This is a genomic window from Fulvimonas yonginensis (assembly GCF_037137055.1).
In the GTDB taxonomy this organism is placed as follows: domain Bacteria; phylum Pseudomonadota; class Gammaproteobacteria; order Xanthomonadales; family Rhodanobacteraceae; genus Frateuria_A; species Frateuria_A yonginensis.
The window spans coordinates 220480-333193 of record NZ_JBBBNY010000003.1 but is presented as its reverse complement, the minus strand read 5'-3'; the positions used below and the strand labels follow the sequence as shown (position 1 = coordinate 333193).

Here is a 112714-nt window from a genome sequence, read left to right as displayed (position 1 = left end):
CCGGCGCGTTCATCCTCGACGAGGCGCACCAGGTACCGGAACTGGCCGGCCAGTTCTTCTCGCAGAGCGTCAGCGCGCGCCAGCTCTCGGATCTGGCCGGCGACGCGCTGCGCGAGTGCAACGGCGTCACCGGCGCCATCGGCCTGCTGCTGGAGCCGGCCGAAGCGCTGCAGAACGCGCTGCGTCGCCTGCGCCTGGCGATGGAACCCTTGCCTGCGCGCGGCCCGTTCCAGCAGCTCGACGCGCTGGCCGCGGTGCACGGGGGCCTGCAGGAGCTGGGCGACCTGCTCGCGACCTTCGCCGATCTGCTGGCGTCGCAGGCCGAGCGTTCGCGCGGACTGGCCAACGTGCACGAGCGCGCGGCCGCGCTCGCCGAACGGCTCGACCGGATCGTCGACGGGCACGCGGCCGCGCAGGCACAGGACGTGCGCTGGTACGAACTGTTTCCGCGCGGCTTCGCCCTGCACGCCACGCCGCTGGACCTGGCCGCGCCGCTGCGCGCCATGCGCGAGCGCACCCAGGCCGCCTGGATCCACACCTCCGCCACGCTGTCGGTCGCCGGCAGCTTCGACCATTTCGCGCGCCAGCTCGGCCTGGACGATCCGCAGGCGCTCCATCTGGAAAGCCCGTTCGACTACGCGCGGCAGGCGCTCTGCTACCTGCCGGCCGGCCTGCCCGACCCGAACATGCACGACAAGAGCGGCCGCGACCACACCGAGTGCGTGATCGAGGCGGCGCTGCCCGTGCTCGAGGCGTCCCATGGCCGCGCCTTCCTGCTGTTCACCTCGCACCGTGCCTTGCGCCGGGCCGCAGAGCTGCTCGCCGACCGCGTGCCCTGGCCGCTGTTCGTGCAGGGCAGCGCGCCGCGGCACCAGTTGCTGGAGGAGTTCCGCGCCAGCGGCCACGGCGTGCTGCTGGGCGCCGCCAGCTTCTGGGAGGGTGTGGACGTGGTCGGTGAGGCGCTCAGCGTGGTGGTGATCGACAAGCTGCCGTTCGCCGCGCCCGACGACCCGGTGCTGCAGGCGCGACTGGACGCGCTGGAGCAGTCGGGGATCAACCCGTTCATGGGCTGGCAGGTGCCGGCCGCCGCCATCGCGCTGAAGCAGGGTGCCGGCCGCCTGATCCGCGACGTGCACGATCGCGGCGTGCTGGTGCTGTGCGACCCGCGCCTCACCAGCAAGGGCTACGGTCGCCTGTTCCTCGCCAGCCTGCCGCCGATGCCGCGCACGCGCGAGCTGGCCCAGGTGCAGGCGTTCTTCGAGGATGCGCTGCCGGACATGGCGCGCGCCTCCTGAGCGTCGCGCGGCCCACCGCGGATTCTTTCCATGGCGCTCACCCTCGCGCCACGGCCACCGTCCGACCATTACCGCGCATGTGGCACCAAGCGAGGTTTTCGTGATGAAGCAGCAGCCGTCACCCCATGCACGGCGCGCCGACAGCGCACTGGCGCCGGTCGCCTTCCAACGCGAAGAGGCTGGGGGCGAGATCGAGGTCTCGTCGCCGCAGATCTGCGCCGGCACGGCCATTCCCGCGCGGCACACCGCCTACGGCGGGGGCATCTCGCCGCGGCTGCGCTGGAATCCGGTCGACGGCGCCCGCTCGTACGCGCTGCTGGTCGAGGACCCGGATGCGCCGCAGCCGAGGCCGTTCGTGCACTGGCTGGCCTGGAACATTCCGCCCGGCGTGCACGAGCTGCCCGAAGGTGTGGCACAGACCGCCCGGCCGGAGGCCGTCCAGGGCATGTGCCAGGGCCTCAACGGCCGGGGTCAGGCCGGCTACTTCGGCCCGCGTCCACCGCGCGGGGACGATCCGCACCGCTACCACTTCCAGGTGTTTGCCCTCGATCGCACGCTCGCGCTGCCCGATGACGCCGAGCGCACCGACCTGCTGACCGCCATGCACGGCCACGTGCTGGCCAAGGGCCGGCTGGTGGCGACCAGCCAGGCGCCGGCGACGCCATAGGCCGCCGCCAGGGGGCTCCCGGGCCGTCACCGTCGCTCGGAAACGCGCGATACTCGCCGCCCAACGGCGGCGGAGGGGAGAACGGCATGGCCAAGGTCATCGGGCTCGGCGGCATCTTCTTCAAGTCGAAGGATCCGGCCGCGCTGGCCGCCTGGTACGCGCGCCATCTCGGGCTCGAGCTGGAGGCGTGGGGCGGCGCGCGCTTCGACGAGGACGCGTCCCGTCCCGGCTACCTCGCGTGGGCGCCGTTCCCCGACGACACCCGGTACTTCGCGCCGAGCGAGCAGCCGTACATGCTCAATTTCCGCGTCGACGACCTCGCCGGCCTGCTCGAGCAGTTGCGTACCGACGGCGTCGAGGTCGACGAGCGCACCGAGCAGAACGAATACGGCGCGTTCGGCTGGGTCATGGATCCCGAAGGCACCCGCGTCGAACTGTGGCAACCGCCGGCGTGAGAACGGCCCTGCGGACGAGCCACCCCGGCCACTGCGGCGGTATCTGCGCGATCGACGACCTGCTGTTCGTGCCGGTCGGCATCCGCGGAGTGCCGCCGGGCCGGTGAGGACCGCGCACTCCCGCGGTCGGCGCTGCGTGACCGCACGCGGCCATCCAACCTTTCTGCCGGCATCGCGCACCCACCAGGGTGGTTCCGTGCGACGGCGGGCACTCGCAGGCCGGCACCGTGCGGAACGGACCGATCCGCCTGCATCGCGCCTTCACGTGGGAGTGTCCATGGGCCCGCGGCGGGTGCAGGGGCCCGTGTCGGGGTTCAGGCCGGGGCAGGGGCCCGCGTCGCAGGTTCACGCCAGCCATGGGGATGCCAGCCATGCGTGCCAGACCGCTTTCGTTCGTGGCCGTGCTGTTCATCGCAGTGGGGCTCGGCGGCGTGCTGTGGTCCGCGGCCAGGGCGCAGTCGACATCGGCGGCGACGCCGGCACCGGCGGCGAGCGCCCCGTCCACCGGCCTGACCCAGGCCGACATCGCGCGCATGCTCCCGGCCACCGACATGGGGGCCGGCGCCTTCCGCACGAACAACCCGCATCTGCAGCCCGTCGGCAGCCGCCCGGCCACGCCCTTCGATGCCGCGCCGATACCGCACAACCCGCTGGCGCCCGACGCGGACCCGGTCGGCGCCAGAACCTGCGTGGCCTGCCATTCACTGGAGGACATGCGCGCGTCGCACTCGCTGCACGTGCAATCGTTCGACGCCGGTGCCGCCGGCAGCGGCCCGCAGGCGGCCTGTGAAAGCTGCCATGGGCCCGGCTCGGAGCACGCGAAGGACCCGGCGCAGCCCGGCGCGATCATTGCCTTCACGCATGGCGCCAGGACCGACGTGCCTACCCAGGCCGCGGTCTGCCTCGGTTGCCATGCGGGCGGTGCGCGCCAGCATTGGCTCGGCTCGGTGCACGAAGCGCGCGGGCTCTCCTGCAGCGACTGCCACAACCCGATGGCGCGGCTGTCGCCCGAGGGCGTGCTGGCCAAGCCGTCGATCAACGAGGTCTGCGCCACCTGCCACAAGGACATCATGGCCAAGTTCGAACGGCGCTCGCACATGCCGCTGCCGGAAGGGCAGATGGCCTGCACCGACTGCCACAACCCGCACGGGACGCTGACCCGCCCGCTGCTGAAGACCGACACGGTCAACGAGACCTGCTACGCCTGTCACGCCGAGAAGCGCGGGCCGTTCCTGTTCGAGCACGCGCCGGTGCGGGAGAACTGCCTCAACTGCCACGACCCGCACGGGTCCAACCAGCAGACGCTGCTGGTCGCGCCGGTGCCGATGCTGTGCCAGCAGTGCCACACCATGACGCGCCACCCGAACGACCTGCAGGTGCCGACCAACCTCGGTCTGGGACCGAACCCGGACGAGCGCCTGATGGGCCGCGCCTGCCTGACCTGCCATACCAACATCCACGGCTCGAACAACCCCTCGGGCTCGCGCTTCCACAAGTAGGACGACCACGGGGGGAGGAGCCACGCCATGCGCACCCATCCGATGTCACGCGCCATCCTCCTCGCGCTGCTGGCCGGCGGCGCGCCCCTGGCCCATGCCGGCGACGGCAGCGATACGATGCGCGTGGGCGACATGCAGTACGGGAACGGCCTGGACCCGCGCGGCGGGTCGCCGTTGATGACGCCGGATGCCGAGGGCATGTCGTGGCTGCACCCGGGCATGCTGCGCACGCCCAGCGGGGCGCTCTATCCGTACCCGTACACGCTTGCCGGCAAACCGGTCGGCCAGGGCGGCGACTGGACCTACTGGGGCCTGCTCCAGCTGGGCTACATCCACCCGGGCGGAGACCGCAATGCCGAGTTCTTCCGCCAGTACACCGACTGGAAGAACGGTGCCGCGCTTGGCCTGTTCGCCATGGGCTTCGACAACCGCAGGACCGGCCAGTACGTGGAATTCCGCGGCAGTCGGATCAGCGGCGACGACCAGTACTATCGCCTGCGCGCCGGCCGCTACGGGCATTACCGGCTCGAAGCCTTCTACCGCGACATGCCGCATACGGTGTCGACCAACGCGTTCCCGATCTGGGACGGCATCGGCGGCAGCAACCTCACTCTGCCGGCGGGACTCACGCCGGGCGGCAGCACCATCGCCGCCGTGCAACAGGCCTCCGCAGCCGCGCCCCGGCGGACCCTCGGGCTGACCCGCACGCGCACCGGCGTGAGCCTGGAGGGCGAGCTCTACCGCGACTGGGTCGGCTTCGCCTCGATCACCAACGAGCGACGCGACGGCACCCGGCTGTGGGGCGGGCCGATGTTCTTCGACTACCCGTTCTTCACCGACACCGGCTCCCCCTACGGCGGCGACGGCGGCATCATGGAAACCGTGCGGCCGATCGACTTCAGCACCACCGACGTCGATCTCGGGCTGCGCCGGGTCGGCAAGCTCTGGCATTTCAACGCGCTCTATACCGGCTCGTTCTTCCGCGACCGCAAGAGCTACCTGGACTACCAGAACCCGTTCCTGATCACCAACGTGATCGGCGTGCCGAACGCGGGGCCGGTCGTCGACGGCGAGTACTCGCTGGAACCGGACAACGACTACCACAACCTGCGCCTGGAGCTGTCACGCGAGCTGAAGTGGCGCGGCGAGCTCTCGCTGGCGGCGGCCTACGGCACCATGCGCCAGAACGACGCCCTGCTGCCGCCGGTCAACTGCACCGGCACGCTGGGCTTCGCCGCCGGGCCGCTGCAGCAGCTGATTCCCTGCGACCTCTGGAACACCCCGGCCGCGCTTTCGCGCACCCATTCCGGCGCGCGCATCGACACCCGGCTGTTCGACGCCAAGGTCACCTACCATCCGCGGCGCAATTTCTGCTGGCACGCGGACCTGCGCTACTACGACGAGGACAACAAGACCCGCTACCTTGCCTACAACCCGCTCACCGGGCAGTACGGCTACATCTCGGAGAACGGCGCGCAGGGCAGCGTGGTGCCCGGCGAAACGGGCATCTTCGACAACGGCTACTACGCCGGCTCGATCGTGCAGATCGCCAGCATCCCGTTCGGCTACCAGGACACCGTGCTGGAACTGGGCGCGGAGTGGAACGTGGGCCGGTCCGACTCGCTCAGCCTGGTCTACACCTTCGACCACGACCGCCCTCGCCACCGCGAACGCACGCGGCTGGACGAACAACGCATCAAGCTGAGCTGGGTCAGCCGCTCGCTGGGCGACGCCACCCTGCGCGCCAGCTTCGAATACGGCGACCGCGGCGGCGGCCGCTACGACTACGACCCGTACGCGGCCTACTACTCGACCTCGATGCCCGGCTTCGTCGGCGCTGGCGGGCTGCCGCCGCCGGCGTTCACGGTCGATGCCATGCGCAAGTACGACATGAGTGACCGCAAGGAAACCAAGGCGCGGGTGATCCTCATCTATCCGCTGGGCGACAGCAGCACCGTCTCGGCCACCTTCTACGGCAATCGCGACCACTACGACGCCCTGGTCGGCCGGCAGGACACGCGCAGCACCGGCTTCACCGGCGAATGGGACTGGCAGCCCGGGCCGCGCACCAACGCCAGCGTCTACCTCGGCGCCGAGACCACCAGGCTCAAGCTCGCCAACGTCGCCGACGACGAGTCGGTCGTGGGCGCGGCCGGGCGCGACGATCCGCGCTTCGGCGGGCCGCTGTATCCGCTGGAGAACTACTGGCACGACCTGGACCGCGAGCGCGACTACAACGCTGGCGTCACGTTCGCGCACGACTTCGGACGCGTGCGGCTCGACCTGGCGTGGAACTACGCCCAGTCGCTCTCGCGGTTGAACTACGATCTCGCCTCGCCCGGTGCGCTGACCTTTCCGCAGGCCGCACCGCTGCTCGATGGCCGCTTCCCGGACAACCACTACCGCTCGAGCACCTTCGACGCGGGCCTGAGCTTTCCGGTGACCGCCAGCATCGGCGTGCGGCTGTTCGGGCGCTACCAGAGCGGCAGCTTCCTCGACTGGCACTACCTGGGCTTCGACGACACGCTGGTCTACGACCACCGCGTCTACACCGACCGTGGCCCGCAGGTGCATTACCGCGCCACCCTGGTCGGCGCGATGCTCAGCATCAAGCTGTGAGGGTCCGCGCATGAACCGCCTACTGCTACCGCTGCTGTTCGCGCTGGCGTCCGCATGGCCGGCCGCGTCGGCGCACGCCCAGGCCAAGGCGCAGGCCGAAGTCGCGCCTGCTGCCGTGCCCGCGGCCGCCGCCTCGGCGGCGTTCCTGGACCTGCGCGCCCAGGCGCCGATCCGTGGCGATGCCCAGGCCGGCGCCGGCAAGGCGACGGTCTGCGCCGCCTGCCACGGCCCCCAGGGCGTCGCCGTCGCGCCGAACTTTCCCAACCTGGCCGGGCAATCGGCTACCTACCTGTACGTGCAGCTCAGGCAGTTCCACGACGGCCAGCGGCGCGACCCGGTCATGAGCGGCCAGGCCGCGCCGCTCAGCGACACCGACATGCGCGACCTCGCCGCCCATTTCGCCTCGCTCGCGCCCAAGCCGTCGGGTCGGGCGGACGCCGGCTCGCGTGGCGCGCGGTTGTTCCTCGCCGGCGATCCGGCGCGCGGTATCCCGCCCTGCCAGGCCTGCCACGGCGTCGACGCACTGGGTCCGCGGGTGCAGCCGACGGGCGGCGCGCCGCATCCGCCCTGGGCCACCATCCCGCGTCTGCGCGGGCAGTCGGCGATCTACCTGGTGAAGCGGCTGGGCGACTTCCGCCAGGGCATCCGGCCCGGCAGCAGCAACACGCGGATCATGGAGGGCGTCGCCAGCACGCTCGACGATGCCGACGTGCAGGCGCTGGCGGCCTACCTCTCGGCCCTCTGACACGGCACAGCGTCCGGTGCAACCCGCATGCGCGCGGCGGCACGCCGCGGCCTGCGGTGGCCCAGGCACGCCGGCTCGGGGAGCTGCCGCCAGAGCCGGAGCGCGGGCGGAATGCGGGCCTGCGGCCAACCGGCGCGCAAGGCCAGCAGGGCCTTCTCCGCGGTGTCGTGGCGACCCACCTCGTGCTCGTCCAGCAGGGCGCGCCAGCGGTGTCCGTGCCGGACGATGCGTACTAGGCCGGGCTTGCAGGGATGGACATACTGGGTCACGAGCGCGAGGTCTGGCAGGGCGGGCGTCCAGTGTGGGCCTCCCGCGTGACGGCGGCTTTGTCACCGCGAGACGTCCGGATGACGTCCTTCGCGGCCGACCGTGCTTGCCCCTGCGCCGGCTGCGCGCAAGTGCACGCCCGCGCCGGTCATGCCCTCGCTCAGCCCGCCGGCCTCAGTGCGCCCACGACGAACCGAGGATGACGCGGCAGAGATCCCCGCGCTGGAAGCCCGGATCCTTGTAAGCGAGGAAGTCGTCGTTGAAGGTGCCGAACGTGCTCTGCGGTCGGTGCTTCAGCCCCTCGTAGAAGGTATCGATGATCGCGTGCCTGAAGTCGCGCTCGCGGGGGTAGGCCGCGGTCACCGCGTCGCGTTCCTCGTCCGTGAACTGCTCGTAGGTGCGCCCGGCCACGTCCATGCCCGCCCCGACGTGGAGCAGCGCGGCCTCCGGATGCATGAACTCCGGAATGCCTGGCGTGGTGTGGAACGCGATGGCGGCCCAGACCTTTTCGACCTCGGCCTCCGGGATGCCGTGGCAGCGCAGGAAGTCGCGCGCCGCGTTGGCGCCGTCGACCTCGAAGCGCAGCCGGCTCTCGCGGAAACGCGCGGTCAGGCCGAGGTCATGGAACATCGAGGCGGCATAGAGCAGCTCGGGATCGTAGACCAGGCCCTTGCGCTGGCCGGTAAGGGCACCCCAGAAGTAGACGCGGACCGAGTGGTGGAACAGCAGGTCGCTCGTCGTATCGCGGACCAGCTCCGTCGCCTCGCGGGCGATGCGGCTGTCGGGGATGGCGATACCGTGGACGGATATCGGGGACATGGCGCAGCTCCAGCGTCAGCCGGCGGCCGCGCGGGCGGCCCCGGGCGGGTTGCGGAAACTGATGGCGAGCCGGTTGTAGGCATTCATCAGGCCGATGGCGATGGTCAGGTCGACCAGTTCCTTTTCGCCGAACACCGCCGATGCGGCCTGGAAGGCGTCGTCGGGCACGCCCGTCTGCGCCACCTGGGTGACCGTCTCGGCCCAGGCCAGGGCCGCGCGTTCGCGCTCGCTGAACAGTCGGCCGCCTTCGCGCCAGGCCTGGAGCAGCGCCAGCTTCTCGATCGCCACGCCCTGCTTGAGCAGGTCGCGGGTGTGCATGTCCAGGCAGTAGGCGCAGCCGTTGATCTGGCTCACCCGCAGGTAGACCAGGTTGACCAGTTCGGGCTCCAGTCCGGACTGCAGCACGTGGCCGTAGACGCCGCCGAGCGCCTTGGCGCCGGCAGGGGAAACCTTGGTGTAGTCGATGCGTGGGCTCATGGCAGGCACCTATTTGTCGGGGGTGGTGAGGGGGGCGTCGCCGGTGTCGAGGACGAACACGGCGAGCAGCCTGGCGGGCTCGGTCTTGCTGGCGTTGCGGCTCACCCGGTGATGGGCGCCGGGCGCCTCGTAGAAGGACTCGCCCGCCTTGTAGACGCGCACCGGGCCATCATCCACCTGGCTCTCGATCGCGCCGGAGACGACGTAGGCGTAGATGAAGGCCGACCTGGCATGGGTGTGCGGTGCCGAGGCGCCGCCGGGCGGATAGGTCACCTCCACCGCGACCAGCGACTTGCCGGGGATGTTGGGGATCGCGTGCGAGAAGGCGGGCCTGGCCGTGCCGCCGGGGGCGTGCGCAGCGGCGACGCCGGCGAACGAAACCGAGGCAGCGGCCAGCAGGGTGGCGAGAACGTGTCGGGCTTTCATGGATGGCCTCCTTGGGGAGGCCGCGATCTTGCGCCCGACACGGTTCAAGGAAAAGAACCATAAAGTGGAAAAACGGATGTACCATGAAGCATGACCTCCGTGCTCGACATCCGGCTGGACCGTTCCGCCGCGACCACCCTGACCGAGCAGATCCGCCTCGGGATCCTGGCGGCAATCGGCAGCGGAGCGCTCGCGCCGGGCACCCGATTGCCCTCATGGCTGGCCCTGGCGGCGCAACTGGGCGTGGCCCGGGGAACCGTGAAGGCCGCCTACGAGCGGCTGGCCGACGCGCAGGTCATCGTCTCCTCGCGACCCGGCGGCACGCGGGTCGCCGATCACCCGGTGCTGGCCGGCCTGCCGATGCCCCCGGCGGATGGTGATTCGCCGCCTGCGGCCTATCGGCACCTGCTGGCCGCACCCGGAGTTTTCCAGATGGGCGTGCCTGCCTCGGACGGCTTCCCGACCCGCCTGCTGGCCCGCCTGCGCGCGCAGACGGCGCGCGCCGAGGCGGCCGCGCCGGCGGTGTATCCCGATCCGCGCGGCGAGGTGGAACTGCGGCGCGAGATCGCCGCGCACCTGGCCCTGGCCCGCGGGCTCGAATGCCGACCTTCGCAGGTCTTCGTCACGGCGGGCTTCGCCGGCGGGCTCGCTCTCGCGTTGCAGGTGCTGGGCGCGGAGGGCGGTCGGGCCTGGATGGAGAACCCGGGCTTCTTCCAGAGCCGCCGCGCGCTCGAACTGGCGCGGGTCGCCCCCGTCCCGGTGCCGGTGGACGAGGAGGGCATCGACGTCGCCGCCGGCATCGAATGCGCGCCCGATGCGGCCCTGGCCCTGGTGACGCCGGGCCAGCAGGCTCCGCTTGGCGCGACGCTTTCGCTGCGCCGGCGCACCGAACTGATCGCCTGGGCGGCGCGCACCGGCGCCTGGATCGTCGAGGACGACTACCTGGGCGAGCTGCAACTCAAGCGCCGTGCCGCGCCGGCCCTGGCCTCGCTGGACCGCGGCGGCCGCGTGATCCACATCGGCTCGTTCAGCAAGACCATCAGCCCCGCGCTGCGGCTCGGCTTCGTGGTGGCTCCGGCCGGGCTGGGGGAGCGCTTCGCCGAGGTCGCGATGTGCCTGGGGTCGGCGCCGGGCCCGGCCGTGCAGCAAGCCGTCGCGACGTTCATGCGGGAGGGGCACTACATGCGGCACCTGCGCCGCATGAAGCGGGTGTACGCCGCGCGGGGCGATGCGTTGCAGTCGGCGCTGGAGCGGAAGGGCTACCGCGTGCAGATCGGCGGCCTGGCCGCCCTGCTGCGGCTGCCCGACGACGTGCCGGATGCCGCCGTGGCCCACGAAGCCCGCACCCGGGGTCTCGCGCCCGAACCCCTGTCGACCTGGTTCCACCCCGGCGGAACGCACCAGTCGGGACTGCTGCTCGGCATCGCCACCGTGAACGAAGCGACACTCCCGTCCGCATGCACGCGACTGCACGAGCTGATCGGAAAGTTCGCCTGAAGTACGGGTGGTGAGGTCGCGCCCAGGCGATAGCAGTGGTGGGGCGGTCAGCGTGTCCGCTTCACCGCCGGTTGGTCGCGCCGGCCATGGACCACGCTCCCTTGAAACCGACTCTCCCGCTGGCCAGCGCCGGGCCGTGCGTGCAAGTGAGAGGGCCATGAAGCGGCGAGCAACCCTGGACGCGGGTCCGGCCATCAGGGCGGTGTAGGATGGCGCCATGCGTCGCAAGCATCGCCTCCGTCCGCGCACTCGCCGCCAGCTCTCGTGGCTGGTGGCGTTGCTGCTGTTCTGGCAGCAAGTGGCGCTGGCCGCCTACGCCTGCTCCGTGGCGCCCGGGACTGGCATGCCCTCGATGCCCGCGCCGGCCAGCCACGCGGCCCTGAACAGCGACTGCGGCTCGATGCACGCGCAGCCCACCCAGGCTCCCATGTGTCAGGCCCATTGCCAGGCCGACCATGCAGCCCAGCCGGAAGCACGCACCCATACGGTACCTCCGAGCCTGCTGGCCGCCCTGCCGGCGCCACTGCCGGTCCTGCCCATGGCCCGCGCCCCGCGGGGGCGTGCATCGGAACGGTCGTACCGGCTGCGTGCGCCACCACCACCCGCTTCGCTCCTGTTCTGCTCACTCCTGATCTAGATCGCGGCTGATCCCGCCACGTGACCCGTGCCTGCGGGCGCGGGATGTCTCGGATCTTCGGGAGTACCATGATGTCGTCCCGTTTCGCCGCCTGGCGCGCTGCCGCGCCGGGCCTGGCCATGGCCCTCGCCTGGGCAATGGCCGCCGCGGCGCACGCCGCGCAAACACCCTTGACGCTCGATGAGGCGGTACGCCAGGGCACCGCCCGGGCGCCGTTGCTGGCCGCCAGCAGCGCCGACATCGACGCCGCCCGCGAGGAAGCGATGCGTGCCGGCCGTCTGCCGGATCCGTCGCTGACCGCCGGCGTCTCGAACTACCCCGTCACCGGACCGGGCGCCTTCGGCATCGCCTCCGACCCGATGACCATGCGCACGCTCGGCGTGATGCAGGCGATCCCCTCGCGCGCCTCGCGCGAGGCCGAGCGAGGCCTTGCCGACGCCCGCATCGGCGCGGCCGAAGCGCAGCGCACGCTCACCGCGCAGGCCGTCCACCAGCGCGTGGCGGAGGCCTGGATCGCGTTGTGGGCGGCCCAGCGCAAACGCGACCTGCTGGAAGAACTGCGCGGGGAAAGCGTCCTGGCCGTCACGCTCACGCAGGCGCGCCTGCGCGGTGGCGTCGGCAGCGCCGCCGACGCCCTGGCCGCCCGCGCCGAGGCGGCGGCGCTGGACAACCGCATCGCCGGCGTCGACGCGGAGCGGGCGGCGGCACGCGCCGGCCTGCAACGCTGGCTCGGCGACCCCGCGCCCACGCTGGCCGAAGCGCCGGACTTCGACCGCCTCCCGGTTTCGCCGGACGAGCTCGAGCAGGACGTCGACCGCCAGGCACCGCTGCAGGCCTGGCAGGCGCGCGAGCAACTGGCGCAGGCGGAACTGGACCGCGCGCGTGCGGCGAAGCACCCGGACTGGAGCGTGAGCGCCAGCTATGGCCAGCGCGCCCTCGGCCGTCCCGACATGGTGATGCTGCAGGTCGGCGTGAGCCTGCCGCTGTTCACGCGCAACCGGCAGGACCGGGGCATCAGCGCGCGGCAGGCGCAGCGCGATGCGGTGGCGTTCGCCCACGAGGATGCGCGCCGTGCCCAGCGCGAAGCGGTGGCGCGCGCCATCGCGGACTGGCAGGGCTGGGGCGCACAGCTGGCGCGTTACCGCGACACGCTGCTGCCGCTGGACCACGACCGGGTCAGCGCCGCGCTGGCCGCCTACCGCGGCGGCGGCGGCCTGCAACCCTGGCTGGACGCGCGCCGCGACCAGATCGAGCACCGCCTGGCCTATGCCGATGCGCTGGCCGCCCACGCCCGAGCCTGGGCCGCACTGGCCTACCTGATGCCTTCCGAGGAGAGCGCGCCATGAAGCGCCCGTCGATCCTGCTTGCCTTTGTCGTTCTGGCGCTGGCGCTGGCGCTGCTCGCGGCCGGCTACCTCGTCGGCCGCCACCAGGCGCCTGCCATGGCCTCCGCCGGCGCGCCGGCCCAACCGCAGCGCAAGGTGCTGTACTGGTACGACACGATGGTGCCCGACCAGCACTTCGATCACCCGGGTCTCTCGCCCATGGGCATGCAGATGGTGCCCAGGTACGCCGACGAGGAAAGCGCCGGCGGCGTGCGCATCGACCCCGCGACCGTGCAGAACCTCGGGTTGCGCACCGCGACCGTCGAACGGCGGTCGCTGGCCGGGACCATCGACGTGCCCGGCACGGTGGGGTGGGACCTGCGCCGCGCCTCCATTGTCAGTGCCCGCGTCGATGCCATCGTGCAGAAGCTGTACGTCAAGGCACCCTATACCCGTGTCGCTGCGGGCGAGCCGCTGGTCGCACTGCTGGCGCCGCAATGGAGCAGCGCGGTCGCCGAATACCAGGCACTCGAGCATGCGCAATCCGCCGACGGCCGGGCGCTGCGTGCCGCGGCGCGCGCGCGGTTGCAGGCGATGGGCCTTTCCGCGGCCGACCTGCGTTCGGCCGGGCGCGGTTCCGGCGCCACCATCACGCTGCATGCGCCGCAAGCCGGCGTCGTTGCCACGCTGGAGGTGGGCGAGGGGCAACGCGTCGGCGCTGGCCAGACTCTGATGGCGGTCAACGGGCTCGCCAGCGTGTGGATCGAGGCCGCGTTGCCGCAAGGCCTGGCCGGCATCGTGCGCAATGGCACGCCGGTCAGCGTCACCGCCGATGCGGTACCGGGGCGGACGTTCCGGGGTTCCGTGGAGAGCCTGCTGCCGGACGTGGACAACGCCACGCGTACCCAGCGCGCACGTATCGTGGTGGACAACGCGGACGGCGCGCTGAGCCCCGGCATGTTCGCCAACGTCCGCCTGCAACCGGCCGCAGCCTCGGCGCGCCCGGTGGTGCCGGACGATGCGCTGATCGTCGCCGGTGCGGACAGCAACCGGGTGATCCTCGCCGAGGGCGACGGGCGATTCCGCGCGGTTGCCGTGCGCACCGGGCGCTCGGCGGGCGGCTACACGGAGATCGTGGAAGGCCTGCACGGTGGAGAGCAGGTAGTGGTCTCGGGGCAGTTCCTCATCGATTCGGAAGCCAGCCTGTCCGGCGCGCTGGATCGGCTCGACAGCTCCCGTGCAGCGGCCGGCCCGCCCGGTGGCGCCATGCACGACGCGCATGGCATGCCCGCCGGCTCCTCCAGCACCGCCATGCCGGGCATGCCCATGGAGAAGCATCCATGATCGGCGCCCTCATCCGTGCCTCGATCCGCCACCGCCTGTGCGTGCTGCTGGCGGCCCTGGCGCTCGCCCTGGCCGGCGTGTTTGCCGTGCTGCGCACGCCGATCGACGCGCTTCCCGATCTTTCCGACACCCAGGTGATCATCCGCACGTCCTGGCCGGGGCAGTCGCCACAGGTAGTCGAAGACCAGGTCACCTATCCGCTGGCCACCACGATGCTGTCGGTGCCCGGCGCGAAGACGGTGCGCGGCTATTCGTTCTTCGGCGACTCCTACGTCTACGTGCTGTTCGACGACCGTACCGACCTCTACTGGGCGCGCTCGCGCGTGCTCGAGTACCTGAGCCAGGTGCGCGCCAGCCTGCCGGCCGAGGTCAACCCCGCGCTGGGGCCCGACGCGACCGGCCTGGGCTGGATCTACGAGTACGCGCTGGTCGACCGCAGCGGCCGGCACGACCTCGGCCAGCTGCGTGCCCTGCAGGACTGGTTCCTGCGCTACCAGCTGAAAACGGTGCCGGACGTGGCGGAGGTCGCCAGCATCGGCGGCATGGAGCGCGCCTGGCAGATCGTGCCGGACCCGCAGGCACTGGCAGCGCGCGGCGTCACCGTGCAGCAACTGGTCGACGCGATCGGTGCCGCCAACGGCGCCAATGGCGGTTCGGTGATCGAACAGGGCGAGGCCGAATTGATGGTGCGCAGCGAAGGCTACCTGCGCACGCGCGAGGCCTTCGAACAGGTGCCGATCACCGCCAACGCCCAGGGCGTGCCGGTGCTGCTGCGCGACGTGGCCAGCGTGCGCCGCGGCCCCAGCTTCCGCCGCGGCATCGCCGAACTGGACGGCCAGGGCGAGGTGGCCGGCGGCGTGGTGGTGTTGCGCTCGGGCAAGAACGCCCGGGCGGCGATCGCAGCGGTCAAGGCCAGGCTCACGGAACTCAAGCGCAGCCTGCCGCCGGGCGTGGAGATCGTGCCCACCTACGATCGCGCGCAACTGATCGACGCGGCGGTGGAGAACGTCTGGGGCAAGCTGATCGAGGAGTTTCTGGTCGTCGCGCTGGTCTGCGCCCTGTTCCTGGGCCACCTGCGTTCGGCGCTGGTCGCCGTGGTCAGCCTGCCGCTGGGCGTGCTGGCCGCGTTCATCGTCATGCACCTGCAGGGCGTGTCCGCCAACCTGATGTCGCTGGGCGGCATCGCCATCGCGATCGGCGCGATGGTGGACGCCGCGGTGGTGATGATCGAGAACGCACACAAGCACCTGGAGCACTGGCGCGAAAGCCATGACGGCCGCGAGCCGCAGGGCGGAGAGCGCTGGTCGCTGATCGCCGTGTCCTCGGCCGAGGTCGGCCCGGCGCTGTTCGTGAGCCTGATGATCATCGCGTTGTCGTTCGTGCCCGTGTTCGCGCTGCAGGGCCAGGAAGGCAAGCTGTTCTCGCCGCTGGCCTTCACCAAGACCTACGCGATGGCGGCCGCGGCCGGCCTGGCGGTGACGCTGGTGCCGGTGCTGATGGGCTACCTGGTGCGCGGGCGCATCCGCGCCGAGTACGAGAATCCGATCAACCGCGGCCTGGTCCGTGCCTATCGGCCCGTGCTGGACACGGTGCTGCGTTTCCCCAAGGCCACCCTGCTCGTCGCCGGCGTGTTGCTGCTCAGCGCCCTCCTGCCGTCGAGCCGGCTCGGCAGCGAGTTCATGCCGGCGATGGACGAGGGCACGCTGCTGTACATGCCCACCGCGTTGCCCGGATTGTCCGCGGGCAAGGCGGCCCAGCTGCTGCAGCTGACCGACCGCATGATCAAGACGGTGCCGGAAGTGGCGCACGTGTTCGGCAAGGCCGGCCGCGCAGAGACCGCCACCGATCCGGCCCCGCTGGAGATGTTCGAGACCACGATTACCTTCAAGCCCGAAAGCCAGTGGCGTCCGGGCATGACGATGGAAAGGCTCCGGCAGGAGCTCGACAAGGCCGTCAAGGTCCCCGGACTGACCAATCTGTTCGTGCCGCCCATCCGCAACCGTATCGACATGCTGGCGACCGGTATCAAGAGTCCGATCGGTATCAAGGTGCTTGGCACGGATCCCGCCATCCTGCAGACGGTGGCCGACCGCATCGAGCGCGTCGCGCGCCAGGTACCGGGCGTACGTTCCGCGGTCGCCGAGCGTGCCGCCAGCGGACGCTACGTCGACGTGCGCATCCGTCCGCTGGACGCCGCCCGCTATGGCCTGACCCAGGCGGGGGTGCAGCGAACGATCGCCACCGTCGTCGGCGGCGCACCGATCGGGCAGACCGTGGAGGGACGCGAACGCTATCCGATCGTGCTCCGCTACCCTCGCAACGACCGTGATTCGGTCGCGGCACTCCGGCAGCTGCCGATCGTGGCGCCCGGCGGCGCCCAGCTGACGCTGGGCCAGGTCGCCGACGTCTCGGTGGTGGCGGGGCCGCCCATGCTCAAGAGCGAAAACGGGCAACTTGCCACTTATGTCTACGTCGACAACGCAGGTCGCGATCTCGCGGCGGTGGTCGCCGATCTGCAGCGCACGGTCGCGCGACAGGTACCGTTGCCGCCCGGCGTGACGCTCGCCTGGTCGGGCCAGTTCGAATATCTGGCCAGCGCCATGCAGCGCCTGAAGCTGGTCGTGCCGATCGCGCTGGCGATCATCTTTGGATTGATCTACCTCGTGTTCTGGCGCTGGAGCGAAGCGTTGCTGATCATGCTGAGCGTGCCGCTCTCGCTGGTCGGCGGTCTCTGGCTGGTCTGGCTGCTCGGCCACGCGCTTTCGGTGGCGACCCTGATCGGCTTCATCGCCCTCGCCGGCGTTGCGGCGGAGTTCGGCGTAGTCATGCTGCTCTACCTGCGCCAGGCCTGGGATCGTCAGCTCGCACTCGATCCCCAGGCGGGTCCTGCGGCACTGGACGCCGCCATCCGGGGGGGGGCGGTGCAGCGCGTGCGTCCCAAGGCGATGACCGTCGCGGTGATCCTGGCGGGTCTGTTCCCGATCCTGCTCGGTCAGGGCGCGGGCTCGGAGGTGATGCAGCGGATCGCCGCGCCGATGATCGGCGGAATGCTGACCGCGCCGCTGCTTTCGATGGTCGTCATGCCTGCCGCATTTCGCTTGCTGGTGTTGCACCGCCTGCGGCAGGGAGGGCGCCCGGCGGAAAGGGACGCATAAGGGTCGAGGGTTGGGCTTTCCCACACCTGCTGTCTGTAAGGTCCTTCGGCGCCGCCCGCCGTCCGCTTCGGGTCCAAGCAGATACGGATGCGGCGCTGGAAAACAGGCCAGAGGTAACAGGTTGCCAGCGTGACGCCCGGCAACAGGCCAGAACGGATCGCGTCCCGGGCCCGGGGTAGGCAAAGCCTGCCGGCTGAGCTCACCTGCGCCCGTGATTTCTGGCCTGCCGCATCCGGGGCCATCGCGGATGCGGCGGCGGCCATGCCAGACCGGCACAAACCCGCCATTGAGGTATTTCAGCGGCAGAGAACGGCACGCGGCTTCGGCCGCAACGGGCCACAGCGGGCGCCCGACCACACCGGAATCAGCTGGGGAACGCACCGAGCGCCTGCCGCAATGCGCCGCGGAGGTGGGTCAGCGGCGCCGCCAGGCGGCCGTCGGGTGAGCGGTGGACCAGCCAGGCGCGCACTTCGGCCTTGAACTCGGGTACCTCGATCACGCGCAGGGCCTTGCGGTAGGGGCTCTCCTTGAGGAACTCGCCCGCCGTGAGGCCGATGCCGAGGCCACGTGCGATCAGCGCATGCCGCAGGATCGGGTCGAACGCTTCCACCGCGACGCGGAACGGCAACCGTGCCTGCTCGAGCGCCCGCCGCAGCACGCGGCGAAAGCCGCAGCCGTCCTGGTTGAGTACCCAGGGCTGGTCCGACAGGTCGCGCAGCGTGACACGTCGGGGAAGCTTCATGGCCTTGGGCACGATGACCTTCACGGCTATGCGGCACAGCGGCTCCCGCTCCAGGCCGGCGGGTGGCTCGTTGTTGCCCGGCAGATAGACCAGGGCCGCGTCGATGCGCCCTGCATCCAGGTCGCCCAGCAACTCGGCCGACCAGCGGGTCGAGACCCGCGTGTGCAGCGCGGGGAAGGTCTGGCGCAAGGAACACAGGGGCTCCTCCAGCGCGATGTCGGCGAGGAACGGCGTGATGCCGAAGCGGAACTCGCCGCGCACCTCGCCGTCGCTTGCGACGCCCGCGCGCAGGTCATCCAGCGAGGCGAGCACGCGCCGGCCGAGCTGGTAGGCATCGCGGCCCGCAGCCGTCGGCCGCAGCGGCTTGGATTGCCGGTCGAGCAACGCCACGCCCAGGGTGTTCTCCAGGCTCTGTACGCGCCGCGTGACGCCCGGCTGCGTCAGGTGCAACTGGGCCGCGGCGGCGAGGATCGAGCCATGGTCCACGACCGCCACGAAGGCCTCCAGATCGCGCGTGTTCATGCGTAAACCTCATAAAGGTGATGCGTGATTTTGATTGGACTGGTATGCGTGGTGGTCATAGATTGTGCGCTCTTCTTTTACTGTTCGCATACTGCCATGAGCGCCGCCGATCCCTCCACCGTCGCCTGCCCCAGCTGCCTCGCCAGCGGCCCGACCGCCCGCCAGCTCACGCCGTTGCTGACCCTCGCCTGCGGCGTCGTCGCGCTCAACCTCACGGCGGCGCAGCCGCTGGTCGAAGTCATCGCCCATGCCCTGGGCCTGCGGCTGGCTGCTGCCGGCCTGGTCACCACGGCTACGCTGCTCGGTTACGGCGCGGGCATGGTGTTTCTGGTCCCGCTGACGGACCTGCTCGAGAACCGTCGGCTGGTGCTGTGGACGCTTGCGCTCGACATCGCCGCCCTGATGGTCTCGGCCTGGTCGCCCAGCGCACCGGTCTATCTCGTCGCGGCGTTCGCGGTGGGGGCGGCGACCAGCTCGATCCAGATGCTGGTGCCCATGGTGGCCTCGCTCGCGCCCGAGGTGGAGCGTGGGCGCGTGGTCGGCAACGTCATGAGCGGGGTGATGGTCGGCATCCTGCTGTCGCGTCCGTTGTCCACCCTGATCGCGCACGCGTTCGGCTGGCGTGCCGTGTTCGTCGCCTTCGCCGTTGCGGTCGGCGCGGTGGCGCTGCCGCTGTGGCGCTCGCTGCCCGCGTTGCAGCCCGCTCATCGCCTGCGATACGCCGCACTGGTGCGCTCGCTATGGCCCCTGGTACGCGACGAGCGCGTGCTGCAGCGGCATGCGCTGAGCGCGGTGCTCGCCTTCGGCGCCTTCAACGTGTTCTGGACCGTGGTGGCGCTGCGCCTGGCACAGCCGCCATTCGGCATGGGGGCGCAAGGCATCGCGGCGTTCGCGATGGCCGGCGTCGGTGGTTCGGTGATCGCGCCCATTGCCGGACGCCTGGGCGACCGTGGGCTGACCCGGCCGGCGAACGTGGCCATGCACCTGCTGATCATGGCGGCGTTGGCGCTCGCCTGGATGGCCGGGCGCCAGTCGCCCGGCACCGGCCTCGTCCTGATGGTGGCGGCCTCGTTGCTGCTGGACGTAGGCACCGTCGGCGATCAGACGCTCGGGCGGCGGGCGATCAACGTCGTGCGGCCGGAGGCGCGCGGCCGGCTGAACGGCCTGTTCACCGGCACCTTCTTCGTCGGCGGCGCCGCGGCCTCCTCGCTTACCGGCGTCGCCTGGGCCGTCGGCGGTTGGGGCCTGACGTGTGCCCTTGGCGCCGCGCTCGGTACCGGAGCGCTGGTGGTTTCGCTGTCCGCCTACCGGCGCCGTGCGCGTCCCTGACGTGTCCCGTGCCTGGGGCGACGGCCCGCTTTCCGCGCGACCGTGGCCGACGTGCCCACGAGTGGCGTTCCCGTACGACCCGGACGAGCGTGGCGGCAAGCCTTCAACTCGCCGGCTCAGCCGGCCATCGCACGCAACCGCTCGGCGGTCCCGGCGTCGGCGGGCACGAACGCCTCCAGCGCCAGCTTCGCCAGCGTGATGTCCACCGGCGTGCCGAAGACGGTGGTGGTGCTCAAAAGGGAAGGCACCTGGCCGTCGATCTCCAGTTGCAGCGGCACCGCAATGGCCGATGGGCGTGCGCGTCGGGCGTGCCCTCGGCCACGGGCAGGGCCTGTAGTTCGCGCAGCAGCGCGATGAGCGCCGGGTCGTGGCTCGCGTCGATCTGCTGGCGCAGGCGGTGCAGCAGGTGTGCGCGCCATTGGCCGAGGTTGCGGATGCGTGGGGCGGGGCCGGCCGGATGGAGGCTCAGGCGCAGCACGTTGGCGGGTCGCGCTCATCGCCGTGCTCCGTGGTGGGTGTGCGCACGGCGTGCGGTGGGCACGGCCGCCTGGCGATTACCTGGCAAGTAATGGATGCGCACGCTGACCGAGGCGCCGGCGCCGGGCCCTGTGGCGCTTCTCGCCGCGGATACGCCTCTTGCGGGATGCTCGCGTGGTGGTGGACGGAGGCAGGGCCATGAGCGGGCAACGTAAGCAAGACCAGTTCGAGCGGCGCGATCCGCACTCGCGCCTCGGCGACGCGGGCGCCGAGGGCCCCGGGGGCCAGCCGGTGCGGCCGGGCGAGGACGGTGGGAACCTCCGGCGCGAGCGCCTGGACACCATCGAGTGGGCGGACGACCGCACCGCCGCGCTGGACCCGAACCGCGGTGACGTGGACGAGGATCCGATGGACGACCTGATGGATGGCCGGCACAGCGACGCCGAGTACCGAAGCGAAGCCAACCGCGTGATCCCCACGCTGGGGCCGGAGGACGAGCGCGAGCGGTAGCGCGCGCCCGGCTGCCGGTGCCCGGGCGGTTCAGAACTGCACCTGCGCCCGCAGCTCCAGCACGTTCGCCCGTACCTGCTCGCCCGGCCGGCTGCTGCGTGCGCGCACGTAGTTGGCCTGCAGCTTCAGGTAGCGGTTGACGTACCAGTTGATGCCGGCGGTCCAGTCGTGTTCGCGGCCGCCGAGCACCGGCGCGTCGTCCAGGTCGAGCTGGCTGTAGCGCAGCGCCAGCTCCACCGCGCCGAACGGATGGCTCGGCTTGGGATCCTTGACGTTGCCCGCGGCGTAGGGTCGCGATTCGCCGGTGAGCATCCAGCTGGCGAACGCGTAGTAGCCGTGGATGCGGTAGTCCGGCTCGCCACTGCGCTCGACCGTGGCCGCGAGCCATTCGCCCTGCACCGACCATGGGCCGTCGATCCACAGGGCTTCCACGCCGCGTCGGTCGATGCTGTCGGCGAAGGCGAGCGTGCCGGAGTCGACCAGCCGCGGCGCGAATGCCGCCTCGGGTCGCGCGCGCAAGCGGACGCCGGGCGGCGTATGGACGCCACGGCCGTCAGTGCTGCCCTCGGGCCATTCGCGCGAGGCGGCCAGGCCCAGGTGCAGCACGCGGTCCTCCGTGTCGATCGGCACCCAGGCAGCACGCAGGGCGACCATGCGGCCGTCGTTGTCGCCGTTGAGGTCGCCGCCGCGGTAGTAGCCCACCTGGGTGAGGTAGTGCGGGCGCGCCAGCGTCCAGTCCACGCCGATGCGGCGATTGGCGTAGACCGCCTGGGTCGGCAGCGCGGCCTCCAGGAAGGTGGTCGCGCCGGTGCTGGTGTTGCCTTCCAGGCCCACCGGGGTCTTGCTGAAACCCAGCCGCAGCGTGCCCACGTCGCGGCCGAGCAGGCCCCTGCCGTGCAGCTGCAGGTAGGTGTCCACCCAGGCCCTGGCCTGGAAGTCGTAGCCGGCGACCAGGTCGTAGACGTCCTTCTTCTTGAGGTAGAAGCCGAACTCCTTGCGGCGGTTGGTCTGCGCATCCTCGAAACGGTCGCCGTCGCCGGGGAAGCGGTCGACGTCGTACTGGTACTTGAGCGAGAGGCCCAGGTCGGTGCCGTCGGCGAACACGTAGTGCGTCGGCCAGTCGTCGGCGAAGCGGTAAGGCCCGTTCGCCGCATCGGCGGCGTGCAGCGGAAGCGCCAGCGGGAGCATCAGGCCGGCGGCGATCGGCAGCTTGTTCATGGCGTGACCTCGCACAGGGTGCAGGCGGCCCGCCGGGGCGGGCCGGCCGATGCAGGTGGCAGGGGGAAACGGGCTAGTGCGTGAGCGAGCGCTAGTGCGTGAGCGAGCGCAGGCCCGTGTGCGAAGCCGCCGCCGGCAGCAGCGACAGCGGCGCCGGCCGGGTGGATTCGTCGGCCGGCAGGTGCCAGACCCAGCGCTCGGTGCCGCCGCCCGTACCCCCGCCGGCGAACAGCACCGCGCTGCGCGGTGCCACCCGCAGCGTGTCGTCCGGTTGCAGGCCGAGGCCGGCCAGTTCCTCGCTGGGGACGTCGGCTTCCAGCACCTGGTCCAGCGCGGCCACGTACAGCTCGAGGTGCGCCACGCTGCCGGCGAGGTAGACGTGCCGGAGTCGTGCCGTCCAGGCCGACTGCGACGGCGGCGGCGCCAGCGACAGGTGCTCGGGGCGCACGTAGGCCACCGCCTGCGCGTGCGTGCCGCGCCAGGGATCGGCGCCCAGCTGCCAGGCCCCGGCCGCCAGCTGCGGGCCGTCGCGGCACAGCGCGATACGGTTGACCTTGCCGATGAACTCGCACACGAACGGCGTGGCCGGCTGACGGTAGATCTCCTGCGGGCGGCCGACCTGCTCGATGCGGCCGTTGTTCATCACCGCGATGCGGTCGGCCAGCTCCAGCGCCTCCTCCTGGTCGTGGGTGACGAAGATGGTGGTGAGCCCGAGTTCGTCGTGCAGCTGGCGCAGCCAGCGCCGCAGCCGCACGCGCACCTGCGCGTCGAGGGCGCCGAAGGGCTCGTCCAGCAGCAGGATATCCGGCTCCACCGCGAGCGCCCGCGCCAGCGCCACGCGCTGGCACTGGCCGCCGGAAAGCTGGGCCGGGTAGCGCCCGCCCAGGCCTTCGAGCTGCACGCGCTTGAGCAGCCGCTCGACGCGATCGTTCAGCTCGGCACGCCCCGGCCGCGTGCGGCGCGGGCGCACGCGCAGGCCGAAGGCGATGTTCTCGCTCACGCTCATGTGCCGGAACAGCGCGTAGTGCTGGAACACCAGTCCGATCTTGCGCTCGCGCGCGTCGGCGGCGAGGAAGTCGGCGCCGTTCTTGAGCACTTCGCCGCGGTCCGGATGGTCCAGACCGGCCAGGATGCGCAGCAGCGTGGTCTTGCCCGAGCCGGAGGGTCCCAGCAGCGCCAGGAACTCGCCCGGCGCGATCGACAGGCTGACGTCGTCCAGGGCGGCGAAGCCGGTGAAGCGACGGCTGAGGTGCGACAGTTCGAGGGTCATGGCAGGTTCTCCTAGTGGCCGCCGGGCGCGTGCGCGGCGAGTTCGCCGCCGTAGCGCCACTCCAGCAGGGTCTTCACGGCGAGGGTGAGCAGCGCGAGCAGGGCCAGCAGCGAGGCCACCGCGAAGGCGCCGACGTAGTCGTACTCGTTGTAGAGCATCTCCACTTCCAGCGGCATGGTGGTGGTGAGCCCGCGGATGTGCCCGGAGACCACCGACACCGCGCCAAAGTCGCCCATTGCGCGGGCGTTGCATAGCAGCACGCCGTACAGCAGGCCCCAGCGGATATTGGGCAGGGTCACGTGGAAGAAGGTGCGCCAGCCGCTCGCGCCGAGCACCCGCGCGGCCTGCTCCTCCTCGCTGCCCTGCGCCTGCATCAGCGGGATCAGCTCGCGCGCCACGAACGGCACGGTGACGAACAGGGTCGCCAGTACCAGCCCGGGCACGGCGAACACGATCTGCACGCCGTGCGCGGCCAGCCAGGGGCCGAACCAGCCCTGCGCGCCGAACAGCAGCACGTAGACCAGGCCGGCGACCACCGGCGAGACCGAGAAGGGCAGGTCGATCAGCGCGCCGAGCAGCGCCTTGCCGCGGAACTGGAAGCGCGCCATCAGCCAGGCGGCGGTGACGCCGAAGACCAGGTTGAGCGGCACCACGAAGGCGGCCACCAGCAGGGTCAGGCGCACCGCGGCGAGGGTTTCGTAGCGGTCCAGGCTGGCGAAGTAGGCCTGCACGCCGGCGTGGAACGCTTCCACGAACACCGCCGCCAGCGGCAGCAGCAGGAACAGCAGCATCCAGGCCAGCGCCAGCGCGATCAGCAGGCCGTGCGACCACGACCGTCGCCTGGCGTCGACCCGGGGAAGCGGGCGGGGCAGGGTGATCGCGTTCATGCCGGCCGCTCCGCCCAGCGACCGCTCCAGCGTTGCAGCAGGGCGATCAGCACCAGCAGCACCAGCGAGAACGCCAGCATCACCATGCCCACCGCGGAGGCGCCGGCATGGTCGAACTGCTCCAGCTTCTGCACGATCAGCAGCGGTGCGATCTCCGAGCGCAGCGGGATGTTGCCGGCGATGAAGATCACCGAGCCGTACTCGCCCACCGCGCGCGCCAGTGCCAGCGCGAAGCCGGTCAGCAGGGCCGGCATCAGCACCGGCAGGATCACGCGGCGGAAGGTCTGGCCGTGCCGCGCGCCGAGGCTGTGCGCGGCCTCCTCCACGCCGCGGTCCAGGCTGGCCAGCACCGGCTGCAGCGTGCGCACCACGAACGGGAAGCCGACGAAGGCCATCGCCACCAGCACGCCCAGCGGCGTGTAGGCGACGCGGATGCCGAGCGGCTCCAGCCACTGGCCGAGCCAGCCGTTGGGAGCGTACAGCGCGGTCAGCGCGATGCCGGCCACGGCGGTGGGCAGCGCGAACGGCAGGTCGATCAGCGCGTCGAACAGGCGCCGCCCGGGGAAGCGGTAGCGCACCAGCACCCAGGCGACCAGCAGGCCGGCGGCGGCGTTCACCAGCGCGGCCAGCAGCGCGCCGCCGAAGCTCAGCTTGAGCGCGGCCAGCGTGCGCGGCGAGGCGAGCAACGCCAGCAGGCCATGCAGGCCGATGCCGGTGGCCTTCCACAGCAGCGCGGCGAGCGGCAGCAGCACGATCAGGCCGAGGTAGGCCAGGGTGTAGCCCAGGCTCAGCCCGAAACCGGGCAGGATGCGGCGGGTCATGTCATTGCCCTCCCTGCAGCTGGTCGAAGATCGCGCCGTCGTCGAAGAACTTCGCCTGCGCCCGGCGCCAGTCGCCGAACAGGTCGCGCACGGTGAAGGTGGTCACCTTGGGGAACTGCGCGGCGTACTGCTGCATCACCTGCGCGGAGCGCGGACGATAGAAGTGCTTGGCCTCGAGCGCCTGCGCCTGCGGCGTGTAGAGGAACTGCAGATAGGCCTCGGCCACCGCGCGCGTGCCGTGCGCATCGGCGTTGCGCGCCACCACCGCCACCGGCGGCTCGGCCAGGATGCTCACCGACGGCACCACGATCTGGAAGCGGTCGCGCCCGACTTCGCGCAGGGCCAGCATCGCCTCGTTCTCCCAGGCCAGCAGCACGTCGCCGACGCCGCGCTGCACGAAGGTGTTGGTCGCGCCGCGCGCGCCGGTATCGAGCACCGGCACGTGCCGGTACAGCTCGCCCACGAACGCGCGCGCCTTGGCCTCGTTGCCGCCGCTCTGGCGCAGCGCGTAGCCCCAGGCGGCCAGGAAGTTCCAGCGGGCGCCGCCGGAAGTCTTCGGGTTGGGGGTGATCACCTGCACGCCCGGCTTGATCAGGTCGGGCCAGTCGCGGATGCCCTTGGGGTTGCCCTTGCGCACCAGGAACACGATGGTGGAGGTGTACGGCGCGGACTGGTCGGGCAGGCGCCGCTCCCAGTCCTTCGGCAGCAGGCCGCGGTCGGCGAGCTCGTCGACGTCGTAGGCGAGCGCCAGCGTGACCACGTCGGCCGGCAGGCCGTCGACCACCGAGCGCGCCTGCTTGCCCGAGCCGCCGTGCGACATGCGGATGGTCACCTCGTCGCCGTGCTGCGCCTCCCACTGCGCGGCGAAGGCGCGGTTGATGTCCTGGTAGAGCTCGCGCGTGGGGTCGTACGAGGCGTTGAGCAGGGTCACGTTCTTGGCGGCGGCACCCGCGGCCGCCAGCGCGGCGGCGAGGGCGAACAGGAGCCGTGGAACCTTCATGTCGCTCTCCTTTGGAATGGGCTGAAACGGGGTCGGGGGGTCAGAGCTCCATCCGCGCGAGCGCGCGTGGCAAGGACGGGTCCTGGGCTTCCGCGGGCTCGCCGGCGGCGAGGCGCCGGGCCAGCTGCTGCGCGGCGGCACGGATCTCGGCCATAGCGCTGCACTCCCACAGGTTGCCGCGCAGCAATGCGCCGATCGCGTACAGGCCGACCTGCGGCTCGCCGCCGGCATTGAGCAGCTGGCCGTCGGGATGGGCGGCCACGCCCAGCTGCAGCGGATCGGGCACCGCCAGGCCGTCGCGCAGCAGTCGGGAGAGCAGCGTGTGTTCGGTGTAGGCGACGGCGGTGTCCAGCCCGGTGACCTGGATCACCCGGTCGGCCGTCAGCACGTCCAGCCGCTGCGTGGCGCGGTGGCGCACCCGCACCTGCAGCGGGCCATGCCCGTCGACCTGCAGCACGCGCGCCGCGTGCACGCGCAACCGGCCTTCCGCGCGCAGGCCGGCGATGGCCTGCGCCGAAGCGGGCGCGACACGGTGGCGCGCGGCCTCCCACAGCCAGCGCAGGTGCCGCAGGAACTGCCGGCGCTGGGCGCCGTCGAGCCGGCGCCACAGGCGCGCGTTGATCGGGCGGATGCCATCGACCAGGCTGCGCCAGTCGGTCGCCGGCGAAGCCGCGATCGCCTCGCGCACCCGACGCAGCATCGAGCGCACCCCGTCGCTCGCGAGCAACGCCGCGTTGAGCGCGGATTGCCCGGCATACAGTGGCAACGGCTGCAGCGTGTGCTCGAACGGAAACTGCCCGTGCCGCGACAGCGCGACCAGTTCGGCCTCGGGCCAGCGTTCCGCGGCGGTGAGCAGCGCATCCACCGCCGACAGGCCGGTGCCGATCACCAGCACGCGTCGCGGCGGCGTCGGGCCTTCCACGCGCTGCGGGTCGAGCGCGTAGGCGCCGCTCTGCAGGGCTTCGCGGGTCACCGCCCGGAGCGGACGCGGCGGCATCGCGCCCATCGCCAGCACTATCGAGTCGGCCTTGAGCAGCACGCCGCTCGCCAGGCGCACCGCGTAGCCGCCGTCCCACAGCGGCTCGAGCTGGACGGCGTCGTCGCCGTGGATGTGGAAGCGGCGGCCCTGCTGCAGGGCGCGGTCGGCACAGGCGCGCACCTGTGCCTCGATGAAATCGCCGAACAGGCTGCGCGGCAGGAAGTCGTCGCCGGCGACGCCGTCGAGCCGCTGCCTGGCGAACGCCAGGAAGTCGCCGTCGGCGCCGGCGAACAGGCCCATCGCGGCGGCGCGCACGTTGAGCAGGTGCTGGTCGCTGCCGCTGGCGTAGGCGACGCCGCGGCCGGCCACCGCGCGGTCGCCGGTCACCCAGTGCACCCGGGCGTCGCCCCGGCGCAACAGCTCGCCGAAGAGCGACGCGCCGGCCGCGCCTCCACCGATGATTGCGATATCTGCCATGGATTCTCCTGACGGGGGCGACTCGACGCCGGCCCACCTGGCGGCGGGTCGGCGACGGGAAAGGGATGAGGGGGGCGCCTGCGACCGGACGGTCAGGCGCGGCGGAAAAGGCGCTCCGGCGACCGCGGGTCGCGTGGGGTGGCTTGCGCAGAGGCTGGCGTGCGAGTCGGTCGCATGAGCGTCTCCTGAACCCGTTCGTTGGGAGCCACTCGAACACAGCGCTGGTTAAGGAACGGGTAGGCCTTCGCAAGGATTCGATTCGGTGCGGCGACGACGTTTTGCGCACGCATGCTGTGCTAGCGGCCGGACGCCTCGGCAGCAGCTGGACGGGCGTGACGTGGCCGTGACGGCGCCCGTGGCTCGATCGGCGCGGACGCGTGGGGCGGGCGGCGTTGCGCCGCCCACCGAGGCCGCAGGCTACGGCAGTGCCGGCTCCGTCGCCGTCGCGGTGGCCATGCGCGGACGCAACAGCAGCCCGCCGAGCGCAGCGGCCAGCAGCGCGAAGCCGGTGCCGACCAGGAACGCCACCCGGTAGCCGCCGTTGAGCGCCACCGTGCCGGCGACACCGGCCTCCAGCAGCGCGCCGGTACGCGCGGCGGCGAGGCTGGCGAGGATCGCCAGGCCCAGCGCGCCGCCCATCATGAAGGCGGTGTTGACGACGCCCGAGGCCAGCCCAGAATCGCGCGGCTCGACGTCGTTCATCGCGGCCAGCAGCACCGGGTTGAAGGCGATCCCCGCACCCAGCCCGAGCAGCACCATGCCCGGCAGCACGTCGAGCAGGAACTGGCCGTCGGCCGGCGCGCGCGCGAACAGCGCCAGGCCGAGCGCCGCCACCAGCAGCCCGCCGGCGAGCGGACGGCGGATGCCGAAGCGCATCACGATGCGCGCCGAGAGCCCCAGCGAGCAGGCGGCCATCACCAGGTTGCCGGGCAGGAAGGCCAGGCCCACCTGCATCGGCCCGTAGCCGAGCACCAGCTGCAGGTACAGCGCGGAGAGGAAGAACCAGGCGAACATCGCGCCGGCCCACAGCACGCCGACCATGTTGGCGATCGCCAGGTTGCGCAGGCGGAACAGCTGCAGCGGCACCAGCGGCGCGCGCACGCGCGCCTCGATGGCGAGGAACAGCACGAACAGCACCGCCGCGCCGGCCAGCATGCCGAGCGTGCGCGCGGACAGCCAGCCGGCCTCGTTGCCGCCGACGATGGCGTACACGGCCAGGATCAGTGCCGCGGTGACGCTGACCGCGCCGCCGACGTCCAGGTGACGCATGTCGCTGCTGCCGTGCACCGCCGGCAGCAGGCGCAGCGAGGCGACGGCCACCGCCAGGCCGATCGGCAGGTTGACCAGGAACACCCAGTGCCAGCTCAGCGTGCTCACCAGCAGGCCGCCGAGCAGCACGCCCACACTGCCGCCGCCGGCGCAGACGAAGCCGTACACGCCCATCGCCTTGGCGCGTTCGGCCGGCTCGGTGAACAGGTCCATGATCAGCGACAGCGCCACCGCGGTGACCACCGCGCCCCCCAGGCCCTGGATGCCGCGCGCCACCACCAGCCACTCGCGCGAGCTGGCCAGCCCGCAGGCCAGCGAGGCCAGGGTGAACAGCACCAGCCCGAGCAGGAACAGCCGGCGGTGGCCGAACAGGTCGCCCAGCCGCCCGCCCAGCAGCAGGAAGCCGCCGTAGGTGAGCACGTAGGCGTTCACCACCCAGGCCAGCGTGGCCTCGGAAAAGCCCAGGTCCGCGCGGATCGAGGGCAGCGCCACGTTCACGATGGTGGTGTCCAGCACGATCATCAGGACGCCAAGGCAGAGCACGGTGAGGGCCAGCCAGCGGCCGTCGCGTGGCGTGGAGGGAGAAGGGGTGGGCATGTTCAAAGCGGGAGCTCCTTTCGGGGAACGTCGACAGGGGAAGGCCGCCGGTACGCCGGCGCCGCCATGACGACGCGCGGAGTATCCGCGAATCGACACCGCCACGCAGGGAGGGAGGAGCGTGCGCGGACCGTGCGAGAATCCCGCGCATGAACCTGCTCGCGATCGAAACCAGCACCGAAGCCTGCTCCGTCGCCCTCGTGCACGGCGAACAAGTCATCGCGCGCAGCGAACTGGCGCCGCGCCGCCACGCCGAGCTCGCCCTGCCGATGGCCGCCGCGCTGCTCGCCGAGGCGGGCCTGGGCAAGCACGCGCTCGATGCGATCGCGGTCGGCCGCGGCCCCGGCGCGTTCACCGGCGTGCGCCTGGGCGTGGCGCTGGCGCAGGGCATGGCGCTGGCGCTCGACCGCCCGGTGGTGCCGGTGTCCTCGCTTGCGGCGCTGGCGCTGGAGGCGCCGGAGGACGAGACGTCCATCCTCGCCGTGATCGACGCGCGCATGGGCGAGATCTATGCCGCCTGCTACCGTCGCGACGGGACCGGCGGGCTGGTGGCGCTGGACGCGGAGCGCGTCTGCGCACCGGAGGCCCTGACGTTGCCCGAAGCCCCGGCCTGGGCCGTGGTCGGCAGCGGCTGGACCACCTACGCCGACGTCCTGCGCGGGTATCTCACCGGCAAGTTGCAGCACGCCGACGGCGAGCGCTATCCGCAGGCCCGCCACGTCGCCGAACTGGCCGTGCGAGAGTACCAGGCGGGCCGTGCCGTGCCGCCCGAGCAGGCCCTGCCCGTGTACCTGCGCGACAAGGTCGCGCTGACGCTCGCCGAGCAAGGTCGTCCCCACCCGAACTCATAGGAGCGAGCTTGCTCGCGATCCTTGGGATCCGTACCCGGCCAAGGGCATCGCAGCAAGCTCGCGCCTGCACGGGCATGCCGTTGCGGCAGCCTCTCAGAGCCGGCCGATCGCCAGTTGCACCAGCAGGCTGCTCACCGCCACCGCCACCCACACGCCGAGCCCCAGCAGGATCGGCCGCGGCCCGCTGGCGACCATCCGGCGCAGGTTGGCCGACAGGCCGATCGCGGTGAGCGCGACGATGATCAGGAACTCCGCCGCGGCGTGGATTGCCGGCTGGATCGCCGTCGGCACCAGGCCGGCCGTGCGCACCGCCGAAGCGACCAGGAACCACAGGATGAACCACGGGAAGATGCGCCGGAGGCTGAAATCCGCCGCGCCCTTCTTCTTCTCGCGCAAGGCCACCATCACCGCCAGCGTGATGCACACGGGAATGATCAGCGTGGCACGGGTCAGCTTGACGATGGTGGCGTAGTCGCCGGCCGCGTGGCTGTAGCTGTAGCCGGCCGCGACCACCGAGGAGGTGTCGTTGATCGCGGTGCCTGCCCACAGTCCGAAGCCCAGGTCGGACAGGTTCATCAGGTGCCCCAGCAGCGGGAACAGCAGCACCGCCACCAGGTTGAACAGGAAGATGGTGGAGATCGCGAAGGCGGTATCGTGCTCGTCGGGCCTGATGATCGGCGTCACCGCCGCGATCGCCGAGCCGCCGCAGATCGCGGTGCCCACGCCGATCAGCACCTTGAGCTGGTCGTGCACGCCGAGCAGCCGGCCCAGGCCCCAGGCGGCCACGAACGCCGCGCTCATGGTGACCAGCGTGACCGATAGCGACTCCAGCCCGGTCTTCGCCACCTGGTCGAGGCTGAGACCGAAGCCGAGCGCGATGATCGACCACTGCAGCACCTGCTTGCCGGCGAACTGGATGCCGGGCGCGAAGCGCGCGCCGGGCGCGGCCAGGTTGCGCACCAGGATGCCGAGCACGATGCCGATCACCGGTCCGCCGACCAGCGGCGCCAGCCGCCCCAGCCACAGCGCCGCCAGCGCGAGGGCCAGCGCGAGGCCCAGGCCCGGCAGGCGGGCGGACAGGGTGGGGGCGGGCGTGGCGGCGACGGCGTTCATCGATCGTCCGGAGGGTCGGGAGGCACCCATTGTCCCTACGCAGGGCCATCAGCAGAACTTTGTATATCTGATGGCTGCTATAAGATGAACTGAATGCTCAACATCACCCCCCGCCAGCTCGACGTGTTCGTGCAGACCGCGCTGCACGGCAGCCTGCGCGCGGCCGCCGAGCGCGTGCACCTGACCCAGCCGGCCGCCAGCATGGCGCTGGCCGAGCTGGAGCGGCAGCTCGGCGCGCCGCTGTTCGACCGCGAGCGTGGCCGGCTGCATCTCAACGCACGCGGGCGCGAGCTGCTGCCGCGCGCCCAGGAGCTGCTGGAGCGCCACGCGGAACTCGCCCGGTTCGGGCAGGGGGACGCGCAGGCCCTGGCGGGCGAGCTGCGCATCGGCGCCAGCAACACCGTGGGCAACTACCTGGTGGGCGAGCTGCTGGGCGCGTTCGTGCGCGCACAGCCGCGGGTGGCGATCCGCCTGCGCGTGGCCAACACCCACGCCATCGCGGCGATGCTGCTGGACCATGCGCTCGACCTGGGCTGCGTCGAGGGCCCGGTGGCGCACCCGCAACTGGAGCTCAGGCCCTGGCGCGAGGATCGCCTGTGCGTGTGCGCGGCGCCGGACCATCCGCTCGCCCGCAAGCGCGGCCTCAAGCCGGTCGACTTTGCCGGCGCCCGCTGGGTCCTGCGTGAGCCGGGCTCGGCCACGCGGGCCACCACCGAGCGCGTGCTGGCCCAGTTGCCGCCCGGCGAGACGGTGCTGGAGCTGGACCAGGTCGAGGCGATCAAGCAGGCCGTCGCCGCGGGCCTGGGCATCGCCTGCCTGCCCGAGGTGGCGCTGGTCGATGCGCTGGCCACCGGCCGGCTCAAGGCATTGAAGACGCCGTTCCTGGACCTCAGGCGCATGCTGTCGCTGCTGCTGCACAGGCAGAAGTACCGTGGTGCGCTGCTGGAAGCCTTCCTGCGTTCGCTCTGATCGTGCCCTGGGCTCGAGCCTTGCCGGCGGGTTCACCCCCTCGACGCTAGCGTCCGCCCGCCATGCCCACGCGCGCTTCCAGCCATCCCTTCGGCGTCCCGTTGGCCAAGCCGGTCGACGAAGTTCCCGCCGGTACGCTCACCACCTTGCGGCGCAAGGCGCGCGACTGCCATGCCTGCCCGCTGTGGCGCTACGGCACGCAGACCGTGTTCGGCGAGGGGCCGGCGACGGCGAGGGTGATGCTGATCGGAGAGCAGCCCGGGCTGCACGAGGACCGCGAGGGCGTGCCCTTCGTGGGTCCGGCCGGGCAACTGCTCGACCGCGCGCTGGGCGAGGCCGGGCTGGACCGCGCGATGCTCTATCTCACCAACACGGTCAAGCATTTCAAGTACGAGGCCCGCGGCACCGCCAAGCTGCACAAGCGGGCCAATGCCGCCGAGCAGGCCGCCTGCCGCATGTGGCTGGCGGCCGAACTGCTGCGGGTGCAGCCGAGGCTGGTGGTGGGCCTGGGCGCGATGGCGGCACAGACCATGTTCGGCAACGCCTTTCGCATCACGCGCGAGCGTGGCGCGTGGCGGCCGCTGGGCGAAAGGGTGCGGGGGCTGGCGACCTGGCATCCCTCGGCGGTGCTGCGCATGCCGGAGGAGGCGCGGCGGCACCAGGCGTTCGCGGAGCTGGTGGCGGACCTGCGGGCGGTGGCGGAGGCGCTGGAAGGGCTGGGGTAGCACCGGTCTTGCCCGGCCCTAGTGGAAATCCCGCGACCGTACGTCCAGTTCCCCCAGCATCGGCGTCAGATCCTCCAGCGTGTGCGCGATCAGGTGCTGCACGCCGTGCTGGCTTTCCAGGTGCCCTTCCACCGCGAGCAGCCGCGAGGCGAGCAGCACGCGGCGCTGCCGCAGCACGACCCGGCGCCAGATCACCACGTTGGTGAGGCCGTGCTCGTCCTCGAGGGTCAGGAACACCACGCCACTGGAGGTCTGCGGCTGCTGGCGCAGGGTGACGATGCCCGCCACGCGCACCGGGCGGCCGGTGGGCAGTGCGGCCAGCTCGTTGGAGGCGCGGAAGTGCCGTGCGCGCAACCGCGCGCGCAGCAGGCGCAGGGGGTGCGGGCCCAGCGTGGTGCCGGTGAGCGCGTAGTCGGCGTGCAGGTCCTCGCCGCGGGTGGGCAGCGGCAGCGCGACCGTTTCGGTCTCGGGCGTGGCGCCGGGGAACAGCGGCAGCTGCGGCTCCACCCCGGCGATCGCCCAGCGCGCGCGGTGGCGATGGCCGGCCAGCGCGCGCAGCGCGCCGGCGTCGGCGAGCAGAGCCTGGGCGCGGCGGTCGAGGCGTGCGCGGGCGCAGAGATCGGCCACGTCGGCGAACGGGCGTTCCCTGCGGGCGGCCACGATGGCTTTCGCGGTCGTTTCCGAGAAGCCGCGGATCAGCCGCAGCCCCATGCGGATCGCCGGCTGCAGGCGCGCATCGCGCTCGGGTTCCAGCGTGCAGTCCCAGTCGCTGTGCCGCACGTCGATGGGCAGCGTGCGCACGCCATGGCGGCGCGCGTCCTGCAGCAACTGGTCGGGCGAGTAGAAGCCCATCGGCGCGGAGTTGATCAGCGCGCAGGCGAACGCCGCCGGCTCGTGGCATTTCAGCCAGCTGCTCACGTAGGCGAGCAAGGCGAAGCTCGCCGCGTGCGATTCCGGGAAGCCGTAGCTTCCGAAGCCCTTGATCTGCTCGAACAGGTGCTCGGCGAACTCGCGCGAGTAGCCGTTCTTCAGCATGCCGGCGAGCAGCTTATCGCGATGCGGTTCCAGGCCGCCGTGGCGTTTCCAGGCGGCCATCGAGCGGCGCAGGGCGTCGGCCTGGCTGCCGTTGAAGTCGGCGGCGACCATGGCGATCTGCATCACCTGCTCCTGGAACAGCGGGACGCCCAGGGTGCGTTCGAGAACGCCCTTCAGTTTCTCGGAGGGGTAGTCGACCGGCTCCTCGCCGTTTCGCCGGCGCAGGTACGGATGCACCATGTCGCCCTGGATCGGGCCGGGGCGCACGATCGCCACCTCGATCACCAGGTCGTAGAACTTGCGCGGCTTGAGGCGCGGCAGCATCGCCATCTGCGCGCGCGACTCGATCTGGAACACGCCGATGGTGTCGGCGCGGCTGATCATGTCGTAGGTGGCCTCGTCGTCCTTGTGATCCTTGTTGATGCCGGCAATGGTGTACGCGCCGCGGCCGTGCCCGCGCAGCAGGTCGAAGGTCTTGCGCACCGCCGTGAGCATGCCCAGCGCGAGGCAGTCGACCTTGAGCATGCCAAGGGTGTCCAGGTCGTCCTTGTTCCACTGGATCACCGTGCGGCCGTCCATCGCGGTGTTCTCCACCGGCACCAGCGTCGAGAGCGGATGCTCGGAAATGACGAAGCCGCCGGGGTGCTGGGAGAGGTGGCGGGGAAAGCCGATCAGTTGCGCGGTGAGCGCGAGGACCTGGCGTATCAGCGGGGTGTCCGGATCGAAGCCGCGCTCGCGCAGGCGGTCCGACGGCGGCACCTCGCCGCTCCAGCGGTCGAGCGTGGCGGACAGCTCGCCGGCCAGCTCCGGCGACATGCCCAGCGCGCGTGCCACGTCACGGACCGCGCCGCGGCCACGGTACTCGGTCGCCACCGCGGTGAGCGCGGCGCGGTCGCGGCCGTAGCGGTCGAACACGTACTGCAGCACCTCTTCGCGGCGCTCGTGCTCGAAGTCGACGTCGATGTCCGGCGGTTCGTCGCGGTCGGCCGAGATGAAGCGTTCGAAGAGCAGGTTGCTCGTTGCCGGATCGGCTTCGGTGATACCGAGCGCGTAGCAGACCAGCGAGTTGGCCGCCGAGCCGCGACCCTGGCAGAGGATCTGCTTCGAGCGCGCGAAGCGCACGATGTCGTGCACGGTGAGGAAGTAGGACTCGTACTTCTTGGTCCGGACAAGAGCCAGTTCCTGTTCGATCTGCTGGCGCTCTTTCGCAGGCACCCCGTCCGGCCAGCGCCAGCGCATGCCTTCCTCGACCAGCTGGCGCAGCCAGGTGGTCGGCGTGTGGCCTTCGGGTACCAGCTCGTGCGGGTAGGTGTACTCGAGCTCCTCCAGCCGGAACGTACAGCGCTGCGCGATCGCCACGCTCTCGGCCAGCAACTCGGGCGGATAGATGGCCGCGAGCGCGCGGCGCGTGCGCAGATGGCGTTCGCCGTTGGGGAACAGGCGATGGCCGGCCCGCGCCACGGTGGTGTGGTGGCGGATCGCGGTCATCACGTCCTGCAGCGGGCGGCGGGCGCGCACATGCATGTGCACGTCGCCGGCGGCGACCTGCGGCAGCGCCAGGCGTTCGCCGAGGCTGCGCAGTTCGGCCAGGCGCGCGTCGTCGTCGGGGCCGCGGTGCAGTTCGACGGCCAGCCAGCAGCGGCCGGGGAAGCGCTCCTTCAACCATGCGCCCTCGGTCTCGTCGGGTGCCGTGGCGGGTAGCCACAGCGCGAGCAGGCCGTCGGTGGTGGCGAGATCCTCGCGTAACGCTTCGTAGCCGCCTTTCGGTGCGCGCCGGCGAGCGGCGGTGATGAGCTGGCACAGCCGTGCGTAGCCTTGCTGGTTTTCGACCAGCAGCACGCATTTGGGGCCGCCTTCGAATCGGAACTCACTACCGACGATGAGCTTGACGCCCGTCTCGCGCGAGGCTTCCAGCGCGCGCACGATCCCGGCCAGGGTGCATTCGTCGGTGATCGCGAGGGCGCCGTAACCCTGCTGTTTCGCGCGTTCGAACAGCTCGATCGCCAGCGAGGCGCCGCGCTGGAAGCTGAAGGCGGAGAGGCAGTGGAGTTCGGCGTAGGCGGGGAGGTTCACGCGTTCACTCTCCACCATCGCGGTAGGAGCGAGCTTGCTCGCGATGCCTTTTCGTTCCGACGCCACAAGTGCATCGCGGGCAAGCGCGCTCCCACATGGCATCGCCGGGAGGGCGGGGCCGGGCGTGACGTGCTCATGCGAACCACCCGTGCAGCATGAAACCCTCGCGTTCGCCGAGCGGGCAGAACGCCCAGGCGCGCTGCCCGGCGGCGGTTTCGACCACGTAGTAGTCGCGGCGCACGTCGCCGTCCCACCAGCCGCTCTCGATGCGCTCGGGACCGGCCAGGACGTGCAGCTCGCGCTCGCGCAACGGGACCGGTTGCGGCAGCAGCCAGCCGGGACGGGGCGATGGCGGGACGTCGGCGCTGTCGCCGTGGTCACGCCAGGCGCGTTCGGGGCGGTGGTCGGCATGCATCGCCAGGCCGTGCACGGCATCATCGCCCAGGCGCGCGCGCAGGCGTTCGCGCAATTGCTCCCATGGCACCGCCTGTTGCGGGCGCGCGTCGAACAGGTCGCGGCCGGCCGGCATGAAGGGTGGCAGTTCGCGTGCGATCAGCCGCAGCACGCGCACCGGCGCGGCCAGCTGCACCGGGTCGAGCCGGCCGCGGGCGAGCTCGAACAGCATGGCCGCGTCGCGCTCGGGAGCGAGCAGGCCGACCGGCACCTCGGTGGCGGCGCCGCGCTCGTGCTCCAGCCGCAGCACGAAGCGCTGCACGCCGCCGTCGCGGCCGGCAAGATAGGCAGCCAGGTCGCCGGTCATGCGGCGCAGCGGGAACAGCAGCTGGCCGGTGGCGCCGACCTCGTAGTCGAATTCGACGCGCGATTCGAAGTGATCCGGTGGCTGGTAGCAGGCGAGCGGCGTGGCCAGCGCGCCGGTGAGGCGATCGAGCTGGTCGAGGGTGTCGCTGCCCACGCGCCGGCCCAGCGCCGCGCGCGGCAGCGCATAGACCTGGGCGAGCCGGCGCAGGCCCATGCGGCGCAGGCTGGCGGCGGCCTCGGGCGGCAGGCCCGCGCGCTCCACCGGCAGTTGGCCGAGGGCCTGCCTGAGCGGTGCCTCGTGGGTGATCGCCAGCCCGTCGTGCACGCCGGCCAGCGCGCGCGCAGCCCACGGGTTGGGCGCCAGCGCGATGCGGTGGCGGAAGCCGAGCGCGGTGAGTTCCTCGCGCATCAGCCGCTCCATCCGCGGCCACGGGCCGAACAGGCGGAAGCTCGCCTCCACCTCGACCAGCAGCGAGGCGGGCAGCTGCCGGCTGACCTGCGCGCCGTAGCGGTAGGCCCAGGCGGCGAGGAAGTCGTGCCAGCGCGCGGTCTCGGCCGGATCATGCTCGACCGCGGCGAAGCGCGCGCAGATCGCCTGCGCGGTGGCCAGCGGCAGCCCGGCACGCAGGCCCGCCGCCTTCGCCGCGGGGTTGACCGCGCGCAGCACGCGCCGCTGTACCGGGCCGTCGATCAGCGCCAGCGGCTGATCCGGCGCCGCGAGCCGACGCAGCACGCCGTCGAGCGCGAGTTGCGGCAACAGGATGCAGGCCCACAGCATCGCGCGTGCCTCAGGCCAGGTCCGCGGCCCCGTGCGGGCCCCGAACCGCGGGGGACACGCCGGCCGGCAGCGGCCAGGGCAGCGGCTGTGCCGGCGGGTTGCCGCCGCGGCACTTGAGCACGCGCAGCCGCGGTGGCCGCGCCTCGAGCACGAGCCGCAGGGCGGCCGGCGAGGCCTGTGCCGCCGCGGCCGCGGGACGCATGGCGAAGCCCAGGCACTGGCCCGCTTCCGCCGCCAGCTGCAGGCGGCGCAGGGTGCGGTCGTCGGCCTGCTGCGGCCAGCACAGCACGGCGGCGCAGGCGGCCGAGCGCAGGCATTGCTCGGTTGCCCAGGCCGCGTCGCGCGGCTCGGCGCGTACCACCTGCAGACGATCCAGCCGCACGCCGGCGCCGGCCCAGGCGGCAGGGAAGGGCAGGTAGGGCGGGGCGACCAGCGCGACCAGGCCGCCGGCCTGCGTCAGGCGCGCCAGTGCGGGCCACAGCAGGGCGAGTTCGCCGACGCCGTCCAGCGGCAGCAGCACCTCGCTCAAGGCGGCTTCGGGCCAGCCGCCGCTGGGCAGCGCGGCGTCCAGCATGGGAAAGCCGGTGGGCTGGCGCGAGGGCGGGCGCGCCTGCGGCTGGCCGCGCCAGAGGCGGCGGGCGTCGAGCAGGCTGTCGAGGGCGATGACGGTACTCATGCAAATGGAACAGCGAAGGCGCTTCGAATGAAGGGCGAGGCCAGCCTCGGCCGCTCACCCCAGCCCTCTCCCCGGAGGGAGCGGATCCGGCGGGATCGGGCGCTCATCCGGGCCGTACCAGACCGGCGAACAGGCCCTCGATGGCGAAGTCGGTGGCGCGCGGGTCCACCTCGATCGGGGCGTAGGCCGGGTTGCGCGGCAGCAGGCGGATGCGCCCGTCCTTGCGTTCGAGCCGCTTGACGGTGAACTCGCCTTCCAGGCGCGCCACCACCGTCTGGCCGTGGTGTGCCTCCGGGGTGCGATGCACGCCGATCAGGTCGCCGGGGAGGATGCCGTCCAGCAGCATCGACTCGCCCACCACCTCCAGCAGGTAGTCCGGCCTGAGGCGGAACAGCGAAGGATCGAGCGCGACCTCGCGGCGGACTTCGGCCTCCGAGCCGATCGGCCGGCCGGCGGCGACCCGGCCGAGCAACGGCACCTGCAGGGCCTGCGGCGGCGGAGGCTGGCGCAGGCGGATGCCGCGCGCCTGGCCGGGCACCCGTTCGAGGTAGCCCTCGCGTTCCAGCGCCTCCAGGTGCAGCCGTGCGGAGCGGTTCTGCTTCAGGCCCAGCGCCGCGGCGATCTCCAGTTGCGAGGGCGGGTAGCCGTGCTCGGCGAGGTGCCGGCGCAGGTAGTCGAGCAGGGCCTGGCGGGTGGGGGTGAGAGCCATGTACTAAGATTAGTACATCTTCGACGGTCGCGGCTGGGTGGTGCTTTTGGCATCATCCCGTGAAGGGGAAAAGGTGGTTTGCCGACCGCATGAAGGCGTACGGGGCTGCACCGGCCTTCAGGCATGTAGGGGAAGCTCATGGTGTCCGCTTTGCTGCTGGGCGTTGGCTTGCTGCTGGGAGCGCCCGGAGCTGCCGGCGTTCCGGCTTCCGCTTCCGCCGGCGCCGGCGCCGCCCCGACCGGTGCACTGCCGACCCCGCAGTTCCGCCGCTACGGCAGCGCCAACGGCCTGCCCAGCAGCCTGGTCTACACCGTGGTGCAGGCGCCGGATGGCACCATGTGGTTCGGCACCAAGAACGGCATCGCGCGCTTCGACGGCATCGAGTTCAAGGTCTACCGGCACGTGGCCGGGGATCCGGGATCGCTCTACGGCAACGGCATTTCCTCGCTGCTGGTCGATCACCACGGCCGCCTGTGGGCCGCGGGCCTGGACGCGGGCCTGAACCTGTTCGACGCGACCAGCGGCACCTTCCGGCACTGGGGACACGACCCGGCCGATCCGCACAGCCTGGTCAGCGAAAAGGTGTGGGCCCTGGCGCAGACCGCCGACGGCAGTCTGTGGGTAGGTACCCGCTACGGGCTGGACCGGATGCGCGCGGACGGCCGCTTCGAACACGTCGTCAACCCGCTGTTGGGGCCGCAGCCGGCCGATTTCGGCGAGGTCGCCGCGCTGTACGTCGATCCGCGCGACCGGCTGTGGATCGGCAGTTCCCACGGCCTGTTCCGGCGCGAACCGGACGGCTCCATGAAACGCATCCGGTCGGAGGATCCGACCCAGCCGCTGGATGCCTGGCGCATCAACGGCATCGGCGACGAGGTGCGCATCGCCACCGTGCGTGGGCTGGTGGTGGTGGGGCCCGACGACGTGGCCCGCCGTTTCGCCCGGGATGCGTTGCCCGACACCAACGTGATGGTGAGCACCCGCGACCGCGACGGGCGGCTGTGGATCGGCACGCAGCGCGGCCTGTTCCTGCAGCAGCGGCGCGACGGCCCGGTAGTGCCGGTGATGGACCGGCCGGTGCTCTACGGCAACCTGCCGGGCACCTGGGTCTGGCAGCTCTACGTCGACCGCGAAGGGGGCCTATGGGTGACCATGCTCGACGGCGGCGTGGCCTACCTCTCCCCGGCCTGGTACAGCTTCAGCCGCTACACGCACGTGCCGGACGAGCCCACCAGCCTGCGCGATTCGGTGGCCACCACCATGGCGCGCGGTCGCGACGGCCGTCACGTCTGGGTGGGCGAGCGCGGCGGCCGGGTCGACCGGCTCGATCCGTCCACCGGCGCGGTCGATCACGTACTGTCGGGGCTGCGCGGCGACGTGGTCGGCATGACCGAGGGCGACGGCGGGCGGCTGTGGGTCGCGGTGCAGGGCGCGCTCTACCGTACCGAGGGTGCACGGGCCGAACGCGTCGACCCCGAGGGCCGGTACCTGCGCCATCCGCTGGAAGTGGAGCCCGGCCCCGACCACCGCCTGTACGTGCGCACCTTCGGCGAAGGCCTGTTCCGGGTCGACCCCGACACGCTGGCGGTGACCCCGGTACCGATGCGCCACGCCGACGACAAGATGCTGTGGGGCTCGCAGATGACCCTGAGCGACCGCGGCGTGTTCTTCTACGCCAGCGAGGGCGGCCTGATGCGGCTGGACCCCACGCACCGTTTCTTCGAGCCGGTGCCGGGCGGTCCCAACGGCGTTTCGGTCGAGGCCTTCAGCTTTTCCCCCGACGGCCTGTGGCTGGCCACGCCGGACGGGCTGGAGCAATACCGCTACCACGGCGACGGCCTGGCGCTGGTACGGCGGGTCGACATGGCGCAGGGCTGGCCCTCGGTGGGCGTGGTCGACATGCGGGTGGATGCGCAGGGGCGCGTGTGGATCTTCGGCAACGACGGCCTGTGGCGCTTCGATCCGCAGAGCGGGCGGTTCCGGGCGTTCGGCCTGCAGGACGGCCTGAGCAATGCGGAGTTCTCGCGCGGCTACGCGCTGATGCCCGACGGCACCATCTATGCCGCCAGCCTGGGCGGCGTGGTCGCGTTCAACCCCGATCGCATCTGCGAGCAGGCCGCCGTGCCGCAACTGGCGCTGACCCGGGTGCGCGTGCGCCGCCACGGCGAACTCACCGACCTGCCGCTGGGCCCTGGCCCGGTGGAGGTGGACTGGCGGGACCGCGAGCTCGGCGTGGAGGCGCGGGTGTTCTCCTACGTCAACCCCGCGGCCAACCGCTACCGCTTCCGCCTGGATGGCTTCGACAGCGGCTGGGTGGATGTCGACGGCCGCGGCGAGCGCGAGTTCGCCGGACTGGGCGCGGGCGACTACACCCTGCACGTGATGGCCGCCGGCGCCGGCGGCGCCTGGGCGCATCTGGCCACGCCACTGCGCATCCACGTCGAGGCGCCGCCGTGGGCGCGCTGGTGGGCGTGGCTGACCTATGCCGCCACGCTGGCGCTGGCCGTGTGGCTGGTGATGTGGGTGTGGCGCCGCCGCCTGGCGCAACGCCACCGCATCGCCCTGGCCGAGCAGCAACGCTCCCTCGCCGAAGAGGCGAGCGCGGCCAAGACGCAGTTCCTGGCCACCCTGAGCCACGAGATCCGCACGCCGATGACCGGCGTGATGGGCATGGCCGAGCTGCTGCTGGCCACGCCGCTGCGCTCCGACCAGCGCGACTACGCGCTGGCCATGCAGCGCTCCGGCGGCATGCTGCTCAAGCTGCTCAACGATGCGCTGGACCTGGCACGCATCGAGGCCGGTCGGCTCGAGTTGGAGCCGGCGCCGTTCGATCCGCGCCAGCTGGTCGACGACGTGGCGCAACTGCAATTGGGCCATGCGCAGGCCAAGCACCTGGGCTTCACGGTGGAACTGGCCGACGACCTTCCGCCGCGGGTGGTGGGCGACGCGGTACGGATCAAGCAGGTGCTGCTCAACCTCACCCACAACGCACTGAAGTTCACCGAACGCGGCGGCGTCACGCTGTGCGCGGCACGCTGCCCCGGCGGTCTGGTGTTCAGCGTGGCCGACACCGGTCCCGGCATCCCGGAGGCAGCCCAGGCGCGCCTGTTCCAGCGCTTCGAACAGGTCGACGGGCCGCAGCGGCGCGCCGGCAGCGGCCTGGGCCTGGCGATCTGCCGCGAGCTGGTCGGCATCATGGGCGGCAGCATCGAGCTGGAATCGCGGCTGACCCGCGGCAGCACCTTCCGCGTGCGCCTGCCGCTGCCGCAGCCCGAAGGCGCCGCAGCCACCGGCCCCGGCGCGCATGCGCCGACCGGGCGCGCCCTGCACGTGCTGCTGGTGGAGGACGACGCGATCGTCGCTGCGGTGATCCGCGGCCTGCTCGAGCGCCGGCAGCATCGCGTGTGCTACGTGGCCAACGGCCTGGGCGCGCTGGCGGAACTGGCGCAGTCGCCGTTCGACGTGCTGCTGCTGGACCTGGATCTGCCGGGCGTGGACGGCTTCCAGATCGCCCGGCTGATCCGCCAGCGCGAGGAGCCGGGCCAGCGCCTGCCGATCGTGGCGGTGACCGCGCGCTCCGGCGGCGACGAGGAGGCCCGTGCGCGCGACGCCGGCATGGACGCCTTCCTGCGCAAGCCGTTCACCGGCGAGCAACTGGCCGAGCTGTTCGCCGAACTGGTGCCGGAGGCCGAGGGGGACGCCCGCGAAGTCGTCGACCTGACCTAGCGAACCACCCGTAGAAGCGTGCCTGCTCGCGATGCTCCCGGCTCATGCACCCAGGCAAAGGCATCGCGAGCAAGCGCGCTCCTACATGTCGAACTTGGCGAGCTGGAAGCCGCGCTGCTGGTACTCGCGCCAGCGTTCGCGCGAGCCGGTGCGCTCGTCGGGATCGGCGGCGACCACCTCGAGCACGCGCTCGAAGCGGCCGTCGGGACAGCTTTCGCGCAGATTGATCAGCAGCGGGCGGTCGGGCGTGTCGATGCCGGGCGGCACGATCAGCACGGCGGTGTGCGCGTCGTCGTCGTCGCCGGCGAGCTGGTGCGGGATGTAGGCGTCCGGGTCGAAATCCCACAGCAATTCGTCGAGGGCCTCGGCCTGCTCGAAATCGCGCGTGAGGATCAGCGTCGGCTGCTGCGCGGCGTAGGCGCGACGCGCCAGCTCGCATACCAGCAGCAGTGGCTGCTCGCGAAAGCGCGGCTTGTCGATCAGGTAGAAGTCGGCGCGGGGCATGGTCGACTCGGACTCGGCAGCAAGGCGGGAGATCCGGCGCCGCGCGAACGGCGCCGGCGGTCGGGGCTCAGCCGGCCCGGTCGATCAGCCACTGCGCCAGCAGCGGCACCGGACGACCGGTGGCCAGGCCCTTGCGGCCCTCGTCCCAGGCGGTGCCGGCGACGTCCAGGTGGGCCCAGCGCTGGCCTTCAGTGAAGCGCGCGAGGAAACAGCCGGCGGTGATCGCGCCGGCGTTCTTGCCGCCGATGTTGGCGACGTCGGCGAAGCCCGATTCGAGCTGCGCCTGGTAGTCGTCCCACAGTGGCAGGCGCCAGGCGCGGTCGAGGGTGGCCTCGCCGGCGGCGAGCAGCTCGGCGGCGAGGTCGTCGTGCTTGCTCATCAGGCCGCTGGCGTGCTTGCCCAGCGCGATCACGCAGGCGCCGGTCAGCGTGGCGGCGTCGACGATGGTGTGCGGCTGGTAGGTCTGCGCGGTCCAGGTCAGCGCGTCGCACAGGATCAGCCGGCCCTCGGCATCGGTGTTGAGCACCTCGATGGTCAGGCCCGACAGGCTGGTGAGCACGTCGCTGGGGCGGTAGCTGTCGCCGTCAGGCATGTTCTCCACCGCCGGCACCACGCACACCAGGTTGATCGGCAGGCCCATCTTCACCGCCGCCACGAAGGCGCCGAGCACACCGGCGGCGCCGCCCATGTCGAACTTCATTTCCTCCATGCCCGGGCCCGGCTTGATGCTGATGCCGCCGGTGTCGAAGGTGATGCCCTTGCCGACCAGGGCGTAGGGCTTGGCGCCGTCCGCGCCGCCCTTGTATTCGAGCGCCACCAGCTTGGGCTTGTTGGCCGAGCCGCGGGCGACCGCCAGCAGCGAGCCGAAGCCGAGCCTTTCCATCTCCTCGTGGTCGAGCACGCGGCAGGCGACCTGGTCGTTGGCCTCGGCGAAGGCCTGCGCCTGCGCGGCGATGTAGGCCGGGTTGCAGATGTTGGGCGGCAGATTGGCCAGCTCGCGGGCGAAGCGCACACCCTCGGCGATGGCGGCCGCCTGGGCCAGGCCCGCCTGCGCCTCCTCGCCGGCGGCGAAGGCGACCGCTTTCAGTTCCGACAGCCCGTTCTTCTCGCGCGGCTTGAAGGTGGCGGTGTAGCGGTAGGCCGCGTGATCGGCGGCCAGCGCCGCGGTACGCACGCGCCAGCCGGCGTCGCGGCCGGGCACGTCCGCCTCGGTGAGGAACGACACCGCTGCGTCCACCGGCAGCTTGCCCAGCGCGCGGGTGGCCTCCAGGCAGATCTTCTGGAAGCGCGCCGCGTCGAAGCCCTTCTGCGCGCCCAGGCCCACCACCAGCACGCGGCGGGCGGCGATGCCGGGTGGCGCGTAGAGCACCGTGGCGGTGCCGGCCTTGCCATTGATGTCGCCGCTTTCGACCTGGCGCTTGATCGCTCCCTCGCTGGCGCCATCCACCCGCGCCGCGGCGCTGGTGAGCAGGCCGTTCTCGTAGACGCCCACCACCAGGCAGGGCGTGTCGACGGTTTCGGGGGAGGTACTGGCGGGAACCAGGCTGAACTGGAGCGTCATCGGATGGGGTCCTGCGAGTCGAAACGGGGACGGACCGGCTAGACTTGCGCTTTTGGCGCCGGAGCCGGTGCGAGACTTCCCATCCTATCGCATGCTGAGCATCCTCGACCGATACTTCCTGCGCGAGCTGGCCCAGACCGTGGCGGCCACCACCATCGTGCTCTTGGCGATCATCACCGGCACCACCTTCGCCAAGGTGCTGCAGCAGGTGGCCGGCGGCAGCTTCCCGGCCAGCGTGATGTTCCCGGTGCTGGGCCTGCGCACGCTGGACGGGCTGACCAACCTGCTGCCGCTGGCCGGCTTCCTCGGCGTGATGATGGCGCTGGGGCGCATGTACCGCGAGAGCGAGATGCACGTGCTGGCCTCCTCCGGCATGGGGCCGCGCGGACTGCTCAAGCCGGTGGCGCTGCTGGCCGGCGTGATCGTGCTGGTCACCGGCCTGGTGTCGCTGTGGCTGGGGCCGTGGGCGGTACGCACCGCCGACGCGCTGGTGGCCGAGGCCAACCGCTCGGTCATCGCGGCCGGCCTGGACGCCGGCCGCTTCACCGAGCTGCCCGGCAAGGGCGGGATCATCTTCGTCGATTCGCTGAGCCGCGACGGCAGCGTGCTGGGCAAGACCTTCGTCGCCACCGAAAGCGTGGACAAGGACGGCACCCGCCAGCTCAAGCTGGTCACCGCGGCGGGCGGGCAGCTGTACCAGGAAAGCAACGGCGAAGGCCGCTTCATGGCCCTGCACGATGGCTGGCAATACAAGATCCCGCTGGGCCGGGATGACTGGTGGCGCATGCAGTACCAGCGCAACGACGTGGCCCTGTCCGACGTGCAGTCCGACGAGGACGAAGATCCCGCCCACTCGCAGGGCAGCTGGGTGCTGGCGACCTCGGCCTCGCCCGACGCGCGTGCGGAGTTCGCCTGGCGCGTGCATGCCCCGCCGATGGCCTTCGTGCTGCTGATGCTGGCCCTGCCGCTGTCGCGGCAGAGCCCGCGCGAGCCGCGCTACGGGCGCATCCTGCTGGCGCTGCTGGGCTTCTACTTCTACTACCTGCTGCTGGCGCTGGGTCGCGCGCAGATCGGCAAGGGCCACTGGGCCAACTCGCTGCCGCTGCTCGGCGTGCACCTGCTGGCGCTGGGGCTGGCCGCCTGGCTGTTCTGGAAGCAGTACGCGCCGCGCAGGCCGCGCGGTCCGCGCAAGGCGGTGGCGTGATGCGGCTGGCGATCAAGCGGGTCGACCGGCTGGTCGGCGTCACGGTGCTCGGCTCGCTGCTGACCACCTGGCTGGTGCTGACCGGTTTCGACGTGGTGACCCAGTTGCTGCGCCAGCTCGGCTTCGTCGGGCGCAACGGCTTCACCACCTTCGACGCGGTCAGCTACGTGCTGGTGACGGTGCCACGCCGGCTCTACGAGTACTTCATCTTCGCGGCGGTGATCGGCGGCCTGATGGGCCTGGGCAGCCTGGCCGGCAACGGCGAGCTGACCGCGCTGCGCGCCGCCGGCATGTCGCGGCTGCGCATCGCCGCCTCCGCCGCGGGGGTGGTCGCCGTGCTGGTCGTGGGCGTCACCCTGATGGGCGAGACCGCCGCGCCCTGGGGCGACCAGAAGGCCCAGGCCATCCAGTTGCGGATGAAGGCGAACAACCTCGGCCTGTCGGGCAACACCGGGTTGTGGGCGCGCGACGGCAACCGCATCGTCAACGCCAAGGGCACGCTGATCCGCCAGGTCCAGGGCCACAACGTGGTGCAGCTGGCCGACGTGCGCGTGTTCACGCTGACGCCGGACGGCCAGCTCACCCGCTTCGACTGGGCGCGCACGGCCGAGCACGATGGCCGCGAGTGGATCCTCAAGGACGTGCGCAGTACCACGCTGGACGCCACCGGCACGCACTCGACCAGCACCGCGCAGCAGCGCTGGGATTCGCAGCTCAACCCGCGCGTGCTGGAACAGTCGATCATCCAGCCGCAGTACCTGCCGATGCGCGACCTGCATCGCAACATGACCTACCTGCAGCGCAACGGGCAGAACCCGGGCGTCTACGCGGTGACCTTCTGGGGCCGCGTGCTGTATCCGTTCAACACCCTGGTGCTGGTGCTGTGCGCGATGCCGTTCGCGTTCGGCGCGCTGCGCTCGGGCGGCCTGGGCAAGCGCATCTTCGTCGGCATCCTGCTGGCGATCGGCTGGTATTTCCTGCAGAAGGCGCTGGTCAACTTCGCCACCATCTACGGCGTGCCGCCGCTGCCGGCCAACCTGCTGCCGGCGGCCGTGCTGGCACTGGGGGCCTGGCTGTACTTCCGCAAGCGGGTATGAGGCCCGGCCCGGCGGGGCCGGCCGTAAGGAGACGCACATGGGCAAGCACACCGCCGAACTGCTCTGGACCCGCGGGGACCAGCCGTTCACCGACAACCGCTACAGCCGGCGCCACCACGTGCGCTTCGACGGCGGCGTCGGCCTTGCCATGTCCTCCTCGCCGGACGTGGTGCCCGAGCCGATGTCCGACGCGTCCGCGGCGGATCCGGAGGAAGCCTTCGTCGCCGCGCTGGCGAGCTGCCACATGCTGTGGTTCCTGAGCCTGGCCGCGCGCAGCGGATTCCGCGTGGACAGCTACCGCGACGCGGCGGTCGGCAGCATGGGCCGGGACGAGCGCAACCGTACCGTGATGCGCGAGGTCGTGTTGCGGCCGTGCGTGGACTTTTCCGGCGAGGCGGTACCCACGCGCGAACAGGTTCTTCAACTGCACCATGAGGCGCACGAGGCGTGCTTCCTCGCCAACTCGGTACGCTGCGAGGTCCGTTGCGAGCCGGTGTTCGCGTGAGCGCGCAACCGCCTGGCCTGGTGATCTTCGACTGCGACGGCGTGCTGGTTGACAGCGAGCCGATCGCCAACCGCGTGTTCGCGCGGATGCTGGCCGAGCAGGGGCTGGTCCTCACCCAGGCGCAGATGTTCGAGCTGTTCGTTGGGCGCACCATGGCCCATTGCCTGGCGCTGGCCGCGGAGCGGCTCGGGCGCCCCTTGCCCGCGGATTTCGAGGACGAGCACGACCGGCGCCTGTTCGCCGCGCTGGCGGCCGAACTCCTGCCCGTACCCGGCGTGGCGCAGGTGCTCGATGCACTGGCGGTGCCGTACTGCGTGGCCTCCAACGGCGCGCCCGATAAGCTGCGTTTCAGCCTGCGCCAGACCGGCCTGCTGCCGCGCTTCGAAGGCCGCGTGTTCAGCGCGGTCGAGGTGGCGCGGGGCAAGCCCGCCCCGGACCTGTTCCTGCACGCCGCACGGCGCCTGGGCGTGGCACCGGCGACCTGCGTGGTGGTCGAGGACAGCCCGGCCGGCGTCGCCGCCGGGGTGGCCGCCGGCATGACCGTGCTCGGCTTCGCCGCCGGCACGCCGCCGGCGCGCCTGCACGAAGCGGGGGCGCATCGGCTGTTCACGCGGATGGGGGAACTGCCGGCGCTGCTGGGCGTGCCGGTGTCCGCCTGAGGGGCGGCGACGCGGATGGCGGGGCGCTCAGAAGGTCACGCGCCAGACGTCCGGCGCGCCGTCCCTGCCGGGTTGCCGCACGACGCTCACCGGATCGGTGGTGCCGCTGTACTGCAGGTCCTGGCCGGCCCGAGCCGAGACGACCGGGGCCGTCGCGCCCGCCTGGCACAGCGGGCTCGGCGGCGCCGGACGGGCCGGGTCCAGGCTCACCCTGCAGCTGCGCAGGACGCTCGTCGAGACGGCCAGGTTGGCGCTGGCGGCGGCCGACGCCGGCAACGGACCGAGGCCCAGCGCCGATACCCATAGGGGGAACGCCGCCGCCCATGCCACCGCGCACCCCGTGTTCCTGCTGCCCATCCGGCCACCGTCGCTGCCCCACGCCGGGCGCGCTTCGGCGCCCGGCGTGACGAAAATGTGATCTGGTTCACATTCATCATAGCCGCAGGGCGTCGAGCCGGCGCGAGGACGCAGTGACGCAGCCCGGCGGGGCCTCGGAGTGGATGCCGATCGGCTAGCCGCTGGCGCGGTGCGCCGTGCGCCGGCGACGCACGAAGTGGCCGATCAGCAGCGGCAGCAGCGCCAGCAGCGCGATCGCACCCAGCGGCAGCAGCACCTCGCGGTGCAGGAACAGGCCCAGGCCGATGCGGTCGCTTTCCTGCAGAGCATGACCCAGGCCGGCGCCGATCGAGGTCTCGAAGATCAGCGCCACGGTGCCGCCCAGCCAGGTCGCGCCCAGGAACAGCCACAGCGGACAGCGCAACCAGGCCAGGCAGACCGTGATCAGTCCGAACGGCGCCACCGGCACGAAACGCAGGAACAGGGTGTAGCTGGCCGGGTGGCGCTCGAAGCCGTGGTGCAGGCGCTCGACCAGCGCCGGCGGGTGCCGGCTGCCGGCGCCGAAGGCATAGCGGCTGGCCAGGAACAGGATCAGCGAGCCCAGGGTCAGCCCGACCGAGGAATAGGCGGTTCCCTCGACCACGCCGAAGGCGAAGCCGCCGGCGAAGATGATGATCACCGTGCCCGGGATGCCGGTGGCCATCGCCAGCGTCAGCAGCCCGATGTAGGCCAGCCGGCTGAGCCAGGGGTGGCTCGCGATGGTGGCGTGCAATTCATCCTGGTGGGCGACCAGCTGCTCGGGATGCAGGCGGTCCAGCGCGCCGGAGGCGAACAGCATGATGCCCGCCGCGATCAGCAGCAGCAGGGGCAGGGCGGCGCGCAGCCGGCTCAATAGTGCGCCCCGTTCTGGCCGTACTCGGCGAGCACCGCGCGGGCCTCGTCGCGGCGGATGTCGCGACGCACGGCGATGCCGCGGCGCTCCAACTGCGCCACCCAGTCGGCCGGCAGCGGACCCTCGTCGAACGCGGTGAGCGATTCGACGTCCTCGCCGCGCGCCCCGATCAATAGCTCGTCGATGCCGGCCCAGACGGTGGCGCCGTAGCACTGGCAGCAGGGCTGCGCGCTGGTGGCCAGGATGAAGCGGCCGTTGCCGGGCGCGTTGAGGCGGAAGCTCGCCAGCCGCTGCTGGGCCAGCATGTAGGCCATCATCTCGGCGTGCGCGACCGAGCAGGCCTGTGGCACGACGCGGTTGATGCCGACCGACACCAGCCGTCCGTCCTCGTGGAACACGGCCGCGCCGAACGGCCCGCCGTGGCTGCGCGCCACGTTCTGGCGCGCCAGTTCGATGGCCAGGCCCACGCGCTCCTCGTCGCCGAGGTAGCGCTTGCTGGTGTCCGCCACCTCGCCGACCCAGGGCGGCAGGGTGAGATGCAGTTGCAGGGGAAGCAGCATCAGGCGCTCACGCCTGCCTGGCCCAGGTGTCGCGCAGGGTCACCGTGCGGTTGAACACCGGCGCGTCCGGGCGGTGGTCGATACGGTCGGCAACGAAATAACCCAGCCGCTCGAACTGGAAGCGCTGCTCCGGCTCGGCGTGCGCCGCCGCCGGCTCCAGCCAGCCTCGGCCCACGCGCTTGGCGTCGGGGTTGACGTGTTCGATCCAGCTCTTGCCGTCGCTCTCGTCGTCCGGCGCCGGCACGTTGAACAGGCGGTCGTAGAGGCGCACCTCGGCGGCCACCGCGTGGCGGGCGCTGACCCAGTGGATGGTGCCCTTGACCTTGCGGTCGGCGCCCGGGAGTCCCGCGCGCGAGTCCGGATCGAGCGTGCAGCGCAGCTCGACGATGTCGCCCGCCGCGTCCTTCACCACCTCGTCGCACCTGACGATGCCCACGCCGCGCAGGCGCACCTCGCCTCCCGGCACCAGGCGCTTGAATCCCTTGGGCGGCACCTCGGCGAAGTCGTCGCGCTCGATCCACACGGTGCTGGAGAATGGCACCTCGCGCGTGCCGAAGCTCTCGTCCTTCGGATGGTTGGCGAAGAGGAGCGTCTCCTCGTGGCTGCCCGGCAGGTTGGTGACGGTCAGCTTGAGCGGATCCAGCACGGCCATGCGCCGCGGCGCGGTGGCGTCCAGGTCCTCGCGCACGCAGTTCTCCAGGATCGCGTAGTCGATCACGCTGTTCTGCTTGCTGACGCCCAGGCGCTCGATCAGCAGGCGCAGGCCGGCCGGCGTGAAGCCGCGCCGGCGCAGGCCGCGCAGGGTGTTCATGCGCGGGTCGTCCCAGCCGTCGACCAGGCCTTCGTTGACCAGCTGCGCGAGCTTGCGCTTGCTGGTGATGCAGTAGGACAGGTTCAGGCGCGAGAACTCGATCTGGCGCGGCTTGGCGGGCCTGGCCTCGAGCCCGGCCTCGACCACCGACTGCCACAGATCCGGGTGCGCAGGCAGGTCGACGTTGTCCACGCACCAGTCGTAGAGCGGGCGGTGGTCCTCGAACTCCAGCGTGCACAGCGAATGCGTGATGCCTTCCATCGCATCGGACAGCGCGTGCGCGAAGTCGTACATCGGATAGATCGGCCAGGCGTCCCCGGTGTTCTGGTGAGCGATCCTGCGGATGCGGTAGAGCGCCGGATCACGCAAGTTGATGTTGCCCGAGGCCATGTCGATCTTCGCGCGCAGCGTCTTGCTGCCGTCGGCGAACTCGCCCGCGCGCATGCGCTGGAACAGGTCGAGGTTCTCCTCGATCGAGCGGTCGCGGTAGGGCGAATTGCGGCCCGGCTCGGTGAGCGTGCCGCGGTATTCGCGCACCTCGTCGGCGGAGAGATCGTCCACGTACGCCTTGCCGTCGCGGATCAGCTTGAGCGCGGCCTGATAGAACACCTCGAAGTAGTCCGAGGCGTGGCGCAGGTCGTGCCACTCGTAGCCCAGCCAGCGTACGTCGTCCTTGATGCCCTCGACGAACTCGGGGTCTTCCTTGCCCGGGTTGGTGTCGTCCAGGCGCAGGTTGCACCAGCCGCCGAACTCCCGCGCAATGCCGAAGTTCAGGCAGATCGCCTTGGCATGGCCGATGTGCAGGTAGCCGTTGGGCTCGGGCGGGAAGCGGGTGCGGATCGCCGCGTGCTTGCCGGAGGCCAGGTCCTCGCGAACGATCTGGCGCACGAAGTCCCGTTGCACCTGCTCGCCGGCGGCGGCGCTGGGGATGGTTTCGGCGGCGGGACTTTCGCTGGACATCGGTGCGGCTCGGGGCGGGCAGGGGTGGAAACCCGGGAGTTTACCCCGAGTTGCCCGCTGCCCAGCGCTCCGGGCTCGTCTTCCGCCCCGGAGCCGGTCTCCTTTCGAAGAGGCCGGAGCGCCAACCGGCCCTTCGAACCCGCGCGGCACCGCGGTACGGGCGCGGGCCGATGGCTTGCCGCTGTGCCCGGCCCGCAGTAGCGTGGCCGCATGCGCATCGCCTACCGAGCCGAAAGCCTGATCGACGCCCATCTGGTCAAGGATGCGCTGGAGCGCGAGGAGATCCCCGCGTTCATCTCCGGCGAATACCTGACCGGTGCGGTCGGCCAGCTGCCGGCCATCGACTACGTCGCGGTGATGGTGCCCGAATCCTCGGCCGAGCCGGCCGACGCGGTGGTGCGGCGGGTGCAGGCGCGACTGGCCGAGGCCCGGGCCGCCGCCGGCGGCTGGGACGGCGACGCGCAGCTGGCGACCGACACGCCGTGAGCGCCCGCGTTTTCGCGTCCGCGACGCCGCTGGCGCCGCCGGCGGCGATCGGCCGCATGGCGCTGGGCGCGGCGCTGCTGTCCAGCACCGGCATCTTCGTGGTGCTGGCGCAGGTGGCGCCGACCGTGTCGGCGTTCTACCGCATGCTGTTCGGTGGCACGATGCTGCTGGCCTGGGTCGCGCTGGGCCGGGGCTGGGTGCACGTCGGCTGGCGCGACGTCGCCCTCGCCCTGTTGCCCGCCGCGGGCTTCTCGCTGGACCTGATCTTCTGGCACCGCAGCATCCTGTGGGTGGGGCCGGGCGTGGCCACCTTGCTGACCAACTTCCAGGTGTTCCTGATGGCGCTGGTCGGCTGGCTGGCCTACCGCGAGCGGCTGGGCCGCGGGTTCCTGCCCGGCATCGCGGTGGCGTTGGCCGGGCTGTGGCTGCTGGTGGGCGCGCACTGGTCCCTGTTCGATGCGCAGCACCGGCTGGGCGTGTGGCTGGGGCTGGCCAGCGGCCTGGCCTATACCGTCTACCTGCTGAGTTTCCGCCGCGCCCTGTCCGGGCACACGGCGCTGTCGGCGGCGCAGTTCCTCGGGCTGATGAGCCTGCTGAGCGCGGTGCTGCTCCTGCTGTGGGGGCTGGGCGAGGGGGACACGTTCGCCCTGGCCAGCGCGCGCAACTGGAGCGCGTTGCTGGCGCTGGGCTTCTTCGGCCAGGTGCTGGCGTGGCTGCTGATGGTCCGCGCCATGCCGCAGCTGCCCGCCTCGCTGGTGGGCCTGCTGCTGTTGCTGCAGCCGGCGCTGGCGTTCGTGCTGGACGTGCTGCTGTTCCGTCGGCCCACGGCCGGCAGCGACTGGCTTGGCCTGGCCCTGGCCCTGGCCGGCATCCTGCTCGGCACGCTGCGGCGCGCCAGGCCGAAAACCTAGGAGCGGGCTTGCTCGCGATGCTCGGGGTGCCTTGCTCGTGTGCTCGCATCTGGGCCAAAGGCAGCGCGAGCAAGCTCGCTCCGACAAACAAGCTCGGAGGACCGTATGCATGAGCTCGAAACGCTGATCCGCGCCGTACCGGACTTCCCGCAGCCGGGCGTCGTGTTCCGCGACGTCACGCCCTTGCTGGCCGATGCGGGGGCCTTTGCGCGCTGCATCGACGCCCTCGCCGAGCCCTGGCTGGGCCAGGGCGTGCATGCGGTGTGCGGGATCGAGTCGCGCGGATTCATCTTCGGCGCGGCGCTGGCGCAGAAGCTCAACGCCGGCTTCGTGCCGCTGCGCAAGCCCGGCAAGCTGCCGCCACCGGTGGTCGGCATGGACTACGCGCTGGAGTACGGCCACGACCGGCTGGAGGTGCGCGCCGGCGCGCTGCAGCCGGGCGAACGGGCGTTGCTGGTCGACGACGTGCTGGCCACCGGCGGCACGCTGGCCGCAGCGCAGGCGCTGCTCGGCCGGCTGGACGTCGCCCTGGTGGGGGCCGCCGTGGTGATCGAACTGCCGGCCCTGCGGGGACGCTCGCGCTGGCAGGGCGAGGCACCGCTGCACGCGCTGCTGCGCTACTGAGCGCGGCCTTCCCCGAGCAGCGCCGCCACGGCGGCGCGGGCCTGCTGGGCGAGCGCATTGCGCTCGTGCGGCGTCATTCCCCGGGTCGGCAGCGGCTCGCCGATGCGCACCACGATGCGGCCCGGGCGCACGCGGAAGCCCGCGGCGGGCAACACCCTGCCGCTGCCTTCGATCGCCACCGGCACCACGCTCACGCCGGCCTCGATCGCCAGCTGGAAAGCGCCGCCCTTGAACGCGCCCACGCGACCGTCGCGGCTGCGCGTGCCTTCCGGAAAGGCGCACACGCTGGCGCCTGCGCGCAGCAGGTCGGCGGCGGCGCGCAGCCGCCGCGCGGAGCTGCGCGCACTGGACCGCTCGATGAACACCATGCCCATCGCGCGGGCGTACCAGCCCACGAACGGCACCTTCGCCAGCTCCTGCTTGAGCACGAAGCGCAGCGGTACCGGCAGCGCGCGGAACAACGCGCAGATGTCGATCATCGACTGGTGGTTGGCGACGAACACGTGCGGGCGCGCCCAGTCGACCTGCTCCAGGCCGTGGACCTCCAGCCGCGCGCCGGCCCCGTGCAGCAATCCCGGCGCCCAGCAGCGCGAAGCCATGCGCAGCGGCCAGTGGCATCCGCCGCTGAGCAGGCGCACCAGCAGCGCCAGGCAGATCCAGCCGGCGGTCCAGAGCAGCGTGAAAAGCAACTGCAGCGCGTTGTACAGCGTCCAGGCCAGACGGCTCATACGCGCGAACCGGAAGGTTTCATCACACGGCATCCCTGCGGGCGGATCGGAAAATGATACGGGTCAAGCCCCTGCGGCGAACAGGTGGCCCCGTCCGTCTTGAAGGCAGCTGAGACGCCCCTATCTCGTTCGCATCGCGGCGGGGGCCGCCCACGATTGCCCGAGGAATCCACGATCATGCGGATGGACAAACTCACCTCGCGTTTCCAGCAGGCGCTGGCCGACGCCCAGTCGCTGGCCGTCGGCCGCGACAACAACATCCTGGAGCCGGCGCACGTGATGGCGGCGCTGCTCGACCAGCAGGGTGGCTCGACCGCACCGCTGCTGACCCAGGCGCACGTCAACGTGCCGGCTTTGCGCGAGCGTGTCGGCGAGATCCTCGGTCGCCTGCCGCAGGTGCGCGGGCAGGAAGGCAACATCAGCGTCGGCAACGACCTGACCCGCGTGCTGAATCTCACCGACAAGCTCGCGCAGCAGCGCGGCGACCAGTTCATCGCCAGCGAGCTGTTCGTGCTGGCGGCGCTGGAGGACAGGGGCGAGGTCGGCGCCGCACTGAAAGCCGCCGGTGCCACCAAGGCGAACCTCGAGGCCGCGATCGAGAAAGTCCGCGGCGGCGAGAAGGTGCAGAGCGAGAACGCCGAGGACCAGCGCCAGGCGCTGGAGAAGTACTGCATCGACCTGACTTCTCGCGCCGAGAGCGGCAAGCTCGATCCGGTGATCGGCCGCGACGAGGAGATCCGCCGCACCGTCCAGGTGCTGCAGCGGCGCACCAAGAACAACCCGGTGCTGATCGGCGAGCCGGGCGTGGGCAAGACCGCCATCGTCGAGGGCCTGGCCCAGCGCATCGTCAAGGGCGAGGTGCCCGAGGGCCTGCGCGACCGCCGCGTGCTCGCGCTGGACATGGGCGCGCTGATCGCCGGCGCCAAGTTCCGCGGCGAGTTCGAGGAGCGCCTGAAGGCGGTGCTCAACGACCTGGCCAAGCAGGAGGGCCGGGTGATCCTGTTCATCGACGAGCTGCACACCATGGTCGGCGCCGGCAAGGCCGAGGGCGCGATGGACGCCGGCAACATGTTGAAGCCCGCGCTGGCCCGTGGCGAGCTGCACTGCATCGGCGCCACCACGCTGGACGAGTACCGCAGGTACATCGAGAAGGACGCCGCGCTGGAGCGCCGCTTCCAGAAGGTGTTCGTGGGCGAGCCGAGCGTGGAGGACACCATCGCCATCCTGCGCGGCCTGAAGGAGCGCTACGCGGTGCATCACGGCGTGGAGATCACCGACCCGGCGATCGTCGCCGCGGCGACGCTGTCCAACCGCTACATCACCGATCGCCAGCTGCCGGACAAGGCGATCGACCTGATGGACGAGGCGGCCAGCCGCATCCGCATGGAAATCGACTCCAAGCCGGAGGAGCTCGACCGGCTGGAGCGTCGCCTCACGCAGCTGAAGATCCAGCGCGAAATGCTCAAGAAGGAGACCGACGAGGCCTCCAAGAAGCGCCTGGCCGACCTGGAAAGCGACATCGACAAGCTCGAGCGCGAGTTCTCCGACCTCAACGAGGTGTGGAAGTCGGAGAAGGCCGCGCTGCAGGGCGCGACCAAGATCAAGGAGCAGATCGAGGCCGCGCGGCTGGAACTGGAAGCGGCCCAGCGCCGGCAGGACTACGCCAGGATGAGCGAGATCCAGTACGGCCGCCTGCCCGAACTGGAGAAGCAGCTCGCCGCCGCGCAGGCCGCCGAGAAGCAGGAGTTCAAGCTGGTGCAGGACCGCGTCACCGACGAGGAGATCGCCGAGGTGGTCTCGCGCTGGACCGGCATTCCCGTGTCCAAGATGCTCGAGGGCGAGCGCGAGAAGCTGCTGCACATGGAGGAGGCGCTGCACAAGCGCGTGGTCGGCCAGGACGAGGCGGTGCGCGCGGTGTCCGACGCGATCCGCCGCGCCCGTGCGGGCCTGTCCGACCCCAACCGGCCGTACGGCTCGTTCCTGTTCCTGGGGCCCACCGGCGTGGGCAAGACCGAGCTGTGCAAGGCGCTGGCCGAGTTCCTGTTCGACACGCAGGAAGCGATGGTGCGCATCGACATGAGCGAGTTCATGGAGAAGCACTCGGTCGCCCGCCTGATCGGTGCGCCCCCGGGCTACGTCGGCTACGAGGAAGGCGGTTACCTGACCGAGGCCGTGCGCCGTCGTCCGTACGCGGTGATCCTGCTCGACGAGGTGGAGAAGGCGCACCCGGACGTGTTCAACATCCTGCTGCAGGTGCTGGACGACGGTCGCCTGACCGACGGCCAGGGCCGCACGGTGGACTTCCGCAACACCGTGATCGTGATGACCTCCAACCTCGGTTCGCAGATGATCCAGGACGCAGCCGACGCGGGCGGCGACGCCGAGGAGCAGTACACCAAGATGAAGGCGGCGGTGATGGGCGTGGTGCAGGCGCACTTCCGTCCGGAATTCATCAACCGCCTGGACGAGCTGGTGGTGTTCCGGCCGCTGGAGAAGGCGCAGATCCGCGCCATCGCGAGGATCCAGCTGGGCTACCTGGAGAAGCGCCTGGCCGAGCGCGACCTCCAGCTCGACATCGGCGACGACGCGCTGGCGCTGCTGGGCAACGTGGGCTTCGACCCGGTGTACGGCGCGCGGCCGCTCAAGCGGGCGATCCAGCAGCAGCTGGAAAATCCGCTGGCCAGGGAGATCCTGGAAGGTCGCTTCACGCCCGGCAGCACCATCAAGGTGGACGCCCAAGGCGGCCACCTCGCCTTCCGGGCCGCCTAGCCCTTCGCGGGTGATTGGCCTGCGCCGTTGATGCCCTTTCCCCTCGTTGGGAAGGGGGCTGCCAGGGCGGGTGCTTGCGGTGGCAGCCGTTTGTCCGGTTACCCGCGGTGGCGTCTCGCTGCGCCTGCGCGACCCTGGGTCAGTGGGCTGGTTGCTGCCGGCTCGCTCCGACCGGGCAAGCGGCAGCAGTGAGCCCACGGGCAACCCGGGTCGCGGGAAGACCGCAAGGCCGCAAGACCAGCGCCACCCCAGAGCGCCCGTCCCTCACCCCGCGGGAGGGGGCGCCGAACGCATGAGCAGCGCCGTGGACATGCCGGCCAGCCGGTGGCGGCGGAAGCGGCTACAGGCGAACGTGCCGGCAGGCACGTTGCGCAGGGCGGCGAGCCAATCGCGCGACGGCGCGAGCACGCGCCGCAGCCGCGAGTACCCCCTCACCCCGCCTCCTCTCCCCGGCGGGGAGAGGAGGCCAAGGCGTGGCTCTGCGGCGTTACCAGCTGTAGCGCACCTTGCCGTACACGTAGGTGCCGTTGAAGCCGAACGGCGAGAACACCGTGTAGGGCAAGGTGCCGTTGTTGTCGTTCGCCGCAATCACGCGGTCGGGGTAGGTGTCGAACAGGTTGTCCGCGCCGACGGTGAAGGCCCAGCGGTCGAGCGTGTAGTTGAGGGCGAGGTCGAACACCCACTTGTGGTCGAAGGTCTGGTCCAGTGCCGGGTTGGTGGAGTTGTACGAGGTGAAGCTGCCGTAGCGGGTCAGCGTGCTGTCCAGGCTCCAGGCGCCGTTGGTGTAGAGCCAGTTGAAGATCAGCTTGCTGCGCGGGGTGGTGTCGGCCAGCAGGCCATACTGGTCGCGCCGGTCGATGCGCTTGAAGCTCACGCCCAGCGCATCCAGCACCGCCGGGTTCGGGCGCACGTCGGTGACCTCGTTCTTGTTGTAGTTGTAGCTCACCGTGCTGCGCAGGTTGGCGCCGTCGCCCACGTCGAACAGGTAGCTGCCGACCAGGTCGATGCCGCGCGTGCGCGTGTCCACCGCGTTGGTGAAGTAGGAGATGCCGCTGAAGTTGGTGTTGGTGATGCCGTTGGCGGCCAGGTAGTCGCGCACCGCGGGCGAGGTGGTCGAGATCGTGCTGGACAGCGTGATGCGGTCGCGGATCCTGATCTGGTACACGTCGGCGCTGAGGTCCAGCCCGTCCACCGGGCTCCACACCGCGCCGAAGGTGAGGTTGCGCGACTTTTCGGGCTTCAGCGGCTCGCCGCCCAGCAACGCGGCGATCGGGCTGGTCGAGGACACCAGGCCGGTGTTGTAGATGCCCGCCGGCAAGCCCAGCGAGTTGCCCGCGCCGAAGTACAGCGACGAGGTGTACGAGTAGAACTGCTGGGCCAGCGACGGGGCGCGGAAGCCGGTGGAGGCGCTGCCGCGCAGGGCGAAGCGGTCGGTGAAGTCGAAGCGCCCGGCCAGGGCGCCCGAGGTGGTGGTGCCGAAGTCGGAGTAGTCCTCGTGGCGCACCGCCAGCGAGCCGCCCAGGCGGTCAGTGAGGTTGGTTTCCAGGCTCACGTACTCGGCCACGTCGTGGCGGCTGTGCCCGCCCGCGTTGGCCGGCTGGTAGCCGCCGAAGCCCTGGGCGCCGCCGGAGAAGCCTGAGGTGCCGGTGTAGTAGGAGGGCAGGTCGCCGGCCCGGATGCGGTAGCTCTGGCGCAGGTATTCGGCGCCGAAGGCCAGCGTCACGTCGTTCGGCAGCCAGCCCACCGAGAGGTCCTTGGCGATGTCCACGTCAAGCGCCTGCTGCGCGGCGTCCAGGATGCCGTCGTGGAAACGCGTCGGGGTCGTCCCGAAGTCGTTGAGATAGGCCCGGTTGAGCGTGTTGGAGGTGGCGTAGGAGACGCGGTTGCCGCCGTAGTTGCCGCTGACGTCCCAGCGCCAGCCACCGGAGGTCTTGCCGCGGACGCCCGCCACCAGCGAACGGTCGGTGGAGTCGGCGTTCTCCAGCGGCAGGTAGCCATTGGGGTAGATCGAGGGCACCGCGTTCTTGTTGTCCAGGTTGCGGAAGAACGCCGGCGAGATGGTGTCGCGCTTGCCGTAGTGGCCGAACGCGTAGAGCTGCGCGCCGCCGAGGTCGTACTGCCCGTTCATCATCAAATTGCGGTCGGTCACCGCCGGATCGCCGTAGCGCTGGGTGATGCCGTCCTGCGGACGCAGGCGGTTGGGGCCGGCGCGGTTGGTGTAGTCCTGGTGGCCGGCCTGCGCGGTGAAGCGGATCCAGCCGGCGTCCGACAGCGGGATGCCGGCGTTGGCGGTGCCCTGCCACTGGCGGCCGTCGCCGGCCGAGTACTGTCCGCCGGACAGGCTCACGTCGCCGCCCTGCGCGCCCTTTTTCAGCACCACGTTGATCACGCCGGCAATGGCGTCGGAGCCGTACTGTGCCGAGGCGCCGTCGCGCAGCACTTCGATGTGATCGATCGCGTCGATCGGAATGGTGTTGAGGTCCACCGCCTGCGAGCCGCGGCCCAGCACGCCGTTGGTCAGGATGATCGCGCCCGGATGCCAGCGCTTGCCGTCCACCAGCACCAGCACCTGGTCCGGCGACAGACCTCGCAGCTGCGCCGGGCGCTGCGAGTCGGCGGTGTCGGCGGCGGAGGGGCGCGGGAAGGTGAGCGAGGGGATCACCCGCCCCAGCGCGGTGGCCAGTTCCGAGGTGCCGGTCTGCTTGAGCAACTGCGCGGACACCACGTCGACCGGCGTCAACGAGCTGTTTTCCGTGCGGTTGTCGGCGCGCGTGCCGGTGACGATCACGGTGCCCAGGTTCTTGGCGTTCTTCGTGGCCGGGGCGGTGTCCTGCGCCTGCGCGGCGGTGCAGGCGAGCAGCAAGGCCGCAGGAAGCAGGGCCAGGCGGGGAAGGCGGTGCGAGTGCTTCACGGGAACTCCTGTGGCGAGGGAGAGGGTCCGAAGGTGTCCGGCGGACGTATGGATGTCCAATCCGCGCGTGCCCCGCGGGCGAGGCGAATGCCGCGCGAGCCTCGGGGCAGGCTACTCCGCACGCCCGGCTCCTGCCAAGGCGGGCGCGGCATTGAAATCGCGACGGACGACTCGATAATGCGCAGCAGATGAATTTGGGGCCCTGCGCCCGGAGTCTTCACGCCATGCCCATCTACGAGTTCGAATGCGCCCAGTGCGGCCACCGCTTCGACCGCCTGCAGAAAGTGTCCGACCCGGACCCGTCCGACTGTCCCTCCTGCGCTGCGCCGCGCGTGCAGCGCCGGGTGAGCGCGCCCTCGTTCCGTCTCGCCGGCAGCGGCTGGTACGAGACCGACTTCAAGAAGGATGGCGACAAGAAGCGCAACCTGGCCGGTGACGGCGAGGCCAAGGCCGCCGCCCCCGCGCCGGCACCTGCGCCGGCCAGCGAAAGCAAGGCCGCCGCCGGCGCGAGCTGATTCCCGGGCCCGAATGCAGGAGCGGGCAAGCTCGCTCCTGCGCGGGCGTCCGGGATTCGGCGGTGCCGCGAGGCGCCGCGGCGGATGCTAAAATCGCCCGTTCGCACGCCTTTCGGCACCACGCTCCCGGAGTTTCCCCTACCTATGCGCACGCACTACTGCGGCCTCATCGACGAGTCGCTGGTCGGCCGGACCGTCACCCTGTGCGGCTGGGTCAACACGATCCGCCTGCAGAGCCACGTCGCCTTCATCGACCTGCGCGACCACGAGGGCATCGCCCAGGTGGTGGTCGAGCGCGAGAACGCGGATGCCTTCGCGGTAGCTGGCGGAGTCGGCAACGAGTACTGCCTGAAGGTTACCGGCACGATCCGCGAGCGCCTGGCGGTCAACGACAAGCTCAGGACCGGCACGGTCGAGCTGCTGGCCGACACCGTCGAGGTGCTCAACGCGGCGAAGGACCTGCCCTTCGCGCTGCACGAGAGCCCGAACGAGGACCTGCGGATGACCTACCGCTACCTCGACCTGCGAAGGCCGCAGATGCAGCAGATGATCCGCACCCGCATCCGGCTGGTGCAGGCGCTGCGCCGCTACCTGGATGCGCGCGGCTTCCAGGACGTGGAGACGCCGATCCTGACCAAGGCGACGCCCGAGGGCGCGCGCGACTACCTGGTGCCCAGCCGCGTGCATCCGGGCCAGTTCTATGCGCTGCCGCAGTCGCCGCAGCTGTTCAAGCAGATCCTCATGATGGCGGGCTTCGACCGCTACTACCAGATCGCCCGCTGCTTCCGCGACGAGGACCTGCGCGCCGACCGCCAGCCGGAATTCACCCAACTCGACCTCGAGTTCGCCTTCGTCGAAGAGAAGGACGTGCAGGACTTCGTCGAGGCGATGATCCGTCACGTGTTCAGGGAAGTGATCGGCGTGGAACTGGCCGATCCGTTCCCGCGCATGACCTATGCCGAGGCCATGCGCCGCTTCGGCTCCGACAAGCCGGACCTGCGCATCGCGCTGGAACTGGCCGACGTGGCCGACGCGCTCAAGGGCGTCGAGTTCAAGGTGTTCGCCGAGCCGGCCAACGATCCGGCCGGCCGCGTGGCAGCGCTGCGCGTGCCGGGCGGTGCCGTGCTCTCGCGCAAGGATATCGACGGCCTGACCGAGTACGTCGCCAAGTACGGCGCCAGGGGGCTGGCCTGGATCAAGGTCGAGGACCGTGCCAAGGGGCGCGCGGGCGTCAGCTCGCCGGTCGCCAAGTTTCTCGACGAGGCGGCGCTGGAAGCGGTGCTGGCCGCCACCGGCGCGCAGACCGGCGACATCGTGTTCGTCGGCGCAGGCAAGTGGAAGACGGTTTCGGACTTCATGGGCGCGCTGCGCCTGAAGGTCGGCAAGGACCGCGGCCTGGTCGAGGCGGGCTGGAAGCCGCTGTGGGTCACCGACTTCCCGATGTTCGAGTACGACGAGGACGAGCAGCGCTATGTCGCCCTGCACCATCCGTTCACCGCGCCCAAGGTCGACGACATCGCCGATCTCAGGGCCAACGCGGCGACCGCGGTCAGCCGCGGCTACGACATGGTGCTCAACGGCAACGAGATCGGCGGCGGCTCGATCCGTATCCACCGCCCGGACATGCAGAGCGCGGTGTTCGAGCTGCTCGGCATCGGCGCGCAAGAGGCCGAGGCCAAGTTCGGCTTCCTGCTCAAGGCGCTCAAGTTCGGCGCGCCGCCGCACGGCGGTCTGGCCTTCGGCATCGACCGCATCGCCGCGCTGATGGCCGGCACCGAGTCGATCCGCGACGTGATCGCCTTCCCCAAGACCACCAGCGCGCAGGACCTGATGACCGACGCGCCCTCGCCGGTGGCCGAGGCCCAGCTGAAGGAACTGCACGTGGCGGTGCGGGGCGGCGAACGGGGCGCAGGGAGCGGGGAACGGTAGGCTGCCCGTTTTTCCTCCGTCCCGCGCGATCTGGAAGCCCGGTGGCAAACGGGCGCAGCTGGCAGCGAACATCATGTTCCCGGTCCCCCCTTCCCCGTTCCCGGCCTAGCCCCAGCCCATGCCCGAACACGTCATCCTGCTGCACGGCCTGTGGATGCGCGGTTTCGCGCTGGCGGTGCTGCACCGGCGGCTGGCCGTTGCCGGCTTCGACGTCCACCGCTTCGACTACATGAGCGTGGTGGCGCCGCAGGAACGCATCCTGGAGCGGCTGCGCAAGCGCATGCAGCGCTACGCGCCGGGACCGGTGCACCTGGTCGGTCACAGCCTGGGCGGGCTGCTGGCCCTGCTGGCCTGCCGACAGGCCGACGGTTTGCCGCCGGGGCGGATCGTCTGTCTCGGCTCGCCGCTGAAGGGCAGTGCCGCCGCGCGCGGCTTCGCGGGCTTCGGCCACGGCGGCGAGGCGCTGCTGGGCCACAACCGCGACCTGCTCGAGCACGGCATGCGACGCTGGGAAGGGCCGCGCGAGGCCGGCATGGTCGCCGGCCGCGTGCCGATCGGCCTGGGTGCCATGCTGACGCACATCGAGGGGGAGCACGACGGCACGGTGGCGGTGGCCGAGACGCAGCTGCCCGGCCTGACCGACCACTGCGTGGTCGAGACCAGCCACACCGGCCTGCTGCTGTCCGTCGACGCCGCCCGCCAGGCGGCCCACTTCCTGCGGCACGGGCGGTTCGCCGACGGCTCGGCCTCCGAGTAGGAGCGAGCTTGCTCGCGGTGCTTTTCGCTTGGCCGCCGCTGGCGTCGGTCAAAACCAAGCGCATCGCGAGCAAGCTCGCTCCTCCAGCTCGCGTTGGCGGGGTTTGTCGGGCGCAGGCCGGGTTGGAGTAAAATCGCCCGCTTGTTCACAGTTCAGGTTTGCCTGCCATGGGTAGAGGCCCTTCCATCGAAGGTCGCAAGAACGCCGAAGACGCCAAGCGCGCCAAGGTGTTCACCAAGCTGATCCGCGAAATCACCGTCGCCACCCGCGCCGGCGTCGCCGATCCGGCCGGCAATCCGCGCCTGCGCGCGGCGGTGGACAAGGCGCTGGCCGCCAACATGTCCAAGGACACCATCGAGCGCGCGATCAAGCGCGGTTCGGGCGCCGAGGGCGCCGGCGAGGAACTGCGCTACGAGGGCTACGGTCCCGGCGGCGTGGCGATGATCATCGAGTGCTTCACCGACAACCCCATCCGCACCGTGGCCGACGTGCGCCACGCGCTGACCAAGCACGGCGGCAACCTGGGTACCTCCGGCTCGGTGGCGTTCCAGTTCACCCGCTGCGGCGAACTCACCTTCGCCACCGGCGGCGACGAGGCGGCCGAGGAGCGCGTGCTGGAGGCGGCGCTGGAAGCAGGCGCCGACGACGTGGTCAATGAACACGGCGAGAGCACGGTGATCTGCGCGCCGGAGAACTTCGAGGCCGTGCAGCAGGCGCTGGCCGACGCCGGCCTGGTGGCCGCGCACGCCGGCGTGGGCATGCGTCCGAACAACCGCGTGGCGGTGCCGGACGAGGCGATCGAACCGCTCACCGACCTGCTCGAGCGCCTGGACGCGCTGGACGACGTGAGCGAGGTCTATCACAACGCCCTGCTGCCCAGCGATGGCTAGCTTCCGGGCCGGCGCCTTCGTCCGTCGCCGGCCGCGTGCCTGAGTCCGCCGCCGTGTCCGCCTCCCATGCCCGGCCCCTGTCGCCCGGCTGCCGCATCCTCGGCATCGATCCGGGCAGCCAGCGCACTGGCGTGGGCATCATCGACGTGGACGCACTGGGCAAGCTCACGCACGTCTTCCACGGCGCGCTGGCGGTGGCCGGCGAGGACACCTTCCCGCTGCGCCTGAAACGCATCTTTGACGAGCTGGCGGCCATCATCTCGGAGCACCGCCCGGCCGAATGCGGCATCGAGCGGGTCTTCATGGCGCGCAACGCCGACTCCGCGCTCAAGCTCGGCCAGGCGCGCGGCGCGGCGATCTGCGCCGTGGTCAGCCAGGGCCTGGCCGTGCACGAATACGCGCCGACGGAAGTGAAGCAGGCCGTGGTCGGCAGCGGCCGCGGCGACAAGACCCAGGTGCAGCACATGATCGGTGTCCTGCTCGGCATCAAGGGGCCGCTGCAGCCCGACGCGGCCGATGCGCTGGCGATCGCGGTGACCCATGCGCACACGCGCGCCAGCCTGGCGCGCGTGTGCATTCCCCGGACGGCGTGGAGAAGGCGATGATCGGACGACTGCGCGGCATCCTGGTTTCCAAGCAGCCGCCCTGGCTGCTCGTGGACGTCGGCGGCGTCGGCTACGAGCTGGAAGCGCCGATGTCCACCATCTACGACCTGCCGCCCACCGGCAAGGAAGTGACCCTGCTCACCCACTACGCGGTGAAGGAGGACAGCGTCGCGCTGTACGGTTTCCTGCACGAGGCCGAGCGTGCGCTGTTCCGCAATCTGCAGAAGGTCTCCGGCATCGGCGCGAAGATCGCGCTGGCGGTGCTCTCGGGCGTGTCCACCGGCGACTTCGCGCGCCTGGTGCAGGCCGGCGACGTGGTCGCGCTGACCAAGATTCCCGGTATCGGCAAGAAGACCGCCGAGCGCATCGTGGTCGAGCTGCGCGACCGCGTCGAGGGCCTGGGCGTCAGCCTGCCCGGGCTGGCCGGCAGGAGCGCGGGCGCGCCGCTGGACCCGGCCGGCGAGGCCACCGTGGCCCTGCAGCAGCTCGGCTACAAGCCGGCCGAGGTGACCCGGCTGGTCCAGAAAGTCACGGCCGAAGGCGACGACGCCGAGGCCATCATCCGCAAGGCGCTGCGCGCCGCGCTGGGCGCATGAGCGAGACAGATGAACGATACGACGCATAACCGACAGCCGCCGGTCGAGGCCGCCGAACAGCTGCACGGCAGCAAGGCGGCGCTGATCGTCGGCGCGATCGGGGTGGTGTTCGGCGACATTGGCACCAGCCCGCTGTACACCATCGGCGAGGTGTTCCGTCCGGAGTACGGGCTGCACCCGTCCGAGGCCACCGTGCTGGGCGTCCTGTCGCTGGTGACCTGGGGCCTGATCAGCGTGGTGGCGCTGAAGTACGTGACGCTGGTGATGCGCGCGGACAACCGCGGCGAGGGCGGCATCATGGCGCTGATGACGCTGGCCCAGCGCGCGGTCGGCGGTTCGCCGCAGGCGCGCCGCGTGGTCATGCTGATGGCCCTGCTCGGCGCGTCGCTGTTCTTCGGCGACGGCGTGATCACGCCGTCGATCTCGGTGCTCTCGGCGGTCGAGGGCCTGGAAGTGGTCGCCCCCGCGCTCGAGCACTGGGTGGTGCCGATCGCGGTGCTGGTGCTGCTGGGCCTGTTCTGGCTGCAGAAGCACGGCACGGCCAGGGTCGGCGCGCTGTTCGGGCCGGTGATGCTGGTGTGGTTCGTGACCCTCGCCGCGATCGGCGTGTGGAACATCGTGCAGGCGCCGGACGTGCTGCGGGCGCTGTCGCCGTGGTACGGCATCCGCTTCTTCATGTCGCACGGGATCATCGCCTTCATCGCGCTGGGCGCGGTGGTGCTGTGCGTGACCGGCGCCGAGGCGCTGTACACCGACATGGGCCACTTCGGCCGCTTTCCGATCCGTGCGGCCTGGTTCTTCTTCGTGATGCCGGCGCTGCTGCTCAACTACTACGGCCAGGGCGGCCTGCTGATGCACAACCCGCAGGCGCTGGAGAACCCGTTCTACCACTCGGTGCCCGAGTGGGGACGCTACCCGATGATCGGACTGGCCACCGCGGCGACCGTGATCGCCTCCCAGGCGGTGATTTCGGGGGCCTTCTCGGTCACCCGCCAGGCGATCCAGCTGGGCTTCGTGCCGCGCATGCAGGTGATCCACACCTCGACCGAGGCGATCACCCACATCTTCCTGCCCTGGGTGAACCGCGCGCTGATGGTGGCGGTGATCCTGACCGTGGTGGGCTTCGGTTCCTCCCGGGCGCTGGGCGGCGCCTACGGCATCGCGGTGACCGGCACGATGGCGATCGACACGCTGCTGGTGATGCTGGTGGCCTGGCGCATGTGGCGCTGGAGCCTGGGGGTGGTGATCCCCCTGACGCTGGCGATGCTCTGCATCGACCTGGGCTTCTTCGGCGCCAACACGCTGAAGATCCCCGACGGCGGCTGGTTCCCGCTGGTGCTGGGCCTGCTGCTCTTCGCCATCATGACCACCTGGCGGCGCGGGCGCGAACTGGTGGTGCGCGAGATCAAGCAGGGCGGCCTGGCGCTGGCTCCGTTCATCCAGAACCTGGCCGAGCATCCCCCGCTGCGGGTGCCGGGTACCGCGGTGTTCCTCACCGCCAACTTCACGGCGGTGCCGCACGCGCTGCTGCACAACCTCAAGCACAACAAGGTGCTGCACGAGCGCAACGTGATGCTCACGGTGAAGATCCTGGAGACGCCGGTGGCCGAGGCCGACGAGCGCGTGGAGATCACCCCGATGGACGGTGGCTTCTACGGCCTGGAGCTGCGCTTCGGTTTCGCCGAGGACCCCAACATCCCGCAGGCGCTGTCGCTGTGCAGCCGGGAGGGGCTGCCGTTCGACCTGATGGACACGACCTTCTTCCTCTCGCGCGAGACCATCGTCGCCGACGCGCATCGTCCCGGCATGGCGCTGTGGCGCGACAAGCTGTTCGCGTTCCTGGCCCGCAACGCGCTGCCCGCCACCGCGTTTTTCCAGATTCCCGGCAACCGGCTGATCGAGCTGGGGGCCCAGGTGGAGATCTGACGAGGCGGGAAACGGGGAGGGGACGGATGCGGTAGCGCGCGCTTGCCCGGGCCGCCCCGGTCGCGAGGAACCCGATGTTGCCCGGACCCGCCCGTTCCTCGCGTCCGTCCGCCATAATCCCGGCATGACCGAAGCCCGCATCATCACCTCCGCCGCCCAGCTCGACGACGAGGCGCTGGAGGCCTCGATCCGCCCCCGGCGCCTGGACGAGTACCTGGGCCAGCAGACGGTGCGCGAGCAGCTGTCGATCTACATCGAGGCGGCGCGCAGGCGCGGCGGGGCGCTGGACCACGTGCTGATCTTCGGCCCGCCCGGCCTGGGCAAGACCACCCTGTCGCACGTGATCGCCAACGAGCTGGGCGTCAACCTGCGTTCGACCTCCGGCCCGGTGCTGGAACGTGCCGGGGATCTGGCGGCGCTGCTGACCAACCTCGAGAAGAACGACGTGCTGTTCGTCGACGAGATCCACCGCCTGTCGCCAGTGGTGGAGGAGGTGCTCTATCCGGCGATGGAGGACTTCCAGATCGACATCATGATCGGCGAGGGCCCGGCCGCGCGCTCGATCAAGCTCGACCTGCCGCCGTTCACGCTGATCGGCGCGACCACCCGCGCCGGCCTGCTCACCGCGCCGCTGCGCGACCGCTTCGGCATCGTGCAGCGGCTGGAGTTCTACTCGCCGGACGAGCTCACGGCGATCGTGCGCCGCTCGGCGCGCATCCTGGGCATCGACTGCGAGATCGACGGGGCGGCGGAGATCGCCCGCCGCTCGCGCGGCACCCCGCGCATCGCCAACCGCCTGCTGCGCCGCGTGCGCGACTACGCCGAGGTGCGCGCGGGCGGACGGATCACCCCCCAGGCGGCGCAGGCGGCGATGGACATGCTGAAGGTCGACGCCGAGGGCTTCGACGAGCTGGACCGGCGCCTGCTCGCCACCATCATCGACGCCTTCGACGGCGGCCCGGTGGGGGTGGAATCCCTGGCGGCCGCGCTGTCGGAGGACCGCGGTACGCTGGAGGACGTGGTCGAGCCCTACCTGATCCAGCAGGGTTTCCTGATCCGCACCGCGCGCGGGCGCATGGCCGCCCCCAGGGCCTGGCGCCACCTTGGCCGCACGCCGCCGCCGCGGCAGGCGATGATGGGGGACATGTTCGAGAGCGGGCAGTAGGGCAGGGCGAGCGCGCCAGTCGGAGCGGCTCCCGGCCGGCCGGGTGTCGCGGCCTGATCCCCGCTATCCGCCCCTCGTCCCTTGCCCCGTTCTCCGAAGGAGCCCCGAGTGCCCGTCAACCCTCCGTCCCCCTTCACCTGGCCCGTCCGCGTCTACTGGGAAGACACCGACGCCGGCGGGGTGGTCTACCACGCCAGCTACCTGCGCTTCCTGGAGCGCGCCCGCAGCGAGTGGCTGCGCGCCCACGGGGTGGACCAGTCGGCGCTGCGCGAGGCCACCGGCCTGGCCTTCATGGTGCGCTCGATGCAGCTGGACTTCCTGCGGCCGGCCCTGCTGGATGATGAACTGTCGGTGACGGTCGACGTCAAAGAGTGGCGTGCAGCCAGTATCCTGTTCGGTCAAGCGATCGGCCGGGCGGACGGCACGGAGCTGGTCCGCGCCCAGGTGCGGGTCGCCTGCGTGGACCTCCGCCGCATGCGCCCGGCGCCGATTCCGGCCGACCTCATCCCCGGCCTCGACCTTTGAAGACCCTGCGCATCCGGAGAGCCCCCAAGCCATGAACGGTGGATTGAACATTTTCAAGCTGGTCGCCGAGGCCAGCCTGCCCGTGCAGCTGGTGATGCTGCTGCTGCTGGTGTTCTCCTTCCTGTCGTGGGTCATCATCATCCGCAAGTACTCGCAGATGAAGGCGGCGATGGAGAACGCCGAGGCGTTCGAGGAGCGCTTCTGGTCGGGCGGCGACCTGGCCGGCCTGTTCCGCGAGGTCAGCGGGCGCGGTGCCGACAACGGCGGCATGGAGACCATCTTCGAGTCCGGCTTCCGCGAATTCGCCCGCCAGCGCCAGCGCAAGAACAACGACATGCGCGTGGTGATGGAGGGCACCGAGCGCGCCATGCGCGTGGCCGGCACGCGCGAGATCGGCCTGCTCGAGCGCAACCTGGAGTTCCTCGCCAACGTCGGCTCGATCAGCCCGTATGTGGGCCTGTTCGGCACCGTGTGGGGCATCATGGGCGCGTTCCAGGGCCTGGGCGAGGTCAAGGACGTCACCATCGCGGCGGTCGCGCCGCACATCTCCGAGGCGCTGATCGCCACCGCCATGGGCCTGTTCGCCGCGATCCCCGCGGTGTGGGCGTACAACCGCTACGCCAACAAGGTCGAGCGCGTCGCTTCGCGCTACGAGGTGTTCCAGGAGGAGTTCTCCTCGGTGCTGCAGCGGCAGATCCAGACCGACGAAGTGGCCTGAGGGCTCGACCATGGCCATGCGAAGCGCCGCGCGCCACAAGCGCATGAAGCTCAAGTCCGAGATCAACGTCGTGCCTTACATCGACGTGATGCTGGTGCTGCTGATCATCTTCATGGTCACGGCGCCCATGCTCAACGCCAACGTGGACGTGAACCTCCCGCAGGCGAACGCCAAGTCGATGCAGGACAAGAAGAACCCGGTGATCGTCTCGGTCGATGCCGACGGCCACCTCTACCTCACCCTGGAGAACGCCAAGAAGGAGCCGGTGGACGCCGAGACCATGAAGGCCAAGGTCGGTGCCTTCGTCAAGGCCAATCCGGACATCAGCGTGCTGGTGGCCGGCGACCGCGAGGGCAAGTACGACGGCGTCTACCAGGTGCTGGCCGAGCTGCAGCAGGCCGGCGTCGCCAAGGTCGGCCTGATGAGCCAGCCGCCGCAGGCGGGCACGGGCAATGCGCGACAGTAAGGGCACCTCCTGGGCGGTCGCGCTGTCCGCCCTCCTGCATCTGGGCATCGTCGGCTTCCTTGCGCTGGCGGTCGTGCCGTGCTCGTTCTACGAGAACCTGTTCAGCGCCCTGCACCTGCCGGCGAGCTGGAACCCGATCACCTGCGCCAAGCCGCTGGAGCTGCAAGGGCCGGTGATCGAGGCCACGCTGATCGGTCCCACCGGTGCGCCGCCACCGAAGGCGACGCGCAACGCCAAGCCGGTGCCGACGGTGCCGCCGCCGCCCAGCGTGCCGCCGCCGCCGACCCCGCAGACACCCCCGCCGGAGATCAAGACGCTGCCGCCGCCGCCGGAGCACCCGGACGTGGTGGACCAGGAGAAGATCGTCGCCGAGGCGCTGGAGAAGGCGCAGGAGGCCAAGCGCGAGCAGGAGGAGAAGCAGCGCCAGCGCCAGGCCGAACTGGATGCCCAGGCGGCCAAGCGCAAGGAAGAGCAGAGGAAGCAGCTGGACGAACTGTTCGCCAAGATGGACGCGGCCGCCGCCGCGCGCCAGCAGGCGGAAAACCGCGCCAAACAGGCCAAGCAGCAGCTGGAGGACCTGAAGGACGCCCAGGACCAGGGCCAGGCCGACCTGCCGCGCGCGGCCCAGCGGCAGACCGGCAACAACGCCCAGAACAGCTCCCTCTACGACCAGTATGCAGCGGCCATTCAGAATGCGGTCACGCCCAATTGGTTACGTCCGGATAACATGCCGAACGTTCCCTGTGTCGTGCATATCGTGCAGCTGCCCGGCGGCGACGTGATGAGCGCCACCGTGGATCGCAGCTGCCCTTACGACGACGCGGGCAAGCGCTCGATCGAGAATGCCGTGTTGCGAACCAAGACCTTGCCCTACAAGGGTTTCGAAAGCGTTTTCCAGCGCGAACTGACCCTTACCTTCAGGCCGCAGTGAGTCCTACATGCGCAATTTGAAATCGATTTTCGCCTTCGTCGCCCTGGTCGCGGTGGCGCTCGTCCCCGGCCTGGCCGGCGCGCAGTCGCTCAACGTGGACATCGTCGGCGGCCTGAAGACGGCCACGCCGATCGCCGTGGTGCCGTTCGCCCAGCAGGGCGGCGCGCCGCTGCCGACCGACGTCGCCGACGTGATCCGCAACGATTTCAACCGCTCCGGCAAGTTCCGCGCCCTGGCCAAGAGCGAGATCGTCGAATCACCCTCGCGCGGCGCGGACATCAAGTTCCCCACCTGGCGCCTGCTCAAGCAGGACTACATCGTGGTCGGCCGCGCACTGGACGCCGGCAACGGCATGGTGCAGGTGCAATACGAACTGTGGGACGTCAACAAGCAGCAGAATCTGCTCAACCAGTCGATGCCGCCGGCCCCGGTGGGTGACCTGCGCAGCGTCGCCCACCAGATCGCCGACGCGATCTACGAGAAGATCACCGGCGTGCGCGGCGCGTTCTGGACGCGCATCGCCTACATCACCGCGGTGGGCCTGGGCAACAACACCACCTATTCGCTGATCGTGGCCGACTCCGACGGCTACAACCCGCAGGTGGTGGCCCGTTCGCGCGAATCGCTGCTGTCGCCGGCCTGGTCGCCGGACGGGCGCAAGATCGCCTACGTCTCCTTCGAGAGCGGCAATTCGCAGGTGTACGTGCAGGACATCACTACCGGCGCCCGCCAACTGGTCGCCTCGCACAAGCGCGGCATCAACGGCGCGCCGGCGTGGTCGCCGGACGGCAGCAAGCTGGCGGTGTCGCTCTCCTACGTGGGCAACCCCGAGATCTTCGTGATCGACATGGCCACGCGCAAGGAGACGCGCCTGACCAACAGCCTGTCGATCGACACCGAGCCGACCTGGTCGCCGGACGGCCAGAGCATCTATTTCACCTCCGACCGCTCCGGTCGCCCGCAGATCTACCAGATGCCGGCCACCGGCGGCGCGCCCACCCGGATCAGCTTCGAGGGGCAGAACAACGCCAATGCCGACGTCAGCTACGACGGCAAGCTGATCGCCATGGTGCAGGGCAATGGGAACGTGTATCGTATTGCGATCATGGATCGCAGTCTGGGTGGGCAGGTCCGCTTCATCTCGCCCGGCCCGATTGACGACTCCCCGAGCTTTGCACCGAACGCCAGCATGCTGTTGTACGCGGCCACGGAGGGCCGCCGTGGCGTGCTGTATGCCGTTTCGGCCGATGGCCAGGTCCGCCAGCGCCTCGTGCTGTCCGACGGGGATGTCCGCGAACCGGCCTGGGGGCCTTACCGGCAGCGTTGAACCTTTTTCCCGTCGGGGCGCGCAGGCGTGCCGGCGGGATGCCCATGGAACGGGCTCGAAAGGACGCTTCGGCGTCGTTTCGCATCTGGCCGGATGCGGTATCCGCACTCGGCCAAGCGTCCGGCAAGAAAGAAAAAAGCATCCTGCCGGGTGTTACAGCATCACATAACAAGCCGGACCACCGGCGAAAATCGTCCCGTAACCGCAATCGTTATTGACTGTCGGAACTCAACCCCGTTTGAAGGAACGTCACCATGATTAAGACCGCACGCGTCGCCCTGGTCGCCCTGCTCTGCATCGGCGCGGCCGCTTGCTCGAAGAAGCAGGAAGTCAAGTCGCAGCCCCAGCCGGAGCCGCAGCCGCAGACCCAGCCGGCCGAGCAGAGCAACAAGTACACCCCGGCCGACCTCGACACCGACGCCTGCCTGCGCCAGCGCGTCGTGTACTTCGACTTCGACAAGACCGAGATCAAGCCGGAGTTCCAGCAGATCATGGCGTGCCACGCCAAGTACCTGCAGGACCGTCCGGAAGCCCACATCCGCCTGGAAGGCAACACCGACGAACGCGGCACCCGCGAGTACAACCTCGGCCTGGGCGAGCGCCGCGGCAATGCCGTGTCCGACGCGCTGCAGGCGAACGGCGGCTCGGCCAGCCAGCTCGAAGTGATCTCCTACGGCAAGGAAAAGCCGGTGTGCCGCGAGCACAACGAGGACTGCTGGAGCAAGAACCGTCGCGTCGAGATCGTCTACACGGCGAAGTGATGAAGACCGCACTGGCTAAGCGTTTCACGGCCAGGCTCGGCATGGCGGGCGCGTTCGCGTCCGCCATGCTCGTCGCCGTTCCGGCCCTGGCGCAGGATTCCCGCCTCAGCCTCGCCGATCGCGTCGCGCGGCTGGAGCAGCAGGCGCAGGCGCAGAACCAGGGCGGCACCAGTCTGGTCAACCAGGTGCAGCAACTGCAGTCGCAGGTGCAGCAGCTGCAGGGCCAGGTCGAGGAACTGCAGCACCAGCTGCAGGAAATGCAGGACAAGAGCAAGGCGCAGTACATCGACCTCGACTCGCGGCTGGGCCGCCTCGAGGGCAACGGCGCCGGCACGAACACTCCGGCCGCGGGCGCCGGCGCCCCGGCCGCGGCAGGCACCGCCGCGACCAACACGCCGGCGCCTGCCAGCGTGGCTCCGGCCGCGTCCGCGGCACCGGCCAGCGCGGGCAGTGCGCCCGCCGCGGCCCCCGACGCCAACGCCCAGGCCGCCTACGATGCGGCCTTCACGGCGCTGCGCGGCGGGGACTACGCGCAGGCCTCGCGCGGCTTCCGCAGCTTCATCCAGCAGTACCCGGACAACGCCCTCACGCCGAACGCGTGGTACTGGCTTGGCGAGTCCTACTACGTGACGATGAACTACCCGGTGGCGCTGGAGGCCTTCCAGCGGCTGCTGAGCCAGTTCCCGCAGAGCGAGAAGGCGCCCGACGCGCTGCTCAAGGTCGGTTACAGCCAGCTCGAGCTCAAGCAGGCCGACGCCGGCAAGGCCACGCTGCAGCAGGTCGTCAGCAAGTACCCCGGTTCCCGCGCCGCCAGCCTGGCGCAGGAACGCCTGCGCCGACTGCAACTGCAATCGGCGATCCGCTGAGGGTTGCGGTGATGGGCAGTTCCGCGGGCTTGCCGCCCGCCGCGCCGATGCCGGCCGAGCGGCTGCGCATCACCGAGATCTTCCATTCGATCCAGGGCGAGGCCGACGCGATCGGCTGGCCGACGGTGTTCGTCCGCCTGACCGGCTGCCCGCTGCGCTGCGTCTGGTGCGATACCGAGTATGCCTTCCACGGCGGCGGCTGGCGGGCGATCGACGAGATCCTGGCCGAGGTCGCCTCGCATGGCGCGCGCCACGTCTGCGTCACCGGCGGCGAGCCGCTGGCGCAGAAGCGTTGCCTGATCCTGCTGCGCAGGCTGTGCGACGCCGGCTACGAGGTATCGCTGGAGACCTCCGGCGCACTGGACTTGGCCGAGGTGGATCCGCGCGTGCGCAAGGTGATGGACCTCAAGGCGCCCGATTCGGGCGAAAGCGCGCGCAACCTGTGGAGCAACCTCGAACACCTGTTGCCGCACGACCAGGTCAAGATCGTGATCGCCAGCCGCGCCGACTACGAGTGGGCGCGCGGCGTGGTGGCCGAGCACGGCATCGCGCATCGCTGCATGGTGCTGTTCTCGCCCGTGCACGGCGCCGTGCAACCGCGCGAACTGGCCGAGTGGATCCTCGAGGACCGCCTGCCGGTGCGGTTCCAGCTGCAGCTGCACAAGCTGCTGTGGAACGACGCGCCGGGGCACTGAGGCCCTTTCCTCCTTCCCGTCGACGGGGGAAGGGAACAGACGCGCTCCGGCCTGTGTCGCCGCCAGCGCTTTCCGGCCGGTGACCGGCCGTACCAGGAACAACGCCATGTCCGACATCGCTTCCCGCAAGGCCGTCGTGCTCGTCTCCGGCGGCATGGATTCCGCCGTCACGGTCGCCATCGCCCGCGAGCAGGGGTTCCAGGTCCACGCGCTCAGCGTCGCCTACGGCCAGCGCCACGGCTCCGAACTCGAGGCCGCCGAGCGCGTCGCCGGCGCCCTGGGCGCGGCCGAGCACAAGACCGTGCAGGTCGATCTGCGCCGCATCGGTGGCTCGGCGCTCACCGCGGACATCGCAGTGCCGGAGCAGGGCGGCGAAGGCATTCCGGTCACCTACGTGCCGGCGCGCAACACCATCATGCTCTCGATCGCGCTGGGCTGGGCCGAGGTGCTGGGCGCCGCCGACATCTTCTGCGGTGTCAACGCCGTGGACTACTCGGGCTATCCCGACTGCCGCCCGGACTTCATCGAGGCCTTCGAGCGCCTGGCCAACGTCGCCACCAAGGCCGGCATCGAGGGCGTGGGCCTGCGCATCCATGCGCCGCTGATGCGCATGAGCAAGGCCGACATCGCCCGCGAAGGCCAGCGCCTGGGTGTCGACTTCGCGCAGACCGTCAGCTGCTACCAGGCCGACGCCCAGGGCCGCGCCTGCGGCCACTGCGACGCCTGCCGCCTGCGCGCCGAAGGCTTCCGCGCCGCCGGCCTGCCCGACCCCACCCGCTACGCCTGAAACCGCTCGCCTCCGTGCCCGGAGCGCGCTTGCTCGCGACGCTCTGGTCGCATCCGGCGCCCCAAAAGCATCGCGAGCTAGCTCGGTCCCGCGCGGGCGTGTCGTCCGGCGCCGAGAAGCATCGCAAGCAGGTTCGCCCTTCATGGGCGCGGCGTATTCGCTTGTGCGGCCAGCGGCCAGGCCATAAAATTTGCCGTTCCCCTTTGATGGGTCGTTAGCTCAGTTGGTAGAGCAGTAGACTTTTAATCTATTGGTCCCGAGTTCGAGTCTCGGACGACCCACCATCTCGCCCGCGCACGCGCGGGTTTTTTGTGCCCGGGCCGGGTGCTTGCCTGCGGCGGCGCCCGGCGCCAAGCTGCCTCTTTCCGCAGTGACGAGGTGGAACGTGGACTGGGTGGATCTGCGCAGCGATACCGTCACGCGGCCGACGCCGGCCATGCGCGAGGCGATGGTGCGGGCGCCGGTGGGCGACGACGTCTACGGCGAGGACCCCACGGTCAATGCGCTGCAGAATCGCGTGGCTGCCGATCTCGGTTTCGAGGCCGCGTTGTTCGTGCCCAGCGGCACGCAATCCAACCTGCTGGCGCTGATGTCGCATTGCGAGCGCGGCGACGAATACCTGGTGGGCATGGATGCGCACACCTACAAGTTCGAGGGCGGCGGCGCCGCGGTGCTGGGCTCGATCCAGCCACAGCCGATCATGCAGGAGGCCGACGGCTCGCTGCCGCTGGAGCGCGTGGCCGCCGCGATCAAGCCGGTCGATCCGCATTTCGCCCGCACGCGCCTGCTGGCGCTGGAGAACACCTGGCACGGGCGCGTACTGCCGCTGGACTACCTGCGCGCCGCGCACGACTTCGCGCGTGAAGGGGGCCTGGCGCTGCACCTGGACGGCGCGCGGCTCTACAACGCGGCGGTCGCCTGCGGCGTGCCGGCGCGCGAGATCGCCCGCTGCTTCGACAGCGTCTCCGTCTGCCTGTCCAAGGGGCTGGGTGCGCCGGTCGGCTCGGTGCTGGCCGGTTCCGTCGCGCTGATCGAGAAGGCGCGGCGCTGGCGCAAGGTGGCAGGCGGCGGCTGGCGCCAGGCCGGCATGCTGGCCGCGGCCGGCCTGCACGCGCTGGACCATCACGTCGCGCGCCTGGCCGAGGACCACGCCCGTGCCGCCGCGCTGGCGGAGCAGCTGGCGCCATTGCCGGGTCTGCGCCTGCTCGGCCAGCACACCAACATGGTGTTCGTCGAAGTGCCGGCCGAACGCCTGCGCGCGCTGGACGGGCACCTGCGCGCGGCGGGCATCCGCATCAGCATCGGCTACCTGCCGACGCTGCGCCTGGTCACCCACCTGGACGTGGACGATACGGGCATCGCGCGCACGATCGAAGCGTTCCGCACCTTCTTCGCCCGGGAGCATCGGGCATGAACGGGTGCCCGATGCGGGGGCGGCTGTGGTGGGCCTGTCTCGCGGCCAGTGTCGCCTTCGCGTCGGGGGCGCCACCGGCGCTCGCCGGCAACCCGGTGTTCCCCGGTTGGTACGCCGACCCGGAGGCGGCGATCTTCGGCTCGTCGTACTGGATCTACCCCACCACCTCGGACGCCTACGACCGGCAGCTGTTCTTCGATGCCTTCTCCTCGCCGGACCTGGTGCACTGGACGCGCCACCCGCGGGTGCTGGACGTGCACGCGGTGACCTGGGCCCGGCGCGCGCTGTGGGCGCCGGCGATCGTGGCCCGGGATGGGCGCTACTATCTCTTCTTCGCCGCCAACGACATCCAGAGCGACCGCCAGACCGGCGGCATCGGCGTGGCCGTCGCCGACCACCCCGAGGGGCCGTTCCGCGACCTGCTCGGCAAGCCGCTGGTGGGCGCCTTCCACCACGGCGCGCAGCCGATCGACCCGTCCGTGTTCCGCGACGACGACGGCCGGTACTACCTGCTCTACGGCGGCTGGAAGCACGCCAACATCGCACGCCTGAAGGACGACTTCAGCGGCTTCGCGCCGTTCGCCGACGGCAGCACCTTCAAGGAGATCACCCCCGAGCGCTACGTCGAGGGGCCGATGATGTTCAAGCGCGACGGGCGCTACTACCTGATGTGGTCGGAGGGTGGCTGGACCGGGCCGGACTACGCGGTGGCCTACGCGATCGGCGCCTCGCCCACCGGGCCGTTCCGGCGCATTGGCACGATCCTGCAGCAGGACCCCGCGATCGCCACCGGCGCCGGCCACCATTCGCTGCTGCACACGCCCGACGGGCGCTGGTACATCGTCTATCACCGCCGGCCCGAGGGCGAGACCGCCGCCAACCACCGCGTGGTCTGCATCGACCGGCTCGAGTTCGACGCCCGCGGTCGCATCCTGCCGGTGAAGATGACGCGGCAGGGTGTCGAGGCTCACCCCTTGCGCTGAATGGCCGCCTTGCGCGCCCGCTGGCCGGCATGACGGCGGATGAAGTCGCGCACCTGCGGGTAGACCGTCTCGCGCCAGCGTCGCCCGCTGAAGATGCCGTAGTGGCCCGCGCCCGCGATCACCCGGTGCGCGTGGCGCGCGGCCGGGATGCCGGTGCACAGCGCATGCGCCGCCTCGGTCTGGCCCAGGCCGGAGATGTCGTCCAGTTCACCCTCGATGGTGAGCAGGGCGCCGCGCGCGATCGCACCGGGGTCCACGCGCTCGCCGTTCACCTCCCACAGGCCGCGCGGCAGCAGGCACTGCTGGAACACGGTGCTGATGGTGTCGAGGTAGTAGCCGGCCGGCATGTCCAGCACGGCGTTGTACTCGTCGTAGAAGCGACGGTGCGCCTCGGCGTCGTCCAGGTCGCCGCGCAGGAGGTCGAGGTAGTAGTCCCAATGCGAGTCGAGGTGCCGGCCGGGGTTCATCGCGATGAAGCCCGCATGCTGCAGGAAACCGGGATAGACCTTGCGGCCGCGCCCGGGGTAATTGGCCGGGACGGTGTGGATCAGGTTGGCCTCGAACCAGGACAGCGGCTGGGTGGTGGCCAGGTTGTTGACACTGGTCGGGCTCTTCCGCGGGTCGATCGGGCCGCCCATCATCACCAGGCTGCGCGGCGTCTCCTCGCCGCGCGCGGCCATCAGCGACACCGCCGCCAGCACCGGCACGGTGGGCTGGCAGACCGAGATCACGTGCAGCTCGTCTGCGCCGATGTGGCGGATGAAGCGCTCGACGTAGGCCACGTAGTCGTCGAGCCGGAACATGCCGGCCTCGGCCGGCACCATGCGCGCGTCGACCCAGTCGGTGACGTACACCTTGTGGTCGCGCAGCAGCGTACGCACGGTGTCGCGCAGCAGCGTGGCATGGTGGCCCGAGAGCGGCGCGACCACCAGCACCACAGGCTGCCGGCGCATCGTCTCGATCACCGCCGGATCATCGCTGTAGCGCTTGAAGCGCTTGAGCTGGCAGAACGGCAACTCCAGCGCGGTCTGTTCCACCACGGCCACCGTCCGCCCGGCGGTCCGTATCTCGTGGATGCCGAAGGCGGGCTTCTCGTAGTCCTTGCCCAGCCGGTACATCAGCTCGCAACCGGCCGCGATGCGCGCCGCGCCCGGCCACTGCGAAAGCAGGCTGCCGGGCTCGCTGAACATCCTCGCACTGGCGTGGGCGAAGTAGCTCATCGGGCCCAGGAAGGCGCGCTGCCATTCGTGGAGTTGGTAGAGCATGGCGACGGTGGGTTGGGCAAAACGCCATTCTAGTGGCTTCGCGCGCGGATTGTGCAGCGCCGCATCGGGCGCTGCCGAAGCGTCGGTACCTGCGCGTCGGGCGCCCGCCTCAGGCGCCAGGGGGCGGATCAGCCGCGCCGCCGGCAGACCAGCAAGACCTCGTCCACCCCGTCCACGTCGCGCAAGCCCTCGCGCCACTGCAACGGCTTCTGGAAGCGCAGCCCCAGCGGCATGAACACGCGGTTGTACCACCACATCGCGCGTTCGCGCTGGTGGGTGAGGAACCACTGACCCAGGTCCAGCAGCCGCGACGACTTCGGTTGCATGCCATAGACCGCGCTGCGCTCCAGCGCGAATCCATGGTGCGCGAGCAGGGCTTCGATGGCCTCCGGCTCGTAGCGGCGGCAGTGGCCGACGAACTCGTCGAACGCGGTCCAGGCGGCGGCGTGCAGCGGCACCGACAGCAGCAGCGTGGCGCCGGGGGCGGCCACCCGCGCCAGCTCGCGCAGCGCGCCCTCGTCGTCGGCGACGTGTTCGAGGATGTCGAAGGCGCAGACCAGGTCGAACTGTGCGTCGGCGCAGGGCAGGGCGCCGATCATGCCGTGCATGGCGGCGGCGCCTCTTGCGCGCAGCCGGCGCAGGGCCGCGTGGCTGAGGTCGACGAAGCAGGTGTCTTCCAGCGGCAGGCGCGGGCGAAGCCCGGGGGCGACTTCCAGCCGGCGCGGCGCGGCCGAGGCCAGTTCGCGCAGCAGCGGCCAGGTATTGAAACGGTCCGGTTCGATCAGCCGCGCCTGTGCCCACAGCGCCTCGTAGAAGCCGCGGTTGACGCGGAGCAGTTCGGCATCGCTGCGGACGGGAGCGGAGGCGGCCATGCGCTCTTGTACAGCAAGCGCGCTCGCGGCGGATGTGAAGCAGGTGCGCCTTCGCGCGGTGGCGCCGTGCTCAGCTGCGGCGAAGCGCGGTGCCGGCGGCCAGGTCGTGCAGCGCACGGCGGCGCGGGTCGACCAGGGCCGGCGCGAACCACAGCGCCCAGCCGGCCAGTGCCGCCCACACGGCGCCGCCCAGGCCCAGCCAGGGCGCCAGTCCGAGCAGCAGCAGCGGCAGCGCGGCGACGACGACGCGCCGCAGCGCCTGTCCGGGAGCGATCCTGCCGCCGTCCGCGGCGGTCAGGCGGATGTGCCACGGCCGCATGCCCAGGGTCTGGCCCCCGCGCAGCCACGAGACCGCGAAGTACGCCGCCACCACCAGGCCCTGCAGCGGCTGGTACCACCAGGCGATGTGCGTGTGCGCACCGGTCGCGATCAATCGCCCGCCGGTGGCGAGCTGGCACAGCAGACCCACCACCATCACGATCGCGAGTACCGCGAGCAGGTCGTACACCAGCGCGGCGAGGCGTCGCCACAGCGGGCAGGGGAGGGCGGCATCGTCGAGTACGGTCATCGGCTCGTGCTTGCGCCCGCCGCGGGCCGCGGGCGAGCATCTTGGCATGCAGGAAGAAGACGCAAGTATCGCCGAAGCCGACCAGCGCAGCATCGCCGCCTTCCTGGAGCGGGTCTGGTCGGAGGATGGCCTGGCCGACCGCACCCTGGAGGCCTACCGGCAGGACCTGGAAGGACTCGCGCGCTGGCTCGCCGCGCGTGGACGCAGCCTGCAGACCGCGCGGCGCGAGGACCTGTCCGTGTTCCACGGAAGCCGGAGCGCTGCGGTGCGCTCGATGGCCCGGCGCCAGTCCGCCTTCCGCCGCTACTACGGGCACCTGGCCAGGGAACAACCGGGCTTCGAGGACCCGACGCTGCTGATCGAGCGGCCGCGCATGCCGCGCAGCCTGCCCAAGGCGCTGGCCGAGCGCGAGATCGAGGCGTTGCTGGCCGCGCCGGATGTTTCCACGCCGCTGGGTCTGCGCGATCGCGCCATGCTCGAGCTGATGTACGCCTCGGGACTGCGCGTGTCCGAACTGGTGGAGCTGCCGCTGGCCGCGCTGAACGCGCGCCAGGGCGTGCTCAGGATCACCGGCAAGGGCGGCAAGGATCGCCTGGTGCCGGTCGGCGAGGTGGCGCTGGAGCGCATCGAGGCCTATCTCGTCGACGCCCGGCCGCAGCTGGCCAAGGGACGCCAGCCGGCCGCGCTGTTCCTCAGCCGGCGCGGCGAGGGCATGACCCGGCAGATGTTCTGGACCCTGGTCAAGCGCCACGCCCTGGCGGTGGGCATCGACGCGCGGCGGATCTCGCCGCACGTGCTGCGCCACTCCTTCGCCACCCACCTGCTCAATCACGGGGCCGACCTGCGCGCGCTGCAACTGCTGCTCGGCCACGCCTCGCTCAGCACCACCCAGATCTACACGCTGGTGGCGAAGGAGGGCCTCAAGCGCCTGCACGCGAAGCACCATCCCCGCGGTTGAGCCGTTCGGGTGCCCGGTTCACCCGGGTCGCGGGCTCATGGATTGCTCACGTTTCGGCCCGGCGGCCTGTGCCAGAATCGGGCGTCCGCCGCCATCCCCCACGCGGCTGCGAGGTTTCGATGTTCAGCAAGCTTCCCTTCGCGCTGCTCGCCGGCGCCTTCGCGGTCGCCGCCGCCGCGGCCGACCGCCCGAGCACTGCCCCGGGCGTGGATCCGGCCGCCGAGACGGTGGTGCGCACGGCGCTGCGCGGCATCGCGCCCGGCGTGCAGTTCGATTCGATCACGCCCTCGGCCCTGCCCGGCTTCTACCAGGTGATCGCCTCCGGCCAGCTGGTCTACGTGAGCACCGACGGCAGGTACATGCTCCACGGCGACCTGGTCGACCTGAGCGCCAAGCGCAACCTCAGCGAACGCGGCTGGGCGGCGTTCCGCAAGGCGGAGCTGGCGAAGGTGCCGGCCTCGCAGCGGATCGTGTTCGCGCCGCCGAACCCGAAGTACACCGTGACCGTGTTCTCCGACGTCAACTGCGGCTACTGCCGCATGTTCCACTCGCACATCGACCAGCTCAACGCCGAGGGCATCGCGGTCGAGTACCTGGCCTGGCCGCGCGAGGGCGTCACCACCACCGCGGGCGACCCCACCGACACGTACAAGGAGATGGTCTCGGTGTGGTGCGCGCCGGACCGCAAGGCCGCCTTCACCGCAGCCAAGCAGGGCAAGGCGCCCAAGCCGGCCACCTGCCCGAACCCGGTGAAGGACGAATACGAGCTGGGCGTGAAGCTGGGGGTCGACGGCACGCCCATGATCATCGGTCCGGACGGCATGGTGCTGGGCGGCTACCTGCCTCCCGACAAGCTGCTGAGCCTGCTGCAGAAGGGCAGCTGAGCGGCCGCGGCCGCGCGGACCGGAGGTCCCGCGGCCGGGCCGGGGCATGGCCGCGCGGCCGCATCGGGTAGAATGGGCGCTTTCCCGCATCGCGCCAGATCCCCCGCATGATCGCTTTCGACGGGCAGAGCGCCCTTTCGCCGTTTCGTCTGGACCGCCTGAACGCACGCCTCGATGCGGCGCACCGCGGCGCCCGCGTACAGGCGTGCTGGTTCGTCTACGTGCTGGACGCCGAGCGCGCGCCCGAAGGCGCCGAGCGCAGGCGCCTGCTGGAGGTGCTGGAGGCGAAGGACGCCACGCCGGAACCGGCCACGCTGTGGACCGTGCCGCGCCTGGGCACGATCTCGCCCTGGTCCAGCAAGGCCACCGACATCCTGCACGGCGCGGGTTTCGACGTGCGCCGGGTCGAGCGCGGGGTCGCCTGGCAGGCCGCCGGCCTGCCGGACGCGGGGACCGCCGGGTACGAGGCGGTGCTGGCGGCGCTGCACGACCCGATGACGCAGTCGGTGCTGACCGACCTGGCCCAGGCGCAGGGCCTGTTCCTGGCCGGCGCGCCGGGCGACCTGCTGCACGTTGAGCTGGGCGACCAGCCGCGCGAGGCCCTGGCCGCGGCCAACGCCCGCCTGGGCCTGGCGCTGGCCGAGGACGAGATCGACTACCTGGTGGCCCGCTACGCCGAACTCGGCCGCGACCCGACCGACGCGGAACTGTTCATGTTCGCGCAGGCCAATTCCGAGCACTGCCGCCACAAGGTCTTCAACGCGAGCTGGACGATCGACGGCGAGGCGCAGGACAAGAGCCTGTTCGCCATGATCAAGCACACCCACCAGCGCTCGCCGGCGCACACGCTGTCCGCCTACAAGGACAACGCCGCGGTGATCGAGGGTCACGCGGGCAGGCGTTTCTTCACCGACGGCGGGGGGATCTGGCGTGCGCACCAGGAGCAGGTCGACTACGCGATCAAGGTCGAGACCCACAACCACCCCACCGCGATCGCGCCCTGGCCGGGCGCGGCCACCGGCGCCGGCGGCGAGATCCGCGACGAGGGTGCGACCGGCCGCGGGGCCAAGCCCAAGGCGGGCCTGACCGGCTTCTCGGTGTCCGACCTGCGCATTCCAGGCGCGCCGGAACCGTGGGAGGTCGAGCGTCCGCTGCCGCCGCGGATGGCCAGCGCGTTCGAGATCATGCGCGACGGACCGCTCGGCGCCGCCGCCTTCAACAACGAGTTCGGCCGTCCGTGCCTGGGCGGATACTTCCGCACCTACGAGCACGAGACCGGCGAAGCCGGCGTGCGTCGCGGCTACGACAAGCCGATCATGATCGCCGGCGGCCTGGCCAACATCCGCCGCGAGCACGTGCAGAAGCGCGAGGTGCAGCCCGGCCACGCGGTGGTCGTGTTGGGCGGCCCCGCGATGCTGATCGGCCTGGGCGGTGGCGCCGCCTCCTCGGTGGCTTCCGGCGCCTCCAGCGCGGAGCTGGATTTCGCCTCGGTGCAGCGCGACAACGCCGAGATGGAGCGGCGTTGCCAGCAGGTGATCGACAGCTGCTGGATGCGTGGCGAGCACAATCCGATCGTCAGCATCCACGACGTCGGCGCGGGCGGGCTGTCCAACGCGATTCCCGAGCTGCTCAACGACGCCGGCGTGGGCGGCGAGATCGATCTCTCCAGGGTGCCTTGCGACGACCCTTCGCTCTCGCCGATGCAGGTGTGGAGCAACGAGTCGCAGGAGCGCTACGTGCTGGCCATCGCGCCGGAGCACCTGCCCGAGTTCGAGGCGTACTGCCGGCGCGAGCGCTGTCCCTATGCCGTGGTCGGTGCCGCCACCGCCGAGCGCGTGCTGCGCGTGACCGATCCGCGCCGCAACCTCACCGTGATCGACCTGCCGATGGACGTGCTGTTTGGCAAGCCGCCGCGCATGCACCGCGATACGCGGCGGATCAAGCCGCGCGTGGACCTGCTGCCGGACCTTTCCGGCATCGGCATGGACGAGGCGGTGCAGCGCGTGCTGCGCCTGCCCACCGTGGGCAGCAAGAGCTTCCTGGTCACCATCGGCGACCGTACCGTCGGCGGCCTCAACCACCGCGACCCGATGGTCGGTCCATGGCAGGTGCCGGTGGCCGACTGCGCGGTCACGCTGACCGACTTCGACGGCTACCAGGGCGAGGCGATGGCGATGGCCGAGCGCGCCCCGGTCGCGCTGCTCAGCAGCCCCGACGCCGCGCGCCTGGCGGTGGGCGAGGCGATCACCAACCTCGCCGCCGCGCCGATCGAGTCGCTGGGCGAGATCCGCCTGTCGGCGAACTGGATGGCCGCGGTCAACCATCCGGGCGAGGACGCCGCGCTGTTCGACGCGGTCAAGGCGGTCGGCATGGAGCTCTGCCCTGCGCTGGACATCGCCATCCCGGTCGGCAAGGACTCGCTCTCCATGCAGACCGTGTGGCAGGACGGCGAGCAGCCGCAGCGCACGGTCGCGCCGGTGTCGCTGGTGATCACCGGCTTCGCCCGCGTCGGCGACGTGCGCCGCACGCTGACGCCGCAGCTGCGGCTGGACCGCGGCGACTCCGACCTGTGGCTGATCGACCTCGGCGCCGGCCGCGACCGGCTCGGCGGCTCGGCGCTGGCGCAGGTGTTCAACCGCGCCGGCGGCGTGCCGCCGGACCTGGACGACGCCAGGCGCCTGCGCGCGCTCTTCGAGCTGGTGCAGGAGGCCAACCGCGCCGGCCTGGTGCTGGCCTACCACGACCGTTCCGACGGCGGCGCCATCGTGACCCTGCTGGAGATGGCCTTCGCCGGCCACTGCGGTCTGGAGATCCACCTGGACGGCTGGGCCGAAGCCACCTTGCGCGCGCTGTTCAACGAGGAGCTGGGTGCCGTGCTGCAGGTGGCCAGCGCCAACCGCGAGGCCTTCGAGGCGCTGCTGGTCAAGCACGGCCTGGCCGGCATGAGCCATCGTATCGGGCGGCCCAAGGAGAAGCTCGGCATCAAGCTGTTCCTCGGCAGCGAGAGCGTGTTCAAGTGGAACTGGACGCAGCTGTTCGCCTGCTGGAACCACGCCAGCCACGCCATGCAGCGCCTGCGCGACAACCCGCTCAGCGCCGACGTCGAGCTGGACTGGCGGCTGGACGATGCCGACCCCGGCATCAGCCCCAAGCTCAGCTTCAATCCCGCCGAGGACGTCGCGGCGCCGTACATCGCCACCGGCGCGCGCCCGCGCGTGGCGGTGCTGCGCGAACAGGGCGTCAACGGCCAGGTCGAGATGGCCGCGGCGTTCACCCGCGCCGGCTTCGAGGCGGTGGACGTGCACATGTCCGACCTCGCCGCCGGTCGGCACACGCTCGCCGACTTCCGCGGCTTCACCGCCTGCGGCGGCTTCTCCTACGGCGACGTGCTCGGCGCCGGCCGCGGCTGGGCCGCGTCGATCCTGTACAACGCCGCGCTGCGCGAGCAGTTCGAAGCCTTCTTCAACGACCCGTCGAAATTCGCCCTGGGCGTGTGCAACGGCTGCCAGATGCTCTCGCAGCTGAAGGACATCATCCCGGGCGCCAGGCACTGGCCGAAGTTCCTGCGCAACGCCTCCGAGCAGTACGAGGCGCGCCTGTCCACGCTGGAGGTGCTCGATTCGCCCAGCCTGTTCTTCAAGGGCATGGCCGGCTCGCGCATCCCGGTCGCGGTCGCGCACGGCGAGGGGCGGGTGCATTTCCCCTCCGCGTGCAGCCCGTCGAAGGCGCAGGCGGCGGTGCGCTTCGTGGACAACCGCGGCCGCCCGACCGAGAACTACCCGCTCAACCCGAACGGCTCGCCCGGCGGCCTGGCCGGCTTCACCGCCGCCGACGGGCGCGTGACCATCATGATGCCGCATCCGGAGCGCGTGTTCCGCACCGTGCAGATGAGCTGGCATCCGGACGGCTGGGGCGAGGATTCGCCGTGGATGCGCATGTTCCGCAACGCGCGGGTGTGGTGCGGTTGAGCCCGGCGTCGCGCTGAGATGCCTCCCCCCGCCACGGCGGGGAGGGGAGCATCGATCTGACCACGGTTGCGTGCCCGACCCTCGCATCACCGCTGCGGTAACGTGGTCGCATGCGCCTAGCACCCAAAAGCCTCCGCAACCTTCTCCGGCACCCGCCGAAGGTGGCGGCGCCCGGGCGCGACGTGGGCTCGCGTCGTGAGCGGCTCCCCGCGCTGGCCTGGTTGCTGTTGCTGGCGATCGTCCCCTGGTGGCTGGGCGTGCCCCCGCTGCTGGCCGGTGCCGCGGCGCTGATGGTGCCGTCGGACCGCCTGCGGGCCCACGCCGGCGCGATCCGCCGCGGCCTGCGCTGGGGCTTGCCGGGCGTGCTGTTCGCCCTGCAGCGGGCGTTGGGCGGGGATGCCTTCGCCTGGGCCATGGCCCTGCTCGGCGCCCTGGTCGGCTACACGCTGCTGGCGGGGCTGGAGGCGTGGCTCGACCGCAACCTGCGCGAGCCGCTCGCGCCGGCGGAGACGCGCGATTGGCCGGCGCTGGCACTCGCCCCGGCCGGGCCGCCAGCCGCGATCGTCGAGCTGGACCCGCCGCACTGGTCGGAGGGCCGTTGCGTCGATCCCCGGGGCGGTGAGGCGCACTGGGCGGACGGCCGCTACCGCCTTGCCGACGGCAACGTCGTCGGCGGAGCGGAGCCGCGGGCGGCGTTCAGTCCGGACGGCCGCTGGTTCGCGGCAGGCGCGCCGCGCGGCGGGCTGATCCTGCTCGATCGCGGCAAGGGCCGCCGCTATCGCCTGCACGGCTGGGACCTGTGCGGCTGGCACGAGGGGCCCTGGCTCGCGCGCGGCACGGGCCCGGCGATGGCCTGGAAGGAAGTGTTCGGGCAGCGCGGCTAGGGCGTCGCGCCCGCAGCCCGAGCCGCAAAGGGGGCAGGGCACCCGGCCCCGGTTCTCCCCGCACGCCGCCTCCCGCATACTTGCGCAGTGTCCACTTCCATCCCCCTCACAAGGACGCTGCCGGTCAGCGTGATCGTGGTCTGCGCCGACAGCGGCCCCTCGCTGCACGACTGCGCGCAGCGCGTGCTGGCCAGCACCGTGCCACTGGAGCTGATCCTCATCGACAACGGTTCGTCCGACGGCGTGCCGCAGGCGATCGAGCGCGCGCATGCGGGCGAGCCGCGGCTGCGGGTGATCTACAACCACGCCAACCTCGGTTTCGGCCCGGCGGTGAACCGCGCCGCCGCGGCGGCGCGCGGCGAACATCTGCTGGTACTCAACCCGGACTGCCTGCTCGAGGCGGATACGCTCACGCGGCTGCTCGACGTGCTCGACGCCCACCCGGAGGCGGGCATCGTCGGCGCGGTGGTCTGTCACGCCGACGGGACTCCGGACCCCGCCTCGTACCGCCGCGACCCGTTGCTGCGGCGCGCGCTGGCGACGCTGCTGGGCCGGCGCGGCGGCATGAACATCGAGGGGCCGGTGCCCGCCGGGGTGGTGCCCGCCGAAGCGGTCTCCGGGGCGATCATGCTGCTGCCGCAGCGCGTGTTCGCGCAGCTCGGCGGTTTCGACGAGGCCTATTTCCTGCACTGCGAGGACCTGGACCTGTGCCGCCGGGCCCGCGACGCCGGTTGCCGGGTGCTGCTGGCCGGCGACGTGCGCGTGCTGCACGGCAAGGGCGGATCGAGCCGGCACCGGCCGATCTTCGTCAGCCGGCACAAGCACCATGGCATGTGGCGCTGGTTCCGCAAGTTCGACCCGGCCGCACGGAACCCGTTGCTGGCCGGCCTGGTGTGGGTGGGCATCTGGGCGCACTTCGCGGCCCAGATCCCCGGCCAGCTGTGGCGCCTGGCCAGGGTTTCGCGCCCGGCACGGTAGCGTGCTCGCGATGTCGCGTTCCGCTCGGGGCACGGCAAGGCAGAAGCGTCGCGAGCAAGCTCGCTCCTGCCCATAGAATGGGCGGATGACTTCCTCGCGCCCCCGTACCCTGGCCGCCACCTTCGGCCTGCTCGCCCTGACCGCCGTCTGGGGCTCGACCTTCGTGCTGATCAAGGACGTGGTGGGACGCATGCGCGTAGTGGATTTCCTCGCCGTGCGCTTCGTGCTCGCGGCGCTGGTCATGCTGGTGCTGTTCGCAAGGCCGGTGCGACGGCTGGCGCGACCGCAGCTGGGGCGCGCGCTGCTGCTGGGCGTGGTCTACGGCCTGGGCCAGCTGCTGCAGACCTGGGGCCTCAAGCTGATCGCCCCCAGCGTCAGCGGCTTCGTCACCGGCATGTACGTGGTGTTCACCCCGCTGCTCGCCTGGCTGCGGTTGCGCGAACGGATCGCCACGCCGGTCTGGCTGGCAGTGGCGCTGGCGACCGGCGGGCTGGCGCTGTTGTCGCTGCACGGCGTCTCGGTCGACCGGGGCGTGTGGCTCACGCTGGCCTCGGCCGCGCTCTACGCCCTGCACATCGTGGGACTGGGGCGCTGGTCGCGCGAGGGGGACGCGGTCGGCATGTCGGCGGTGCAGGTGGCGGCGATCGCCGCGGTCTGCCTGCTTGCCACCGCGCCGGAGGGACCGGCGCTGCCGCCCGACGCCTCCGCCTGGGGCGCCGTGCTGTACATGGCGCTGGTCGCCGGTGCCGGCGCGATGCTGATGCAGACCTGGGCGCAGGCGCACCTGCCGCCCGCCCGCGCGGCGATCGTGATGACCACCGAGCCGGTGTTCGCGGCGGCCTTTGCCGTCTCGCTCGGCGTCGACGCGCTCACCTGGCGCATGCTGGCCGGCGGGGCGCTGGTGCTGGCGGCGATGTACCTGGTGGAACTGGCGCCGCGGCCCGGCGCCACGGTGCAGGCGGAAGCCCTGCACCACGAAGTCTGAGCCGTCCCGGGACGAGTAGGAGCGGGCTTGCTCGCGACGGGTTCTGCCCGGCACACGCTAGAGCTGAAGCATCGCGAGCAGGACGCTCCTGCAGGCTGCGGGTCCTGGCGGCCGGCGTCTCAGCAGCAGCGCCCGCCCGTGCCCTTGTAGCGCGCCGCCTGCCGCTCGCGGAAGAACTCGGCGTAGCTGGGCACGGGCCGCTCGGGATGGTGCTCGCGCAGGTGGCGCACGTAGGCGTCGTAGTCGGGTACGCCGCAGCACAGGCGCGCCGTCTGCACGGCGCGCGACCAGGCCGAGCGCAGCAGCTCTTTCATGGCGCCCGCGCCGCGACGGTGTCGAGCGCCACGTACGGTTCTTCCTGTGCGGTCGGGTGGTTGATCCGCCAGGCGCGCAGGATGGTGCGCAGGGCAAAGGCGGCCATGGCCAGCACCAGCAGCATGAACAGGCCGGTGAGCGCCGCGTCGACGTAGTTGTTGGTGACGATGCGCTGCATCTCGGCCGCGTTCTTCGCCGGAGCGAGCAGCTTGCCGTCGGCCATCGCCTGGGCGTACTTCTGCGCCGCGGCGGTGAAGCTGATCGGGCCGACCAGCTTCTCGAAGCCGGCGGTGAGCGTGCACACGATCAGCCACAGCGCGGGAATGCCCGGCACCCACACGTAGCGCTCGCGCTTGAGCTTGACCACCACCACCGTCGCCAGCATCAGCGCGATCGCCGCCAGCATCTGGTTGGCGATGCCGAACAGCGGCCACAGCGTGTTGATGCCGCCGAGCGGATCGACCGCGCCCTGGTACAGGAAGTAGCCCCACAGGCCCACGCAGATCACCGTGGCCAGCAGGTTGCCGGTCCATGACTCGGTGTGCTGCAGCGGCTTGTACACCAGGCCGGCGATCTCCTGGATCATGAAGCGGCCCACGCGCGTGCCGGCATCCACCGTGGTGAGGATGAACAGCGCCTCGAACAGGATCGCGTAGTGGTACCAGAACGCCATCATGCCGCCACCCGGGACGATCTCGTGCAGCAGCCGCGCCATGCCCACGGCCAGCGTCGGGGCGCCACCGGCGCGCGAGAGCACGCTGGCCTCGCCGATGTCGCTTGCGGTGCGCGTCAGGTCGTCGGGCGTGACCACGAAGCCCCACTGGCTGATCGTCTGTGCGGCTTGTTCGGCGGTGGTGCCGATCAGCGCCGCCGGCGAGTTCATCGCGAAGTACACGCCCGGGTGAAGCGAGGCCGCCGCGACCAGCGCCATGATCGCCACGAAGGCCTCCATCAGCATGCCGCCGTAGCCGACCATGCGTGCCTCCCCCTCGTTGGCGAGCAGCTTGGGCGTGGTGCCCGAGGCGATGATCGAATGCCAGCCCGACACCGCGCCGCAGGCGATGGTGATGAACAGGAACGGGAACAGGTTGCCCTGGAACACCGGCCCGGTGCCGTCGATGAAGCGCGTGACCGCCGCCATCTGCAGCGTCGGCGCGGCCAGGAAGATCGCCAGCGCCAGCAGCGCGATGGTGCCGATCTTGAGGAAGGTCGACAGGTAGTCGCGCGGCGCCAGCAGCAGCCACACCGGCAGCACCGAGGCGCAGAAGCCGTAGGCGATCAGCAGCCAGGCCAGCGCCCTGGCGTCGAAGTCGAACGCCGGCCCCAGCGTGGCCGACTCGGCGACGTAGCGGCCCAGCCAGATCGAGGCCAGCAGCAGCACCAGGCCGATGATCGACACCTCGAGGATGCGCCCCGGCCGCAGCCAGCGCAGGTACACGCCCATCAGCAGCGCGATCGGGATCGTGCACGCCACGGTGAAGGTGCCCCACGGGCTGTGCGTGAGCGCCTTGACCACCACCAGCGCCAGCACCGCCAGCACGATCATCATCAGCACCAGCACGCCGAACATCGCTACCACGCCCGGCGCCGGTCCCAGCTCCTCGCGCAGCATGTGGCCCAGCGAGCGGCCGTCGCGGCGCAGCGACAGCGCCAGGATCATGAAGTCCTGCACCGCGCCGGCGAACACCACGCCGAACAGGATCCACAGCGTGCCCGGCAGATAGCCCATCTGCGCCGCCAGGACCGGACCCACCAGCGGGCCGGCGCCGGCGATCGCGGCGAAGTGATGGCCGAATACCACCCACTTGTCGGTGGGCACGTAGTCCAGGCCGTCGGGATGGCGCATGGACGGCGTGGCGCGCGACGGATCGAGCTGCAGCACCGAATGCTCCACGAACTTGCCGTAGAAGCGATAGCCGATCACGAACACGGCGATGGCCGCGGCGACCAGCCAGATCGCGTTGATCGGCTCGCCGCGGCGCAGGGCGACCACGCCCAGGCAAAAGGCACCGACGATGGCGATGGCGGCCCAGAGGATCTTTGCCGCAGGGCTGGCGGGAACGGAGGCGCTGGCGTTCATGGGCACTTCTCCTGGCGGATACCGGCAAGGGTCGTCCTGCGCCCCGCGCGGGTCAATGGCACAGCGGCCGCGGGCGTATTAGCCATTGGTCGAATGCCGGCGGTGCCACCGGCCGATGGGCCGCGTACACTCGGTTCCTCCCGCTTTCGGAGACCGCCATGCCCTTGCGTTCGATCCGCTCCGGCCTGCTCGGGCTCGCCCTCGCCGCCGTCGCCCTGCCGGCCGGCGCCCACGGTCAGCTGGACGAGCTGCTCAAGCAGCTGAAACAGTCCCGGGGTCACGGCGCCTCGCGGGCGGCCTCCCTGCCGGCGGCCGACGTCGCCGCCGGGCTCAAGGAGGCGCTCGCCAAGGGCACCGCGAACGCGATCCGGTCGCTCGGCCGTACCGACGGCTTCTGGGGCAATGCCAAGGTGCGCATCCCGCTGCCCGGCAAGCTGGAGCAGGCCGGCCAGCTCGCCCGCCAGCTCGGGCAGGGGGCCAAGGTCGACGCCTTCGAGCTCAGCATGAACCGCGCCGCCGAGAAGGCCGTGCCGCAGGTGGCCGACATCTTCGGCGACGCGATCCGCCGGATGACGGTGCAGGATGCGCGCGGCATCCTGAGCGGCGGCGACCACGCGGCGACCGACTTCTTCCGCCGCACCGCCGGCGAGGCCCTCGCCGCGCGCATCCGTCCGATCGTCGCCGAGGCCACCGACCGCGTCGGCGTGACGCAGAAGTACAAGGCGCTCACCGCGGGCAACGGCGGGGCCCTCGGCGGCGTGCTCGGCTCGCTGGGCGGCCTCGGTGGCGACGGCGCGAGCGGCAAGCCCAGCGCGCTCGACCTCGACGACTACGTCACCGCGCGGACCCTGGACGGGCTGTTCACCGTGATCGGCGAGCAGGAGCAGTCGATCCGCCACGACCCCGCCGCCCGGACCACCGCGCTGCTCAGGAAGGTGTTCGGCAGCCGCTGAGCGGCACCCCGGGGGCGTGGCGGTCCCTTGCAATCCGGCCGCAGCGCCCGCAGTCCCTTCCGCCTGCACGTCGACGATGCGAGGCCTGCCATGATCCGCGAGATTCTCAAGATGGGCGATCCGCGCCTGCTGCGCATCGCACCTGCGGTACCGGACGCGATGCTGGGCAGCCGCGAGCTGGAAGAGCTTGTCGGCGACATGTTCGACACCATTTCCGCGGCCGGCGGCGTGGGCCTGGCCGCGCCGCAGATCGGCGTGGACCTGCAACTGGTGATCTTCGGCTTCGACCGCTCCGAGCGCTATCCGGATGCGCCCGCGGTGCCGCGCACGATCCTGCTCAACCCGCTGGTCACGCCGCTCTCGCAGGACATGGAGGAAGGCTGGGAGGGCTGCCTGTCCGTGCCCGGCCTGCGCGGGGCGGTCAACCGCTACACGCTGATCCGCTACCAGGGCATCGACCCGCAGGGCCAGCCGATCGACCGCACGGCGGAAGGCTTCCATGCGCGTGTGGTGCAGCACGAGTGCGACCACCTGATCGGACGCCTGTACCCGTCGCGCATTACCGATTTCTCGAAGTTCGGCTTCACCGACGTGCTGTTCCCTGGGCAGGCGGTGGTGGAGGACTGAGCCATGCGTGCGATCTGTCGACCCGGCACTCGCCAGGAGCGATAAACCTCGGTCGTCATCACCGTTTCCCGGCCTGCACCCTGCGCATGGAGCATGTCGCCCCGGCCGCCGCTCCATCCACCAGTCCGTTGAAAGGCGGGACACACTACTGCGGCGTGGTGGTCGACGAGGCGGTGAACCCGGAAGCGGTCTGGTAGCTAGCCGGACCCACCCCGCGGCACCGCCGGTCGGGCCGGCCTGGCCGGGCGTTGGGTACGCGCGCAGCGCACGGTGGCCGCGCAGCCCGTATCCTAGGCCCCTCGCTGCCAGGGGGCTCCATGCACGCCAACGGATCCGCCGCGCCGCTGCGCGGCTTTCGCTACTACGACTTGCTGGTCGGCGGCATGGTCGCCGTGCTGTTGTGCTCGAACCTGATCGGGCCGGCCAAGGTGTGCACGGTGACCTTGCCGGTGCTCGGCGCGCTGTCCTTCGGTGCGGGCAACCTGTTCTTCCCGGTCAGCTACATCTTCGGCGACGTGCTCACCGAGGTGTACGGCTACGCCCGCGCGCGGCGTGCGATCTGGGCGGGCTTCGGCGCGATGCTGTTCGCCACGCTGATGTCGCAGGCGATCATCCGCATGCCGGCGAGCCCGTCCGAGCCCTTCAATGCGCAGCTGCAACCGGCGCTGGAGATCGTCTTCGGCGGCACCTGGCGCATCGCGCTGGCCTCGATCGTCGCCTACTGGCTGGGCGACTTCGCCAATTCCTTCGTGCTGGCCAAGATGAAGCTGCTCACCAGCGGCCGCTGGTTGTGGACGCGCACCATCGGCTCGACCCTGGTGGGGCAGGGCGTGGACAGCCTCACCTTCTACCCGATCGCCTTCACCGGCATCTGGGAGGGCCAGACCATCGTCAAGGTGATCGTCTTCAACTGGACGATGAAGGTGCTGGTGGAGGTGGTGTTCACGCCGCTCACGTACGCCGCGGTGGGCTTCCTCAAGTCGCGCGAGGGCGTCGACACCTTCGATGAGGGGACCCACTTCACGCCATTCAGCCTGAGGGACGAAGGCGAGCTCAAGCGCTATGGATGAGGCCGCGCGCCACGCGCTTCCGCGCAATGCGGGCATCGACCTGCTGCGCGGACTGGCCATCGTGTTCGTGCTGCTCAACCATCTGGGCCTGCCGATGCGCATCCCGCTCAAGGCCACCGCACTGGCGGACGTGCTGCCGGTGCGGCTGCTGCAGGCGCTCAACTACAACGGCTACGAGGCCGTGTTCGTGTTCTTCGTGATCTCCGGCTTCCTGATCGCCGGCAACGCGTTGCAGCGCTGGGGCAGCCTGGCGCGGATCGAGCCCGCGGCCTTCTACGCGCGCCGCTTCGCCCGCATCGTGCCCTGCCTGGTCGCGCTGCTGGCGGTGCTCGTCGTGCTGCACGGCCTGGGCGTGGCGGATTACGTCATCCATCGCCCCGGCCAGTCGCTCGGTCGCGCGCTGCTCGCGGCGCTGGGCCTGCACCTCAACTGGTACGAGGGCCTGACCGGCTACCTGCCGGGCAGCTGGGACGTGCTGTGGTCGCTGTCGATCGAGGAGGCCTTCTATCTCGGCTTTCCGCTGGTTTGCCTGCTGACCCGCCGCACCTGGGTGCTGGCGCCGCTGCTGTTCATGCTGGCGCTGTCGCTGCCGTGGACGCGCGCCGCGCTGGACGGCAAAGAGATCTGGCAGGAGAAGGCCTACCTGCCCGGCATGGCCGCGATCGCCACCGGCGTGCTCGGTGCGCTGGCGCCGGCGCCGGCGAGGGTGTGGCCGCCGCTTGCCTGCCGAGTGCTGCGCCGGTTCGGCGCGCTGGGCCTGCTCGGCGCCACGCTGGGCGGCCACTGGCTGTGGCCGCTGCTGCACGAGGGCACCCTGCTGCTGCTGACCGGCTCCACCCTCGCGCTGCTGGTCGCCTTCCGCCTCGATGCGCCGGGGGTGCCGCGCGGCCTGCGCTGGCTGTGCAGCTGGGGCCGGCTGAGCTACGAGATCTATCTCAGCCACATGTTCGTGGTGTACGGGCTGATGCGGCTGTATCGGTGGAGCGGGGCCGATCCGCGGCTCGGGTTCCTCTGGTACCCGGCGGCCTTCGCGCTGTGCTGGGCCCTGGGCTGCGGGGTGGCGCGCTGGCTGTCCGGGCCCTGCGAGCGCTGGCTGCGTGGCCGCTGGCCGCGGCCTGCGCCGGCGCGGGTGGGGGCCGCCTCCGCGGCGGGATGACCGTGCCTCGACAGAGGCGCGCGCAGGCTGTGCCGGCAGCCTGGACGATCCGCGGTCATGAACCTGCAAGAGCGCATCCAGCTCCTCACCCATGCCATCGAGCACAGGCATCGCCTGCGCATCGTCTACAGCGGTAAGGAGCGCCTCGGCGAGCCGCAGTGCCTGGGCGAGAGCAAGCGCGGCACGGTGGTCCTGCGCGTGTACCAGATCCGGGGCGGAAGCCACCCCGAAGCGCTGCTCGACGTCGCCAAGGTGACCACGCTCGAATTGCTGGATGAGCATTTCGACGAGCCTGGCCCGCACTACAGGCGCAACGATTCGGCGATGCGCAGGATCATCTGCCAGCTGTGACGGGAGCGGCCGTCGCGCGCTGCCGCCTACGCAAGCGCATGGATCGCGCGCTCGGCGGACTTGCCGGGCGGCGGCAGCTACTGCGGGCGCCGAGCGTAGCTGGCGGTCAGGATCTCCCAGACGTGCCCGTCCGGTTCCGACCAGTACACGATGCGGCCGTCGCCTTGCCGCTTGACCTGCATGTCCATCGGCCCCATCGGGTTGCTGCGGTACGGGATACCTTGCTCCACGAGCCGGCCGAGGATCGCGTCGAATGCCGCCTCGTCGACCCGGAAGCAGTAGTGCTGTACCGAGAACTCGCCGAGGATCTGCCCGAAATCCAGCGTCAGCTCGTCGCTGACGTAGACCGGGCTGAAAGGGCCGGCATCGGTGTTCTCCGACCAGGGCACGTCCAGGATGCTGGCCAGCCGCGCGGCGGCCGCCTTGCGGTCGCGTGCGGGAACGATCAGGTGATCCAGTCGGATGGACATGGGTAGCTCCTTGAGGCGCTCGATGGGCGGGCGGCGGACACCTGCGGCACTCACGCTGTCGTCGTGGCGATCACCTGGTAATGCTGCACCAGCGGCTCGAATTCCAGCAGGTAATCCCGGTCTTCCGGGTAGTACCTGGCCTTCAGCAGGTCATCCCCGGCAAAGGCTCGTACGGCGTCTTCCGATGCCCAGCGGGTCACGGTCACGAAATGCGTGGTGTCGCCCTCGTCACGGCGCAGGACGGTCACGTCCAGGTTGCCCGGGACCGACCGGTAGTCCGGAACCGCGCGCTCTGCGAGGAAGCGCGCGTACGCGTCCGCCTTGGACCGAAGGGTTCGCCCGTGCCACATGCGGCAGATCATGCATGGCCTCCGCTGGTCATGGAGCGGCTCATCGGCGGCACGGGTGAGTGCCGACACGGCCTGCCCGCCAAGGATGGAACGCCAGTCGCAGCCAGCCCGGCCCGAGCATAACCTCGAGGACCCCGATGAGGGCCGCCACCCACCCGTCAGCTTCCCAGCCGGGTTCGCCGCTGTCAAAGTCGTCGAAAAGGTCCCGCTGGCCGGGGAGCGCCGCGCGGCGTTTCCAAACGGTCCTCACGCCGAGGCCGATCCGCGACAGTGCGAAAAGGACGTTGATCCATGTGTCCACGAGCGTCCCTCGGGCGATGCTGCGCTACGCGCTTGCGATGGGCATGGCAGAAACCGCGAGGCCCCTTTGCACCCTGTGCCGAAACCCGCCCTGCGCGGTGCGGCAACGCGGGGGGGCCGGGCGGGATCGCTAGGGGCTCAGCCGGCCCACGTACCAGTTCCTGCCATCCGCGTGCAGGCTGTTCGCTACCGGCGACGCCGTCCCCTCGGAGGTCTCGATGTCCAGGCTGATCCGGAAGCCGTCCCGCGGCCAGCGCGCCATGGCGATCTGGAACTCCTTCGCCCGATCGGGCAGGAACCGTTGGCCCTCGAAGCCGTTGAAGCGCGCCACGTTCGCGGTCCACCCCGAGTTGTTCCACCAGCGCCACTCCGGCCAGGCCTTCCCGTATCCGCTGCGTTCGCCCAGCCGCGCCGAGGCGTGGAGGTTCAGGTACGCGCCCGCGGCACCGTCCCGCGCAAGATAGAGGTTCACGCCGAACACGCGTGGCGCCGGCAGGACGACCGCCGCATAGACGAACCTGCCGTCGTGCTTGAGCAGGAGCCGCACGTCGTGCGCGAGCCTGATCTCGGCGGCATCCCCCCATTCCGCCCCGTCGATGCGGCCATCCAGCAACACGGGAAGCCCCCGCGGCACGAAGAGCGGCACGGCGGGACGAACGGGCTCTTCGATCGGCTGCGCCAGGCTGGCGGCGGCGCTGAGGACAATCGGCAGGAACATGGCGGAGCTCGGGTTGGCGGTGGACCGATCCGGCCGTGGCGGGCCTGGCCTGCAGCCTAGTGTCCGGCTACAGCGGCGGCAAGTAAGGAGTCACTATGGCCTCGAGAAGGCGAACCAGTTCCGGGTCCATGTACGCGAACTCGTCCGGGATATCGAGGGCAAACCACGCGAGCCTTGCCCGGGCGAGGCTGGAACCTGGTCGAAAGCCTGGCGCGATGCGCGCGCTCCATGACGAAGATGATGTGCGCCCATCGCAGCCGTTCGGGCGTAACCGGGCTTTCCGCGTCGTGCTTCAACCCCGCGGACGAGGTCTCGATGCCGGGCCAGCTGGCGAAAACTGTTCCGCCGTCGGGCTGCGAAGGCGGTTCTGGCTGCATGGAACCTGCCCCTTTGCCGGTTTCGGGCCTCGAGGGCGGTGGAGATGCCACCTCAGCCGCGGTGGCGATTGATCTGCCCGCGCAGGTCCCGGGTGGCGCGGCGGGCGGCTTGGGCGAAGTCCTCGCCGGTACCGGCGTAGAGGATGGCGCGGGAGGAGCTGATCATGAGGCCGGTGCCATTGCGGGTGCGGCCATGGCGCAGCACGGCTTCGACGTCGCCGCCCTGGGCGCCGATGCCGGGCACGAGCAGGGGCATGTCGCCGACCAGGGCGCGCACCTGGGCCAGTTGTTCCGGCCAGGTGGCGCCGGTGACCAGGGCGCAGTTGCCGTTGGCGTTCCACTCGTTCGCGATCGTGCGGGCCACGTGCTGGTAGAGCGGCAGGCGCCGGCCGTCGGTGCCTTCCACGCTGAGGTCCTGCAGGTCCGCGGCGCCGGGGTTGGAGGTGTGGCAGAGCAGGATCACGCCCTTGTCGGCGCGGTCCAGGAAGGGCTGGATGGAGTCGCGGCCGAGATACGGGTTCAAGGTGACGGCGTCGGCTTTGTAGCGCTCGAAGGCTTCGGTCGCGTAGTGCTGGGCAGTGGAGCCGATGTCGCCGCGCTTGGCGTCGAGGATCACCGGGATGCCCGGGTAGGCGGTATGGATGTGGGCGATCAGGCGCTCGAGCGCGTCTTCGGCGCGCAGGGCGGCGAAGTGGGCGATCTGGGGCTTGTAGGCGCAGACCAGGTCCGCGGTGGCGTCGACGATGGCGCGGCAGAAGTCGAACACCGCGTCGGGCGTTCCGCGCAGGTGGGAGGGGAACTTGGCCGGCTCGGGGTCGAGGCCGACGCAGACGAGGGAGTCATTGCGCTGCCATGCCTGGTGCAGGGACTGCATGAAGTGCATGGAAGGCTCCTCGTGCTGTGGTGATCGTAGTGTCGCTCGATGGGGGCCGAGGCTGGCGCGGCCCCTCACCCCGGCCCTCTCCCCGGGGGAGAGGGAGCAGGACGCCCCTCGCGCGGAGGGGCGATCCACTCAGGCCAGCTTCTTGTACTTCACGCGCTTGGGGCCGGCGTCGTCGCCGAGGCGGCGCTTCTTGTCGGCTTCGTACTCGTTGTAGTTGCCGGGGAAGAACTCGACGTGCGAGTCGCCCTCGAAGGCCAGGATGTGGGTGGCGATGCGGTCGAGGAACCAGCGGTCGTGGCTGATCACGATGGCGCAGCCGGGGAACTCCAGCAACGCGTCTTCCAGTGCGCGCAGGGTTTCCACGTCCAGGTCGTTGGACGGCTCGTCCAGCAGCAGCACGTTGCCGCCCTGCAGCAGGGTCTTGGCCATGTGCAGGCGGCCGCGTTCACCACCGGAGAGGTTGCCGACGATCTTCTGCTGGTCGGTGCCCTTGAAGTTGAAGCGGCCGATGTAGGCGCGCGACTGGATTTCGAAGTTGCCGATGGTGAGGATGTCGGCACCGCCGGAGACTTCCTGCCAGACGTTGTTCCTCGGGTCCAGCGCATCGCGCGACTGGTCGACGTAGGCGAGCTTGACCGTGTGGCCGAGCTTGATCTCGCCGGCGTCCGGCTTCTCCTTGCCGATGATCATCTTCATCAGCGTCGATTTGCCCGCGCCGTTCGGACCGATCACACCCACGATCGCGCCCGGCGGGATCTTGAACGACAGGTCGTCGATCAGCACCCGGTCGCCGAACGCCTTGGTGACGTTCTTGAACTCGATCACCTCGTTGCCCAGGCGCTCGCCCGGCGGGATGAAGATCTCGTTGGTCTCGTTGCGGCGCTGGTACTCGACCGAGTTCAGCTCCTCGAAGCGGTTCAGGCGCGCCTTGCCCTTGGACTGGCGGCCCTTGGCGGCCGAGCGCACCCACTCGAGCTCCTTCTCGATCGCCTTCTGGCGCGCCTTCTCCTGCTGCGCTTCCTGCTTGAGGCGCTGGTCCTTCTGCTCCAGCCATTCGGTGTAGTTGCCCTTCCAGGGGATGCCGCGGCCGCGGTCGAGCTCGAGGATCCACTCGGCGGCGTTGTCCAGGAAGTAGCGGTCGTGGGTGACCGCCACCACGGTGCCGGGGTAGTCCTGCAGGAAGTGCTCCAGCCACTCGACCGACTCGGCGTCCAGGTGGTTGGTCGGCTCGTCCAGCAGCAGCATGTCCGGCTTGGACAGCAGCAGGCGGCACAGCGCCACGCGGCGCTTCTCGCCGCCGGAGAGCGGGCCGACCTTGGCGTCCCACGGCGGCAGGCGCAGCGCGTCGGCTGCCACCTCGAGCTGGCGCTCCAGCGCGTGCGCGTCATTGGCGGCGAGCAGGTTTTCCAGTTGCTCCTGTTCCTTGGCGAGCGCGTCGAAGTCGGCGCCCTCCTCGGCGTAGGCGGCGTAGACCTCCTCCAGGCGCTTCTGCGCGTTGAGGATCTCGGCGACGCCTTCCTCGACCACCTCGCGGACGGTCTTGTCCGGATCGAGCTGCGGCTCCTGTGCCAGGTAGCCGACCTTGATGCCCGGCTGCGGGCGGGCCTCGCCCTGGTAGTCGGTGTCCACGCCGGCCATGATCCGCAGCACCGTGGACTTGCCCGCGCCGTTCAGGCCCAGCAGGCCGATCTTGGCGCCGGGGAAGAAGGAGAGCGAGATATCCTTGATGATCTGGCGCTTCGGGGGAACGATCTTGCTGACCCCGTTCATGGTGTAGATGTACTGCATGGAGCCTCCGGAGACGTACGCCGCGGCCGCCTGCGGTGGCGGGCGGGAGAGGGCGTTCGGTAAACGGTCAGTATAGCGGTTCGGCCGGGCCGGCCGAAGCCGTGGCCGGGTGGCGGCCGCCGTCGCGCCGGGGCGGGTACGCGCGCAGGTCGCCCAGATGGCGGCGTTGTGGTGCCGTTCAAGCCTGGGGTTCAGCGCTTCTCGCTGTCGAGCATCGCCATCTGCGCCGGAGCGTAGCGCTCGCCCGCCGCCGCGCCCGGCGGCACCGCCTGTTCGATCGCGGCCAGGTCATCCTCGCCCAGTCCCACGTCCAGCGCGCCGAGCGCCTCCTCGAGCCGTGGCCGGGTACGCGCGCCGATCAGTGGCACGATGTCCTCGCCGCGTGCGAGTACCCAGGCGATGGCCAGCTGCGCCACGCTCGCGCCATGCGTCTGGGCGAGCGTCCGCAGGCGGTCGACCAGTGCCAGGTTGTGCTCGAGGTTGGCGCCCTGGAAGCGCGGGCTGTGCTGGCGGAAGTCCCGTGCCGAGGGTTGGCGGTCGGCCGACCAGTGCCCGCTGATCAACCCGCGCGAGAGCACGGCGTAGGCGGTGATGCCGATGCCGAGTTCGCGGCAGGCGGGCAGGATCGCCCCCTCGATCCCGCGCGAGATCAGCGAGTATTCGATCTGCAGATCGGCCACCGGTACCACGGCGTGGGCGCGGCGGATCGTTTCGGCGCCGACCTCGGACAGGCCCAGGTGCCGAACGTAACCGGCCTGGACCAGCTCGGCCACGGCGCCGGCGGTGTCCTCGATCGGCACCGCCGGGTCCAGCCGTGCGGGGCGGTAGATGTCGACGTAGTCCGTGCGCAGGCGCCGCAGGCTGTAGGCCAGCGCGCTCTTGACCGCCTGCGGCCGCGCGTCGTAGCCCAGCCAGGCGCCATCGGGACCACGCTGCGCGCCGAACTTGACGCTGAGCAGGTAGCTGTCGCGCGGCCGACCCGCCAGCGCCTCGGCGAGCAGCATCTCGTTGTGGCCCATGCCGTAGAAGTCGCCGGTATCGAGCAGGGTGATGCCCGCATCCAGGGCGGCGTGGACGGTGGCGATGCTCTCGCGCCGGTCGGCTTGACCGTACAGTTCGGACATGCCCATGCAGCCCAGGCCCAGCGCCGAGACCTGCGGGCCGCTGCGGCCCAGCGTGCGTGCTTTCATGGCGTCTCCCAGGGCAGGACGGGCCGCCGGTATAGCAGAGCGCACGTCGTCGCGGAGCCGCCGGCCCGCAAACGCCCGAGCGACGCCCGCGGCACGCCGCCGGGATGCCATGCCGCGCGGCCAGGCTGGCGCATCGCATGTATGGGAGAGCTCGGAATGGCCCTGACCGGTGGTCCGGCATACGGTGTCGGCGCGTGGCGGCGTGCGTGGTGGTGGCACCCGAACCGGCGCTGGGCGGCTTTCCTGGTGGAGTTCGCCTGCTTCGGCCTCAAGCAGGCGTCGGCCTGCCTGTTCGGCGGGCTGATGGTCGCCTTGCTGCTGGCCACCTGGCGCTGGTATCCGGCGGATGCGCCACTGGCGCGCTACGACTTCCTCACCCTGGCGGCGCTGGGGATCCAGCTGGCGCTGCTGGCGAGCGGGCTGGAAAGCCCGCGGGAGGCCAGGGTGATCGCGCTGTTCCACGCCGTGGGCACGCTGATGGAACTGTTCAAGACTGCGGTGGGGTCGTGGACCTATCCGGAGCCGTCACTGCTGCGGCTGGGCGGCGTGCCGCTGTTCACCGGCTTCATGTACGCCTCGGTGGGGAGCTACATCGCGCGCGCCTGGCGGCTGTTAGATTTCCGCTTCGCCGGGCATCCGCCATTCGCACCGGCGTTGCTCCTGGCGCTGGGCATCTACCTCAACTTCTTCACCCATCACTACCTGCCGGACGCGTGGCCGCTGCTGTTCGCCGCGCTCGCCGTGCTGTTCGGGCCGGCGTGGGTGCACTACCGCATCCGCCGCGTTCACCGGCGCATGCCGCTGCTGCTGGGCTTCGTGCTGGTGGCGCTGTTCATCTGGCTGGCGGAAAACGTGGGCACGTTCAGCCGCGCGTGGCTCTATCCTGCGCAGCGGCATGGCTGGGCGATAGTGCCGCTGGGCAAGCTCGGCTCCTGGCTGCTGCTGATGGTGATCAGCTACGTGATGGTCTGGGGGCTGCACCGGGCCGGCGCCGGTGGTGGCCGCAAGCCCCCGGCAGGGCTACACTTTCCCGCTTACCCGCATCCACCCGCCGAGGCCCCGATGTTCCCCAAGGACTGCACGATTGAAGGTTTCGATCCCGAACTGGCCCGGGCCATGGCCGACGAGGCGCGCCGGCAGGAGGACCACGTCGAGCTGATCGCCTCGGAGAACTACGCCAGCCCGCGGGTGATGGAGGCCCAGGGTTCGGTGCTGACCAACAAGTACGCCGAAGGCTATCCGGGCAAGCGCTACTACGGCGGTTGCGAGTACGTGGACGTGGCCGAGCGGCTGGCCATCGAGCGGGTGAAGCAACTGTTCGGCGCCACCTACGCCAACGTGCAGCCGCACTCGGGCTCGCAGGCCAACCAGGCGGTGTACTTCGCGCTGCTCGAGCCGGGCGACACCATCCTGGGCATGTCGCTGGCGCACGGCGGCCATCTCACCCACGGCGCCAGGGTCAACCTCTCGGGCAAGCTGTTCAACGCGGTGCAGTACGGCGTGAACGACCAGGGCTTCGTGGACTACGACGAGGTCGAGCGCCTGGCCGTGGAGCACAAGCCGAAGATGATCGTCGCCGGCTTCTCGGCCTATTCGCAGGTGATGGACTGGGCGCGCTTCCGCACCATCGCCGACAAGGTCGGCGCGTACCTGTTCGTGGACATGGCGCACGTCGCCGGCCTGGTCGCCGCCGGCGTGTATCCCAGCCCGCTGCCGCACGCGCACGTGGTCACCTCGACCACGCACAAGACCCTCCGCGGTCCGCGCGGCGGCATCATTGTCGCCAAGGACCCGGGCGAGGAGATCGAGAAGAAGCTGCAGTCGATCGTGTTCCCGGGCATCCAGGGCGGCCCGCTGATGCACGTGATCGCCGCCAAGGCGGTGGCCTTCAAGGAGGCGCTGGAACCGGAATTCAAGACCTACCAGCAGCAGGTGGTGAAGAACGCGCAGGCGATGGCCAGGACCATCATCGAACGCGGCTACAAGATCGTTTCCGGCGGCACCCGGAACCACCTCATGCTGGTCGACATGATCGGCAAGGGCGTGACCGGCAAGGACGCGGAGGCGGCGCTGGGCAAGGCGCACATCACGGTCAACAAGAACGCCGTGCCGAACGACCCGCAGAAGCCGTTCGTCACCTCCGGCCTGCGCATCGGTACCCCGGCGGTCACCACCCGCGGCTACATGGAAGCCGACTGCGTGGAGTTGGCCAATTGGCTGTGCGACGTGCTCGACGCGCCGGGCGACGAGGCGGTGATCGCCAAGGTACGCGACAAGGTCGAGGCGCAGTGCCGGAAGTTCCCGGTGTACGGCTGATCGATCACCGATGCACTGCCCCTTCTGCCAGCACGAAGACACCCGCGTGATCGACTCGCGGCTCGCCGAGGACGGCGCTACCGTGCGCCGTCGTCGCGAATGCCCGCAGTGCGGCGAGCGGTTCAACACGTTCGAGACCGCCGAGCTCAAGCTGCCCGCCATCATCAAGAGCGGCGAGCGGCGCGAGGCGTTCGACGAACGCAAGCTGCGCACCAGCTTCGAGCGCGCGCTGCAGAAACGGCCGGTGGCCAGCCAGGACGTCGACGAGGCGGTGCGCGAGATCGTCAACGACCTGCGCCGCAGCGGCGAGCGCGAAGTGCCGTCGCGCCAGGTCGGCGAGCTGGTCATGCGCGAGCTGAAGAAGCTCGACCAGGTGGCTTACGTACGTTTCGCCTCGGTCTACCGTCGTTTCGAGGACGTGCAGGCGTTCCGGGAGGAGATCGAGAAGCTGGAGCGCGACTTGCCCGGCCTGGCCGAACTGCAGCTGCCGCTGCTCAACAGCGGCAAGCGCGCACCGTCGAAGTAGCCACGCGAAAGCCGCAGAAGCGAGCTTACTCGCGACGCTCCCGGCGCCGGAGGCAAAGGCATCGCGAGCAAGCTCGCTCCTACGTGTCGGAGGAAGCGCGTTGTCAGCCGAAGCCAGTTTTTCCCCGCTTGACCATCGGCACATGGCGCACGCCCTGCGCCTGGCCGAGTGCGGGCTGTACACGACGCAGCCGAACCCGCGCGTGGGCTGCGTGATCGCGCACGGCGAGCGCGTGGTCGGCACCGGATACCATGCGCGCGCGGGCGAGCCGCACGCGGAAGTGTTCGCGTTGCGCGAGGCGGGCGCGGCGGCCGGCGGCGCCACCGCCTATGTGACGCTGGAGCCCTGCGCCCATTTCGGCCGCACGCCGCCGTGCGCGGATGCGCTGGTGGCGGCCGGCGTGGCGCGGGTGGTGATCGCGGCCGAAGACCCGTTCCCGCAGGTGGCCGGGCAGGGGATCGCGCGGTTGCGCGCTGCAGGCATCGCGGTGGAAACGGGGTTGCTGCGGGAGGCGGCGCGCGAGCTCAACATCGGCTTCTTCAGCCGCATCGAGCGCGGCCGGCCCTGGGTGCGGGTCAAACTGGCGATGAGCCTGGACGGCCGCACGGCCCTGGCGAACGGCGAATCGAAGTGGATCTCCGGCGAGGCCGCGCGCGCCGACGTGCAGCGCTGGCGCGCGCGCAGCTCGGCCATCCTCACCGGCAGCGGCACCGTGCTGGCCGACGACCCGCGGCTCACCGTGCGTCCGCCGGACGGCCGTGAAAATCCCGCAGCCGCGGGTCCCAGGCCGCTGCGCGTCATCCTCGACCGCCGGCTCCGCACGCCGGCCGGCAGCCGCGTCCTGGATGCGGACGCACCCACTTTGCTGATGCATGCCGCCGAAGCCGCCATACCGGCCCACTTGCTGGCCGTCGAGCGCGTGGCCTTGCCGGTCGCCGGGGGCCACCTGGACCTCGATGCCGCACTGGCCGAGCTGGCGCGGCGCCAGGTCAGCGAACTGCACGTCGAAGCCGGCCCCACGCTCTGCGGAGCGCTGTTCGCGCAGGGGCTGGCCGACGAACTGCTGCTCTATGTGGCGCCAGTGCTGCTGGGCGATGCCGCGCGTCCCCTGCTGCACCTGCCGACACTTACCGACATGGCCCAGCGGTGGCGCCTGAATCCCGTCGAGCAGCGGGCGGTCGGCAGCGACTGGCGGCTGCGCCTGCGCCCGTCGCGGTGACTGCCGGACCCGGCGCGGGAAAGCAGACTCCGCTCAGTGGAGAAACGCAGGGAAGTGCGGCAAGGCGGCGACGTCGCGCGGATCGTGTGGAATCACCACGCGCGCATGGTCGCGAACGGCGATCGCTTCGAAACGGCGTATCGACTCGAGCGTCTGCAGGCGATCGACGTTGACCCGTGGTACCCGCCCGAACCGGCGGTTCTCCCGGCTGTGGTAGAGGTCGCCCGCCAGCAAGACCGCGCCGGCGTGCGGCAGGCGGATCTCCAGCACCTGGTGGCCGGGCGTGTGTCCGGGCATGAACAGGATGCGCACGCTGCCGTCGCCGAAGAGGTCCGTGTCCCCGTCGATGATGCGCTTGCGCGCGCTGCGCCAGGCGCTCACCGGCGCCAGCGGTTCGAAAGGCGGCGGCTTGTTGCCCGTGGCTGCGGCAAGCTCGCGGCGCTGCAGGATCCAGGTCGCCCCGCCGAACAGATTGGCGTTGCCGGTGTGGTCCTCGTGCCAGTGCGAAAACGCCAGGTAATCGATGTCCGCGGGCGACAAGCCCAGCGCTCCCAGCTGATCGACCAGCTTCATGCGCACGGTGCCGCGGATGCCGGGAGCCAGCTCCGCGCCGCCCGGCTGGTCGGCGAGGGTATCGCCCAGGCCGGTGTCCCACAGCAGCGTGCCCTTCGGATGACGGATCAGGAAGCACGGCACGGACATCGCGCCGGGCTTGCCATCCAGCGCGCCGCTGTCGTCGAACAGGCGCATGTCGCGCATCTCCAGGTGGCCGCAGTCGAGCACGTACAGGCGGATGTCGGGAGGCACCCCGGCGCCGTGGGCGAGGGTGGCGAGGGCGAGCAGCAAGGCGGGCAGCAGCAGGCCGCGTGCAGCGCGGCGCAGGGGAGAGAGCAGGCGCATGGGAGGCCTCAGAGGCTGAAGTCGATGGCGAGCTTGCCGAAGTGGCGGCCGGCGGCGAGGTGCTCGAACGCCTCGCGCAGCTGCGCGAAGCCGTAGACGTGGTCGATCACCGGCTTCAGGCCGGTGGCCTCGATCGCCGCGACCATCCGCTCGTGTTCTTCCAGCGGCGCGACCGAAATGCCCTCGACCCGAACGCGCTTGAGCACCACGCTGGCCAGCGGCAGGGTGGCCTCCATGCCGCCGAGCCAGCCGAGCACGCCGACGAAACCATGCATGCGCACAGCCTCCAGCGATTGCGCCAGGGTGGCCGCACCGACGGTCTCGACCACCGCATCCACGCCGATGCCGCCGCTGGCTTCGCGCACCAGCGCGCCCCATTGCGGATGCCTGGCGTAGTTGATGCCGATGTCGGCGCCCAGCGCCTTCGCGCGCTCCAGCTTGTCGTCGCTGGACGACAGCACGATCGCCCGCGCACCGCGCAACTTGGCGAACTGCAAAGCAAACAGGGAGACACCCCCGGTGCCGAGCAGCAGCACGGTCTGGCCGGTGGTGACGTGGGCCAGCTCCAGCGCCTGCCAGGCGGTGAGCGCGGCGATCGGCAGCGTGGCGGCCTGCAGGCTGGTGAGATGGCCGGGCGCACGAGCCAGCGAGTACTGGTCGAAGCTGGCCAGCTCCCGCATCACGCCCGGATGCGGAGCGCCGATCTCGGCACCCTCCCATTCGGGCCGCATGGCGCCGGCGATCCAGCGCGACTTGTAGAAGGTGGTCACGCGGTCGCCGGGCTTGAAGCGGGTCACCGCCTCGCCGACCTCCACCACGGTGCCGGCACCGTCGGATACCGGCACGATCGGCAACTGCACGCCGCGATAGAGCTGGCCGCTGACCAGCATGTAGTCGCGGAAGTTGAGCGAGGCGGCCTCCATGCGGACCAGCACCTCACTCGGACCGGGACGCGGGGCGGGCAGGTCGACCCGTTGCAGATGATCGAGATCGAAAGCGGAAAGCTGGATGGCACGCATTGATGTGGCTCCGTGACGGGAACGCGGCACATGGTCCCGCCATCGGGCGCCTGCGATAATCCGCACGAATGGTCCATCTTCTGTTCGAATTATGAATCAATCCTTCGAACTCACGCCGACCCGCCTGCGCGAGTTGCGGGCCTTCGCCGCAGCGGCGCGGCGACTCAACTTCTCGCGGGCGGCGCTGGAGGTCGGCTGCACGCCATCGGTACTGAGCCGGCGCATCGCGGCGCTGGAGGAGGTCGTCGGCGCGCGGCTCTTCCTGCGCACCACGCGGCGCATGGCGCTGACCCGGCGCGGTGAGCAGTTGTTCGCGCAGTGGCAGCGCATGGAGGCGGTGATGACCGATCTCGCCGCTGGCCTGCGGCCGCCCGACGGCGAGCTGGCCGGTCGTCTCTGCGTACATCTGCCGGCCAGTTATGGCCGCTACCGCATCGCGCCGTTGCTGGCCGGCTTCATGTGCGAACACCCGGGGGTACGCATCGAGGCGGTCTACGACGACGCCTATGTGGACATGGTCGCCGGCAGGGTCGATCTGGCGGTACGCGTGGGGCGGCTGGACGACGTCCAACTGGTGGCGCGCAGGGTGGGCACGATGCGCTACTTCCCCTGCGCCTCGCCCGCCTATCTCGCCTCGGCTCCTGCGCTGGTCGAACCCGCCGATCTGAAGGCGCACCGTTGCATCGCCTTCAGCGGCTACCGCCGCGGCACCCTGTGGTCGTTCAGCCGGCAGCGACAGCGGCGCCCGGTGCGCATCGACCCGGTGATGACCTGCAACGACTCCCAGGCCATCCGCGACGCGGTGCTCGCCGGCGTGGGCATCGGCCTGCAGGGCGAGTACATGGCCGCCGGCCTGGTGGCCGAAGGGCGGCTGGTCGAGGTGCTCCCGGACTGGCAGCTGACGGCCTTCCCGGTGCATCTGCTGTGGTTGCCGGGCGCGGATCGGACCCCGGCGCTGCGACGGCTCATCGATTACCTGTCCGGTGCGATGATGCGGACCTGACCGCCGCGTGCTGCTAGACTTGCGCGGCCGGCTTGCCGGCAACAACGACGTCTTCAGGGCGGGGTGGAACTCCCCACCGGCGGTAGGTGTCCGGACGGACGCAAGGACACGAGCCCGCGAGCGCCTTCGCCATGCGAGGGGTCAGCAGATCCGGTCAGACGCCGGAGCCGACGGTCACGCCATCCCGGTTCGCCGGGGCGGCCCACAGTCCGGATGAAAGAAGACGGCAGGTCGCATCGCGGTGTGGTCGAACGGCCCTGCGGTGCGTCGGCCTCGTGCCTTGGGGCGTTTTTCGCCGACCCGTCGCGGAGAACGTTTCATGTCCCTTCCTGTTTGTTCGTTCGCAGCCTCCGACCAGGAGGTGCGCTGATGTTCACCGGTATCGTGCAGAGCGTGGGCCGCGTGGCGCGGCTCGAACCACGCGGCGGCGACGTGCGGCTGTACGTGGATACCGCCGACCTCGACCTGGCCGACGTGCAACTCGGCGATTCCATCGCGGTGTCGGGCGTGTGCCTGACTGCGGTGGCGCTGGAGCCGCGCGGCTTCAGTGCGGACGTGTCCAACGAGACGCTCTCGCTCACCACGCTGGGTCGGCTCAAGGCCGGCGATCCGGTCAACCTGGAAAAGGCCCTGCGCCTGGCCGACCGGCTCGGCGGGCACCTGGTGTCCGGCCACGTGGACGGCGTGGGCAAGGTCGTGTCGGTGACGCCCGATGCCCGTTCGCAGCGCTGGGTGTTCGAGGTGCCGGCGGGCCTGGCCCGCTACATCGCCGCCAAGGGCTCGATCTGCATCGACGGCACCAGCCTCACGGTGAACGAGGTGGCCGGCAACCGCTTCGGCGTGAACCTGATCCCACACACGGTGGAATACACGGCTTTCCACGCCAGGCATGCGGGGGATCCGGTGAACATCGAGGTGGACGTGATCGCGCGCTACGTCGAACGGCTGATCGGCAGCGGCCAGCCGCCGAAGCTGGACGAGGCCTTCCTCAGGCAGCACGGCTTCGCCTGATCGAGCCCTCTCTCCCGCCCGAAGGGGCTCGGGCGGGCGCGGGTTGTCGCTCCGCCCGAGCCTCTCGTCCGCCCCTCCGGGGCGCCTTCTCCCAGGGGGAGAGGGAACACCAAACGGATCGCACGCATGCCCTTCAACACCATCCCCGAAATCCTGGAAGACATCCGCGCCGGCCGCATGGTCGTGATCCTCGACGACGAGGACCGCGAGAACGAGGGCGACATCGTCATGGCCGCGCAGATGGTGCGGCCGGAGGACGTCAACTTCATGGTGCGCGAGGCGCGCGGCCTGCTGTGCCTGACGCTGACCGAGCAGCGCACGCGCCAGCTGGGCCTCAGGCCCATGGTGAGCGACAACACCTCGCCCTACCACACCAACTTCACCGTCTCGATCGAGGCGGCCGAGGGCGTCACCACCGGCATCTCGGCGCACGACCGCGCGCGCACCATCCAGGTGGCGGTGAAGTCGGACGCCAGACCGCAGGACCTCTCGCAGCCCGGCCACGTGTTCCCGCTCACCGCGCAGCCCGGCGGCGTGCTCACCCGCGCCGGCCATACCGAGGCCGGCTGCGACCTGGCCGCGCTGGCCGGGCTGGAGCCGGCTGCGGTGCTGATCGAGATCCTGCACGAGGACGGCTCGATGGCGCGCCGCCCCGAGCTGGAGGCGTTCGCCGCGAAGCACGGGCTCAAGATCGGCACCATCGCCGACCTGATCCGCTATCGCCTGGAGACCGAGAAGACCATCGAGCGCGTGCACGAGGAGGAGGTGCAGACCGAGTTCGGCCCGTTCCGCCTGGTCGCCTTCCGCGACGTGATCCGCCGCGGCCTGCACTACGCCCTGGTGCGCGGCACCGTGGAAGACGGCGCGCCGGTGCTCACCCGCGTGCACGTGCGCAATACCCTGTCGGACGTGCTGCACCTGATCCGCGACGACCTCGGACTCACCGTCACCGCTGCCCTGCGGCGCATCGCCGACGAAGGGCGTGGCGTGCTGCTGGTGCTCTCCGGCGAGGACACCCCCGACGCGCTGCTCGCGCGGCTCCGGCGCCAGGCCGTGGCGCTGGCGCCGCAGGACGCGCAGCAGCAGGAATGGCGCCAGCTCGGCCTGGGCGCGCAGATTCTCACCGACCTGGGCGTGCACAGGCTGCGCGTGCTGGGCACGCCGCGCAAGCTGGTGGGCCTGGCGGGCTTCGACCTGGAGGTCGTCGAATACGTCTAGGGCGCCGCTCGCAGGAGCGCGCTTGCTCGCGATGCCTTCCGCCCGGCGCCGGGCCGGCGAGCCAGGAGCATCGGGAGCAAGCGCGTCCTGCGGAGAGGTGGCTGCCGTATGTCGTAGCATCAGCCGCATTGCCCCGGACACCGAGCCATGCCCCACGCCCGCATCCGCCTGATCGCGCCCTCCGGCTACGCCCACGATCCCGCCGTCATGCGACGCGGCATCGCGCGCCTGCGCGAGGCCGGCTGCACGGTGGAGGGCGAGGAGGTACTGGCGCGCACGCAGCTGCGTTTCGCCGGCACCGCGGCCGAACGCGCGGGCGATCTCGATGCCCTGGCGAAGCTCGACACCTTGCCGGACGTCGCCTTGGTGACGCGCGGCGGCTACGGGGCGGCGCACCTGCTGGACCGGCTCGACTACGATGCGCTGCGCGAGCGGCTGGCCGGCTCGGCTCTCGCCCTGGTCGGGCACAGCGACTTCACCGCCCTGCAGCTCGCGCTCTACGCCCGCAGCGGCGTGCGCAGCTTCGCCGGTCCCCTGCTGGCCGATCTGGGGACCGAGCCGTTCCCCACGTTCACCTGGGATCATTTCTGGCGCACGCTTTCCGCGACCCCGGGCGGCGCGGCGTGGGCGGGCGCCGGCGAGGCCGAGGTGGACGTGCGCGGCCCGCTCTGGGGCGGCAACCTGGCGGTGCTGTGCAGCCTGCTGGGTACGCCCTACTTTCCGGCCGTCGAGGGCGGCATCCTGTTCGTCGAGGACCTGGGCGAGCCGCCGTACCGCATCGAGCGGCTGTTCTACCAGTTGCACCTGTCCGGCGTGCTCGGTCGCCAGCGCGCGCTGGTGCTGGGGGATTTCGAGCATTGCCGGCCGGGGCCGCGCGACAACGGCTACGACCTCGCCGCGGCGCTGGCGGAACTGGAACGCATCGCCGGCATTCCCGTGATCCGCGGCCTGCCGCACGGCCACGGCGCGCGCCAGCTCACCCTGCCGTTCGGCGCCGAGGCGCATCTGCACGTGAGCGGCGGCGAGGCCACGCTGCGCTTCGGCAACTACCCGCACCTGCCTGCAGGCGCCCTGCGTGCCGTCGCCTCGTAGGAGCGAGCGTGCTCGTGATGCCTTTCGCTCGGAGCCACACCCGAGCCAAGAGCATCGCGAGCACGCTCGTTCCTGCCGGGCCTCGTGCACGGCGGGCCTGCAAACCCTTAAAATGACCGGCCCTGCGAGGGCCGCCATGCCCGAGGACCCACCCAATGAAGATCATCGAAGGCGACTTCGCCACGCCCTCCGGCCGCTTCGCCATCGTCGCCGGCCGCTTCAACGGCTTCGTGGTCGAGCCGCTGGTGGCCGGTGCGCGCGACGCGCTGGTGCGCCACGGCGTCAGGGACGAGGCGATCGACCTGGTG

At 71.0% G+C, this 112714-nt stretch carries 100 protein-coding genes, 1 tRNA gene, 3 pseudogenes and 1 riboswitch (2 of these 105 running past the window's edge); of the genes and pseudogenes, 65 read left to right on the top strand and 39 right to left on the bottom strand.

Features of this window, described 5'->3' with window-relative positions; all coding sequences use genetic code 11:
* The 6 genes from yoaA to WAT24_RS07415 form a co-directional block, all read left to right on the top strand.
* A protein-coding gene (yoaA, locus tag WAT24_RS07440; protein ID WP_336807198.1) for a DNA repair helicase YoaA crosses the window boundary here: on the top strand, positions 1–1295 show its 3' portion. It extends 673 nt beyond the left edge of the window; only the last 1295 of its 1968 coding nucleotides appear in the window; its start codon lies beyond the left edge, outside the window; its stop codon occupies positions 1293–1295.
* Between the two features lie 103 nt (positions 1296–1398).
* On the top strand, positions 1399–1962 hold the full coding sequence (locus WAT24_RS07435) for a YbhB/YbcL family Raf kinase inhibitor-like protein (protein ID WP_336807197.1): 564 nt from the start codon (positions 1399–1401) through the stop codon (positions 1960–1962).
* 86 nt (positions 1963–2048) lie between these two features.
* A complete protein-coding gene (locus WAT24_RS07430) occupies positions 2049–2417 on the top strand; it encodes a VOC family protein (protein ID WP_336807196.1) in 369 nt (122 codons plus the stop codon).
* 371 nt (positions 2418–2788) lie between these two features.
* The gene (locus tag WAT24_RS07425; RefSeq protein ID WP_336807195.1) at positions 2789–3916 is read left to right on the top strand and encodes a DmsE family decaheme c-type cytochrome; all 1128 of its coding nucleotides are present in this window, start codon (positions 2789–2791) and stop codon (positions 3914–3916) included.
* 27 nt (positions 3917–3943) lie between these two features.
* The gene (locus tag WAT24_RS07420) at positions 3944–6535 is read left to right on the top strand and encodes an MtrB/PioB family outer membrane beta-barrel protein (RefSeq protein ID WP_336807194.1); all 2592 of its coding nucleotides are present in this window, start codon (positions 3944–3946) and stop codon (positions 6533–6535) included.
* A 10-nt stretch (positions 6536–6545) separates the two neighbouring features.
* Entirely contained in the window at positions 6546–7280 is a 735-nt protein-coding gene (locus tag WAT24_RS07415) for a c-type cytochrome (protein ID WP_336807193.1), read from the top strand.
* A 441-nt stretch (positions 7281–7721) separates the two neighbouring features.
* Here WAT24_RS07415 and WAT24_RS07410 read toward each other — a convergent pair whose 3' ends face one another.
* The 3 genes from WAT24_RS07410 to WAT24_RS07400 are packed head-to-tail and all read right to left on the bottom strand — an operon-like array spanning position 7722 to position 9269.
* The gene (locus tag WAT24_RS07410) at positions 7722–8366 is read right to left on the bottom strand and encodes an HD domain-containing protein (RefSeq protein ID WP_336807192.1); all 645 of its coding nucleotides are present in this window, start codon (positions 8364–8366) and stop codon (positions 7722–7724) included.
* Positions 8367–8381: 15 nt separating this feature from the next.
* Positions 8382–8843 carry a carboxymuconolactone decarboxylase family protein gene (locus WAT24_RS07405; protein WP_336807191.1) on the bottom strand — a complete coding sequence of 154 codons (462 nt, stop codon included), beginning with the start codon at positions 8841–8843 and terminating at the stop codon, positions 8382–8384.
* Positions 8844–8852: 9 nt separating this feature from the next.
* Positions 8853–9269, bottom strand: coding sequence for a cupin domain-containing protein (locus WAT24_RS07400; RefSeq protein WP_336807190.1), 417 nt, complete (start codon positions 9267–9269; stop codon positions 8853–8855).
* Between the two features lie 90 nt (positions 9270–9359).
* Between WAT24_RS07400 and pdxR the strand changes: the two genes are divergently transcribed.
* From pdxR to WAT24_RS07375, 5 genes are all read left to right on the top strand, one after another.
* Positions 9360–10766: a MocR-like pyridoxine biosynthesis transcription factor PdxR gene (gene pdxR, locus WAT24_RS07395; RefSeq protein ID WP_336807189.1), complete on the top strand. Its 1407-nt coding sequence runs from the start codon at positions 9360–9362 to the stop codon at positions 10764–10766.
* Positions 10767–10983: 217 nt separating this feature from the next.
* The gene (locus WAT24_RS07390; protein WP_336807188.1) at positions 10984–11403 is read left to right on the top strand and encodes a hypothetical protein; all 420 of its coding nucleotides are present in this window, start codon (positions 10984–10986) and stop codon (positions 11401–11403) included.
* 68 nt (positions 11404–11471) lie between these two features.
* Positions 11472–12749, top strand: coding sequence for a TolC family protein (locus WAT24_RS07385; protein WP_336807187.1), 1278 nt, complete (start codon positions 11472–11474; stop codon positions 12747–12749).
* A complete protein-coding gene (locus tag WAT24_RS07380; RefSeq protein WP_336807186.1) occupies positions 12746–14071 on the top strand; it encodes an efflux RND transporter periplasmic adaptor subunit in 1326 nt (441 codons plus the stop codon). The genes WAT24_RS07385 and WAT24_RS07380 overlap by 4 nt, the downstream gene beginning before the upstream one ends.
* Positions 14068–17226 (top strand): efflux RND transporter permease subunit, encoded by a 3159-nt coding sequence (locus WAT24_RS07375; protein ID WP_336807185.1) that lies wholly within the window; start codon positions 14068–14070, stop codon positions 17224–17226. Before WAT24_RS07380 ends, WAT24_RS07375 begins: the two co-directional genes overlap by 4 nt.
* A gap of 364 nt (positions 17227–17590) precedes the next feature.
* Here the strand turns inward: WAT24_RS07375 and WAT24_RS07370 are convergent, their stop codons facing one another.
* On the bottom strand, positions 17591–18490 hold the full coding sequence (locus tag WAT24_RS07370; protein ID WP_336807184.1) for a LysR family transcriptional regulator: 900 nt from the start codon (positions 18488–18490) through the stop codon (positions 17591–17593).
* 96 nt (positions 18491–18586) lie between these two features.
* On the opposite strand from WAT24_RS07370, the gene WAT24_RS07365 reads away from it, so the two are divergent.
* Entirely contained in the window at positions 18587–19819 is a 1233-nt protein-coding gene (locus WAT24_RS07365; RefSeq protein WP_336807183.1) for an MFS transporter, read from the top strand.
* A 232-nt stretch (positions 19820–20051) separates the two neighbouring features.
* On the opposite strand, the gene WAT24_RS07360 is transcribed toward WAT24_RS07365, so the two are convergent.
* Complete coding sequence (locus WAT24_RS07360; RefSeq protein WP_336807182.1) at positions 20052–20297, bottom strand: MmyB family transcriptional regulator; 246 nt, start codon at positions 20295–20297, stop codon at positions 20052–20054.
* A gap of 197 nt (positions 20298–20494) precedes the next feature.
* Between WAT24_RS07360 and WAT24_RS07355 the strand changes: the two genes are divergently transcribed.
* Positions 20495–20806: a hypothetical protein gene (locus WAT24_RS07355; protein WP_336807181.1), complete on the top strand. Its 312-nt coding sequence runs from the start codon at positions 20495–20497 to the stop codon at positions 20804–20806.
* A 30-nt stretch (positions 20807–20836) separates the two neighbouring features.
* On the opposite strand, the gene WAT24_RS07350 is transcribed toward WAT24_RS07355, so the two are convergent.
* The 7 genes and pseudogenes from WAT24_RS07350 to WAT24_RS07320 all read right to left on the bottom strand — a co-directional run bounded on the left by WAT24_RS07350 (position 20837) and on the right by WAT24_RS07320 (position 29324).
* On the bottom strand, positions 20837–22024 hold the full coding sequence (locus WAT24_RS07350; RefSeq protein ID WP_336807180.1) for an OprO/OprP family phosphate-selective porin: 1188 nt from the start codon (positions 22022–22024) through the stop codon (positions 20837–20839).
* A gap of 220 nt (positions 22025–22244) precedes the next feature.
* Positions 22245–23294 (bottom strand): annotated as a pseudogene (locus WAT24_RS07345) (sulfate/molybdate ABC transporter ATP-binding protein); the annotation flags it as partial.
* A gap of 11 nt (positions 23295–23305) precedes the next feature.
* Positions 23306–24181 carry a sulfate ABC transporter permease subunit CysW gene (gene cysW / locus WAT24_RS07340; RefSeq protein WP_336807179.1) on the bottom strand — a complete coding sequence of 292 codons (876 nt, stop codon included), beginning with the start codon at positions 24179–24181 and terminating at the stop codon, positions 23306–23308.
* Positions 24178–25002, bottom strand: coding sequence for a sulfate ABC transporter permease subunit CysT (cysT, locus tag WAT24_RS07335; protein ID WP_336807178.1), 825 nt, complete (start codon positions 25000–25002; stop codon positions 24178–24180). Before cysT ends, cysW begins: the two co-directional genes overlap by 4 nt.
* Before the next feature lies 1 nt (position 25003).
* Positions 25004–26002: a sulfate ABC transporter substrate-binding protein gene (locus WAT24_RS07330; RefSeq protein WP_336807177.1), complete on the bottom strand. Its 999-nt coding sequence runs from the start codon at positions 26000–26002 to the stop codon at positions 25004–25006.
* 40 nt (positions 26003–26042) lie between these two features.
* Positions 26043–27458, bottom strand: coding sequence for an FAD/NAD(P)-binding protein (locus tag WAT24_RS07325; RefSeq protein ID WP_336807176.1), 1416 nt, complete (start codon positions 27456–27458; stop codon positions 26043–26045).
* A gap of 417 nt (positions 27459–27875) precedes the next feature.
* Positions 27876–29324, bottom strand: a complete 1449-nt coding sequence (locus WAT24_RS07320) for a DHA2 family efflux MFS transporter permease subunit (RefSeq protein ID WP_336807175.1) — start codon at positions 29322–29324, stop codon at positions 27876–27878.
* A gap of 149 nt (positions 29325–29473) precedes the next feature.
* On the opposite strand from WAT24_RS07320, the gene tsaB reads away from it, so the two are divergent.
* Positions 29474–30175, top strand: coding sequence for a tRNA (adenosine(37)-N6)-threonylcarbamoyltransferase complex dimerization subunit type 1 TsaB (tsaB, locus tag WAT24_RS07315; protein ID WP_336807174.1), 702 nt, complete (start codon positions 29474–29476; stop codon positions 30173–30175).
* A gap of 93 nt (positions 30176–30268) precedes the next feature.
* Here the strand turns inward: tsaB and WAT24_RS07310 are convergent, their stop codons facing one another.
* Positions 30269–31288 carry a YeiH family protein gene (locus tag WAT24_RS07310; protein WP_336807173.1) on the bottom strand — a complete coding sequence of 340 codons (1020 nt, stop codon included), beginning with the start codon at positions 31286–31288 and terminating at the stop codon, positions 30269–30271.
* A 93-nt stretch (positions 31289–31381) separates the two neighbouring features.
* Here WAT24_RS07310 and WAT24_RS07305 point away from each other — a divergent pair, with 93 nt between their 5' ends.
* Complete coding sequence (locus tag WAT24_RS07305; RefSeq protein WP_336807172.1) at positions 31382–32257, top strand: LysR substrate-binding domain-containing protein; 876 nt, start codon at positions 31382–31384, stop codon at positions 32255–32257.
* A gap of 62 nt (positions 32258–32319) precedes the next feature.
* The gene (locus WAT24_RS07300) at positions 32320–32982 is read left to right on the top strand and encodes a UdgX family uracil-DNA binding protein (protein ID WP_336807171.1); all 663 of its coding nucleotides are present in this window, start codon (positions 32320–32322) and stop codon (positions 32980–32982) included.
* Positions 32983–33000: 18 nt separating this feature from the next.
* On the opposite strand, the gene WAT24_RS07295 is transcribed toward WAT24_RS07300, so the two are convergent.
* The 4 genes from WAT24_RS07295 to lexA form a co-directional block, all read right to left on the bottom strand.
* Positions 33001–36108 (bottom strand): error-prone DNA polymerase, encoded by a 3108-nt coding sequence (locus WAT24_RS07295; RefSeq protein ID WP_336807239.1) that lies wholly within the window; start codon positions 36106–36108, stop codon positions 33001–33003.
* 115 nt (positions 36109–36223) lie between these two features.
* A complete protein-coding gene (locus WAT24_RS07290) occupies positions 36224–37627 on the bottom strand; it encodes a Y-family DNA polymerase (protein ID WP_336807170.1) in 1404 nt (467 codons plus the stop codon).
* 10 nt (positions 37628–37637) lie between these two features.
* Complete coding sequence (imuA, locus tag WAT24_RS07285; protein WP_336807169.1) at positions 37638–38303, bottom strand: translesion DNA synthesis-associated protein ImuA; 666 nt, start codon at positions 38301–38303, stop codon at positions 37638–37640.
* Between the two features lie 103 nt (positions 38304–38406).
* On the bottom strand, positions 38407–39012 hold the full coding sequence (gene lexA, locus WAT24_RS07280) for a transcriptional repressor LexA (protein ID WP_336807168.1): 606 nt from the start codon (positions 39010–39012) through the stop codon (positions 38407–38409).
* Positions 39013–39150: 138 nt separating this feature from the next.
* On the opposite strand from lexA, the gene WAT24_RS07275 reads away from it, so the two are divergent.
* Positions 39151–42738: a hybrid sensor histidine kinase/response regulator gene (locus tag WAT24_RS07275; protein WP_336807167.1), complete on the top strand. Its 3588-nt coding sequence runs from the start codon at positions 39151–39153 to the stop codon at positions 42736–42738.
* An 81-nt stretch (positions 42739–42819) separates the two neighbouring features.
* Here the strand turns inward: WAT24_RS07275 and WAT24_RS07270 are convergent, their stop codons facing one another.
* Complete coding sequence (locus tag WAT24_RS07270; RefSeq protein WP_336807165.1) at positions 42820–43242, bottom strand: DNA polymerase III subunit chi; 423 nt, start codon at positions 43240–43242, stop codon at positions 42820–42822.
* 67 nt (positions 43243–43309) lie between these two features.
* Entirely contained in the window at positions 43310–44803 is a 1494-nt protein-coding gene (locus tag WAT24_RS07265; protein ID WP_336807164.1) for a leucyl aminopeptidase, read from the bottom strand.
* Between the two features lie 91 nt (positions 44804–44894).
* Between WAT24_RS07265 and lptF the strand changes: the two genes are divergently transcribed.
* The 4 genes from lptF to WAT24_RS07245 are packed head-to-tail and all read left to right on the top strand — an operon-like array spanning position 44895 to position 48268.
* Positions 44895–46007 carry an LPS export ABC transporter permease LptF gene (lptF, locus tag WAT24_RS07260; RefSeq protein WP_336807163.1) on the top strand — a complete coding sequence of 371 codons (1113 nt, stop codon included), beginning with the start codon at positions 44895–44897 and terminating at the stop codon, positions 46005–46007.
* Positions 46007–47104, top strand: a complete 1098-nt coding sequence (gene lptG / locus WAT24_RS07255) for an LPS export ABC transporter permease LptG (protein ID WP_336807162.1) — start codon at positions 46007–46009, stop codon at positions 47102–47104. Before lptF ends, lptG begins: the two co-directional genes overlap by 1 nt.
* A gap of 37 nt (positions 47105–47141) precedes the next feature.
* The gene (locus WAT24_RS07250; RefSeq protein WP_336807161.1) at positions 47142–47609 is read left to right on the top strand and encodes an OsmC family protein; all 468 of its coding nucleotides are present in this window, start codon (positions 47142–47144) and stop codon (positions 47607–47609) included.
* Positions 47606–48268: an HAD family hydrolase gene (locus WAT24_RS07245; protein ID WP_336807160.1), complete on the top strand. Its 663-nt coding sequence runs from the start codon at positions 47606–47608 to the stop codon at positions 48266–48268. Before WAT24_RS07250 ends, WAT24_RS07245 begins: the two co-directional genes overlap by 4 nt.
* 27 nt (positions 48269–48295) lie before the next feature.
* On the opposite strand, the gene WAT24_RS07240 is transcribed toward WAT24_RS07245, so the two are convergent.
* From WAT24_RS07240 to WAT24_RS07225, 4 genes are all read right to left on the bottom strand, one after another.
* A complete protein-coding gene (locus WAT24_RS07240) occupies positions 48296–48478 on the bottom strand; it encodes a hypothetical protein (RefSeq protein ID WP_336807159.1) in 183 nt (60 codons plus the stop codon).
* Positions 48479–48779: 301 nt separating this feature from the next.
* Positions 48780–49496 carry a TVP38/TMEM64 family protein gene (locus WAT24_RS07235; protein WP_336807158.1) on the bottom strand — a complete coding sequence of 239 codons (717 nt, stop codon included), beginning with the start codon at positions 49494–49496 and terminating at the stop codon, positions 48780–48782.
* A complete protein-coding gene (locus WAT24_RS07230) occupies positions 49493–50053 on the bottom strand; it encodes a nucleoside deaminase (RefSeq protein WP_336807238.1) in 561 nt (186 codons plus the stop codon). Before WAT24_RS07230 ends, WAT24_RS07235 begins: the two co-directional genes overlap by 4 nt.
* 10 nt (positions 50054–50063) lie before the next feature.
* Positions 50064–51827: a glutamine--tRNA ligase/YqeY domain fusion protein gene (locus tag WAT24_RS07225; protein WP_336807157.1), complete on the bottom strand. Its 1764-nt coding sequence runs from the start codon at positions 51825–51827 to the stop codon at positions 50064–50066.
* A gap of 210 nt (positions 51828–52037) precedes the next feature.
* On the opposite strand from WAT24_RS07225, the gene WAT24_RS07220 reads away from it, so the two are divergent.
* The 3 genes from WAT24_RS07220 to WAT24_RS07210 all read left to right on the top strand — a co-directional run bounded on the left by WAT24_RS07220 (position 52038) and on the right by WAT24_RS07210 (position 53848).
* On the top strand, positions 52038–52313 hold the full coding sequence (locus WAT24_RS07220) for a putative signal transducing protein (RefSeq protein ID WP_336807156.1): 276 nt from the start codon (positions 52038–52040) through the stop codon (positions 52311–52313).
* Entirely contained in the window at positions 52310–53224 is a 915-nt protein-coding gene (locus WAT24_RS07215) for a DMT family transporter (protein WP_336807155.1), read from the top strand. Before WAT24_RS07220 ends, WAT24_RS07215 begins: the two co-directional genes overlap by 4 nt.
* Before the next feature lie 105 nt (positions 53225–53329).
* Positions 53330–53848, top strand: coding sequence for an adenine phosphoribosyltransferase (locus WAT24_RS07210; RefSeq protein ID WP_336807154.1), 519 nt, complete (start codon positions 53330–53332; stop codon positions 53846–53848).
* Here WAT24_RS07210 and WAT24_RS07205 read toward each other — a convergent pair.
* Complete coding sequence (locus WAT24_RS07205) at positions 53842–54576, bottom strand: lysophospholipid acyltransferase family protein (RefSeq protein ID WP_336807153.1); 735 nt, start codon at positions 54574–54576, stop codon at positions 53842–53844. The genes WAT24_RS07210 and WAT24_RS07205 overlap by 7 nt on opposite strands.
* Positions 54577–54753: 177 nt before the next feature.
* On the opposite strand from WAT24_RS07205, the gene clpB reads away from it, so the two are divergent.
* Positions 54754–57345, top strand: a complete 2592-nt coding sequence (gene clpB / locus WAT24_RS07200; protein WP_336807152.1) for an ATP-dependent chaperone ClpB — start codon at positions 54754–54756, stop codon at positions 57343–57345.
* A gap of 487 nt (positions 57346–57832) precedes the next feature.
* Here the strand turns inward: clpB and WAT24_RS07195 are convergent, their stop codons facing one another.
* Positions 57833–60256 carry a TonB-dependent receptor plug domain-containing protein gene (locus tag WAT24_RS07195; protein WP_336807151.1) on the bottom strand — a complete coding sequence of 808 codons (2424 nt, stop codon included), beginning with the start codon at positions 60254–60256 and terminating at the stop codon, positions 57833–57835.
* Positions 60257–60480: 224 nt separating this feature from the next.
* Here WAT24_RS07195 and WAT24_RS07190 point away from each other — a divergent pair, with 224 nt between their 5' ends.
* The 20 genes from WAT24_RS07190 to WAT24_RS07095 all read left to right on the top strand — a co-directional run bounded on the left by WAT24_RS07190 (position 60481) and on the right by WAT24_RS07095 (position 78112).
* Positions 60481–60771 (top strand): FmdB family zinc ribbon protein, encoded by a 291-nt coding sequence (locus WAT24_RS07190; RefSeq protein WP_336807150.1) that lies wholly within the window; start codon positions 60481–60483, stop codon positions 60769–60771.
* A gap of 144 nt (positions 60772–60915) precedes the next feature.
* Positions 60916–62700: an aspartate--tRNA ligase gene (gene aspS / locus WAT24_RS07185; protein WP_336807149.1), complete on the top strand. Its 1785-nt coding sequence runs from the start codon at positions 60916–60918 to the stop codon at positions 62698–62700.
* Between the two features lie 118 nt (positions 62701–62818).
* Positions 62819–63457: an esterase/lipase family protein gene (locus WAT24_RS07180; protein WP_336807148.1), complete on the top strand. Its 639-nt coding sequence runs from the start codon at positions 62819–62821 to the stop codon at positions 63455–63457.
* Between the two features lie 167 nt (positions 63458–63624).
* Positions 63625–64347: a YebC/PmpR family DNA-binding transcriptional regulator gene (locus tag WAT24_RS07175; protein WP_336807147.1), complete on the top strand. Its 723-nt coding sequence runs from the start codon at positions 63625–63627 to the stop codon at positions 64345–64347.
* A gap of 53 nt (positions 64348–64400) precedes the next feature.
* Positions 64401–64952, top strand: a complete 552-nt coding sequence (ruvC, locus tag WAT24_RS07170; protein ID WP_336807146.1) for a crossover junction endodeoxyribonuclease RuvC — start codon at positions 64401–64403, stop codon at positions 64950–64952.
* Positions 64949–65548 carry a Holliday junction branch migration protein RuvA gene (gene ruvA / locus WAT24_RS07165; protein ID WP_336807145.1) on the top strand — a complete coding sequence of 200 codons (600 nt, stop codon included), beginning with the start codon at positions 64949–64951 and terminating at the stop codon, positions 65546–65548. The genes ruvC and ruvA overlap by 4 nt, the downstream gene beginning before the upstream one ends.
* Positions 65549–65557: 9 nt before the next feature.
* Positions 65558–67474 (top strand): potassium transporter Kup, encoded by a 1917-nt coding sequence (locus WAT24_RS07160; protein ID WP_336807144.1) that lies wholly within the window; start codon positions 65558–65560, stop codon positions 67472–67474.
* A 124-nt stretch (positions 67475–67598) separates the two neighbouring features.
* On the top strand, positions 67599–68639 hold the full coding sequence (ruvB, locus tag WAT24_RS07155; RefSeq protein WP_336807143.1) for a Holliday junction branch migration DNA helicase RuvB: 1041 nt from the start codon (positions 67599–67601) through the stop codon (positions 68637–68639).
* Between the two features lie 81 nt (positions 68640–68720).
* The gene (ybgC, locus tag WAT24_RS07150) at positions 68721–69164 is read left to right on the top strand and encodes a tol-pal system-associated acyl-CoA thioesterase (protein ID WP_425605254.1); all 444 of its coding nucleotides are present in this window, start codon (positions 68721–68723) and stop codon (positions 69162–69164) included.
* Positions 69165–69195: 31 nt separating this feature from the next.
* Positions 69196–69882 (top strand): protein TolQ, encoded by a 687-nt coding sequence (tolQ, locus tag WAT24_RS07145; RefSeq protein WP_336807141.1) that lies wholly within the window; start codon positions 69196–69198, stop codon positions 69880–69882.
* 16 nt (positions 69883–69898) lie between these two features.
* Positions 69899–70348, top strand: coding sequence for a protein TolR (tolR, locus tag WAT24_RS07140; protein WP_336807237.1), 450 nt, complete (start codon positions 69899–69901; stop codon positions 70346–70348).
* Entirely contained in the window at positions 70335–71279 is a 945-nt protein-coding gene (gene tolA, locus WAT24_RS07135; RefSeq protein WP_336807140.1) for a cell envelope integrity protein TolA, read from the top strand. The genes tolR and tolA overlap by 14 nt, the downstream gene beginning before the upstream one ends.
* A 7-nt stretch (positions 71280–71286) precedes the next feature.
* Complete coding sequence (gene tolB / locus WAT24_RS07130) at positions 71287–72606, top strand: Tol-Pal system beta propeller repeat protein TolB (protein WP_336807139.1); 1320 nt, start codon at positions 71287–71289, stop codon at positions 72604–72606.
* A 254-nt stretch (positions 72607–72860) separates the two neighbouring features.
* Complete coding sequence (gene pal / locus WAT24_RS07125; RefSeq protein ID WP_336807138.1) at positions 72861–73367, top strand: peptidoglycan-associated lipoprotein Pal; 507 nt, start codon at positions 72861–72863, stop codon at positions 73365–73367.
* Positions 73367–74233, top strand: a complete 867-nt coding sequence (ybgF, locus tag WAT24_RS07120; protein WP_336807137.1) for a tol-pal system protein YbgF — start codon at positions 73367–73369, stop codon at positions 74231–74233. The genes pal and ybgF overlap by 1 nt, the downstream gene beginning before the upstream one ends.
* A gap of 11 nt (positions 74234–74244) precedes the next feature.
* Positions 74245–74928, top strand: a complete 684-nt coding sequence (queE, locus tag WAT24_RS07115; protein ID WP_336807136.1) for a 7-carboxy-7-deazaguanine synthase QueE — start codon at positions 74245–74247, stop codon at positions 74926–74928.
* A gap of 106 nt (positions 74929–75034) precedes the next feature.
* Positions 75035–75715, top strand: coding sequence for a 7-cyano-7-deazaguanine synthase QueC (queC, locus tag WAT24_RS07110; protein ID WP_336807135.1), 681 nt, complete (start codon positions 75035–75037; stop codon positions 75713–75715).
* A 208-nt stretch (positions 75716–75923) separates the two neighbouring features.
* A tRNA-Lys gene (locus tag WAT24_RS07105) sits at positions 75924–75999 on the top strand.
* 101 nt (positions 76000–76100) lie between these two features.
* A complete protein-coding gene (ltaE, locus tag WAT24_RS07100) occupies positions 76101–77129 on the top strand; it encodes a low-specificity L-threonine aldolase (protein WP_336807134.1) in 1029 nt (342 codons plus the stop codon).
* The gene (locus WAT24_RS07095; protein WP_336807133.1) at positions 77126–78112 is read left to right on the top strand and encodes a glycoside hydrolase family 43 protein; all 987 of its coding nucleotides are present in this window, start codon (positions 77126–77128) and stop codon (positions 78110–78112) included. The genes ltaE and WAT24_RS07095 overlap by 4 nt, the downstream gene beginning before the upstream one ends.
* Here the strand turns inward: WAT24_RS07095 and WAT24_RS07090 are convergent.
* From WAT24_RS07090 to WAT24_RS07080, 3 genes are all read right to left on the bottom strand, one after another.
* A complete protein-coding gene (locus WAT24_RS07090) occupies positions 78097–79377 on the bottom strand; it encodes a polyhydroxyalkanoate depolymerase (protein ID WP_336807132.1) in 1281 nt (426 codons plus the stop codon). The genes WAT24_RS07095 and WAT24_RS07090 overlap by 16 nt on opposite strands.
* Before the next feature lie 128 nt (positions 79378–79505).
* Entirely contained in the window at positions 79506–80249 is a 744-nt protein-coding gene (locus tag WAT24_RS07085; RefSeq protein ID WP_336807131.1) for a class I SAM-dependent methyltransferase, read from the bottom strand.
* Positions 80250–80319: 70 nt separating this feature from the next.
* Positions 80320–80817, bottom strand: a complete 498-nt coding sequence (locus WAT24_RS07080) for an RDD family protein (RefSeq protein WP_336807130.1) — start codon at positions 80815–80817, stop codon at positions 80320–80322.
* A gap of 46 nt (positions 80818–80863) precedes the next feature.
* On the opposite strand from WAT24_RS07080, the gene xerD reads away from it, so the two are divergent.
* The 6 genes from xerD to WAT24_RS07050 all read left to right on the top strand — a co-directional run bounded on the left by xerD (position 80864) and on the right by WAT24_RS07050 (position 89474).
* The gene (gene xerD, locus WAT24_RS07075; RefSeq protein WP_336807129.1) at positions 80864–81775 is read left to right on the top strand and encodes a site-specific tyrosine recombinase XerD; all 912 of its coding nucleotides are present in this window, start codon (positions 80864–80866) and stop codon (positions 81773–81775) included.
* Between the two features lie 119 nt (positions 81776–81894).
* Positions 81895–82659: a DsbC family protein gene (locus tag WAT24_RS07070; RefSeq protein WP_336807128.1), complete on the top strand. Its 765-nt coding sequence runs from the start codon at positions 81895–81897 to the stop codon at positions 82657–82659.
* A gap of 107 nt (positions 82660–82766) precedes the next feature.
* A complete protein-coding gene (gene purL, locus WAT24_RS07065; protein WP_336807127.1) occupies positions 82767–86627 on the top strand; it encodes a phosphoribosylformylglycinamidine synthase in 3861 nt (1286 codons plus the stop codon).
* Positions 86628–86809: 182 nt separating this feature from the next.
* Positions 86810–87511, top strand: coding sequence for a hypothetical protein (locus WAT24_RS07060; RefSeq protein ID WP_336807126.1), 702 nt, complete (start codon positions 86810–86812; stop codon positions 87509–87511).
* An 87-nt stretch (positions 87512–87598) separates the two neighbouring features.
* Entirely contained in the window at positions 87599–88489 is an 891-nt protein-coding gene (locus WAT24_RS07055) for a glycosyltransferase family 2 protein (protein WP_336807125.1), read from the top strand.
* A gap of 85 nt (positions 88490–88574) precedes the next feature.
* Positions 88575–89474, top strand: a complete 900-nt coding sequence (locus WAT24_RS07050; protein ID WP_336807124.1) for a DMT family transporter — start codon at positions 88575–88577, stop codon at positions 89472–89474.
* A gap of 119 nt (positions 89475–89593) precedes the next feature.
* Here the strand turns inward: WAT24_RS07050 and WAT24_RS07045 are convergent, their stop codons facing one another.
* Positions 89594–89788 (bottom strand): YbdD/YjiX family protein, encoded by a 195-nt coding sequence (locus tag WAT24_RS07045; protein WP_336807123.1) that lies wholly within the window; start codon positions 89786–89788, stop codon positions 89594–89596.
* Positions 89785–91869 (bottom strand): carbon starvation CstA family protein, encoded by a 2085-nt coding sequence (locus WAT24_RS07040; RefSeq protein WP_336807122.1) that lies wholly within the window; start codon positions 91867–91869, stop codon positions 89785–89787. Before WAT24_RS07040 ends, WAT24_RS07045 begins: the two co-directional genes overlap by 4 nt.
* A 158-nt stretch (positions 91870–92027) precedes the next feature.
* On the opposite strand from WAT24_RS07040, the gene WAT24_RS07035 reads away from it, so the two are divergent.
* The 5 genes from WAT24_RS07035 (at position 92028) to WAT24_RS07015 (ending at position 96026) form a co-directional block, all read left to right on the top strand.
* The gene (locus WAT24_RS07035; RefSeq protein WP_425605250.1) at positions 92028–92822 is read left to right on the top strand and encodes a DUF4197 domain-containing protein; all 795 of its coding nucleotides are present in this window, start codon (positions 92028–92030) and stop codon (positions 92820–92822) included.
* 90 nt (positions 92823–92912) lie between these two features.
* A complete protein-coding gene (gene def, locus WAT24_RS07030) occupies positions 92913–93449 on the top strand; it encodes a peptide deformylase (protein ID WP_336807121.1) in 537 nt (178 codons plus the stop codon).
* Positions 93450–93766: 317 nt separating this feature from the next.
* Positions 93767–94519, top strand: a complete 753-nt coding sequence (locus WAT24_RS07025; RefSeq protein WP_336807120.1) for a queuosine precursor transporter — start codon at positions 93767–93769, stop codon at positions 94517–94519.
* A complete protein-coding gene (locus tag WAT24_RS07020) occupies positions 94512–95675 on the top strand; it encodes an acyltransferase family protein (RefSeq protein WP_336807119.1) in 1164 nt (387 codons plus the stop codon). The genes WAT24_RS07025 and WAT24_RS07020 overlap by 8 nt, the downstream gene beginning before the upstream one ends.
* A gap of 57 nt (positions 95676–95732) precedes the next feature.
* Positions 95733–96026, top strand: a complete 294-nt coding sequence (locus WAT24_RS07015) for a hypothetical protein (RefSeq protein WP_336807118.1) — start codon at positions 95733–95735, stop codon at positions 96024–96026.
* A 77-nt stretch (positions 96027–96103) separates the two neighbouring features.
* Here WAT24_RS07015 and WAT24_RS07010 read toward each other — a convergent pair whose 3' ends face one another.
* The 7 genes and pseudogenes from WAT24_RS07010 to WAT24_RS06980 form a co-directional block, all read right to left on the bottom strand.
* Positions 96104–96496 carry a VOC family protein gene (locus tag WAT24_RS07010; RefSeq protein WP_336807117.1) on the bottom strand — a complete coding sequence of 131 codons (393 nt, stop codon included), beginning with the start codon at positions 96494–96496 and terminating at the stop codon, positions 96104–96106.
* 50 nt (positions 96497–96546) lie between these two features.
* Positions 96547–96858 (bottom strand): antibiotic biosynthesis monooxygenase family protein, encoded by a 312-nt coding sequence (locus WAT24_RS07005; RefSeq protein WP_336807116.1) that lies wholly within the window; start codon positions 96856–96858, stop codon positions 96547–96549.
* A 418-nt stretch (positions 96859–97276) separates the two neighbouring features.
* Positions 97277–97864, bottom strand: a complete 588-nt coding sequence (locus tag WAT24_RS07000) for a hypothetical protein (protein ID WP_336807115.1) — start codon at positions 97862–97864, stop codon at positions 97277–97279.
* A gap of 67 nt (positions 97865–97931) precedes the next feature.
* A pseudogene (locus WAT24_RS06995) lies at positions 97932–98297 on the bottom strand (low molecular weight protein tyrosine phosphatase family protein).
* The gene (pyrF, locus tag WAT24_RS06990; protein ID WP_336807114.1) at positions 98294–99124 is read right to left on the bottom strand and encodes an orotidine-5'-phosphate decarboxylase; all 831 of its coding nucleotides are present in this window, start codon (positions 99122–99124) and stop codon (positions 98294–98296) included. Before pyrF ends, WAT24_RS06995 begins: the two are co-directional and overlap by 4 nt.
* Positions 99125–99253: 129 nt before the next feature.
* A complete protein-coding gene (gene ettA / locus WAT24_RS06985; protein WP_336807113.1) occupies positions 99254–100912 on the bottom strand; it encodes an energy-dependent translational throttle protein EttA in 1659 nt (552 codons plus the stop codon).
* 191 nt (positions 100913–101103) lie between these two features.
* Positions 101104–102102 (bottom strand): aldo/keto reductase, encoded by a 999-nt coding sequence (locus WAT24_RS06980; RefSeq protein WP_336807112.1) that lies wholly within the window; start codon positions 102100–102102, stop codon positions 101104–101106.
* 141 nt (positions 102103–102243) lie between these two features.
* On the opposite strand from WAT24_RS06980, the pseudogene WAT24_RS06975 reads away from it, so the two are divergent.
* The 4 genes and pseudogenes from WAT24_RS06975 to ribD form a co-directional block, all read left to right on the top strand.
* A pseudogene (locus WAT24_RS06975) lies at positions 102244–103050 on the top strand (DUF817 domain-containing protein); the annotation flags it as partial.
* A 114-nt stretch (positions 103051–103164) separates the two neighbouring features.
* Positions 103165–104418 (top strand): serine hydroxymethyltransferase, encoded by a 1254-nt coding sequence (gene glyA, locus WAT24_RS06970; protein ID WP_336807235.1) that lies wholly within the window; start codon positions 103165–103167, stop codon positions 104416–104418.
* A 10-nt stretch (positions 104419–104428) separates the two neighbouring features.
* Positions 104429–104944 (top strand): transcriptional regulator NrdR, encoded by a 516-nt coding sequence (nrdR, locus tag WAT24_RS06965; RefSeq protein ID WP_336807111.1) that lies wholly within the window; start codon positions 104429–104431, stop codon positions 104942–104944.
* Positions 104945–105086: 142 nt separating this feature from the next.
* Positions 105087–106163 carry a bifunctional diaminohydroxyphosphoribosylaminopyrimidine deaminase/5-amino-6-(5-phosphoribosylamino)uracil reductase RibD gene (gene ribD, locus WAT24_RS06960; protein WP_336807110.1) on the top strand — a complete coding sequence of 359 codons (1077 nt, stop codon included), beginning with the start codon at positions 105087–105089 and terminating at the stop codon, positions 106161–106163.
* 33 nt (positions 106164–106196) lie between these two features.
* On the opposite strand, the gene WAT24_RS06955 is transcribed toward ribD, so the two are convergent.
* Together WAT24_RS06955 and WAT24_RS06950 are read right to left on the bottom strand one after the other, a co-directional pair.
* The gene (locus WAT24_RS06955) at positions 106197–107063 is read right to left on the bottom strand and encodes an N-acyl homoserine lactonase family protein (RefSeq protein ID WP_336807109.1); all 867 of its coding nucleotides are present in this window, start codon (positions 107061–107063) and stop codon (positions 106197–106199) included.
* Positions 107064–107071: 8 nt separating this feature from the next.
* Positions 107072–108082 (bottom strand): zinc-dependent alcohol dehydrogenase family protein, encoded by a 1011-nt coding sequence (locus WAT24_RS06950; protein WP_336807108.1) that lies wholly within the window; start codon positions 108080–108082, stop codon positions 107072–107074.
* A 91-nt stretch (positions 108083–108173) separates the two neighbouring features.
* Here WAT24_RS06950 and WAT24_RS06945 point away from each other — a divergent pair, with 91 nt between their 5' ends.
* The 5 genes from WAT24_RS06945 to ribH form a co-directional block, all read left to right on the top strand.
* Positions 108174–109085 (top strand): LysR family transcriptional regulator, encoded by a 912-nt coding sequence (locus tag WAT24_RS06945; protein ID WP_336807107.1) that lies wholly within the window; start codon positions 108174–108176, stop codon positions 109083–109085.
* 45 nt (positions 109086–109130) lie between these two features.
* Positions 109131–109314, top strand: a riboswitch (FMN riboswitch).
* A gap of 140 nt (positions 109315–109454) precedes the next feature.
* Complete coding sequence (locus WAT24_RS06940) at positions 109455–110096, top strand: riboflavin synthase (protein WP_336807106.1); 642 nt, start codon at positions 109455–109457, stop codon at positions 110094–110096.
* A gap of 126 nt (positions 110097–110222) precedes the next feature.
* A complete protein-coding gene (gene ribBA, locus WAT24_RS06935; RefSeq protein ID WP_336807105.1) occupies positions 110223–111314 on the top strand; it encodes a bifunctional 3,4-dihydroxy-2-butanone-4-phosphate synthase/GTP cyclohydrolase II in 1092 nt (363 codons plus the stop codon).
* Between the two features lie 147 nt (positions 111315–111461).
* Positions 111462–112406: an LD-carboxypeptidase gene (locus WAT24_RS06930; RefSeq protein WP_336807104.1), complete on the top strand. Its 945-nt coding sequence runs from the start codon at positions 111462–111464 to the stop codon at positions 112404–112406.
* 155 nt (positions 112407–112561) lie between these two features.
* On the top strand, positions 112562–112714 hold the start of the coding sequence (ribH, locus tag WAT24_RS06925) for a 6,7-dimethyl-8-ribityllumazine synthase (RefSeq protein ID WP_336807103.1). It continues 309 nt past the right edge of the window; only the first 153 of its 462 coding nucleotides appear in the window; it begins with the start codon at positions 112562–112564; its stop codon lies off the right edge, out of view.

Bases quoted from the DNA above. Each gene is read 5' to 3' on its own strand.
- WAT24_RS07020 (WP_336807119.1), top strand. From the start codon at position 94,512: ATGGATGAGGCCGCGCGCCACGCGCTTCCGCGCAATGCGGGCATCGAC.
- WAT24_RS07040 (WP_336807122.1), bottom strand. From the start codon at position 91,869: ATGAACGCCAGCGCCTCCGTTCCCGCCAGCCCTGCGGCAAAGATCCTC.
- WAT24_RS07425 (WP_336807195.1), top strand. From the start codon at position 2,789: ATGCGTGCCAGACCGCTTTCGTTCGTGGCCGTGCTGTTCATCGCAGTG.
- lptF (WP_336807163.1), top strand. From the start codon at position 44,895: ATGCTGAGCATCCTCGACCGATACTTCCTGCGCGAGCTGGCCCAGACC.
- WAT24_RS07225 (WP_336807157.1), bottom strand. From the start codon at position 51,827: ATGTCCAGCGAAAGTCCCGCCGCCGAAACCATCCCCAGCGCCGCCGCC.
- WAT24_RS07220 (WP_336807156.1), top strand. From the start codon at position 52,038: ATGCGCATCGCCTACCGAGCCGAAAGCCTGATCGACGCCCATCTGGTC.
- ruvB (WP_336807143.1), top strand. From the start codon at position 67,599: ATGACCGAAGCCCGCATCATCACCTCCGCCGCCCAGCTCGACGACGAG.
- def (WP_336807121.1), top strand. From the start codon at position 92,913: ATGATCCGCGAGATTCTCAAGATGGGCGATCCGCGCCTGCTGCGCATC.
- imuA (WP_336807169.1), bottom strand. From the start codon at position 38,303: ATGAGTACCGTCATCGCCCTCGACAGCCTGCTCGACGCCCGCCGCCTC.
- WAT24_RS07180 (WP_336807148.1), top strand. From the start codon at position 62,819: ATGCCCGAACACGTCATCCTGCTGCACGGCCTGTGGATGCGCGGTTTC.
- WAT24_RS07405 (WP_336807191.1), bottom strand. From the start codon at position 8,843: ATGAGCCCACGCATCGACTACACCAAGGTTTCCCCTGCCGGCGCCAAG.
- WAT24_RS06980 (WP_336807112.1), bottom strand. From the start codon at position 102,102: ATGAAAGCACGCACGCTGGGCCGCAGCGGCCCGCAGGTCTCGGCGCTG.
- WAT24_RS07190 (WP_336807150.1), top strand. From the start codon at position 60,481: ATGCCCATCTACGAGTTCGAATGCGCCCAGTGCGGCCACCGCTTCGAC.
- cysT (WP_336807178.1), bottom strand. From the start codon at position 25,002: ATGACCCGCCGCATCCTGCCCGGTTTCGGGCTGAGCCTGGGCTACACC.
- ybgF (WP_336807137.1), top strand. From the start codon at position 73,367: ATGAAGACCGCACTGGCTAAGCGTTTCACGGCCAGGCTCGGCATGGCG.
- purL (WP_336807127.1), top strand. From the start codon at position 82,767: ATGATCGCTTTCGACGGGCAGAGCGCCCTTTCGCCGTTTCGTCTGGAC.
- WAT24_RS07320 (WP_336807175.1), bottom strand. From the start codon at position 29,324: ATGCCCACCCCTTCTCCCTCCACGCCACGCGACGGCCGCTGGCTGGCC.
- tolA (WP_336807140.1), top strand. From the start codon at position 70,335: ATGCGCGACAGTAAGGGCACCTCCTGGGCGGTCGCGCTGTCCGCCCTC.
- WAT24_RS07270 (WP_336807165.1), bottom strand. From the start codon at position 43,242: ATGCCCCGCGCCGACTTCTACCTGATCGACAAGCCGCGCTTTCGCGAG.
- WAT24_RS07050 (WP_336807124.1), top strand. From the start codon at position 88,575: ATGACTTCCTCGCGCCCCCGTACCCTGGCCGCCACCTTCGGCCTGCTC.
- WAT24_RS07295 (WP_336807239.1), bottom strand. From the start codon at position 36,108: ATGGTGGAGAGTGAACGCGTGAACCTCCCCGCCTACGCCGAACTCCAC.
- pyrF (WP_336807114.1), bottom strand. From the start codon at position 99,124: ATGCACTTCATGCAGTCCCTGCACCAGGCATGGCAGCGCAATGACTCC.
- clpB (WP_336807152.1), top strand. From the start codon at position 54,754: ATGCGGATGGACAAACTCACCTCGCGTTTCCAGCAGGCGCTGGCCGAC.
- WAT24_RS07010 (WP_336807117.1), bottom strand. From the start codon at position 96,496: ATGTCCATCCGACTGGATCACCTGATCGTTCCCGCACGCGACCGCAAG.
- WAT24_RS07420 (WP_336807194.1), top strand. From the start codon at position 3,944: ATGCGCACCCATCCGATGTCACGCGCCATCCTCCTCGCGCTGCTGGCC.
- nrdR (WP_336807111.1), top strand. From the start codon at position 104,429: ATGCACTGCCCCTTCTGCCAGCACGAAGACACCCGCGTGATCGACTCG.
- WAT24_RS07435 (WP_336807197.1), top strand. From the start codon at position 1,399: ATGAAGCAGCAGCCGTCACCCCATGCACGGCGCGCCGACAGCGCACTG.
- WAT24_RS07410 (WP_336807192.1), bottom strand. From the start codon at position 8,366: ATGTCCCCGATATCCGTCCACGGTATCGCCATCCCCGACAGCCGCATC.
- queE (WP_336807136.1), top strand. From the start codon at position 74,245: ATGGGCAGTTCCGCGGGCTTGCCGCCCGCCGCGCCGATGCCGGCCGAG.
- tolQ (WP_336807141.1), top strand. From the start codon at position 69,196: ATGAACGGTGGATTGAACATTTTCAAGCTGGTCGCCGAGGCCAGCCTG.
- tsaB (WP_336807174.1), top strand. From the start codon at position 29,474: ATGAACCTGCTCGCGATCGAAACCAGCACCGAAGCCTGCTCCGTCGCC.
- WAT24_RS07250 (WP_336807161.1), top strand. From the start codon at position 47,142: ATGGGCAAGCACACCGCCGAACTGCTCTGGACCCGCGGGGACCAGCCG.
- pdxR (WP_336807189.1), top strand. From the start codon at position 9,360: ATGACCTCCGTGCTCGACATCCGGCTGGACCGTTCCGCCGCGACCACC.
- ribD (WP_336807110.1), top strand. From the start codon at position 105,087: ATGGCGCACGCCCTGCGCCTGGCCGAGTGCGGGCTGTACACGACGCAG.
- WAT24_RS07095 (WP_336807133.1), top strand. From the start codon at position 77,126: ATGAACGGGTGCCCGATGCGGGGGCGGCTGTGGTGGGCCTGTCTCGCG.
- WAT24_RS07305 (WP_336807172.1), top strand. From the start codon at position 31,382: ATGCTCAACATCACCCCCCGCCAGCTCGACGTGTTCGTGCAGACCGCG.
- lexA (WP_336807168.1), bottom strand. From the start codon at position 39,012: ATGGCTCTCACCCCCACCCGCCAGGCCCTGCTCGACTACCTGCGCCGG.
- WAT24_RS07275 (WP_336807167.1), top strand. From the start codon at position 39,151: ATGGTGTCCGCTTTGCTGCTGGGCGTTGGCTTGCTGCTGGGAGCGCCC.
- WAT24_RS07310 (WP_336807173.1), bottom strand. From the start codon at position 31,288: ATGAACGCCGTCGCCGCCACGCCCGCCCCCACCCTGTCCGCCCGCCTG.
- cysW (WP_336807179.1), bottom strand. From the start codon at position 24,181: ATGAACGCGATCACCCTGCCCCGCCCGCTTCCCCGGGTCGACGCCAGG.
- WAT24_RS07385 (WP_336807187.1), top strand. From the start codon at position 11,472: ATGATGTCGTCCCGTTTCGCCGCCTGGCGCGCTGCCGCGCCGGGCCTG.
- WAT24_RS07045 (WP_336807123.1), bottom strand. From the start codon at position 89,788: ATGAAAGAGCTGCTGCGCTCGGCCTGGTCGCGCGCCGTGCAGACGGCG.
- ettA (WP_336807113.1), bottom strand. From the start codon at position 100,912: ATGCAGTACATCTACACCATGAACGGGGTCAGCAAGATCGTTCCCCCG.
- WAT24_RS07080 (WP_336807130.1), bottom strand. From the start codon at position 80,817: ATGACCGTACTCGACGATGCCGCCCTCCCCTGCCCGCTGTGGCGACGC.
- WAT24_RS06940 (WP_336807106.1), top strand. From the start codon at position 109,455: ATGTTCACCGGTATCGTGCAGAGCGTGGGCCGCGTGGCGCGGCTCGAA.
- pal (WP_336807138.1), top strand. From the start codon at position 72,861: ATGATTAAGACCGCACGCGTCGCCCTGGTCGCCCTGCTCTGCATCGGC.
- WAT24_RS07430 (WP_336807196.1), top strand. From the start codon at position 2,049: ATGGCCAAGGTCATCGGGCTCGGCGGCATCTTCTTCAAGTCGAAGGAT.
- WAT24_RS07160 (WP_336807144.1), top strand. From the start codon at position 65,558: ATGAACGATACGACGCATAACCGACAGCCGCCGGTCGAGGCCGCCGAA.
- tolB (WP_336807139.1), top strand. From the start codon at position 71,287: ATGCGCAATTTGAAATCGATTTTCGCCTTCGTCGCCCTGGTCGCGGTG.
- WAT24_RS07355 (WP_336807181.1), top strand. From the start codon at position 20,495: ATGAGCGGGCAACGTAAGCAAGACCAGTTCGAGCGGCGCGATCCGCAC.
- WAT24_RS07015 (WP_336807118.1), top strand. From the start codon at position 95,733: ATGAACCTGCAAGAGCGCATCCAGCTCCTCACCCATGCCATCGAGCAC.
- WAT24_RS07375 (WP_336807185.1), top strand. From the start codon at position 14,068: ATGATCGGCGCCCTCATCCGTGCCTCGATCCGCCACCGCCTGTGCGTG.
- WAT24_RS07070 (WP_336807128.1), top strand. From the start codon at position 81,895: ATGTTCAGCAAGCTTCCCTTCGCGCTGCTCGCCGGCGCCTTCGCGGTC.
- WAT24_RS07390 (WP_336807188.1), top strand. From the start codon at position 10,984: ATGCGTCGCAAGCATCGCCTCCGTCCGCGCACTCGCCGCCAGCTCTCG.
- xerD (WP_336807129.1), top strand. From the start codon at position 80,864: ATGCAGGAAGAAGACGCAAGTATCGCCGAAGCCGACCAGCGCAGCATC.
- WAT24_RS07415 (WP_336807193.1), top strand. From the start codon at position 6,546: ATGAACCGCCTACTGCTACCGCTGCTGTTCGCGCTGGCGTCCGCATGG.
- WAT24_RS07325 (WP_336807176.1), bottom strand. From the start codon at position 27,458: ATGGCAGATATCGCAATCATCGGTGGAGGCGCGGCCGGCGCGTCGCTC.
- WAT24_RS07005 (WP_336807116.1), bottom strand. From the start codon at position 96,858: ATGATCTGCCGCATGTGGCACGGGCGAACCCTTCGGTCCAAGGCGGAC.
- WAT24_RS07025 (WP_336807120.1), top strand. From the start codon at position 93,767: ATGCACGCCAACGGATCCGCCGCGCCGCTGCGCGGCTTTCGCTACTAC.
- WAT24_RS07205 (WP_336807153.1), bottom strand. From the start codon at position 54,576: ATGAGCCGTCTGGCCTGGACGCTGTACAACGCGCTGCAGTTGCTTTTC.
- ruvA (WP_336807145.1), top strand. From the start codon at position 64,949: ATGATCGGACGACTGCGCGGCATCCTGGTTTCCAAGCAGCCGCCCTGG.
- WAT24_RS06930 (WP_336807104.1), top strand. From the start codon at position 111,462: ATGCCCCACGCCCGCATCCGCCTGATCGCGCCCTCCGGCTACGCCCAC.
- WAT24_RS07365 (WP_336807183.1), top strand. From the start codon at position 18,587: ATGAGCGCCGCCGATCCCTCCACCGTCGCCTGCCCCAGCTGCCTCGCC.
- WAT24_RS07035 (WP_425605250.1), top strand. From the start codon at position 92,028: ATGCCCTTGCGTTCGATCCGCTCCGGCCTGCTCGGGCTCGCCCTCGCC.
- WAT24_RS06955 (WP_336807109.1), bottom strand. From the start codon at position 107,063: ATGCGCCTGCTCTCTCCCCTGCGCCGCGCTGCACGCGGCCTGCTGCTG.
- WAT24_RS07380 (WP_336807186.1), top strand. From the start codon at position 12,746: ATGAAGCGCCCGTCGATCCTGCTTGCCTTTGTCGTTCTGGCGCTGGCG.
- WAT24_RS07370 (WP_336807184.1), bottom strand. From the start codon at position 18,490: ATGAACACGCGCGATCTGGAGGCCTTCGTGGCGGTCGTGGACCATGGC.
- WAT24_RS06950 (WP_336807108.1), bottom strand. From the start codon at position 108,082: ATGCGTGCCATCCAGCTTTCCGCTTTCGATCTCGATCATCTGCAACGG.
- lptG (WP_336807162.1), top strand. From the start codon at position 46,007: ATGCGGCTGGCGATCAAGCGGGTCGACCGGCTGGTCGGCGTCACGGTG.
- WAT24_RS07290 (WP_336807170.1), bottom strand. From the start codon at position 37,627: ATGCTGTGGGCCTGCATCCTGTTGCCGCAACTCGCGCTCGACGGCGTG.
- WAT24_RS07400 (WP_336807190.1), bottom strand. From the start codon at position 9,269: ATGAAAGCCCGACACGTTCTCGCCACCCTGCTGGCCGCTGCCTCGGTT.
- WAT24_RS07175 (WP_336807147.1), top strand. From the start codon at position 63,625: ATGGGTAGAGGCCCTTCCATCGAAGGTCGCAAGAACGCCGAAGACGCC.
- WAT24_RS06945 (WP_336807107.1), top strand. From the start codon at position 108,174: ATGAATCAATCCTTCGAACTCACGCCGACCCGCCTGCGCGAGTTGCGG.
- tolR (WP_336807237.1), top strand. From the start codon at position 69,899: ATGCGAAGCGCCGCGCGCCACAAGCGCATGAAGCTCAAGTCCGAGATC.
- WAT24_RS07085 (WP_336807131.1), bottom strand. From the start codon at position 80,249: ATGGCCGCCTCCGCTCCCGTCCGCAGCGATGCCGAACTGCTCCGCGTC.
- aspS (WP_336807149.1), top strand. From the start codon at position 60,916: ATGCGCACGCACTACTGCGGCCTCATCGACGAGTCGCTGGTCGGCCGG.
- WAT24_RS07090 (WP_336807132.1), bottom strand. From the start codon at position 79,377: ATGCTCTACCAACTCCACGAATGGCAGCGCGCCTTCCTGGGCCCGATG.
- WAT24_RS07300 (WP_336807171.1), top strand. From the start codon at position 32,320: ATGCCCACGCGCGCTTCCAGCCATCCCTTCGGCGTCCCGTTGGCCAAG.
- WAT24_RS07210 (WP_336807154.1), top strand. From the start codon at position 53,330: ATGCATGAGCTCGAAACGCTGATCCGCGCCGTACCGGACTTCCCGCAG.
- ribBA (WP_336807105.1), top strand. From the start codon at position 110,223: ATGCCCTTCAACACCATCCCCGAAATCCTGGAAGACATCCGCGCCGGC.
- WAT24_RS07330 (WP_336807177.1), bottom strand. From the start codon at position 26,002: ATGAAGGTTCCACGGCTCCTGTTCGCCCTCGCCGCCGCGCTGGCGGCC.
- WAT24_RS07350 (WP_336807180.1), bottom strand. From the start codon at position 22,024: ATGAACAAGCTGCCGATCGCCGCCGGCCTGATGCTCCCGCTGGCGCTT.
- glyA (WP_336807235.1), top strand. From the start codon at position 103,165: ATGTTCCCCAAGGACTGCACGATTGAAGGTTTCGATCCCGAACTGGCC.
- queC (WP_336807135.1), top strand. From the start codon at position 75,035: ATGTCCGACATCGCTTCCCGCAAGGCCGTCGTGCTCGTCTCCGGCGGC.
- WAT24_RS07265 (WP_336807164.1), bottom strand. From the start codon at position 44,803: ATGACGCTCCAGTTCAGCCTGGTTCCCGCCAGTACCTCCCCCGAAACC.
- WAT24_RS07000 (WP_336807115.1), bottom strand. From the start codon at position 97,864: ATGTTCCTGCCGATTGTCCTCAGCGCCGCCGCCAGCCTGGCGCAGCCG.